The sequence below is a fragment of the Devosia enhydra genome (assembly GCF_900119845.1).
In the GTDB taxonomy this organism is placed as follows: domain Bacteria; phylum Pseudomonadota; class Alphaproteobacteria; order Rhizobiales; family Devosiaceae; genus FPKU01.
The window spans coordinates 1-112,794 of record NZ_FPKU01000002.1 but is presented as its reverse complement, the minus strand read 5'-3'; the positions used below and the strand labels follow the sequence as shown (position 1 = coordinate 112,794).

At 67.0% G+C, this 112,794-nt stretch carries 105 protein-coding genes, 1 tRNA gene, 1 rRNA gene and 1 riboswitch (1 of these 108 only partly in view); of the genes, 60 read left to right on the top strand and 47 right to left on the bottom strand.

Features of this window, described 5'->3' with window-relative positions; genetic code table 11:
- From BT183_RS09670 to BT183_RS09660, 3 genes are all read left to right on the top strand, one after another.
- Positions 1-1,069: the 3' portion of an ATP-binding protein gene (locus tag BT183_RS09670; RefSeq protein WP_072342129.1), read on the top strand. 464 nt of this gene lie to the left of the window's left edge; only the last 1,069 of its 1,533 coding nucleotides appear in the window; its start codon lies off the left edge, out of view; the stop codon is at positions 1,067-1,069.
- A gap of 74 nt (positions 1,070-1,143) precedes the next feature.
- The gene (locus tag BT183_RS09665; protein WP_072342125.1) at positions 1,144-3,312 is read left to right on the top strand and encodes a Z1 domain-containing protein; all 2,169 of its coding nucleotides are present in this window, start codon (positions 1,144-1,146) and stop codon (positions 3,310-3,312) included.
- Positions 3,309-4,289, top strand: a complete 981-nt coding sequence (locus BT183_RS09660; protein WP_072342122.1) for a PD-(D/E)XK motif protein — start codon at positions 3,309-3,311, stop codon at positions 4,287-4,289. Before BT183_RS09665 ends, BT183_RS09660 begins: the two co-directional genes overlap by 4 nt.
- Positions 4,290-4,651: 362 nt before the next feature.
- On the opposite strand, the gene BT183_RS09655 is transcribed toward BT183_RS09660, so the two are convergent.
- The 5 genes from BT183_RS09655 to BT183_RS09635 all read right to left on the bottom strand — a co-directional run bounded on the left by BT183_RS09655 (position 4,652) and on the right by BT183_RS09635 (position 9,100).
- A tRNA-Ser gene (locus BT183_RS09655) sits at positions 4,652-4,741 on the bottom strand.
- Between the two features lie 267 nt (positions 4,742-5,008).
- On the bottom strand, positions 5,009-6,583 hold the full coding sequence (locus tag BT183_RS09650; protein WP_072342119.1) for a hypothetical protein: 1,575 nt from the start codon (positions 6,581-6,583) through the stop codon (positions 5,009-5,011).
- 4 nt (positions 6,584-6,587) lie between these two features.
- Positions 6,588-7,550: a DUF6384 family protein gene (locus BT183_RS09645; protein WP_072342116.1), complete on the bottom strand. Its 963-nt coding sequence runs from the start codon at positions 7,548-7,550 to the stop codon at positions 6,588-6,590.
- 12 nt (positions 7,551-7,562) lie between these two features.
- The gene (locus BT183_RS09640; RefSeq protein ID WP_072342113.1) at positions 7,563-7,859 is read right to left on the bottom strand and encodes a putative quinol monooxygenase; all 297 of its coding nucleotides are present in this window, start codon (positions 7,857-7,859) and stop codon (positions 7,563-7,565) included.
- 2 nt (positions 7,860-7,861) lie between these two features.
- Positions 7,862-9,100 carry a cell surface protein gene (locus tag BT183_RS09635; protein ID WP_244545296.1) on the bottom strand — a complete coding sequence of 413 codons (1,239 nt, stop codon included), beginning with the start codon at positions 9,098-9,100 and terminating at the stop codon, positions 7,862-7,864.
- A gap of 204 nt (positions 9,101-9,304) precedes the next feature.
- Here BT183_RS09635 and BT183_RS09630 point away from each other — a divergent pair, with 204 nt between their 5' ends.
- From BT183_RS09630 to upp, 15 genes are all read left to right on the top strand, one after another.
- Entirely contained in the window at positions 9,305-9,793 is a 489-nt protein-coding gene (locus BT183_RS09630; protein WP_072342110.1) for an SRPBCC family protein, read from the top strand.
- A 51-nt stretch (positions 9,794-9,844) separates the two neighbouring features.
- The gene (locus BT183_RS09625) at positions 9,845-11,059 is read left to right on the top strand and encodes an ABC transporter substrate-binding protein (protein ID WP_342078693.1); all 1,215 of its coding nucleotides are present in this window, start codon (positions 9,845-9,847) and stop codon (positions 11,057-11,059) included.
- Complete coding sequence (locus BT183_RS09620; protein WP_072342104.1) at positions 11,029-12,708, top strand: ABC transporter permease; 1,680 nt, start codon at positions 11,029-11,031, stop codon at positions 12,706-12,708. Before BT183_RS09625 ends, BT183_RS09620 begins: the two co-directional genes overlap by 31 nt.
- Positions 12,705-13,361 (top strand): ATP-binding cassette domain-containing protein, encoded by a 657-nt coding sequence (locus tag BT183_RS09615; protein WP_072342101.1) that lies wholly within the window; start codon positions 12,705-12,707, stop codon positions 13,359-13,361. Before BT183_RS09620 ends, BT183_RS09615 begins: the two co-directional genes overlap by 4 nt.
- A gap of 145 nt (positions 13,362-13,506) precedes the next feature.
- Positions 13,507-14,499, top strand: coding sequence for a BMP family lipoprotein (locus BT183_RS09610; RefSeq protein WP_072342098.1), 993 nt, complete (start codon positions 13,507-13,509; stop codon positions 14,497-14,499).
- Between the two features lie 35 nt (positions 14,500-14,534).
- Positions 14,535-16,100, top strand: coding sequence for an ABC transporter ATP-binding protein (locus tag BT183_RS09605; protein WP_072342095.1), 1,566 nt, complete (start codon positions 14,535-14,537; stop codon positions 16,098-16,100).
- Complete coding sequence (locus tag BT183_RS09600; protein ID WP_072342092.1) at positions 16,100-17,230, top strand: ABC transporter permease; 1,131 nt, start codon at positions 16,100-16,102, stop codon at positions 17,228-17,230. Before BT183_RS09605 ends, BT183_RS09600 begins: the two co-directional genes overlap by 1 nt.
- Before the next feature lie 2 nt (positions 17,231-17,232).
- Positions 17,233-18,201, top strand: coding sequence for an ABC transporter permease (locus BT183_RS09595; RefSeq protein WP_072342089.1), 969 nt, complete (start codon positions 17,233-17,235; stop codon positions 18,199-18,201).
- 3 nt (positions 18,202-18,204) lie between these two features.
- Positions 18,205-18,627: a cytidine deaminase gene (locus BT183_RS09590; RefSeq protein WP_072342086.1), complete on the top strand. Its 423-nt coding sequence runs from the start codon at positions 18,205-18,207 to the stop codon at positions 18,625-18,627.
- 68 nt (positions 18,628-18,695) lie between these two features.
- The gene (deoC, locus tag BT183_RS09585) at positions 18,696-19,748 is read left to right on the top strand and encodes a deoxyribose-phosphate aldolase (protein ID WP_072342083.1); all 1,053 of its coding nucleotides are present in this window, start codon (positions 18,696-18,698) and stop codon (positions 19,746-19,748) included.
- 201 nt (positions 19,749-19,949) lie between these two features.
- The gene (locus tag BT183_RS09580; RefSeq protein WP_072342080.1) at positions 19,950-22,328 is read left to right on the top strand and encodes an aldehyde dehydrogenase family protein; all 2,379 of its coding nucleotides are present in this window, start codon (positions 19,950-19,952) and stop codon (positions 22,326-22,328) included.
- Positions 22,318-22,836 carry an endonuclease domain-containing protein gene (locus tag BT183_RS09575; protein WP_072342077.1) on the top strand — a complete coding sequence of 173 codons (519 nt, stop codon included), beginning with the start codon at positions 22,318-22,320 and terminating at the stop codon, positions 22,834-22,836. Before BT183_RS09580 ends, BT183_RS09575 begins: the two co-directional genes overlap by 11 nt.
- A complete protein-coding gene (deoA, locus tag BT183_RS09570) occupies positions 22,833-24,155 on the top strand; it encodes a thymidine phosphorylase (protein ID WP_072342074.1) in 1,323 nt (440 codons plus the stop codon). The genes BT183_RS09575 and deoA overlap by 4 nt, the downstream gene beginning before the upstream one ends.
- A gap of 64 nt (positions 24,156-24,219) precedes the next feature.
- On the top strand, positions 24,220-25,458 hold the full coding sequence (locus BT183_RS09565) for a phosphopentomutase (RefSeq protein ID WP_072342071.1): 1,239 nt from the start codon (positions 24,220-24,222) through the stop codon (positions 25,456-25,458).
- A gap of 4 nt (positions 25,459-25,462) precedes the next feature.
- A complete protein-coding gene (upp, locus tag BT183_RS09560; RefSeq protein WP_072342068.1) occupies positions 25,463-26,092 on the top strand; it encodes a uracil phosphoribosyltransferase in 630 nt (209 codons plus the stop codon).
- Between the two features lie 737 nt (positions 26,093-26,829).
- On the opposite strand, the gene edd is transcribed toward upp, so the two are convergent.
- The 4 genes from edd to BT183_RS09540 are packed head-to-tail and all read right to left on the bottom strand — an operon-like array spanning position 26,830 to position 31,795.
- Positions 26,830-28,641, bottom strand: coding sequence for a phosphogluconate dehydratase (edd, locus tag BT183_RS09555; protein WP_072342065.1), 1,812 nt, complete (start codon positions 28,639-28,641; stop codon positions 26,830-26,832).
- Between the two features lie 18 nt (positions 28,642-28,659).
- Positions 28,660-29,349 (bottom strand): 6-phosphogluconolactonase, encoded by a 690-nt coding sequence (gene pgl, locus BT183_RS09550; RefSeq protein WP_072342062.1) that lies wholly within the window; start codon positions 29,347-29,349, stop codon positions 28,660-28,662.
- Positions 29,346-30,827: a glucose-6-phosphate dehydrogenase gene (gene zwf, locus BT183_RS09545; protein ID WP_072342059.1), complete on the bottom strand. Its 1,482-nt coding sequence runs from the start codon at positions 30,825-30,827 to the stop codon at positions 29,346-29,348. The genes pgl and zwf overlap by 4 nt, the downstream gene beginning before the upstream one ends.
- A gap of 26 nt (positions 30,828-30,853) precedes the next feature.
- Entirely contained in the window at positions 30,854-31,795 is a 942-nt protein-coding gene (locus tag BT183_RS09540) for a glucosamine kinase nucleotide-binding domain-containing protein (RefSeq protein ID WP_072342055.1), read from the bottom strand.
- 263 nt (positions 31,796-32,058) lie between these two features.
- Between BT183_RS09540 and cobU the strand changes: the two genes are divergently transcribed.
- Together cobU and BT183_RS09530 are read left to right on the top strand one after the other, a co-directional pair.
- Entirely contained in the window at positions 32,059-32,619 is a 561-nt protein-coding gene (cobU, locus tag BT183_RS09535; protein WP_072342052.1) for a bifunctional adenosylcobinamide kinase/adenosylcobinamide-phosphate guanylyltransferase, read from the top strand.
- 66 nt (positions 32,620-32,685) lie between these two features.
- Entirely contained in the window at positions 32,686-33,435 is a 750-nt protein-coding gene (locus tag BT183_RS09530; protein WP_072342049.1) for a sulfite exporter TauE/SafE family protein, read from the top strand.
- Positions 33,436-33,445: 10 nt separating this feature from the next.
- Here the strand turns inward: BT183_RS09530 and cbiB are convergent, their stop codons facing one another.
- The 4 genes from cbiB to cobA are packed head-to-tail and all read right to left on the bottom strand — an operon-like array spanning position 33,446 to position 37,990.
- Positions 33,446-34,405 (bottom strand): adenosylcobinamide-phosphate synthase CbiB, encoded by a 960-nt coding sequence (gene cbiB, locus BT183_RS09525; protein WP_072342046.1) that lies wholly within the window; start codon positions 34,403-34,405, stop codon positions 33,446-33,448.
- A gap of 3 nt (positions 34,406-34,408) precedes the next feature.
- On the bottom strand, positions 34,409-35,875 hold the full coding sequence (locus BT183_RS09520) for a cobyric acid synthase (protein WP_244545295.1): 1,467 nt from the start codon (positions 35,873-35,875) through the stop codon (positions 34,409-34,411).
- A complete protein-coding gene (locus tag BT183_RS09515) occupies positions 35,875-37,188 on the bottom strand; it encodes a cobyrinic acid a,c-diamide synthase CobB (protein WP_072342043.1) in 1,314 nt (437 codons plus the stop codon). Before BT183_RS09515 ends, BT183_RS09520 begins: the two co-directional genes overlap by 1 nt.
- Positions 37,181-37,990 carry a uroporphyrinogen-III C-methyltransferase gene (gene cobA, locus BT183_RS09510; protein ID WP_072342040.1) on the bottom strand — a complete coding sequence of 270 codons (810 nt, stop codon included), beginning with the start codon at positions 37,988-37,990 and terminating at the stop codon, positions 37,181-37,183. Before cobA ends, BT183_RS09515 begins: the two co-directional genes overlap by 8 nt.
- 47 nt (positions 37,991-38,037) lie before the next feature.
- Between cobA and BT183_RS09505 the strand changes: the two genes are divergently transcribed.
- Together BT183_RS09505 and BT183_RS09500 are read left to right on the top strand one after the other, a co-directional pair.
- Positions 38,038-39,138 carry a cobalt-precorrin-5B (C(1))-methyltransferase gene (locus BT183_RS09505; protein ID WP_072342038.1) on the top strand — a complete coding sequence of 367 codons (1,101 nt, stop codon included), beginning with the start codon at positions 38,038-38,040 and terminating at the stop codon, positions 39,136-39,138.
- 111 nt (positions 39,139-39,249) lie between these two features.
- Positions 39,250-40,008 (top strand): cobalt-precorrin-6A reductase, encoded by a 759-nt coding sequence (locus BT183_RS09500; protein WP_072342035.1) that lies wholly within the window; start codon positions 39,250-39,252, stop codon positions 40,006-40,008.
- 17 nt (positions 40,009-40,025) lie between these two features.
- Here BT183_RS09500 and cobM read toward each other — a convergent pair whose 3' ends face one another.
- From cobM to BT183_RS09470, 6 genes are all read right to left on the bottom strand, one after another.
- Positions 40,026-40,805, bottom strand: coding sequence for a precorrin-4 C(11)-methyltransferase (gene cobM, locus BT183_RS09495; RefSeq protein WP_072342032.1), 780 nt, complete (start codon positions 40,803-40,805; stop codon positions 40,026-40,028).
- Positions 40,802-42,610 carry a precorrin-3B C(17)-methyltransferase gene (gene cobJ, locus BT183_RS09490; protein WP_072342029.1) on the bottom strand — a complete coding sequence of 603 codons (1,809 nt, stop codon included), beginning with the start codon at positions 42,608-42,610 and terminating at the stop codon, positions 40,802-40,804. Before cobJ ends, cobM begins: the two co-directional genes overlap by 4 nt.
- Positions 42,607-43,320 carry a precorrin-2 C(20)-methyltransferase gene (gene cobI, locus BT183_RS09485; protein WP_072342026.1) on the bottom strand — a complete coding sequence of 238 codons (714 nt, stop codon included), beginning with the start codon at positions 43,318-43,320 and terminating at the stop codon, positions 42,607-42,609. Before cobI ends, cobJ begins: the two co-directional genes overlap by 4 nt.
- The gene (locus BT183_RS09480) at positions 43,317-44,594 is read right to left on the bottom strand and encodes a bifunctional cobalt-precorrin-7 (C(5))-methyltransferase/cobalt-precorrin-6B (C(15))-methyltransferase (protein ID WP_072342023.1); all 1,278 of its coding nucleotides are present in this window, start codon (positions 44,592-44,594) and stop codon (positions 43,317-43,319) included. Before BT183_RS09480 ends, cobI begins: the two co-directional genes overlap by 4 nt.
- Positions 44,591-45,214: a precorrin-8X methylmutase gene (locus BT183_RS09475; RefSeq protein WP_072342020.1), complete on the bottom strand. Its 624-nt coding sequence runs from the start codon at positions 45,212-45,214 to the stop codon at positions 44,591-44,593. The genes BT183_RS09480 and BT183_RS09475 overlap by 4 nt, the downstream gene beginning before the upstream one ends.
- Before the next feature lie 124 nt (positions 45,215-45,338).
- Positions 45,339-46,580 (bottom strand): sirohydrochlorin chelatase, encoded by a 1,242-nt coding sequence (locus tag BT183_RS09470; protein WP_072342018.1) that lies wholly within the window; start codon positions 46,578-46,580, stop codon positions 45,339-45,341.
- A 257-nt stretch (positions 46,581-46,837) separates the two neighbouring features.
- On the opposite strand from BT183_RS09470, the gene BT183_RS09465 reads away from it, so the two are divergent.
- Positions 46,838-47,755, top strand: coding sequence for a cation diffusion facilitator family transporter (locus BT183_RS09465; RefSeq protein WP_072342016.1), 918 nt, complete (start codon positions 46,838-46,840; stop codon positions 47,753-47,755).
- Between the two features lie 262 nt (positions 47,756-48,017).
- Here BT183_RS09465 and BT183_RS09460 read toward each other — a convergent pair whose 3' ends face one another.
- Complete coding sequence (locus tag BT183_RS09460; protein WP_084603552.1) at positions 48,018-48,626, bottom strand: DnaJ domain-containing protein; 609 nt, start codon at positions 48,624-48,626, stop codon at positions 48,018-48,020.
- A gap of 226 nt (positions 48,627-48,852) precedes the next feature.
- Here BT183_RS09460 and BT183_RS09455 point away from each other — a divergent pair, with 226 nt between their 5' ends.
- From BT183_RS09455 to BT183_RS09440, 4 genes are all read left to right on the top strand, one after another.
- Positions 48,853-51,018, top strand: coding sequence for a mechanosensitive ion channel domain-containing protein (locus BT183_RS09455; RefSeq protein WP_072342011.1), 2,166 nt, complete (start codon positions 48,853-48,855; stop codon positions 51,016-51,018).
- Positions 51,019-51,099: 81 nt separating this feature from the next.
- Complete coding sequence (locus BT183_RS09450; RefSeq protein ID WP_143145745.1) at positions 51,100-51,795, top strand: hypothetical protein; 696 nt, start codon at positions 51,100-51,102, stop codon at positions 51,793-51,795.
- Positions 51,796-51,842: 47 nt separating this feature from the next.
- On the top strand, positions 51,843-52,520 hold the full coding sequence (locus BT183_RS09445) for an HAD family hydrolase (protein ID WP_084603551.1): 678 nt from the start codon (positions 51,843-51,845) through the stop codon (positions 52,518-52,520).
- 291 nt (positions 52,521-52,811) lie between these two features.
- A complete protein-coding gene (locus BT183_RS09440; RefSeq protein ID WP_143145744.1) occupies positions 52,812-53,663 on the top strand; it encodes a cell wall hydrolase in 852 nt (283 codons plus the stop codon).
- Positions 53,664-53,706: 43 nt separating this feature from the next.
- On the opposite strand, the gene BT183_RS09435 is transcribed toward BT183_RS09440, so the two are convergent.
- Both BT183_RS09435 and BT183_RS09430 read right to left on the bottom strand, forming a co-directional pair.
- Positions 53,707-54,174, bottom strand: a complete 468-nt coding sequence (locus BT183_RS09435) for a hypothetical protein (RefSeq protein WP_084603422.1) — start codon at positions 54,172-54,174, stop codon at positions 53,707-53,709.
- A gap of 76 nt (positions 54,175-54,250) precedes the next feature.
- Positions 54,251-55,012 carry a sulfite exporter TauE/SafE family protein gene (locus BT183_RS09430; RefSeq protein WP_072342002.1) on the bottom strand — a complete coding sequence of 254 codons (762 nt, stop codon included), beginning with the start codon at positions 55,010-55,012 and terminating at the stop codon, positions 54,251-54,253.
- A gap of 245 nt (positions 55,013-55,257) precedes the next feature.
- Between BT183_RS09430 and BT183_RS09425 the strand changes: the two genes are divergently transcribed.
- Genes BT183_RS09425 through BT183_RS09395 form a run of 7 tightly spaced genes read left to right on the top strand, consistent with a single transcriptional unit; the run spans position 55,258 to position 60,850 of the window.
- Complete coding sequence (locus BT183_RS09425) at positions 55,258-56,280, top strand: TRAP transporter substrate-binding protein (protein WP_072341999.1); 1,023 nt, start codon at positions 55,258-55,260, stop codon at positions 56,278-56,280.
- A gap of 9 nt (positions 56,281-56,289) precedes the next feature.
- Positions 56,290-56,808 carry a TRAP transporter small permease gene (locus BT183_RS09420; RefSeq protein WP_072341996.1) on the top strand — a complete coding sequence of 173 codons (519 nt, stop codon included), beginning with the start codon at positions 56,290-56,292 and terminating at the stop codon, positions 56,806-56,808.
- Positions 56,805-58,088: a TRAP transporter large permease gene (locus BT183_RS09415; RefSeq protein ID WP_072341993.1), complete on the top strand. Its 1,284-nt coding sequence runs from the start codon at positions 56,805-56,807 to the stop codon at positions 58,086-58,088. The genes BT183_RS09420 and BT183_RS09415 overlap by 4 nt, the downstream gene beginning before the upstream one ends.
- Positions 58,085-58,471, top strand: a complete 387-nt coding sequence (locus BT183_RS09410) for a cupin domain-containing protein (protein WP_143145743.1) — start codon at positions 58,085-58,087, stop codon at positions 58,469-58,471. The genes BT183_RS09415 and BT183_RS09410 overlap by 4 nt, the downstream gene beginning before the upstream one ends.
- Positions 58,453-59,355, top strand: coding sequence for an NAD-dependent epimerase/dehydratase family protein (locus BT183_RS09405; RefSeq protein WP_072341987.1), 903 nt, complete (start codon positions 58,453-58,455; stop codon positions 59,353-59,355). The genes BT183_RS09410 and BT183_RS09405 overlap by 19 nt, the downstream gene beginning before the upstream one ends.
- A 50-nt stretch (positions 59,356-59,405) precedes the next feature.
- The gene (locus BT183_RS09400; protein WP_072341984.1) at positions 59,406-60,104 is read left to right on the top strand and encodes a GntR family transcriptional regulator; all 699 of its coding nucleotides are present in this window, start codon (positions 59,406-59,408) and stop codon (positions 60,102-60,104) included.
- Complete coding sequence (locus tag BT183_RS09395; RefSeq protein ID WP_072341981.1) at positions 60,104-60,850, top strand: SDR family NAD(P)-dependent oxidoreductase; 747 nt, start codon at positions 60,104-60,106, stop codon at positions 60,848-60,850. Before BT183_RS09400 ends, BT183_RS09395 begins: the two co-directional genes overlap by 1 nt.
- Before the next feature lie 49 nt (positions 60,851-60,899).
- On the opposite strand, the gene BT183_RS09390 is transcribed toward BT183_RS09395, so the two are convergent.
- Together BT183_RS09390 and BT183_RS09385 are read right to left on the bottom strand one after the other, a co-directional pair.
- Positions 60,900-61,175: a DUF1150 family protein gene (locus tag BT183_RS09390; protein ID WP_072341978.1), complete on the bottom strand. Its 276-nt coding sequence runs from the start codon at positions 61,173-61,175 to the stop codon at positions 60,900-60,902.
- A 90-nt stretch (positions 61,176-61,265) separates the two neighbouring features.
- Entirely contained in the window at positions 61,266-61,685 is a 420-nt protein-coding gene (locus BT183_RS09385) for an Hsp20 family protein (protein ID WP_072341975.1), read from the bottom strand.
- Positions 61,686-61,843: 158 nt separating this feature from the next.
- On the opposite strand from BT183_RS09385, the gene BT183_RS09380 reads away from it, so the two are divergent.
- Complete coding sequence (locus BT183_RS09380) at positions 61,844-62,677, top strand: glycosyltransferase family 2 protein (protein WP_072341972.1); 834 nt, start codon at positions 61,844-61,846, stop codon at positions 62,675-62,677.
- Between the two features lie 198 nt (positions 62,678-62,875).
- Here the strand turns inward: BT183_RS09380 and BT183_RS09375 are convergent, their stop codons facing one another.
- On the bottom strand, positions 62,876-63,760 hold the full coding sequence (locus BT183_RS09375; protein WP_072341969.1) for a ribokinase: 885 nt from the start codon (positions 63,758-63,760) through the stop codon (positions 62,876-62,878).
- A gap of 47 nt (positions 63,761-63,807) precedes the next feature.
- Positions 63,808-64,749: an arylamine N-acetyltransferase family protein gene (locus BT183_RS09370; RefSeq protein WP_072341967.1), complete on the bottom strand. Its 942-nt coding sequence runs from the start codon at positions 64,747-64,749 to the stop codon at positions 63,808-63,810.
- A 230-nt stretch (positions 64,750-64,979) separates the two neighbouring features.
- Between BT183_RS09370 and uxaC the strand changes: the two genes are divergently transcribed.
- The 9 genes from uxaC to BT183_RS09330 all read left to right on the top strand — a co-directional run bounded on the left by uxaC (position 64,980) and on the right by BT183_RS09330 (position 72,550).
- Positions 64,980-66,392, top strand: a complete 1,413-nt coding sequence (gene uxaC, locus BT183_RS09365; protein WP_084603421.1) for a glucuronate isomerase — start codon at positions 64,980-64,982, stop codon at positions 66,390-66,392.
- 42 nt (positions 66,393-66,434) lie between these two features.
- Positions 66,435-67,415: a TRAP transporter substrate-binding protein gene (locus BT183_RS09360; protein ID WP_072341964.1), complete on the top strand. Its 981-nt coding sequence runs from the start codon at positions 66,435-66,437 to the stop codon at positions 67,413-67,415.
- A gap of 135 nt (positions 67,416-67,550) precedes the next feature.
- Positions 67,551-68,135 (top strand): TRAP transporter small permease, encoded by a 585-nt coding sequence (locus tag BT183_RS09355; protein WP_072341962.1) that lies wholly within the window; start codon positions 67,551-67,553, stop codon positions 68,133-68,135.
- 3 nt (positions 68,136-68,138) lie between these two features.
- A complete protein-coding gene (locus BT183_RS09350; RefSeq protein WP_072341960.1) occupies positions 68,139-69,425 on the top strand; it encodes a TRAP transporter large permease in 1,287 nt (428 codons plus the stop codon).
- Position 69,426: 1 nt separating this feature from the next.
- Positions 69,427-70,200: a FadR/GntR family transcriptional regulator gene (locus BT183_RS09345; RefSeq protein WP_072341958.1), complete on the top strand. Its 774-nt coding sequence runs from the start codon at positions 69,427-69,429 to the stop codon at positions 70,198-70,200.
- Positions 70,201-70,220: 20 nt separating this feature from the next.
- Positions 70,221-71,066: a 5-dehydro-4-deoxy-D-glucuronate isomerase gene (gene kduI, locus BT183_RS09340; protein WP_072341955.1), complete on the top strand. Its 846-nt coding sequence runs from the start codon at positions 70,221-70,223 to the stop codon at positions 71,064-71,066.
- Positions 71,063-71,827 (top strand): 2-dehydro-3-deoxy-D-gluconate 5-dehydrogenase KduD, encoded by a 765-nt coding sequence (kduD, locus tag BT183_RS09335; RefSeq protein ID WP_072341952.1) that lies wholly within the window; start codon positions 71,063-71,065, stop codon positions 71,825-71,827. The genes kduI and kduD overlap by 4 nt, the downstream gene beginning before the upstream one ends.
- Before the next feature lie 15 nt (positions 71,828-71,842).
- Entirely contained in the window at positions 71,843-72,016 is a 174-nt protein-coding gene (locus BT183_RS20755; protein WP_177282480.1) for a hypothetical protein, read from the top strand.
- 42 nt (positions 72,017-72,058) lie between these two features.
- The gene (locus tag BT183_RS09330) at positions 72,059-72,550 is read left to right on the top strand and encodes a hypothetical protein (protein ID WP_072341949.1); all 492 of its coding nucleotides are present in this window, start codon (positions 72,059-72,061) and stop codon (positions 72,548-72,550) included.
- Positions 72,551-72,568: 18 nt separating this feature from the next.
- On the opposite strand, the gene cobO is transcribed toward BT183_RS09330, so the two are convergent.
- Genes cobO through BT183_RS09310 form a run of 4 tightly spaced genes read right to left on the bottom strand, consistent with a single transcriptional unit; the run spans position 72,569 to position 78,621 of the window.
- Positions 72,569-73,210: a cob(I)yrinic acid a,c-diamide adenosyltransferase gene (gene cobO / locus BT183_RS09325; RefSeq protein ID WP_072341946.1), complete on the bottom strand. Its 642-nt coding sequence runs from the start codon at positions 73,208-73,210 to the stop codon at positions 72,569-72,571.
- Positions 73,207-76,914, bottom strand: a complete 3,708-nt coding sequence (gene cobN, locus BT183_RS09320; RefSeq protein WP_072341943.1) for a cobaltochelatase subunit CobN — start codon at positions 76,912-76,914, stop codon at positions 73,207-73,209. The genes cobO and cobN overlap by 4 nt, the downstream gene beginning before the upstream one ends.
- A 4-nt stretch (positions 76,915-76,918) precedes the next feature.
- Positions 76,919-77,974, bottom strand: a complete 1,056-nt coding sequence (gene cobW, locus BT183_RS09315; protein ID WP_072341940.1) for a cobalamin biosynthesis protein CobW — start codon at positions 77,972-77,974, stop codon at positions 76,919-76,921.
- A gap of 8 nt (positions 77,975-77,982) precedes the next feature.
- Complete coding sequence (locus tag BT183_RS09310) at positions 77,983-78,621, bottom strand: HupE/UreJ family protein (RefSeq protein WP_072341937.1); 639 nt, start codon at positions 78,619-78,621, stop codon at positions 77,983-77,985.
- Between the two features lie 55 nt (positions 78,622-78,676).
- A riboswitch (cobalamin riboswitch) is annotated at positions 78,677-78,895 on the bottom strand.
- A gap of 88 nt (positions 78,896-78,983) precedes the next feature.
- Between BT183_RS09310 and BT183_RS09305 the strand changes: the two genes are divergently transcribed.
- Positions 78,984-79,238 (top strand): DUF2164 domain-containing protein, encoded by a 255-nt coding sequence (locus BT183_RS09305; RefSeq protein ID WP_072341934.1) that lies wholly within the window; start codon positions 78,984-78,986, stop codon positions 79,236-79,238.
- 381 nt (positions 79,239-79,619) lie between these two features.
- Here the strand turns inward: BT183_RS09305 and msrA are convergent, their stop codons facing one another.
- Both msrA and BT183_RS09295 read right to left on the bottom strand, forming a co-directional pair.
- The gene (msrA, locus tag BT183_RS09300) at positions 79,620-80,279 is read right to left on the bottom strand and encodes a peptide-methionine (S)-S-oxide reductase MsrA (RefSeq protein ID WP_072341931.1); all 660 of its coding nucleotides are present in this window, start codon (positions 80,277-80,279) and stop codon (positions 79,620-79,622) included.
- 48 nt (positions 80,280-80,327) lie between these two features.
- Positions 80,328-80,651 carry a hypothetical protein gene (locus BT183_RS09295; protein WP_072341928.1) on the bottom strand — a complete coding sequence of 108 codons (324 nt, stop codon included), beginning with the start codon at positions 80,649-80,651 and terminating at the stop codon, positions 80,328-80,330.
- A gap of 254 nt (positions 80,652-80,905) precedes the next feature.
- Here BT183_RS09295 and imm45 point away from each other — a divergent pair, with 254 nt between their 5' ends.
- The 6 genes from imm45 (at position 80,906) to BT183_RS09265 (ending at position 86,475) form a co-directional block, all read left to right on the top strand.
- Positions 80,906-82,252 carry an Imm45 family immunity protein gene (imm45, locus tag BT183_RS09290; RefSeq protein WP_072341925.1) on the top strand — a complete coding sequence of 449 codons (1,347 nt, stop codon included), beginning with the start codon at positions 80,906-80,908 and terminating at the stop codon, positions 82,250-82,252.
- 131 nt (positions 82,253-82,383) lie between these two features.
- Positions 82,384-82,566, top strand: a complete 183-nt coding sequence (locus BT183_RS09285; protein WP_072341922.1) for a hypothetical protein — start codon at positions 82,384-82,386, stop codon at positions 82,564-82,566.
- Between the two features lie 105 nt (positions 82,567-82,671).
- On the top strand, positions 82,672-83,499 hold the full coding sequence (trpA, locus tag BT183_RS09280; protein WP_072341919.1) for a tryptophan synthase subunit alpha: 828 nt from the start codon (positions 82,672-82,674) through the stop codon (positions 83,497-83,499).
- A 195-nt stretch (positions 83,500-83,694) separates the two neighbouring features.
- A complete protein-coding gene (gene accD, locus BT183_RS09275; RefSeq protein WP_072341916.1) occupies positions 83,695-84,669 on the top strand; it encodes an acetyl-CoA carboxylase, carboxyltransferase subunit beta in 975 nt (324 codons plus the stop codon).
- Positions 84,670-84,790: 121 nt separating this feature from the next.
- On the top strand, positions 84,791-84,976 hold the full coding sequence (locus BT183_RS09270) for a GIY-YIG nuclease family protein (protein WP_425290554.1): 186 nt from the start codon (positions 84,791-84,793) through the stop codon (positions 84,974-84,976).
- Between the two features lie 203 nt (positions 84,977-85,179).
- Positions 85,180-86,475 carry a bifunctional folylpolyglutamate synthase/dihydrofolate synthase gene (locus BT183_RS09265; RefSeq protein ID WP_072344521.1) on the top strand — a complete coding sequence of 432 codons (1,296 nt, stop codon included), beginning with the start codon at positions 85,180-85,182 and terminating at the stop codon, positions 86,473-86,475.
- Between the two features lie 3 nt (positions 86,476-86,478).
- Here BT183_RS09265 and BT183_RS09260 read toward each other — a convergent pair whose 3' ends face one another.
- The 3 genes from BT183_RS09260 to znuC are packed head-to-tail and all read right to left on the bottom strand — an operon-like array spanning position 86,479 to position 88,533.
- Positions 86,479-86,901, bottom strand: a complete 423-nt coding sequence (locus BT183_RS09260) for a Fur family transcriptional regulator (RefSeq protein ID WP_072341913.1) — start codon at positions 86,899-86,901, stop codon at positions 86,479-86,481.
- On the bottom strand, positions 86,901-87,731 hold the full coding sequence (znuB, locus tag BT183_RS09255) for a zinc ABC transporter permease subunit ZnuB (RefSeq protein WP_072344519.1): 831 nt from the start codon (positions 87,729-87,731) through the stop codon (positions 86,901-86,903). The genes BT183_RS09260 and znuB overlap by 1 nt, the downstream gene beginning before the upstream one ends.
- Positions 87,721-88,533, bottom strand: a complete 813-nt coding sequence (gene znuC, locus BT183_RS09250) for a zinc ABC transporter ATP-binding protein ZnuC (RefSeq protein ID WP_244545294.1) — start codon at positions 88,531-88,533, stop codon at positions 87,721-87,723. Before znuC ends, znuB begins: the two co-directional genes overlap by 11 nt.
- A 128-nt stretch (positions 88,534-88,661) precedes the next feature.
- On the opposite strand from znuC, the gene BT183_RS09245 reads away from it, so the two are divergent.
- Positions 88,662-89,678: a zinc ABC transporter substrate-binding protein gene (locus BT183_RS09245; protein ID WP_072341907.1), complete on the top strand. Its 1,017-nt coding sequence runs from the start codon at positions 88,662-88,664 to the stop codon at positions 89,676-89,678.
- A 14-nt stretch (positions 89,679-89,692) separates the two neighbouring features.
- Positions 89,693-90,595 (top strand): NAD(P)/FAD-dependent oxidoreductase, encoded by a 903-nt coding sequence (locus BT183_RS09240; RefSeq protein ID WP_084603419.1) that lies wholly within the window; start codon positions 89,693-89,695, stop codon positions 90,593-90,595.
- 598 nt (positions 90,596-91,193) lie between these two features.
- Here the strand turns inward: BT183_RS09240 and BT183_RS09235 are convergent.
- The 11 genes from BT183_RS09235 to lepA form a co-directional block, all read right to left on the bottom strand.
- Positions 91,194-91,550 (bottom strand): DMT family protein, encoded by a 357-nt coding sequence (locus tag BT183_RS09235; protein WP_072341904.1) that lies wholly within the window; start codon positions 91,548-91,550, stop codon positions 91,194-91,196.
- A 95-nt stretch (positions 91,551-91,645) separates the two neighbouring features.
- Entirely contained in the window at positions 91,646-93,457 is a 1,812-nt protein-coding gene (locus tag BT183_RS09230; RefSeq protein WP_072341901.1) for a hypothetical protein, read from the bottom strand.
- Positions 93,450-95,300, bottom strand: a complete 1,851-nt coding sequence (locus BT183_RS09225; RefSeq protein WP_072341898.1) for a hypothetical protein — start codon at positions 95,298-95,300, stop codon at positions 93,450-93,452. The genes BT183_RS09230 and BT183_RS09225 overlap by 8 nt, the downstream gene beginning before the upstream one ends.
- Before the next feature lie 95 nt (positions 95,301-95,395).
- On the bottom strand, positions 95,396-96,031 hold the full coding sequence (locus tag BT183_RS09220; protein ID WP_072341895.1) for a peroxiredoxin: 636 nt from the start codon (positions 96,029-96,031) through the stop codon (positions 95,396-95,398).
- Positions 96,032-96,181: 150 nt separating this feature from the next.
- A complete protein-coding gene (locus BT183_RS09215) occupies positions 96,182-96,412 on the bottom strand; it encodes a hypothetical protein (RefSeq protein ID WP_072341892.1) in 231 nt (76 codons plus the stop codon).
- 76 nt (positions 96,413-96,488) lie between these two features.
- On the bottom strand, positions 96,489-96,992 hold the full coding sequence (locus tag BT183_RS09210) for a CreA family protein (protein ID WP_072341889.1): 504 nt from the start codon (positions 96,990-96,992) through the stop codon (positions 96,489-96,491).
- Positions 96,993-97,069: 77 nt separating this feature from the next.
- The gene (locus BT183_RS21260; protein WP_072341886.1) at positions 97,070-97,453 is read right to left on the bottom strand and encodes a YegP family protein; all 384 of its coding nucleotides are present in this window, start codon (positions 97,451-97,453) and stop codon (positions 97,070-97,072) included.
- Between the two features lie 125 nt (positions 97,454-97,578).
- Positions 97,579-98,010 carry a Crp/Fnr family transcriptional regulator gene (locus BT183_RS09200; protein WP_072341883.1) on the bottom strand — a complete coding sequence of 144 codons (432 nt, stop codon included), beginning with the start codon at positions 98,008-98,010 and terminating at the stop codon, positions 97,579-97,581.
- A 214-nt stretch (positions 98,011-98,224) separates the two neighbouring features.
- A complete protein-coding gene (locus BT183_RS09195; RefSeq protein ID WP_072341880.1) occupies positions 98,225-98,839 on the bottom strand; it encodes a DUF1236 domain-containing protein in 615 nt (204 codons plus the stop codon).
- A 210-nt stretch (positions 98,840-99,049) separates the two neighbouring features.
- Complete coding sequence (locus BT183_RS09190; protein ID WP_072341877.1) at positions 99,050-99,487, bottom strand: Crp/Fnr family transcriptional regulator; 438 nt, start codon at positions 99,485-99,487, stop codon at positions 99,050-99,052.
- 443 nt (positions 99,488-99,930) lie between these two features.
- Entirely contained in the window at positions 99,931-101,736 is a 1,806-nt protein-coding gene (gene lepA / locus BT183_RS09185; RefSeq protein WP_072341874.1) for a translation elongation factor 4, read from the bottom strand.
- A gap of 97 nt (positions 101,737-101,833) precedes the next feature.
- Here lepA and BT183_RS09180 point away from each other — a divergent pair, with 97 nt between their 5' ends.
- The 6 genes from BT183_RS09180 (at position 101,834) to trxA (ending at position 111,022) form a co-directional block, all read left to right on the top strand.
- Positions 101,834-102,802, top strand: a complete 969-nt coding sequence (locus BT183_RS09180; protein WP_072341871.1) for an extensin-like domain-containing protein — start codon at positions 101,834-101,836, stop codon at positions 102,800-102,802.
- Between the two features lie 54 nt (positions 102,803-102,856).
- Positions 102,857-103,414, top strand: a complete 558-nt coding sequence (locus BT183_RS09175) for a hypothetical protein (protein ID WP_072341869.1) — start codon at positions 102,857-102,859, stop codon at positions 103,412-103,414.
- 43 nt (positions 103,415-103,457) lie between these two features.
- Complete coding sequence (locus BT183_RS09170) at positions 103,458-104,162, top strand: nucleotidyltransferase family protein (RefSeq protein WP_072341867.1); 705 nt, start codon at positions 103,458-103,460, stop codon at positions 104,160-104,162.
- Positions 104,159-107,176 (top strand): double-strand break repair protein AddB, encoded by a 3,018-nt coding sequence (addB, locus tag BT183_RS09165; protein WP_072341865.1) that lies wholly within the window; start codon positions 104,159-104,161, stop codon positions 107,174-107,176. The genes BT183_RS09170 and addB overlap by 4 nt, the downstream gene beginning before the upstream one ends.
- The gene (gene addA, locus BT183_RS09160) at positions 107,173-110,619 is read left to right on the top strand and encodes a double-strand break repair helicase AddA (RefSeq protein WP_072341863.1); all 3,447 of its coding nucleotides are present in this window, start codon (positions 107,173-107,175) and stop codon (positions 110,617-110,619) included. The genes addB and addA overlap by 4 nt, the downstream gene beginning before the upstream one ends.
- A 79-nt stretch (positions 110,620-110,698) precedes the next feature.
- Entirely contained in the window at positions 110,699-111,022 is a 324-nt protein-coding gene (gene trxA / locus BT183_RS09155; RefSeq protein ID WP_072341860.1) for a thioredoxin, read from the top strand.
- Between the two features lie 125 nt (positions 111,023-111,147).
- On the opposite strand, the gene BT183_RS09150 is transcribed toward trxA, so the two are convergent.
- Positions 111,148-111,870, bottom strand: coding sequence for an SIMPL domain-containing protein (locus BT183_RS09150; RefSeq protein WP_177282478.1), 723 nt, complete (start codon positions 111,868-111,870; stop codon positions 111,148-111,150).
- 801 nt (positions 111,871-112,671) lie between these two features.
- Here BT183_RS09150 and BT183_RS09145 point away from each other — a divergent pair.
- Positions 112,672-112,794, top strand: a 16S ribosomal RNA gene (locus BT183_RS09145); the annotation flags it as partial.

Sequence of the window (112,794 nt, the reverse complement as noted above, 5' to 3'; positions counted from 1 at the left end):
CGCCACGCAGGATGCCCACTACACCGAGATTGTGCTGGAGGGCCTTCACCATATCCCGGTAGGAAGAACCATTGGCAAGATCCGGGAGCACCTGACCGACATCTACCGCGTCTTCGTCAGGAATGGGACACTCGACCTCCACTTCAATGGCGAGCCACTAGTATACGAGCCACCGAACATCCTTGTTGCGCCCTATGCTCGCGAGGAAGGCGGTAAGCCGAGAACCTGGAAGAAAGAGATCTCTTTCGACCTCGGGCAGGGCCAAACGGTTAAGGGTTTCGCCGCGCTCCGTGATCCCGGTAATCATTCCCGAACAGGCTTCGCTCTGTTCCGGCGCGGCAGGCTAATCCAGGGAAGCGGTGAAGAAGGCTACCGTCCTCAGTTCATTTTCCAGCTCCCCGGGAGTTACCGCTTCCTGCGCCTCTTCGGGGAATTGGAACTAGATGGATTCGAGGTTAGCCACACCAAGGATGGGTTTCGCTGGAACGACGAGGACGAGCAGCCATTCCTGGAACTGCTCCGCGAGCACCTCGACAGCGAAGACTTGCCGCTGCTTAGGCAGGCTGATGCCTTCCGAGCACTAGCAACAAAACGCGATCGCGCCGCCGCCGCCAGCAGGGCATTGGAGCGGACCACGAAACTAATCGAGGACTCGATCACGGATGTGCTGCCGCGGGTCGCCGACGCCGTGCCGGTCGAAACCCAGGAGGCGCCTTTGGCGCCGCAGCCGACGCTTGCGCGGCGCGAGTTGACGGTAGAGTTCCGCGGACAAACTTGGATCATTTGCATCGAGCTTTCAGATGATCCCGCAGAGGGCGATTGGCTTACGGTGAGCGACGGGCAGGCCAACGAGGACGGGGCGGAAAGGCTGGAGATCCGTATCGCCATGACGCACCCGTTCATGGTGCTCTTCGCGCAGACCGACCCAGATAACATCGAAGCACTGATCCGCGTTGGCTCCGCGATCGCGATTTCGGAGAAATTAGCCCGCCGAGCTGGCGTAAAGCTGGCCGGCACCATCCGGCGCAACGTCAACGAAATCCTACGAGAGGCTCTGTCGCGCGCATGACACAAGATAATGACGCCGCGGCGCCGCGGCCGGCACAAGCAATCCCGCTGCCTGCGACTCCGCCCAATCCGCAGATGAGGTGGGTTCCAGTTCAGGGGGAGGAGGCGACCGGTGTCGTCCGCCGCAGCAACGTTGATGTGGCGTCCCAGGAAAGGCTTATCGCGGACGCAGCCGAGATCCTTGGTCGAGGCGTGAATCCTAGGCAGCCTAACGGCTCAGCAACCGGGCTTGTGGTTGGCAACGTGCAGAGCGGCAAGACCATGTCGTTCACCACCGTCATTGGGCTGGCGCGGGACAACGGTTTCCCGTTGGTCATCGTCATCGCCGGGACGAAGGTTAACCTCCTAAACCAGTCGCACGAGAGACTCGAGAAAGACCTGAACGTCCACGCCGGTGACGGGCTTCCCTCGTGGAAGATGCAAAAGAACATCCAAGCCACCGACGCGCATCACGAGCAGTCCATCAGGCAGGCCATCGAAGCATGGCAGGACAACGAACTCGAGGACGATGAACGGGCAACGCTCATCCTGACCGTACTCAAGCAGCGGCAGCGCCTTCAAAGCCTGACAGACCTGCTCCGTAGGCTGGACCTCCGGCGCGTGCCTGTCCTCGTTATTGATGACGAGGCCGACCAGGCTAGCCTCAACACGCGTGTCCAGCAGGGCGGCGAGAGCGCCACCTACACCAGACTTCGAGAACTCCGGGACGCGTTGCCCTGCCACACCTACCTGCAGTACACCGCCACGCCGCAGGCGCCTCTCCTCATCAACATCGCGGACGTTCTGTCCCCGGATTTCCCCAAGGTGCTCGACCCTGGGGCGGATTACGTTGGCGGCCAAGAGTTCTTCGCTCCCGGCTCTCCCTACATCAGGGACATCCCGCCGCAGGACATCGCCGCGGGAAATGATCCCCCAGATAGTATGCTGGAGGCGGTGCGGGTCTTCTTCGTCGGCCTCGCGGCCAGCCTGATCCGCGACCGGCGACGTCGCTCCATGCTCATTCATCCGTCTCGACTTCGCGCGGACCATAGGCAGGTCGTACAGTGGGTGACCGAGGCAAAGACGACGTGGCTTACTGCGCTCCGCTTGCCGGAAGCAGACCCTGACAGGATTGAACTTGTCGAGGATTTCCGGGCCGCCTACGATCACTTGTCGACGACCGACGCGAACCTTCCTGCGTTTGAGGATGTCCTCGCTAAGCTCCCGAGGTCGCTCCGACAGACCACCATAATTGAGTTCAATACGAACGGTCGTCCGCGAACGCCGGAGATTAACTGGCGAGACGCCGAGGGCTGGATCCTGGTTGGCGGGCAAGCCGTCGACCGAGGCTTCACCGTGGACCTCCTGACGGTCACCTACATGCCCCGTGGCGTCGGAGTGGGGAACGCCGACACGCTGCAGCAGCGGGCGCGCTTTTTCGGATACAAGCGTAAGTATCTTGGCATCTGCCGCATCTGGCTCGAAACGGTCACGCGGTCGGCCTTCGAAGGATACGTGGAGCACGAGAACCTAATGCGGCGGGAACTGAAACGGTTGGAGACAGAACCAAGCGGCCTAAACATGTGGCGTCGCCGGTTTGTCTTGGATGCCGCATTGCAGCCCTGCAGGCGCAACGTCGTTTCCGACGCGTACTTCCGTTCGACGCGCCTAGGAGGATGGACCCAGCAGCGCGGCGCCCTTATCGCAGAGGCGCTTCGAAATGCGAATGCCGAACTTCTCGAAGGTTTCGTACGCGAGTTTGCGTTCGTCGAGGACATCGACACCTACAGATCAGATGAGGAAAGCCAGAAGCATTTCGTAGCCCGGGAGGTCCCGCTTATCCGAGTGATCGATATGCTTTCCGATTACAGGCTTGAAGACCCCCGTGACACAGCCAACTTCACGGGGACGCTCGTCATGCTGGGTGAGGCTCTTCGCCAGGCACCCGATGCGACCGTCGCTGTCTACCGCATGCGGCCTCGAGCGCGAGGAGCTCGCCGTATCGTCTCTGCATCAGGCACCCTTGAGAAGGGGTTCCAGCAAGGCCCGACGCGTCTTGCCGGAGGCGGCTATGCGTACCCGGGCGATACAGTATTCGCCATGAACGACCGGCCGACGATTCAGATCCACCAATTCGATCTGGCGAGATCCGACGGTGGAGCAGTTGAGGCTCGGGCAGCTCCATTGATGGCCATCCGGATTCCAGCGGAACTTGCGCGGGAGTGGCTGGTGCAGCTGCAAGCTGGACAGGATGATGCCACTTGACCGCCCAATTCGTTGACCTGCTTGAACGGTTGGTTCGGCCGGATCAGCCTGGCACGTTCAGCGTCATCCCTGCTCCTTCTCAGCCAACCTACTACGTCGCGCGGGACGACTCCGGTTGTGCGGCACTACTGATCCGGACCTCAGGCGCTTCAAACCGAGTGCCGTTGCTCCTCGCGGGTATCGAGGCGCGCTTTAGCATCGCCTGCCGCATTGAGGAACGTGACCGCGACGTCCGGACAGAGAACCTGACAGTCGTCGCCTGCAGATCGCGCGACCGCGCTGTCGAGCGATACTTTCTCACCACTATGGAATTCCTCGCCTCGGCACTCGGCGCCACTCCAACGGTGGCTGCTGTTGGCGAGATGGTCGACCGAGTGGTGGACCTTTTTCAGCGGCTCGCCAGGCCGCCAAGGAGGCCGCTAATCGGTTTGACTGGCGAGTTGCTCGTAATCCGGGCCGCCGCCGACCCGGCCGCCGCTGTCCGCGCTTGGCGTGTAGACCAAGACGAGCGCTACGATTTCGCTATCGGCGCCCTCCGTCTCGAAGCGAAGGCAACCGCCACGGACCGCCGGGCACATGAGGTCTCGTTCGAGCAGGCTAATCCTCCAGCAGGCACGATGGGAATCCTGGCCTCGTTCATCATCCAGCCGTCCGGAGGCGGTTTCTCGCTGTCAGATCTCGTTTCCGATATCGAGGCACGCATTCAGGTTCATGACCTCATCATTAAGCTTCGCACGGTGGTGGCCGATACACTAGGACGCGACATGCAGACGGCGCTTGGCTGGTCTTTCGACTTGGCGCGCGCAACCTCCTCCGCGCGGGTTTATGACGTGAGCACGATCCCAGCGATCAGGCCGCCACTCCCGGCAGGCGTTTCAGGGGTGCGGTTCCTGGTCGATCTTTCTGGTTGTCGGCAACTCGGCAGAGCGCGGATCGACGCGCTCGCCTCACACGAACGGGCGCTGCTGCCACCGTAAGACCGTCGAAGGTGGCTATGTGGGCGAGCAACCAGTCGAAAGCTAAAAGCTCTCGGCCTCAAACCGCCGTGATTTGCAAGCTGAGGGTGGCTAGGCGTGAGTTCGATGTCTGTCCCATCTTCGCGAATGCCACAGACATCGAAATGCTCAGCTCGCCGTCTAGAAAATTGTTATACATCAGGTGGTTGCAAGCTGAACACCGGAATGTGCCAGTCATGAGGTCCAGAGAATATCGGCCCTGAGAGACCGCTTCCGGCCCTCTTTGCGGCCGGGCCAGTGTTCAGCTCCACCCGCATAACCCTCGAAAACAACGGAAAAATCCGCCCGCAGCCGGATCGGGAGAACGCTTTCGCGGGGGCAAGTGGCGGAGAGAGAGGGATTCGAACCCTCGAGACGGTTACCCGCCTACACACTTTCCAGGCGTGCGCCTTCGACCACTCGGCCATCTCTCCGCACAGCGGCGAGCCGCTGGGAGGGCAGTATCTTGCCCGTGCTCGGCTGCCGTTTACGGCAGTGTGCCGGGGCTGGAATACCCGGCCGAGCGCGGCGCACTATAGCGATCGCAAGCCCCGGTGCAAGCGCAGTTCTCGCTTTCGCGCGCGATTTGCAGGGGTGTTGGGTGACGGGACTGAGGCGGCGTTTTGGGGCGTGCTGCTCACTATCGATGCGCGATACCGCACAGCGTGGCGCGCACTGGAGCAGTCCTTGACGAACAGGGGCTAGAACCCGCCGCCCGTCTTGAAGCCGCCGGACTTGCGCGAGCCGGAACTGCCGGTGCGCGGGCGGGAAAATCCGCCGCCGCTGCTGCTGCCGCCCGATCCGCCGGCCCTGGGCAATCGGCCCCAGCCGCTGCCGAAGCCACCCGTCGTCCCTCCGCTCCTGAGGCCGCCGCCCGAGGAGCGGCCGGCCGCTCCCCCGCCAAAGCTGCTGTCGGGCCAGGCAAAGCCACCACCGGTTCCCTGCCGCGGGGGCAGGCTCGCGGGGGGCGCATCCCGAAAATTATCGAGCCCGCCCTGCCAGTTCTGGCTCTTGCGCCATTGCTCCCAATAGCTGGCGGCGGTGATGCCGCCGCGCAGGAAATCGGTGAGGAGGTCGCCGACCAGCCGGTCCTCTCCGAAACGGGAGCGTGGGTCGTCGAAGCGCGCTTTCTTGAATTCGTACTGGATGTCCTCGAGTTCGCGCCGGCGGGCCGCCAGAACCCGAAGCCGCTCGCGGTCGTCGCGCGATTCGGCCTCTTCCTCGGCGGCACGGGCGCGCGCATCGTCGATCTGCTTGACGATGGTGTCGTCCTCGGTGGTCCGCGTCAGGCGCGCCTGGGCGAGGAGGGTGCGCACCTCTTCGCGCCCGAGGCTCTCGGCCAGCGCCGCCACCGCCTGCGCATAGGCGGGGTCGGCCCCCTGAGCCAGTTCGCGCTGCCCGTTGGCGGCCTCGTCGCGCCGATCTTCGAGCGTGACCATTTCGATATCGATGGCGGCAATGCGCGATTCGGCTGCGGCCAGCGCCGCGCGCGCCGGTCCGCCGCCCGCAGCGTCGACCGCTGCATCCTCGAGGGCCTCGAGGGCCTTGCGTGCCCCTTCGGCCGCCGAGGCCTGCCGCTCGGCATGCTCCCTCAGCCGCAGCGGGATCTCGTTGAGCATGACGAAATTGGGCCGCATGCGATGGAAATCGCAGAGCCGCGCCACCCAGTCATCGAGGAGGCGCGTCAGGTTGCCGGCCTTGTAGGCCGAGGTGCCATAGCCGCGCGCCCAGAGGTAGGCAAAGAGCGGATCCTCGAGATAGGGCTGGCCCTTTTCGGCACGGTCGGTTTCGGCCTGCTCGGTCTTGCGCAGGGCCTCGGCGGCCACATCCGCCTTGTCCTCGGCATCGGCGCGGGCGGCAGCATAGGCGGCATTGCCCGCAAGATCGGCCTGCGCCTTGCGCGAAAGCGTTTCGAGCTGCCCCTGCAACTGCTCCATCTCGGCAAGCCGCTTGCGCCGCTCGCCGGCGAGGGCCGCCACCGCTGCATCGGCCGCCCTGAGATCGGCTTCGGCCTTGCCCAGCGTGTCGGCATGGGCTTTCAGCATGTCGCGCGCCCTGGCCTCGGCCCGGCTGATATCGCCCGCGATCTCGCCCTGGGTGGCCGGATCGAGCCTGATCGTGGCCAATTGGCGCAGGAAATCGGCCTCGGTCTGGCGGATACGCGCGAGGATATCGGCACTGCGCGCCAGGCGCTTGGCGATATCATCCTCTTCGCGGCGAATGTCGCGCAGCGCATCGTCGAGCGAGCGCATGGCTTCGGGGCCCGAAAGGGTCATGACGTTACCATTGCGTTACCGCCCCGCCCAGAACCGGCATGGTGTAGTCGACTTCGAGGAAGCCGAACTGCTTGAGCCCCACCACATTGCGCTGGATGATGCCGTCATTGCGCTTGTCGGCCTCGACCGACCGATAGACCTGCTCGGGGACGCGAACGCCCCACATCGAAACGGTGTCGGTTGCCCCGGTTTCCTCGTTGCGGATGGGAAGGCTCAGGGCCTTGCCGTCGGCGTCGAGCGCCTCGACCGCGAGATAATAATTGGTCGCCTCGGTATTGATCTCGGGAAAGGTCCAGAAGCCCGACTGCACGCCCTCGCGGTTGACGATGGTCAGCGCATATTCCTGGCGCAGCGTGTCGCGCAGCCGCGTGAGGCCCGCGATGGCCCCTTCGGCCCCGGCCCGGTCGCCCTCTGCCGCCGCTGTCTTGCCGCGGGTGCGCAAGGCCTCGGCCTCGGTCACCGCCTGCTGCACCTTGGTATCGATGTAGATGGCCTCGTACAACGCGTCCATCTGGGCCGGCAGGCCTTGGGCAAGCTCGATGCGGGCGGCCTCGACCTGGCTGGCCTGATAGGGCTTCCAGGCGAGGAAATAGCCGCCGAGCCCGACGAGAATGGCAAGGCCGATGGCGGCCAGCGGCGGCCCCCATTTGCCGCGGCGCACATAAAGCCGGGCGAGCGAAACCTGCAGGCTGGGGCGGGGCGGGGTGTAGACGAACCGGCTCTCGGCCAGCGCCTTGACCCCCTCCTTGAGGATGTGGTCGGGCACCGCGATGCCCTGCTGGCCATAGATATCGCGCAGCCGCGCCATCAATTGCTGCTCGCGGGCGGCCGCATCGAGTTCGCGCAGCGCGATATCCTGCTGGTGGCGCAGCGTGTCCACCACGTCCATCGCCATCATGACGTCGTCGAGCGGCGCCTTGGGTGAGGCGGCGCTGCCCGTCTGGGAGGGGGCGGCGATGTCGGTCATCCTTCCGGCTCCTCAGGCGAGACCGGGGGCCGCGACCACGCTCAGCGCCCGCCCGTCCATCCCGGCGATGATCGGCCGGGCCTCGGCTATGGCGGCGCGCACCGCGGGCAGGGCGAGCGAAGCGGCATGATCGGCCTCGTTGTCCCACACTTCGGTCACCAGCACCGCATCGGCATCGGCCGGATCGGTCATGACGAGATAGAGCCGGCAACCGGGCATGGCTGCGGTACCGGCGGAGAGGATCTCCGCCAGCCGGTCGCGATTGCCTGTCGTGGCGAGTATGCGGCCCTGCCGGGCATAGAGCGCCATCGTCAGACCTGCTTGTCCTCTAGCATCAGCGCATTGCCTTCCGCCGCCAGCCGGGCGAGGCGGGCCTTGCCGTCCTCTACCGCGTCGCGGATCTCGGCGGAATTCTTGGTGGAGAGCACGCGCATCTCGTTGATGATGGTGCGCGATTTTTCCTGGAAGCTCACGACGCTGTCGACGAGCTTTTTCACCGCATCGGCGCGGATGGTGGGGCCATAGCCGGCCTTGACCGCCTCTTCGCCCACGCGGTCGCCGATTTCCGAGAGCGTCTCGAGGCTCTTGGACATGCCTTCCTTCATGGCATTGAGCGTCTGGGTCGATTCGTTGAGCCCGAACATGCCGGTGAAGGAGGCCGAGAGCGCCGTAAACACCGTCTCGTTGGTCGAAAAGAACGAGATCGACTGCTGGTAGACGCGCTCCTTGGCGTTGGTGGTCTGCATCAGCCGGGCCATGATGACCTCGGAGGTGGAGTAGGAGATCGTCAGATTGTCCGAGAGGTCCTTGACGATCTGGTAGCGCCGCTCCTCGTTCTGCAGGTCGCGCAGGCGCTCATCGCGGGCCAGTTCGAGGCGCGCACGATCGGCAGCGGCGCCTTCGGTGAAGGCGGCGAGCGCGGACGAAGCCGCCTCGAGGTCGCTCTTGCGGGCGTTGAGCTTTTCCTCGGCCAGGGCGAGCAGTTCGAGCGCCATCACCTCGGCCTGCTTCAGGGCGCCGCGGAAATCGCGATAGGCCTCGAGGATGGTGTGTTCGCGGTCAATCTGGTTCTTGGTCTCCCTGGAGACCTCGAGATAGATGTCGCGGATGCGGTTGAAGCGGGTGGCGATATCGCCCCGGCTGATCTTCATCCAGACGTTCGAGACGCGCTCGCGCAGGTCGAGCCGGCCATCGTCGAGCTGGTCGACCATCCCTTTGGCGTCGTCGCGGATGGAGTTGAAATTGTTGGTGATGTCCTCGTAGCGCTCGCCGATGTTCATCGCCGCGATCTGCGAGCGGACGACTTCGTTGAAGGCGCTGGCCTGGGTGAGCGTGCGGGCGATGAGCACCACGCGCGTCTCGTCTAGCCCGGTGATCTGTTCGAGAAGCCCAGTGATCGGCTGTTCGCCCTGCTGCTCGGGCCAGATGCCCATCTGGCGGATCGCACCCACCGCGCGATCGAGATAGGCGAGCGGCTTGTCGCCAAACGTCGCGGGGGTGGCGGTCGTGATGGCGGCGGCGGTGGCTGGCGTGGTCGGTTCGGCGGTCATGAGTTCCCCGTCTCCTGCGGCGATTGAGCCGCGATGATTCCCCCCTGGCTTGGGCAACACAATGTCGCGACCGGCCCCAGGCGCTGGTTTTGCAGATATTGGTGCCAAAAAGACGCAGGTAAAGGGTCGATCTCCCACGCAATTGTACCGAGCCGCGGCGACGGCTAGGTTTGCGCCTGATTTATCCATGAAACGGAACTGACCATGCAGTTTGGCGGCCATTATCTGCTGGGGGCACCTCGCGCTGCGGTCTGGTCGGCCCTCAACGATGCCGAGGTGCTGAGGCGCACCATCCCCGGCTGCAAATCCATCGCCTGGACCGGTCCGGATGCGCTGGCGCTCGACATCCAGGTCAATCTGGGGCTCCTTAAACCTGTGTTCTCGGGCGATCTCACGCTCTCGAATGTCGAGCCGGCCGTGAGCTACCGGCTCTCGGGGCGGGGACGCGGCGGGCTCATGGGGCTTGCCGAGGGAGCAGCGGACATCGTGCTCACGGATGCCGAGGGCGGCACCCGCCTCGATTTCACCGCCACCGGGGGTGCATCGGGCCAGATCATGAAGCTCGGGCGCGGCCTCATCGGCCATTCGGCCCAGAAGGTCATCGATGGCTTCTTCCAGCGATTCGCCGAGGCGATGGGCACCTCGCTCGTCGTTGCCGCACCGGCTGAGACCGGGACATCCGACCCGGCTTGACCCGGTCGAGCGGCGCCGCCACTCTGCCGCGTGGGCAATCGGAGAGCGATGATGAGATCTGTGCTGGCGGCGCTTTGCCTGCTCGTGGCGACCCTTGCGCCGGTGCTGGCCAGTGACCACAGGGGCGCCGAATGGGAAGCGATGCTGGCCAAGGCGCGCGGGCAGACCGTCTATCTGCATGCCTGGGGCGGCGCCCCCGAGATCAATGCCTATCTCGAATGGGCTGGCGAGCAGGTGTTCAACCGGTTCGGCATTCGCCTCGAGCATGTGCGTATCTCCGATGCCGCCGATTCGGTGGCGCGCATCCAGGCCGAAAAGGCCGCGGGCCGGACGGTTGGCGGCGCCGTCGACCTCATCTGGATCAATGGCGAGAATTTTGCCGCCATGAAGCGTGATGGCCTGTTGCGGGCCGATGCCTGGGCCGAGACGCTGCCCAATCGGGCCTTTACCGATGCCGAGGCCCGACCCATCCTGCTGTTCGATTTCACCGTGCTCGTAGAGGGGCAGGAAAGCCCGTGGGGGCTGGCGCAGTTCACGCTCTATCATGACAGCGCCACACTCGCCGAACCGCCCCGAAGCCTCGAGGCGCTGGCCAGCTGGATCGCGGCCAATCCGGGTCGCTTCACCTATGCCGCCCCACCCAATTTCATCGGCACGACATTCCTCAAGCAGGTGCTGCTGGGCCTCGTGGCCGACCCCGCGATACTCTCAAAGCCGGTCGGCGATGCCGATTTCGCGGCTGTATCCGCCCCGCTCTGGGCCTGGCTCGACCGTGTCCGGCCCGATCTCTGGCGATCCGGGCGGGTCTTTGCCACGGACACGACGCACCTGCGCACGCTTTTGAGTGATGGCGAGATCGACATCGCCATGAGCTTCAACCCCGCCGAGGCCTCGGCGGCCATCGCCAGCGGCGACCTTCCGGGGACGGTGCGCAGCTTCGTGCTCGATTACGGCAGCCTGGGCAACGCGCATTTCCTCGCCATTCCCTTCAACGCCAATGCGGCCGAGGCGGCGATGGTGGTTGCCGATTTCCTGCTCTCTCCGGAGGCGCAGGCCCGCAAGGCCGACGAGGCGGTGTGGGGCGACCCGACCGTGCTCGACTATCAGAGCCTCAACAGCGAAGGGCAGGCGCTGTTCGACAGCCTCAGCTTCGGGCCGGCGACCCTGCCTATCCTCGAGCGTGGCGAAGTGCTGCCCGAGCCACACCCCTCCTGGACCGAGGCGCTCGAGCAGGAGTGGCAGCGGCGCTACGCGGCCGGCGGCTGAGGCTCGTGCCCGTTCTTGCCGCGCTGGCGCTGGCCTGGCCAGCCCTTGCAGGGCTCGCCGGACTGGGCTGGACGCTTGTTTCAGCCACGACCGAGGCGGCGGGAGGAGGACCTGGCGGCTTTGACCGGCTTGCTGCCGAACCGGGGCTGGGCTTGTCGATCTGGGTCTCGTTGTGGACCGGGCCGGCTGCTGCTGCGCTCTCGCTTGCCATCGTGGCCACCATCATGGCTGCGGCCCCGCAGGGCCGAAGCTTGCGGTGGATTGCTGGCCTTATGGCGCCGGCCATGGCCATTCCCCACGCCGCCGCGGGGTTCGCGCTCGCCTTCCTCATCGCGCCATCGGGGTTTCTCATCCGCCTGACAGGCAGTTTCGAGCGCCCGCCAGACTGGCTCATCCTCAACGATCCGGCCGGGCTGAGCCTCCTTGCCGGCCTCGTGCTGAAAGAAGTGCCCTTTCTCCTGCTGATGGCCATCGCCATCCTGCCGCAGGCCAATCCGGAGCGCATGATGCAGGCCGCCATCGCGCTCGGTCATAGGCCGGGCTGGGCCTTCCTTGCCGCGGTCTTTCCCGGCATCTATCGCCGCATCCGCCTGCCGGTCTATGCGGTGGTCGCCTTTTCGGGCTCGGTCGTGGATCTGGCGATCATCCTGGGCCCCGGCACCCCGGCGCCGCTCGCGCCGCGCGTTCTGGGCTGGCTCACCGATCCGGACCTCTCGCGTCAGGGCATCGGGGCGGCTGGCGCTTTGCTGCATCTGCTGGTCACGCTTGCAAGCCTTCTCCTCTGGCGCATCGGCGAAGTGATCGTCGCCGCTTTCGGGCGAACGCTCCTGTCGAGGGGATGGCGGGGGCCGCCTGACCGGCTCGTCAGGGGTGCGGGGCTGGGGCTGGCCGGCCTTGTCACCGTAGGCTTGCTCGGCGGTCTGGTGGTGCTCGGATTGTGGTCGGTCGCCGGACCCTGGCGCTTTCCCGATCCGCTTCCGCAGGGCCTGACGCTCGATCGCTGGGCCGAGCAGGCCGGCCGGTTGGCCGGGCTCGGCGCCACCAGCCTGTGGCTGGCGCTGGGCAGTGCCGCTGTGTCGCTGATCCTCGCGATCCTGCTGCTGGCTCGCCCGCGCGCGGCGCGCCTGCGCATGCTGATCCTCATCCCCGGTCTCATCGTGCCGCAGATCGCCTTTCTGGGCGGGCTGGCTGTGCTGATGCTGCGGCTCGGCTGGGACGGGACGCTCATCTCGGTCATCGCCGTGCATGTGATCTTCGTGCTGCCCTACATGGTCTTTGCGCTGGCCGGACCGTGGCAGCGGCTCGATCCGCGCCATGAGCAGGTGGCGCTTGCACTCGGCAAGAGCCCGGCTGCCGCGTTCTGGCGCGTGCGCCTGCCGATGCTGGCCGTGCCCCTTGCCTTTGCCTTCGCACTGGGCTGCGCCATTTCGCTCAGCCAATATCTGCCCACCCTGCTGATCGGAGGCGGACGGGTCGCTACGCTCACAACCGAGGCCGTGGCGCTGGCATCGGGCGGCGACCGTCGCCTCATCGGCATCTATGCACTGGCCCAGACTCTGCTGCCCGCGCTGCTTCTTGGCCTCGCGCTTCTCGGCCCCGCCGCTCTTTTTCGCAACCGTCGTGGGCTTCTCGGGGGAGGGGAAGCATGAACGGTACGGGCAGTGGCCTGCGCATCGAGGGGCTTGTGGTCACGCTTTCGGGCGCCCCGCTTGTCGGGCTTGATGCCCGCATCGCGCCCGGCGAGGTGCTGACCCTGATGGGACCTTCCGGGGTCGGCAAATCCTCCCTGCTGCTGGCCATGGCCGGGTTTCTCCAGCCTCCCCTTGCCACAACCGGGCGGGTGATGGTGGGCGATCTCGATCTCATGGGCGAGCGGGCCGAGACGCGGCGGCTTGGCCTCGTCTTCCAGGATGCGCTGCTGTTTCCCCATCTTTCGGTGGGCGGCAACATCGCCTTCGGCATGGCGCCCGGCGGGGGCAGGAAAGACCGGCACGCCCGCGTCGAAGCGCTGCTCGATCGTGCCGGGCTCCCGGGCTTTTCGAGACGCGACCCGGCGACGCTTTCGGGTGGCGAAAGGGCTCGGGTCGCGCTGTTGCGGGCGGTTGCTGCCGGGCCCCGGGCACTACTCCTCGACGAGCCGTTTTCCCGGCTCGACCCGGCGCGCAGGGCCGATATCCGCGCCTTCACCTTCGGCCTTGCCGCCGAGCGTGGGCTGCCTACGCTGCTGGTGACGCACGACATGGCCGACGCCGAGGCGGCCGCAGGACCGGTCACCCATCTCGACGGCTTCCGGAAATTTTGACCAGACGTTCAAAGTTAACGCCAATTCCCTCTTGCGGGGCGGACATTTGCACGATTGTATCGAGGGCTAACGCAGGGTCCGAGGCCTCCGTGACCCGGAGGCGGCCATTACGCGCTGGCCCCTCGCGAAACAGGGAGACTGCTCGATGAATTTCTCAATTCTTTCCCGCCTGTCCGCCGGGGCCGCGCTGGGCCTGCTGATGACGGGAACGGCGCTGGCCGATCCGGGTCTGATCTATGATCTGGGCGGCAAGTTCGACAAATCCTTCAACGAGGCCGCCTATAACGGCGCTGAGCGCTGGAAGGCCGCGACCGGTGGCAATTATCTCGATTTCGAGATCACCGATGGCGCCCAGCGTGAGCAGGCGCTGCGCCGCATGGTCTCCCAGGGCGCCAACCCGATCGTGGTGATGAGCTTCAACTGGGGCTCGGTGCTGCCGGTCCTGGCCGACGAATATCCGGACGTGAAGTTCGTCGTGATCGATTCCGTCGTCGAAAAGCCCAATGTGCGCTCGGTGGTGTTCGACGAGCATACCGGCTCGTTCCTTGTTGGCGCGCTCGCGGCCCTCAAGTCCGAAACCGGCAAGTATGGCTTTGTGGGCGGCATGGATGTTCCGCTGATCCACAAGTTCTATTGCGGCTATGCCCAGGGCGTTAAAGCCGTGCGCGCCGATGCCGAAGTCTACGAGAACTATACCGGCACCACTCCGGATGCCTGGAACAACCCCACCGTGGCCGGCGAACTCGCCAAGGCGGCCTATGATCGCGGTGCGGAAGTCGTGTTCGCCGCAGCCGGCGGCTCGGGTCTCGGCGTCATCCAGGCGGCGCAGGACAACAACAAGTTCGCCATCGGCGTCGACAGCAACCAGAACCACATCGCGCCGGGCTTTGTGCTGACTTCGATGGAAAAGCGCGTCGACGTCGCTGTCGAGACGGCCTTCACCGACGGGCCGGACCTCGAAACCGGTCTGCAGGTTCTCGGTCTGGCCGAGAATGGCGTTGGTTATTCCGTCGATGACAACAACCGCTCGCTGCTGACCGACGAAATGATCGCCCAGGTCGAGGACTACAAGGCCAAGATCATCGCCGGCGAGATCACGGTGCACAACTACGAGACCGATAGCCAGTGCCCGCTCTGACCGCCTAGACGGCGATGGCTGAGCACTCATCTCAGATGCAGCGGCCCTCCGGGGCCGCTGCTGCCAATCCCCCGGCCATCGAGCTCAAGGGGATCAACAAGCATTTCGGTCCGGTGCATGCCAATCGCGACATCGACCTCGTTGTCGAGCGCGGCACGGTGCATGGCATCGTGGGGGAGAACGGCGCCGGCAAATCGACGCTGATGTCGATCCTCTACGGCTTTTACACCGCCGACAGCGGGGATATCCTCGTCAACGGCCTGGTGCAGAAGATCACCGACTCCCGCCACGCGCTGGGGCTGGGGATCGGCATGGTGCACCAGCACTTCATGCTGGTCGATAATTTTACTGTCCTCGAGAACGTCATCCTGGGCGCCGAAGGCCGGTTCCGCATCGCGCCGGCGCTGCACAAGGCGCGCGCCGCGCTCAAGGCGCTGGCGGCCGAGTACAAGCTCGATGTCGACCCCGACGCGATCATCGAGGAGATCTCGGTGGGCCAGCAGCAGCGGGTGGAAATCCTGAAGGCGCTGTATCGTGGCGCAGATATCCTCATTCTCGACGAGCCCACCGGGGTTCTGACCCCGGAAGAGGCCGACGATTTGTTCCGCGTGCTGCGCACGCTGCGCGAGCAGGGCAAGACGGTGATCCTGATCACCCATAAGCTCAGGGAAATCATGGCGATAACCGACAATGTCTCGGTCATGCGCCAGGGCGCGATGGTGAGGACGCTCAAGACCGCCGACACTTCGCCCGGCGAACTGGCCGAGCTGATGGTGGGCCGGCGGGTGCTGCTGCAGGTGGAAAAGCAGCCCTCCCTGCCCGGCAAGCCGATGCTGGAAGTGAAAAAACTGACCGTGAACGACGATCGTAAGGTCGCGCGGGTCAAGGATATTTCTCTCACCGTCAGGGCCGGGGAAATCGTCGGCATCGCGGGGGTGGCGGGCAATGGCCAGTCCGAGCTGCTCGAATGCATCGCCGGGATGCGGGACCCGGTTTCAGGCGAGATCCGGCTGGCGGGCGACAAGATTTCGCTCCGCGGCGACGATGGCGGCCGCAAGGCGCGGCTTGCCGGGCTCGCCCATGTGCCCGAGGATCGCCAGCGCATGGGGCTGGTGACGAGCTTCGAGGCTTGGGAAAATTCCATCCTGGGCTATGAATATACTGAACAATTCGGCCGTGGGCCGTTTCTCGACATCAAGGCCGCGCGAGCCCATGCCGAGGAGCGGATCAAGACCTTCGACGTCCGCCCGCCCAACCCGCGGCTCAAGACGGCGAACTTCTCGGGGGGCAACCAGCAGAAGATCGTGCTGGCCCGCGAGCTCGGGCAGGACCCCGACGTGCTGATCGTCGGACAACCGACGCGCGGCGTGGACATCGGGGCCATCGAGTTCATCCACAAGCAGATTATCGCCATGCGCGATGCCGGAAAGGCGATCCTGTTGGTTTCTGTCGAACTCGATGAAATACGGTCGCTTTCAGACCGGATTCTCGTGATGTTCGATGGACGCATAGTGGGCGAGGCCGACCCCGCCAAAGCCACCGAGAACGAGCTCGGCCTGATGATGGCCGGCATCGCCGCGACGGGCGGGGAGACACGCTGATGGGTGGCACGAGTTCCATTCCGCGCTGGGCCGACATCGTCCTACTGCCGCTGCTCAATCTCATCCTCGCCTTCCTGATCTCGGGCCTCGTGGTGCTGATGATCGGGGAGAACCCGCTGATGGCCTATTACGCCATCTTCTACGGGGCCTTCGGCAGCGGCGACGGGCTGGGCTACACGCTCTATTATGCCACCAACTTCGTCTTCACCGGCCTTGCCGTGGCGATCGCGGCGCATGCCGGGCTCTTCAATATCGGGGCCGAGGGGCAGGCTTATGTCGCCGGGCTCGGGGCGATCCTCGTGGCGCTGGCGCTCGACCAGACAAGCGTCTTCCTCGTGGTGCCGCTCGCGATCCTGGGGGCTGCAGCCTTCGGGGGCATGTGGGCGGCGATACCGGGCTGGCTGCAGGCCAAGCGCGGCAGCCACATCGTCATCACCACCATCATGTTCAACTTCATCGCCTCGGCGGCGATGATCTATGTGCTCAACCGGTTCCTCAAGCCCGCCGGCAGCAACGGGCTCGAATCCCGGGTGCTCGACCAGACGGCCTGGATGCCGCAATTGCGGCTGTTCATGCCCGGCTTCGGCTTCTCGCCGGTGAACCTTTCCATCGTGCTGGCGCTGCTGCTGCTCGTCGGCTTCTACATCCTCGTCTGGCACACCAAGTTCGGCTTTGCGCTGCGCACCATGGGCAAGAACCCGCTGGCCTCGCGCTATGCGGGGATGAGCAATGTCAAGCTCATCGTCATCACCATGGCCATCTCGGGCGGGCTCGCGGGCATGATGGCAATCAACCAGGTGCTGGGGCTCAACCACCGGCTGGTGGAGAATTTCGTTGCCGGCGCGGGCTTTGTCGGCATCGCCGTGGCGCTGATGGGCCGCAACCATCCGGTGGGCATAGCGCTCGCGGCGCTGCTGTTCGGGGTGCTCTACCAGGGCGGCTCGGAGATGCAGTTCGTGATGCCCAACGTCAACAAGGAAGTCGTCTCGGTGGTGCAGGCGCTGGTGATCCTCTTCACCGGGGCGATGGAAGGGCTGTTCCGCCCGAGCCTCGAACGGCTCTTTGCCGGCTGGGGCGGCAGCGGCAAGGCCGAGGCCATTGCCCGCACCACCGCCGGAAGCGAGAGCTGAGCATGGATTGGCCGACGATCATCTCCATCCTTGCCGCCACGCTGCGCTTTGCCACGCCGCTGCTGCTCGCCTGCCTTGCCGGGCTCTATTCGGAACGGGCCGGCGTCTTCGATATCGGGCTCGAAGGCAAGATGCTGTTCGCCGCCTTCTTTGCGGCGGCGGTGGCGGCGGTGACCGGTAATATGTGGCTGGGGCTGCTCGCCGGGCTGGGCGCCTCGCTCTCGACCGCCATGGTGCAGGGCGTGGCCGCCATCACCCTAAAGGGCAACCAGATCATCGCAGGCGTCGCCATCAACATGCTGGCGGTGGGGCTGACGACCTTTCTGGGTCAGAGCTGGTTCCGCCAGGGCGGGCGCACCCCGCCTCTGCCGCAGGGCGGGCGCTTCCTGCCCATCCAGCTGCCCTTTGCTGCCGAGATCGGCCAGATTCCCTATATCGGGCCGCTTTATGCCAATGTGCTCTCGGGCCATTCGATCTTCGTCTACCTGGCCTTTCTCGCCGTGCCGATCACCGCCTATGTGCTCTATCGCACCCGCTTCGGGCTGCGGCTCCGGGCCGTGGGCGAGAACCCCAAGGCGGTGGACACGGCGGGCATCGCCGTCAACCTGATGCGCTACAAGGCGGTGGTGGTGACGGGGCTGCTCTGCGGGCTGGCCGGCGCCTATTTCTCCATCGCCCAGGGCTCCGGCTTCGGCAACAACATGACGGCGGGCAAGGGCTATATCGCGCTGGCCGCGCTGATCTTTGCCAAATGGAAGCCCTATCCGGCGATGTTCGCCTGCCTGTTGTTCGGCTTCCTCGATGCCCTGCAGATCCGCCTCCAGGGCGTGGCGATGCCGGTGATCGGCCAGGTGCCGGTGCAGGCCATTCAGGCGCTGCCCTATGTGCTGACGGTGATCCTGCTCGCGGGCTTCATCGGCAAGGCCGTGGGCCCCAAGGCGGGCGGCGTGCCCTATACCAAGGAGCGCTGAGCCATGGCCTCGCTGACCGACATGGATGCCCGCCTCTTTGCCGCCGCCGAGGCGATCCGCCAGAAGGCCTATGCGCCCTATTCGAATTTTGCGGTGGGCGCGGCGATCCTCGCCGATGACGGGCAGATCTATGCCGGCTGCAATATCGAGAACGCCGCCTATCCGCAGGGCAATTGCGCCGAGACCTCGGCGATCGCCGCGATGATCGCCGGCGGCGCGCGGCGCATCGCGCGGATCTATGTGACGGGCCCCGGCGCCATGCCGGTGACCCCCTGCGGAGGCTGCCGGCAGCGCATCCGCGAATTCGCCGACCCCGAAACCGTGATCATCTCGCATGGGGTGGAGGGCGATCCGCTGGCCCTAAGCCTCGGGGAGCTGCTGCCCCATTCCTTCGGCCCGGATTTCCTCACCCCCCGGGCCTCGTAAAAACCGCCGCATTTCGGGCGGAAAGCAAAAGTCGTGACGGGGACAAGCCGCCGTCCGAGGAGGGCCAAATGAATCTGAGGGTCGTCGACCAGCCCAAGCCGGCCGCGCCGAAAGACGGCGCCGCCCCGGACGATGCCGTGCAGAAGGCTGCTGCGCCTGATGGCACGCAGGGCCATAAGCGCAATCCGGGCTTTCCGCTCGATCTCGACTGGGTGGGGCAGGTGCGCGTCAACCGCTCGGCGCTCGAGCGCCGCGCCGGCAGCATCGGGGCGCGCCGCACGGTCAAGAAGGATTACCAGCTCGCCTGGCTGTTGAAGGCCATCACGCTCATCGACCTGACGACGCTCAATTCCGATGATACGCCGGGCCGCGTGGAACGGCTCTGCGCCAAGGCGCGGCATCCCTTGCGGCAGGATATCGTGGAACGGCTCGGGGTGGGTGACCTGCGCATCCTGCCGGGCGCGGTCTGCGTCTACCATGCCTTCGTGAAGACGGCGGTCGAAGCTCTGGACGGCACCGGCATTCCGGTGGCGGCGGTATCGACCGCCTTTCCGCATGGCCTCGCGCCGCTCGATACCCGCCTCAGGGAAATCGAGGCCTCGGTGAAGGATGGAGCCAGGGAGATCGACATCGTCATCGAGCGCGGCATGGTGCTGACGCAGGACTGGCAGGGCCTCTACGACCAGATGAAGGCCTTCCGCGCCGCCTGTGGCGAGGCCCATATCAAGGCCATTCTGGGCACCGGCGAACTCGCGACCCAGACCAATGTGGCCAAGGCGTCGCTGGTCTGCATGCTGGCGGGCGCCGATTTCATCAAGACTTCGACCGGCAAGGAAAAGGTCAACGCCACGCTGCCGACTTCGCTCGCCATGATCCGCATGATCCGCTGGTTCCACGAGGAGACGGGCATCGAGATCGGCTACAAGCCGGCCGGCGGCATCTCCTCGGCCAAGACGGCGCTCGACTACATGGCGCTGATGAAGGAGGAGCTCGGCACGCACTGGCTCGAGCCGCATCTCTTCCGCTTCGGCGCCTCATCGCTTCTCACCGACATCGAACGGCAGCTGGAGCATGGGCTGACGGGCCACTACGCCGCGGACTATCGGATGCCGATGGTGTGACGTTCCCGCCCTCGTGGCTGGACCGGAAGATGTGACGCCTGCCGCACCCCCACCCTCGGTCCCTCCCCGCAAGGGGGAGGGAGGCGCGGGAGCCGCGCTTGATGTGGTTGGGACGAAGATCGATTGGGAGGGTTCCCTCCCCCTTGCGGGGAGGGACAGGGTGGGGGTGGAGCCCGGCCCAACTGCTCCGGGAGAACCTGAATGAACAAGATCGCTGAAATCTTTGCCTCCCTCGATTATGGCCCGGCGCCCGAAAGCGCGGAGCAGGCCAATGCCTGGCTCGATGCGCATGGCCGGGCCTTCGGGCATTTCATCAATGGGCAATGGACGAGCCCCGCGGCGACCATTGCCACGACCAACCCCGCAACGGGCGAAAAGCTGGCCGAGATCAGCGACGGAAACAGCGATGATGTCGATCGCGCGGTTGCGGCGGCGCGGGCGGCGTTCGGGCCGTGGAGCGCGCTTTCGGGCCATGAGCGCGGCAAATATCTCTATGCCATCGCGCGGGCGGTGCAAAAGCATGCGCGGCTCTTTTCGGTGCTCGAGACCATGGACAATGGCAAGCCCATCCGCGAAAGCCGCGATGCCGATATCCCCCTGGTGGCGCGCCATTTCTACCATCACGCCGGCTGGGCGCCGCTGATCGGCCGGAGCTTTCCCGGCCATGTGCCCTATGGGGTGTGCGGGCAGATCATTCCGTGGAATTTTCCGCTGCTGATGCTGGCCTGGAAGGTGGCGCCAGCGCTGGCGGCGGGCAATACGGTCGTGCTGAAGCCCGCCGAATTCACTTCGCTGACCGCGCTGCTCTTTGCCGAGATCTGCGAGCGCATCGGCCTGCCGCCGGGCGTAGTCAATATCGTGACCGGCGAGGGCGAGACGGGCGCGGCCATCGTTGCCCATCCCGATATCGACAAGATCGCCTTCACCGGCTCGACCGAAGTGGGCAAGATCATCCGCGCCGCAACGGCCGGTTCGGGCAAGGGCCTGAGCCTCGAGCTGGGGGGCAAGAGCCCCTATATCGTCTTCGAGGATGCCGATCTCGATTCCGCCGTCGAAGGGCTGGTCGAGGCCATCTGGTTTAACCAGGGGCAGGTGTGCTGCGCCGGCTCGCGGCTGCTGGTGCAGGAATCGATCGAGGAGAAATTCCTTGCCAAGGTCAGGCGCCGCATGGCGAGCCTCAGGGTCGGCGACCCGCTCGACAAGGCCATCGATATCGGCGCACTGGTTGCCCCCGTGCAGGTGGAGCGCATCCGCGACCTGATGAAAAAGGGGGTCGCCGAGGGCGCCGTTGTCTACGAGCCCGATGGCGCCATCCCCGCCGCGGGATGCTTTCTGAAGCCGGCGCTCGTGACCAATGTGTCGCCCGCCAGCATCCTCGTGTCCGAGGAGATCTTCGGGCCGGTGCTGGTGGCGATGAGCTTCCGCACCCCCGAAGAGGCGGTGGCGCTGGCCAACAACACCCGCTACGGGCTGGCCGCCACGGTGTGGAGCGAGAACATCAACCTCGCGCTCGACATCGCGCCAAGGCTCAAGGCCGGCGTGGTGTGGATCAACGGCACCAACCAGTTCGACGCGGCTGTCGGCTTTGGTGGCTACAAGGAGAGCGGCTTTGGCCGCGAGGGCGGGCGCGAGGGGCTTTCGGCCTATCTCAAGCCCGACTGGGAGAAGGGGCTCGGCGAAGCGCCGCGCGGTGAAAAGTCGCCCGTCGCTTCGGCGCGGGCTGCCAATCCGCTCGATACCGCGCCGCTCGACCGCACCGCCAAGCTCTATATCGGGGGCAAGCAGGCGCGGCCCGATTCGGGCTATTCGCGCCCCGTGACCGGCCCCGCTGGCGCCGTGCTGGGCGAGGTGGGCGAGGGCAATCGCAAGGATATCCGCAATGCCGTGGAGGCAGCGCGGGCGGCCCAAGGTTGGGGCACGATGGCGGCGCATGCCCGGGCGCAGATCCTCTATTTCCTCGCCGAAAACCTCGATTATCGCCGCGCCGAATTTGCCGCCCGCATCAAAGCCCAGACCGGGCGCGACGGGGACGGTGAGGTGGGCCTTTCGATCGAGCGGCTCTTCGCCTTTGCCGGCTGGGCCGACAAATATGACGGGGCGGTGCACAACCCCCCGATGCGCGCCATCGCCGCCGCGATGATCGAACCGCTCGGGGTGCTGGGCATCGTGGCGCCTGAGCGCTGGCCGCTGCTCGGCAGCGTCGCGCTGCTCGCCCCGGCGCTGGCGATGGGCAACACCGTGGTGCTGGTGCCCTCCGAAGCCGCGCCGCTTTCGGCCACCGATCTCTACCAGGTGCTCGAAACCTCAGACATGCCCTCGGGCGTCGTCAATATCGTGACGGGCGAGGCCAGGGCGATGGCAAAGACCTTGGCCGAGCATGACGGGGTGGACGGGCTCTGGGCCTTCGGGTCGGCTGAACTCAGCGCGATGGTGGAAAAGGCCTCGACCGGCAATCTCAAGCAGGTCTGGTCGAGCCGCGGGCGCGACTTCGATCTTGCCGATGACGCGCGCTTTGCCGGCGACTACTGGCTCGCCCGCGCCACCCAGGTCAAGAACGTCTGGATTCCCTATGGGGCGTAGGCTCGAAAAGGATATCGGCAGGGCACGGTCGCTGCGCGCCAGCATGGGGGAACCGGAACGCGCGCTGTGGCGCATCCTGTTCTGGTTCCGCCGCGAGGGCTTCCATTTTCGCCGTCAGGCGCAGTTGGGTCCGTATTTTGTGGACTTTGCCTGCCATCACGCCGGGCTGGTCATCGAAGTCGATGGGTCGAGCCATGACAGTGAAGACGCTCAGGCCGCTGATCGCCGGCGGGATGCCTACCTCGAAGCGCGTGGCTATCGCGTGCTCAGGATTTCCAATGCTGAAGCCATGCGCAATGCCGACGGCGTCTATCTGAAACTGGCAGACTCGTTGCGGGGGCATACCCCCACCCTCGATCCCTCCCCGCAAGGGGGAGGGAGGCGCAAGAGCCGAAGCCGCATCGTTGAATCCTCTGCGATGGACCAGTCGGGTCTCCCTCCCCCTTGCGGGGAGGGGACAGGGGTGGGGGATACCACGTCCCAAATCGACAAAGTGATGTGCCCATGACCCTCCTCCCGCAGGAAATCATCGTCGCCAAGCGTGATGGCAAGGCGTTGGACGCAGCCCAGATCGGGGGGTTCATCAGGGGGCTGACGCGGGGCGAAGTCTCCCATGCGCAGGCGGCGGCCTTCGCTATGGCGGTCTATTTCCGCGATATGACGCTGGCAGAGCGTGTGGCCCTGACGGCGGCGATGCGGGATTCGGGGACGGTGCTCGACTGGACAGACCTGCCGGGGCCGGTGCTCGACAAGCACTCGACCGGCGGGGTGGGCGACAATGTCTCGCTGATGCTGGCCCCGATGCTGGCGGCCTGCGGCGCCTATGTGCCGATGATTTCGGGGCGCGGACTGGGCCATACGGGTGGCACGCTCGACAAGTTCGATTCCATTCCCGGCTACCGCACCCAGCCCGACAATGCGCTCTTCCGGCAGGTGGTGCGCGATGTGGGCTGCGCCGTGATCGGGCAGACAGCCGATCTCGCCACCGCCGACAAGACGCTGTATGCCATCCGCGACGTCACCGGCACGGTGGAGTCGGTCTCGCTGATCACCGCCTCGATCCTCTCGAAAAAGCTCGCGGCCGGTCTCGGTGCGCTTGTCCTCGACGTCAAGACCGGCTCGGGCGCCTTCATGCCCAGTCACGACAAGGCGGTGGAACTGGCCCAAAGCCTCGTTGCGGTGGCCAATGGCGCCGGATTGCCGACCGCCGCCCTTTTGACCGACATGAACGAGCCGCTCGCGAGCGCTGCCGGCAATGCGGTGGAGATGCGCAATGCGGTGGATTTCCTCACCGGCCGGCATCGCGACCCGCGGTTGCTGGAGGTGACGCTGGCGCTTGCGGCGCGCGGGCTCGTGCTATGCGGGCTCTTTGCCGACGAGGCTGAGGCTCGCAAAGCGGCCGAGCGCAGCCTCGCCGACGGCACGGCGCTGGAGCGCTTCGCCCGCATGGTGAGCGCGCTGGGCGGACCCACCGATTTCGTCGAGCGCATGGACCACCACCTCGCCAAGGCGCCCATCGTGCGCGACGTGACGCTTTCGGGCGAGGGCGAAATCGTGGCGATCGACACCCGCGCCATCGGCATGGCAGTGGTAGCGCTGGGCGGCGGCCGCACAGATCCTGCCCAGGCGATCGACCACGCCGTGGGCTTTGAAGCCCTGGCCGGGCTCGGCACGCCCATCTCCGGCCCGACCGTAGTCGCGCGGCTCCACGCCCGTGACGAGGCCAGCGCAGCCGATGCCGAAAGCCGCTTGCGCGCCGCCCTGACCCTGGGCGAGAAAGCCCCCACCGATCCGCTCCTGGCCGGACGCGTCGACCCGCCGGGCTGACGGGCCGTTTTCTCATCCGTCTTTCGATCCGCTCTGCCGTTCCCAGCCTTTTCTGGAGGTTTTCATGCCCCGCGCCATCCTTCTCATCCTCGACAGCGTCGGCATTGGCGGGGCGCCCGATGCGGCGGCCTATGGCGATGCGGGCGCTGATACGGTCGGGCACATTGCCGAGGCCTGCGCGGCGGGCAAGGGCGGGCAGGCCGAATTGCGCAGCGGGCCGCTGGCAGTGCCCAATCTCGACGCGCTGGGCTTGGGCGCGGCGGTGAAACTCTCCACCGGTCGCCTGCCGCCGGGGCTCTCCGCGACCCCGAGGGCCGGGCTTTTCGGGGTGGGGCGGGAAGTTTCCAAGGGCAAGGATACCCCATCGGGCCATTGGGAGATCGCCGGGGTGCCGGTGCCCTTCGAGTGGGGCTATTTTCCCAAGACCGTGCCGGCCTTTCCCGACGAGATGATCGCCGCCATCTGCGCGGAGGCGGGCCTGCCCGGCATCCTGGGCAATGCCCATGCCTCGGGCACCGAAGTGATCGAGCAGTATGGCGAGGAGTCCATCCGCACCGGCAAGCCCATCTGCTACACCTCGGTCGACAGCGTCTTCCAGATCGCCGCCCATGAGGGGCATTTCGGGCTGCAAAGGCTCTACGATCTCTGCGAGATCGTCTTCCGGCACACCGCTCCGCTCAATATCGGCCGCGTCATCGCCCGGCCGTTCCTTGGGGAAACGGCCGGAGCCTTCAAGCGCACCGGCAACCGGCGCGATTTCGCCATCTCGCCCCCGGAGCCGACTTTGCTCGATCGCCTCAAGGGGGAGGGGCGGCAGGTGTTTGCCATCGGCAAGATCTCCGACATCTTCGCCGGCCATGGCGTGACCCACAAGATCAAGGCCTCGGGGCTGACGGCGCTCTATGATGCGACGCTGGAAACCCTCGACATGATGCCCGATGGTGCGCTGGTGATGACCAATTTCGTCGATTTCGACAGCGAATACGGCCATCGCCGCGACGTGCCGGGCTATGCCGCCGCGCTCGAATATTTCGATTCGCGCCTGCCCGAGGTGATCGCCAGGCTCAGGCATGACGATCTTCTGGTGCTGACGGCCGACCATGGCAACGATCCGACCTGGACGGGCACCGACCATACGCGCGAGCAGGTGCCGATCCTCGTGTTTTCCCCCGCTCTGGCCAAGGGCGAGATTGGCATTCGCCCAAGCTTGGCCGATATTGGGGAAGGCATTGCCCACTGGCTCGGAATCGCTCCGGGCCGGCACGGCAAGAGCTTCCTTTCCGGTCTTGCCGCTGCGGAGTAGAGCGATGCAGAACGTCACAGTCGTCGATCACCCGCTGGTGCAGCACAAGCTGACCATCATGCGCGACAAGGAAACCTCGATCGCGGGCTTCCGCGTGCTGCTGCGCGAGATCGCGCATCTGCTCTGCTACGAGGTGACGCGCGATCTCGAACTCGAGATGATCTCGATAAAGACCCCGCTCGAAACCATCGAGGCCCCGACGCTCAAGGGCAAGAAGCTGGTCTTCGCCTCGATCCTGCGGGCCGGCAACGGGCTGCTCGATGGCATGCTCGACCTGGTGCCGGCGGCGCGCGTCGCCCATATTGGTATCTATCGCGACCACGAGACACTGCAGCCGGTGGAGTATTACTTCAAGGCGCCGGCCGACATCGCCGACCGGCTGGTGATCGTGGTCGATCCGATGCTGGCCACCGCCAACTCGGCCATCGCCGCCATCGAGCGGCTCAAGCAGCGCGGCGCCAACAATCTGCGCTTCCTGTGCCTTCTGGCGGCGCCCGAGGGCGTGCAGAAATTCAACGAAGCCCATCCCGACGTGCCGGTCTTCACCGCCGCCATTGACAGCCATCTCAACGAGAAGGGCTATATCGTCCCGGGCCTCGGGGATGCGGGCGACCGGATGTACGGCACGCGCTGAGGGGGCTCGTTTAACCTCTCCCTTGGGGGAGAGGTAAAGAGGGGCTTGTCTGTGAGGGCGAGGTGCCGGCGGCCCTCGTCCTTCGAGACGCCCCTGCGGGGCTCCTCAGGATGAGGGCCTCTGTGAATTGTGGGGGAGACCTCATGGTGAGGAGCGGCTTCAGCCGCGTCTCGAACCACGAGGTCGGGGACCGCTGCGCTTGTCCCTCACAGGGTGGTTCCCGCGGAAGCAGGACCTCTGTTGACCGGATCCGCACACCAAACGGAAATCCCTGTTTTCGCAGGGACGACCGCCTGGAAGAGTGCTTCGGCTGACCACCTTTCCCTTTTGGCGCGAGGTCGGCCGCAGGCCGGGTGAGGCGGCTTGCCGCTTGCGCATTAGCCGAACCTCCTCCAAACCCGTCCCACCCACGACGTCATTCCCGCGGAAGCGGGAATCCAGTTGCGGTATCAGGACGTTGCGCCATTCCGCGCCTGCGGCGAAGGCCCCCTCACCCGGCGCTACGCGCCGACCTCGCGCCATTCGAGCATAGCTCTCATGGCCTTCTCGGCTTCAATCCGTCCACCGGACGGATTGCCCGGCTCCGCCGTCGCCTCGAAGCCCCCAAAGGGAGAGGTAAAGAGGGGCTTTTCTGTGAGGGCGAGGTGCCGGCGGCCCTCGCACTTTTAGACGCCCCTCCGGGGCTCCTCAGCGAGAGGGGTCGGCAGGCGTGAGGGGCCCGTGACTAGGGCGGCCCCTCAGAAGACGCTCGCACCTGCTTCTGCTGGCCCGACGAGATTGCGGAAGGTGGCGAAGAGTTCGCGGCCCATGCCGAAATGCTGCGGGGTGAGATCCTCGGTGGCGGGCGCGCGGGCGAAGAACTCGGCGGGATCGACGAGCACATCCATGGTGCCGGCCTCGGCATCGAGGCGGATGACGTCGCCATCGCGGATATAGGCGATGGGGCCGCCATTCTTGGCCTCGGGGGTCATGTGGATAGCGGCGGGCACCTTGCCCGAGGCGCCCGACATGCGCCCATCGGTCAGGAGCGCGACCTTGAACCCGCGGTCCTGCAGCACCGCAAGGCTTGGGGTGAGCTTGTGCAGCTCGGGCATGCCGATGGCGCCGGGACCCTGGAAACGCACCACGACGATGACGTCGCCATTGAGTTCATTGGCCTTGAAGGCGGCCTGCAGCGCGTCCTGGGAATGAAAGACGCGCGCCGGCGCCTCGATCAGCCGGTGCTCGGTCTTGACGGCCGAGACCTTGATCACCGACTTGCCCAGATTGCCCGTGAGCATCCTGAGCCCGCCATTGGGCGCAAAGGGCGCCTTGACCGAGGCCAGCACCTTGGGCAGGGCGCTTTCGGCAGGGGCGGGGATGAATGTGAGCGCATCCTCGATCAGCTTGGCCTCGACCGCATAGGCCGAAAGCCCGCCGCCCCAGACGGTCTTGACGTCCTCATGCAGATAGCCGCCCTCGAGCAGTTCGCGGATGAGAAAGCCCATGCCGCCGGCGGCGTGGAAGTGGTTCACGTCGGCCACGCCATTGGGATAGACGCGCGCCATCAGCGGCACGGCTTCGGAGAGGTCCGACATGTCCTGCCAGGTGATGGCGAGGCCGGCCGCCGCTGCCATGGCGACGAGATGCATGGTGTGATTGGTCGACCCGCCGGTGGCATGGAGCCCGACCATGGCGTTGACGATGGCCTTTTCATCGACGATGTGGCCGATGGGGGTATAATTGTTGCCGGTGGCCGTGAGCGACAGGGCGCGGCGCGTGGCCTCGCGCGTCAGGGCATCGCGCAAGGGCGTGCCGGGATTGATGAAGCTCGAGCCCGGCAGGTGCAGGCCCATGATCTCCATCAGCATCTGGTTGGAATTGGCGGTGCCGTAGAAGGTGCAGGTGCCGGCCGAGTGATAAGACCGGGCCTCGGCCTCGAGCAGTTCGGCGCGGCCCACCTTGCCTTCCATGTAGAGCTGGCGGATGCGGCTCTTTTCGTCATTGGGCATGCCGGTCGGCATGGGGCCGGCCGGAACGAACACGCCCGGCAGGTGCCCGAAGGTCAGCGCCCCGATCAGAAGGCCCGGCACGATCTTGTCGCAGATGCCCAGATAGAGCGCCGCATCGAACATGTTGTGCGAGAGCGAGATGGCCGTGGCCATGGCGATGACGTCGCGCGAAAACAGCGACAGGTCCATGCCCGGCTGGCCCTGGGTGACGCCATCGCACATGGCGGGCACCCCGCCGGCCACCTGCGCGGTGGCGCCTGATTCGCGGGCGACCTGCTTGATCAGGGCCGGATAGGTCTCATAGGGCTGATGGGCCGAGAGCATGTCGTTATATGAGGTGACGATGCCCAGATTGGGGGTCCTGGCGCCCGCAAGACGGGCCTTGTCGGCCGGCGAGCAGGCGGCAAAGCCATGGGCGAGGTTGCCGCAGGACAGCTGGGCACGATGCACGCCTTCGTCGCGGGCCGCGGCGATGCGGTCGAGATAGGCGCCGCGGGTCGTCGCACTGCGCTGGGCGATGCGGTCGGTGACCTCCTGGATGGCCTTGCGGACGGACATGGGACCTCCTTGCGGGCGTCAGGGCGCCCAGTAGATTTCGAGCGGAACGCGATCCTGCCGCAGCACGGCGCGCACCGGCATATCGAGCTCGGGGCCCTCGGCGAGCGCCTTGTCCAGCGTCTCGGCCTTCTCGGCCCCCTCGATATGAAGATAGAGCGCCTCGGTTTCGAGCAGGCGCGGGAGGCTCAGCGTGACGCGCGGCTCCCCGGCGCCCGGGGCGCGGATGGCGATGACGGGGGCAGGGCCGGCAAGGGCGTCCGCCAGCGCATCCCCGCCGGGGAAGAACGAGGCGGTGTGCCCGTCGTTCCCCATGCCCAGCACCACGGCATCGAACTTGGGAATGCCGGACAGCCGGGCCGCGGTTTCGGCGATGGTTGCGGGGGTGGGCTCGGCGCCGCCCGAATAGAGCGGCAGGAAGCGCGCCACGGCGGCGGGGCCCTGCAACAGCTTCTCGTTGATGAGGCCGGCATTGGAGCGGGCCGAAAGCTCATCGACCCAGCGCTCGTCGACGAGCGTGACGGTCACCTTGTCCCAGGCGATATCCTTGGTCTTGCCCAGCCGGGAAAAGAACTTGCCCGGTGTCGAGCCGCCCGAAAGCGCGATGGCGGCGGTGCCGCGCTCGGCGATGCCGATGCGGATGCGCTCGGCCACCGCTTCGGCGAGGGCGCGGGCAAGCTCCTCGCGGCTTTCGAAATCGTGCCGGTTCAATGTCCGTCCTCATGCCAGGTGCGGCCGTCGCGCTCGATGAGTGCGATGGCCCCGGTGGGCCCCCAGGTGCCGGCGCTATAAGGCTGGGGGGCGTCATTGCCCGTATCCCAGGCGCTGCGGATGGGGTCGACCCAGCTCCAGGCGGCCTCGAGCTCGTCGCGGCGCATGAACAGGGTCTGATTGCCGCGGATGACATCGAGCAGCAGCCGCTCATAGGCCTCGGGCGTGCGCTCGGAGAAGGTTTCGGCAAAGGAGAGGTTGAGCGGCACCTCGCGCAGGCGCATGCCGCCGGGGCCGGGATCCTTGATCATCATCAGCATGCGCACGCCCTCGTCGGGCTGGAGGCGGATGATGAGCCGGTTGGGGCGCGGGGCGCCCTCGGCATGATCGAAGATCGAATGCGGGATCGTGCGGAACTGGATGACGATCTCGGAGACGCGGGTCGCCATGCGCTTGCCGGTGCGGAAATAGAAGGGCACGCCCGACCAGCGCCAGTTCTCGATCTCGGCCTTGAGCGCCACGAAGGTCTCGGTGCGCGAGCCCTTCTTTTCGGCCGGCAGCTCATCCTGATAGCCCTTGACCGAGGTGCCTTCGGACGAGACGCCGCGATATTGCCCGCGCACGGTGCAGCGGCCAACTGCCTCTCCCCTGATGGGCTTGAGCGAACGCAGCACCTTGAGCTTTTCGTCGCGCAGCGCATTGGCCTCGTCCGAGGCCGGCGGCTCCATGGCCACGAGGCAGAGCAGCTGCAGCATGTGGTTCTGGATCATGTCCCGCAGCGCGCCGGACTCGTCATAGTAGCCGCGCGTGCCGGCGCCCACCGATTCGGCCACGGTGAGCTGGATGTGGTCGATATGGGCCGAGTTCCAGATCGGCTCGAACAGGATATTGGCAAAGCGCAGCGCCAGGAGGTTCTGCACCGTCTCCTTACCGAGATAATGGTCGATGCGGTAAACCTGGTCCTCGGCGAAGATTTCCGAGATCGCGTCGTTGATCTGCCCCGATGAGGCGAGGTCGTGCCCGAGCGGCTTTTCGACCACCACCCGCGCGTCGCGCCGGTAATAGCCCTTGTCCTTGAGATACTGGCAGATGGGGCCGAAGAGATCGGGCGCGACTGCCAGGTAGAAGGCGCGCACCACCTTGGGATCCTCGCGCAGCGCCGGGCCGAGATCGGTCCAGCCCTCGCGATTGGACACATCGATGGAGACATAGGAGAAGATCGAGACGAAACGCGCGATCACCGCCTCGTCCTGGTACTCGGCCTCGACGAACTCGTGCACGCTGTCGCGCGCAAGGGTGCGGAACTCCTCATCGCTGAGCTTGCTGCGCGACACCCCGATGATGTGGCTCTGCTCATCGAACTGCCCATCATGGAAGCGGTGATAGAGGGCGGGGATCAGCTTTCGCTTGGTGAGGTCGCCCGTGGCGCCGAACACCACGTAATCGAAGGGCTGGACCGGAATGATGCGGCTGGACACGTCCCGAAAACTCCTTTGCGGATCGGTCAGGCGGCGGGGAAATGCTGCCGCGCCAGGATCAGCGCGCCACGCAGCGGCTCGTAGAGCGGCAGCATGACGAAATCGCCATAGCGCTCCTTGAGCAGCGGAAAGAGCCGCTGCCCGAACCCGCCCACCACCGCCATGCGGGTGGCGCCGCGCGCCTTGAACCAGTTCACGTAGCGGTCGACATAGCTCAGCTGCAGCGCCATCAGCGATTTCGCGGCGCTGTCGCCGGCCTCGTAATGCTCGATAAAGAGCGGCATGAGCTTTCCGAATTCTGCCGGAGCCCGGCCGATCAGCAGATCCTCATGGCCTTCGGCACCATCTTCGCCGACGATGCGCACCGGCTTTTCGGCTGCGAACGACCAGCTCATCACGGCCTGGTTGGAGCCACCGAACCCGGCCACCACGGCCTTGGTCAGCGGGGTGGCCTCGACGAGCCCGTCCTCGGCCTCGACGGCCATGCGCACGAGCTCGCGCCCAAGGATCGCGCCCGACATCTGGTCGCCTACCTGGAAACCCCAGCCGCCGGCCTGGTGGCGCTTGCCATTTACGATGGCGAGAGCCGCCGACCCGGTGCCCACGATGATCACCGCGCCATCCTGCCCGCCCAGCGCACCGGCATGGGCGATGTCGATATCGTCATAGACGCGCACGGCGGCAAAGGGCCAGGGCCGCGCCCCGAAGGCGGCGCGTGCCGTATCCATGCGGCCGCCGGCCATGCCGAAACAGGCATAAGTGTTGGCGGTTTCGGCATAATCGATGCCGGCAGCGGCGAAAACGTCGCGCGTACCATCGCTGATGGCGCGCCAGGCCGGCTCACCATCGTCGATCTGCAGATTCGAACGGCCGTTGCGCACTTCGGCCAGCGGATTCAGGTCGGCATCGGCCAGGCACACCCTGCAATTGGTGCCCCCGCCATCCACGCCCAGATAGAAACGAGCCAAAGGACTGTTCTCCGATCGGCAATTTCGCTTGTGATGGGAGCCGGAGGGCCCCCGCGCAAATCGCGCGGACCATAGAACCAAAGCCATCTAGACGAAAGTAGAATAACCAAAGGAAACCGCCTTCGCCGCTTTCCCGCAAGGGGCATCCCCGCATGGCTTGCATGCCCGGCGCGAGGGGCACAATGAACGCGAAGGCGGCCTCGCGAATTGATAGAGCGAGGGCGATGCGTTCCGCGTGATGCGGAAAAAATGAGGCTGGGACGATGAGCGAACATGTACTGGTGCTGGGTGGCGCCCGATCGGGCAAGACCGGATTTGCCGAAAGGCTGGCGATGCGGGCCGGCGACCGGCCGCTCTATCTGGCCACGGCCGAAGCTCTCGATGCGGAGATGAAGGAGCGGGTGGCCACCCACCAGCGCACCCGCCACGGCCGTTTCGACACGCTCGAAGAGCCCCTCGCCCTCGCCGAGGCCATCGAGCGCGCCGCCATGAGCCATGATGCCATACTCGTCGACTGCCTGACGCTTTGGCTTTCGAACCTTCTGGGCGCCGGGCGCGACGTGGCAGGGGCGGTGGAGGGGCTGGGGCGCACGCTTTCGGGGCTGCAAGACACGCGCGTCATCCTCGTTTCCAACGAGGTGGGGCTCGGCATCGTGCCCGACAATGCGCTGGCTCGCTCGTTCCGCGACCTGGCCGGGTCTACGCACCAGCGGCTGGCTGAAATCTGCACGGATGTCTATTTCGTCGCCGCCGGCCTGCCGCTCACCCTCAAGGGAAGGCGCCCCGAGGAGAGCCAGGAACCCGAGGGGCCCCATTCGGCCTGAGGGCGGGTTGCCGATGGCGGGCGGACTGCCTAAGAAGGAGGCACCCTGCCCGCCGGAAGTGCCCCCATGTCCATCGCCGTCATCGCCCTGCTGTTCGTCGCCGGCTTCATTTCGGGCGCGGTCAATGCCGTGGCAGGCGGCGGGACGTTCCTGACCTTCGGGGCGATGACGCTGGTGGGCATGCCCCCGATCATGGCCAACGCCACCTCGTCTATCGCGCAGTTCCCCGGCTACATCACCTCGACGCTCGCCTATCTCTCCGACATACGCACCTTCTGGCGGCAGGCGCTGCTGCTGGCGGTGATCTCGGCGGTGGGTGCGCTGATCGGGGCGATGATTCTTTTGGCGCTCGACAATCCCTCCTTCCGCGCGCTGGTGCCCTGGCTGCTGCTGGGCGCCACCGCGATCTTCGCCGCCGGACCCTGGCTCAAGCCCAAGCCACGCGCCGAGGGCGATGATCGCCGCAATCCCTGGGGCGTGGTGGTGCAGTTCATCACCGCGATCTATGGCGGCTTCTTCGGGGCCGGCATGGGCATCATGATGCTGGCCGGGCTGGGGCTGACCGAGCGGGGCGACTATCACCGGCTCAATGCCACCAAGAACCTCCTCGCCATCGTCATCGCGGCGGTGGCGATTCTCGTCTTCACCTCGGGCGGGGTGATCGCCTGGCCCGAGGCGCTGGTGATGATTCCCGCCGTGGCGCTGGGCGGCTGGGCCGGCGTGTGGATCGCGCGGCGCGTGCCGCAGATCTATCTGCGCGGCTTCGTGATCGCTGTGGGCGTGGTGCTGGCGATCTACTACTTCATCTCCGGCTGAGGCGTTCGCGTCACAGCCAGACGATGACGGCGATGGCAAGGGTCACGCCCAGCACGACGTTGAGCAGCGTCCAGTAGAGTTCGAGCGCCTTGTAGATATCGGCGGCCAGAAGCTCGGAACGGCCTTCCCCGAAGCGCGGCAGGTCGATGAGCGCGCCGCCATATTGGCGCGGGCCGCCAAGCGCAAAGCCCAGCGCCCCGGCAAAGGCCGCCTCGGGCCAGCCGGCATTGGGCGATTCGTGCTTTTTTGCATCGCGCAGGGCGCTCGACCACGCCGCCTCGGGGTCGGCCCCGCGCGCAAACACCGCTGCGCCCGCAATGGCGAGGGCGGTGAGGCGGGCGGGCACCCAGTTCAGCACATCGTCGAAACGCGCGCTCGCCCAGCCGAAATGCAGGTGCCGCTCGGTCTTGTGCCCGACCATGGAATCGGCGGTGTTGACCGCCTTGTAGAGCGCGATGCCCGGCAGGCCGAACAGCATGAGGAAAAACAGCGGCGCCACCACGCCGTCCGAACTGCTTTCGGCAAGGCTCTCGATGGCCGCGCGGGCGACGCCGGCCTCGTCGAGCGCTTCGGGATCGCGCCCCACGATATGGGAGACCGCCTCGCGGCCCTCGGCGAGCGACCGGGAGAGCCCGTCGCCCACCGCCCGCACGGCACGGCCGAGCTCCTTCTGCGCCAGGAGGCTCGTGGCAAGGATGGCCTCGACCACCCAGCCGAAGGGCAGGAGGCGGAGCGCGAAAGACAGGGGCAGGGTGACAGCTAAGGTGGCTGCCATGAGCAGCACGAGCATCAGCACCCCGCGCAGCCGCCCGGCGCGCTTGCCCATCCCCGGCCGGTTGAACCGCGCATCGAGCAGCCCGATCAGCCGGCCCTGCCAGATGACGGGATGGCCGATGGCGCGGATGAGGCGCATCGGATAGCCGAATTGCCGCTCGATCAGGAGGGCGAGGGGGGCAAGGAAAATCTCCATGTCTCAATCCTGCCCGATGGGGCGCGCCAGCGCCAGAAGCTGGTCGAGATCGACCGCCGCGGCGATATGGCGGCCGAGCCCGGTAAGGGTTTCTTCCACCAGCGCCTCATAGGCGAGATCGGGGCTCGAAACCCCGCCCAGAAGCGCGCGTCGAAAAGGGTCGGACGCAAAGATGCCGTGCAGATAGGTGCCGCTGACCCTTCCATCGGACGAGATCGCGCCCTCCGACCCATCCCCTACCCGGGCAAAAGGACGGGCGCGATCGGGGCCATCGGTTGCCCCCATATGCATGTGATAGCCCGAGACCGACGTGCCGGTGGGCATATGCAGCGCCGTTTCGACCCGCAATTGCTTGACCGGGGTGAGCACGGTGTCGACGGCGAGGAGCCCGAGCCCGGTGCTCTCGCCCGCCGGTCCCTCGATACCCTCGGGATCGGCGATGGTTCGCCCCAGCATCTGGTAGCCGCCGCAGAGCCCGATGATGCGGCCGCCGGCGCGGTGATGGGCGAGGATGTCGATGTCCCAGCCCTCTTTTCGCAGGGCCGCGAGATCGGCGCGGGTGGCCTTGGAGCCCGGGAGCACGATGAGGTCGGCATCGCGCGGCAGGGCCCGGCCGGGCTCGACGATGGTGAGGCGCACGCCCGGCTCGGCCGCGAGCGGATCGAGATCGTCGAAATTGGCGATGCGCGGCAGGCGCGGCACGACGATGTGGAAGCCCGCATGCGGGTGGGGGCGGGCGGCGTCGAGGGCGAGGATATCCTCGGCCGGCAGGTGCATGGCGGGCGGGTAATGGGTGATGGGCCCCAGGCACGGCCGCCCGGTGTGCCGGGCAATCAGCGCCAGACCTTCGGCAAAGAGGTTCGGATCGCCGCGAAAGCGGTTGATGAGGGTGGCAACCACCAGCGCCGCATCCTCCCGCGCGATGACGGCGAAGGTGCCGACAAGCGAGGCAATCACCCCGCCTCGCCCGATATCGCCCACGATGACCACCGGCAGATTGGCGGCGCGGGCAAAGCCGAAATTGGCGATGTCGCCCTGGCGCAGATTGACCTCTGAGGCGCTGCCCGCGCCCTCGACGATAATGAGGTCGTTCTGGCGCGAAAGTTCGCCGAAGGCCTCGAGGATCTGCGGCATCAGCGCACCGCGCTTCGCCCAGTATTCGCGCGCCGGCATCGAGGCGAGGCGCTGGCCGCGCACCACCACCTGCGCGCCGGTCTCGGCCTCGGGCTTGAGGAGCACGGGGTTCATGGCGGTGAGCGCGGGCGTGCGGGCGGCGCGGGCCTGCAGGGCCTGAGCCCGGCCGATCTCGCCGCCATCGGCTGTGACGGCGGCATTGTTGGACATGTTCTGCGGCTTGAAGGGCGCAACCCTGAGCCCGCGATCGGCAAAGGCGCGGCAGAGCCCGGCCACCACCAGCGACTTGCCGACGTCAGAGCCCGTGCCCATGATCATCAGCGCTTTCGCCGCCATCACCCCTCTCCCCCATCGATGACATGGGCGTAAGAGCCCATCACCGTGCCAAGTCGCGCGCCCATGGCGGGCAGCGCAAGGCCCTCGGCGTCGGTTACGGCAAAAAGCGGCGTCACCCCCTGCGCAAGCGTGCCGGAGGAATAGTGGAATTCATGGCCCGAGAGATGCGTCGGCCAGGGCAGGGCGCCCCGATGGACGAGGCGGCGATAGCCCAGGACGCGGCGGGGCCGGTCGATGCGGGTGGCAAGCGGCAGGAGGCCGGCCATGGGATGGGTCACCCCTTGTGCGTCGGTGAGGGTTTGTCCGAGGCACATGAACCCGCCGCACTCGCCATAGACCAGCGCGCCCCGCGCGGCAGCGGCTTGCAGGCCAGACTTGAATTCCGAAGCTGCGGCGAGGCGGGCGGCGAAGAGCTCGGGATAGCCGCCCGGCAGCAGGATCGCGTCGGCCTCGGCGGCCGGGGGTTCATTGTCCAGCGGCGAGAAGAAGGAGAGACTGGCCCCGGCGGCACGCCAGTCGGCCAGCCAGTGCGGATACAGGAAGGCGAAGGCCTCGTCGCGGGCGATGGCGATGCGCTGGCCAAGCGGGGGCAGGGGCTTCGCGATTGTGGTGGGATGTGCCAGTGGGGCCGCCAGCGCCCGGATGGCCTCTAGATCGCAATGGTCAACGACATGGGTCGCGGCGGCATCGAGCAGGGCGGGCAGCGTTTCGATCGCGCCGGGCAGGGTGAGCCCGAGATGGCGCGAGGGTACGGAGAGCACCTCGGCGCGCGGCAGGGCGCCGACCACCGGAATGCCGAGGGGCGCGAGCGCGCGTCTCAGCATCGCGCCGTGCCGGTCCGACCCGACGCGGTTGAGGATGAGCCCGGCGATGCGCACATCCGTCCGCCAGTTGGCAAAGCCGGCGACGAGGGGCGCGACCGACTGGCTCTGGCGCTCGCAATCGACCACCAGTAGTACCGGCAGCGTGAGCTGTGCGGCAAGGTCTCCCGTCGAGCCCGTGCCGTCGGCGGCCCCGTCGAAGAGGCCCATCACCCCTTCCACCAGCAGAAAATCGCTGCCCGTGGCGTGGGCGGCGGCGATGGCGCGGAGGCGCTCGGGCGCCATGGCCCAGGGATCGAGGTTGATTGTCTCGCGGCCGGCGGCACGGGCGTGGAAGGCGCCATCGATATAGTCCGGCCCAGTCTTGGCCGGGGCGATGGCGAGACCGTTTTGCCGCAGGGCGCCGATGAGCCCGAGCGTCACCAGCGTCTTGCCCGAGCCCGAGCGCGGGGCGGCGATGACGAGGCCTCTGGGCGAAGCCGGTTCAGCCATACCGGTTCTCCCGCGCGGCGGTATCGTACCAGTCGAGCACTGGGCGCAGGCTGGAGGCGGGGCCGAGGACGATGAGCGCGGGCGGGGCGATCTGCGGCATCAGGGCGGCCACATCGCCGAGCGTGCCGCTAATCACCCGCTGGGTAGGGAGCGTTGCCTCCATCACCACGGCGACCGCTTCGTCGGGCGCGCGGCCGGCGGCGAGGAGCCGCGCGGCGATATCGGGCAGATGCTTGACCGCCATGTACATCACGATGACCGGCGCCGCCTTCGCCAGCCCCGCCCAGTCGATGGCCAGCGGCAGGTCACCGGAGAGGTCATGCCCGGTGAGGAAGGTCACCGACTGGTTGAAATCGCGATGGGTGACCGGGATGCCGGCATAGGCGAGCCCGCCGATCCCCGCCGAAATCCCCGGCACGATGCGGAAATCGATATTGTGTGCAGCCAGCCCCAGCGCCTCCTCGGCGCCGCGCCCGAAGACGAAGGGATCGCCGCCCTTGAGGCGGAGCACGCGCTTGCCGGACTGCGCGAGCGCAATGAGGGTGCGGGTGATGTCGGCCTGCACGGCCGACGGCTTGCCGCCGCGCTTGCCGGCATGGATGTGCTCGGCTGAAGGGTTGGCAAAGCCCAGCACCGCATCGGACACCAGCGCGTCATGCACGACCACGTCCGCCTGTTGCAGCCCGTGAAGGGCCAGCAGCGTCAGGAGCCCCGGCGCGCCGGGGCCGGCCCCCACCAGCCAGACCGTGCCGGGGCGGAATTCGGGGAAGCCTTCGAAGATGGGGTGCGACGGGCTCACCATGCCCCCGCGCTCGCGCTTGGGAACCGGGCGGTGTATAGAACCGGGCCATGGACCAGCCCGACCCGACCCTGCCGCCCGAGGGCACGCCATTGCGGCGCGGCTGGACAACGGGCGCCTGCGCCACCGCCGCCACCAGGGCAGCGCTCTCGGCGCTTCTGGGTCATGGCTTTCCCGATCCGGTTGCGATCACCCTGCCGGGCGGGCAGCAGCCGGCCTTCGCGCTGGCCCATGAGCGGCTGGGCGATGGGTTTGCCGAAGCCGGCATCATCAAGGATGCGGGGGACGATCCCGACGTGACCCATGGCGCGCTGGTGATCGCGCGGGTTGAGCGCAGGGCGGCGGGCACCGGCATCAGCTTTCATGCCGGGCCGGGGGTCGGCACCGTGACGTTGCCCGGCCTGCCGCTGGCGGTGGGGGAGCCCGCCATCAACCCCGTGCCGCGCCGGCTGATGACCGGGGTGGTGGAGATGCTCTGCACCGAGGCAGGTCTTGCGCCTGACATCGCCATCACCATAAGCGTGCCGGGCGGCGAACAGCTGGCCGAAAAGACCTGGAACCCCCGGCTCGGCATTCTGGGCGGGCTCTCGATCCTGGGGACCACGGGCATCGTCGTGCCCTATAGCTGCGCGGCGTGGATTCATTCGATCCAGCGCGGTATCGACGTGGCCCGGGCGCTGGGGCTCACCCATGTCATCGGGGCGACGGGCGACCTCTCGGAAAAGGCGGCGCTGGCGCATCTGGGGCTGCCGCTGGTGGCGGCGATCGACATGGGCGATTTCGTCGGCGGCATGCTCAAATATCTGCGCGCCCATCCGGTCGAAAGAGTGACCATCGCCGGAGGCTTCGGCAAGCTCACGAAACTCGCGGCGGGCGCGCTCGACCTGCACTCGTCGCGCTCGGGGGTCGATCTCGACATGCTCGCAACACTTGCCCGATCGCTTGGTGGCGGGCCTGACCTTGTCGATGCGATCCGCTATGGCAAGAGCGCGAATATGGCGCTCATCGCAGCCGATTCGGCCGGGCTCGGGCTCGCCGATGCGGTGGCTGGACTGGCGCGCGAAAAGGCCCAAGGGGTCGTGGGTGGAAAAGTTGTCGTTGATGTGCTGGTTGTCGACCGCGCGGGCCGGATCGTGGGCACGAGCCGGTGAGGGGCGGGTGCGCGATGTGGACGGGCATGGAGCAGGCGAACCTCGCCCTTCGGGGCTCGCCTTCGGCGCGCACCTCACAATGATATCCGTCTCAGCGATGAGGGCCCGGCCATGAAGATCCTGGTTCTGGGCGGCACCGAGGAAGCGCGGATTCTTGCCGAGCAGCTGGTCAAGATGGGCCACTCGGTCACCACCTCGCTCGCCGGTCGCACCAGCGCGCCGCTGACCCCGCCGGGCGAGCTGCATGTGGGCGGCTTCGGCGGGCCGCAGGGGCTGGCGGACTTTCTGCGCAAGAATGGCTTCGACCGGCTGGTGGACGCCACCCACCCCTATGCGGTGCAGATTGCCACCAACGCGGTCGATGCCGCCAAGGCGACCGGCATGCGCTGCGTAAGGCTCGTGCGCCCGGCCTGGACCGAGCCGCAATATGCCTTCTGGAACAATGTGCCGAGCCCCGAGGCGGCGGCTTTGTCGCTGCCCACCGGCTCCAAGGTGCTGCTGACGGTGGGCCACACGGGGCTCGAAACCTTTCTGGCCCGCGAGGACTGCCGGTTCCTCGTGCGGGTGATCGAGGCGCCCGAAAAGCCGCTGCCGGCCCATGCGCGGCTGATCGTGGCGCGCCCGCCCTTTTTCGAGGGCGCCGAGACCGAGCTCATTCAGGGCGAGGCCATCACCCATCTCGTCACCAAGAATTCGGGCGGGGTGCAGACCGAGGCCAAGCTCGCCGCGGCGCAGAAGCTGCGCATATCCGTGATCATGATCGCGCGGCCGGCCCTGCCGCCGGCCCATGAGGTGCCAACGGTCGGCCGTGCCATCGCTGCGCTGCAGCTGACCGCGCCGCCCGCGGCGCAGGGCCCCGGGGCCGGCTGAACCGGTTCGACCTCCGCTCACGGCTTGCGGTCGCGCTTCTTGCCGGCATTGCGCAGCACATGCGCGAAATCGGCGTCATAGAGCCGGCTGTCGGGGAAATGAGCGGCGCCGAACACCGCGCCCACGAGGATCAGCGCCGTGCGCGTGACCTTGGCCTCGCGCACCGCCGCCCGCATGGTCGACAGCGTGGTGCGGATGATCTGTTCGTCCGGCCAGGTGGCGCGATAGACGATGACCACCGGCGCATCGGGCCCGTAGTGGGGCGTCAGCGCCTCCTCGACATAAGCGAGGTTGCGGATCGAGAGGTGGATGGCGAGCGTTGCCTTCGCGGCGCCCAGCACCTCGAGCCGCTCGCTTTCGGGCATCGGGCTGGCCTTGCCCGAAGTGCGGGTGATGATCACCGTCTGCGCCACATCGGGGAGGGTGAGCTCGGTCATCAGCCGCGCCGCCGCACCGGCAAAGGCGGGCACGCCGGGCACCACCTCATAGGGAATGCCGAGGCCATCGAGCCGCCGCATCTGCTCGGCCACCGCACCATAGATGGAAGGGTCGCCCGAATGGACGCGCGCTACATCCTCGCCTCTGGCGTCGGCCTCGGCCATCAGCGCGATGATCTCGTCTAAGTTGAGCGGGGCGGTATCGCGCACGAGGGCCGTCGCGGGCGCCGAGGCGACGATGGCTTCGGGCACGAGCGAGCCGGCATAGAGGCAGACCGGGCAGCGCTCGACGAGCTTTTGCCCGCGAACGGTGATGAGATCGGGCGCGCCGGGGCCGGCGCCGATGAAATAGACGGTCATGAGGGCACTTCGGTGGCCGGGGCGCGGGCGGGCGTCCCGTGTTTGGCGGCGTAGCCGCGCGGGGTGTAGGCGATGGTGCGGCCATCGCCGCGCGTGAGGCTCAGCGACTGGCTCGAGCCGATCAGCACGATGGTGAGCATGTCGATGGCGGTCGGGTCGAACTCCGACAGCGGCACGACGGTCACCGTCTCCTCGGGCCGGCCGAGGCTGCGGGCGATGATCACCGGGGTCTCGGGCGGGCGGTTGGCGGCGAAAATTGCATGGGCCGCCTCGATCAAATCGGTGCGGCGCTGCGAGCGCGGATTGTAGAGCGCGGTGACGAAATCGCCCTCGGCGGCGGCCTTGAGGCGCTTCAGGATATCGGGCCGGGGGGTGAGAAGATCGGAAAGCGAGATGCAGCAGAAATCATGCCCGATCAGCGCGCCGGCCGCCGCCGAGGCCGCCTGCACCGCCGAAATGCCGGGATGGCTTTCGACCCCGACGCGGCGCGCATCATCGGTCAGCGCGCGATCGCCCTCGGCCTCGATCAACTCGAAGACGAGGCTCGCCATGGCATAGATCTGCGCATCGCCCGAGGAGATCAGCGCAACCTGCGCGCCATCGGCGGCGAGTTCGAGCGCATGGCGCACGCGGGCTTCTTCCTCGCCGAGGTCGAAGCGGTGCTCGACCTGGTCGGTGCGCAAATCCGAGACAAGGTCGAGATAGAGCCCGTAGCCGACCCAGTCGCTGGCTGCCCGCAGCGCCGCGACGGCCGAACCGGTGCGGCTGGGGCCATCGCCCGGGCCGATGCCGACGATATGGACGACGCCGCGCGGGCGCCCGAAGCGCTCGACATCGAGCGGGCGCGTCGAGCGCCCGATGGCGCAGGTGGCGCGTTTGGATTTGATCTTGGGCAAAATGAGCAGGCCAGCCTTCAATGCGGCAGCCTCGGCGACGCCGGGCACCCCGACCTCCGCTTCGACCACGGGGGAGGGGGTGACGAGCCGGTAGCGCTCCTGCGCCAGCTCGGCGGTGGAAAAAAGCCTGAGCGGCACGCCGAAATGGGCCGCCGCTTCGATGATGCCACCCTCATCGGCCTTGAGCGCGATGGTGGCAAGGCAGGCAAGGCTTTGCGGGGCCAGCCCCTGCCGGTTGAGCGCGGCCTCGATGAGCCCGATGATCTCGGCGCCCGAGGTGCCGCGCTCGCAGCCCACTCCGGCCACGAGCGTTTTGGGGTGGTAGACCAGCCCGCGCGGAATGCGCCCGGCCTTTTCGGTGACCATGACGGTGATCGCCCCCATCGAGGAGAGCGGATAGCCCGCTTCGGCGAGCCAGGGGGCATGGCCGTTGAGCGCGATCTTGGCGCCGGCCATGAGCGCGATCATCGCCGGCTTGGCATCGTTGCGCTCGGCGATGGTCCAGCCCGGCGGCGGCTCATCGAGCGCGCAGGCAAAGCGCGTCTCAGAGGCGGTGGTGATGGCGGCGGTGACCCCGAGCCCCTCGGCGATGCGGCGGGCCAGCGCATTGGCCCCGCCATGGCCGCCCAGCAGCGCCACCACATGCTGGCCATCCTGGCTCACGGCGATGACAGGCGGCTCGCTGCGCTTGTCCGAGAGATGGGGGGCGAGCAGCCGCACGAGGATGCCGGCGGCGCACACCCCGATTACGGCCCGGCCATCGAGGAAGAGCGGCGCCACCCCGTCGGCCTTGACCCCGAGATGGAGCTCCCCGCCGACGATCTCGGCAATGCGGCGGGCCATCGGCTCGCTCGAGCCGGTGAGGCTGAGAATGGCGGGCGGGAGAGCGGCTGCCAGCGGTGGCTTCATCCATGCCCCCCGGTCCAGCCCTCGCCGCCCTTGTAGACGAGGATGATCGCGAAATAGGGGCGCTCGCCGGCCGGCATGGCCAGAAGCGGCAGCACCTTTTCGTGCCCCGTGCTGGCATGGATGACGACCATGGCGCCTTCGGCCAGCCCGAGCGCGACGAGAAGATCGCGCACCCGGTCGAAATGGCTGCCCAGCTTGATGATGGCGACCGAGCCGGCCGGGGCGAGTTCGGCCGCCAGCATGGCGTCGGGAAGCGGGGCCGGCAGCACCTTGAGCACGTCGTTGCGGGCCGCGAGCGGACGGGCGATGGCGGCGGCGGCGGCGGTGAGCGAGGTGACGCCGGGCACGATCTTTACCGGATAGCGGTCGCCCAGCCGGTCGAGCAGATACATGGCCGAGCCGTAAAACAGCGGATCGCCCTCGCAGAGATAGGCGACCGACAGCCCCATACCCAGTTCGGCGGCAATGGCTTCCGCAGCCCCGTCATAGACGGCCTGCGCCGGCCCGCGCTCGCGCCGCATCGGGATGACGATCGGCATTTCCTCGGTGCCCGGCCGGATATGCGGGGCGGCGATGGCGCGGGCAAGGCTCGTCTCCGAGCCGACCGGATAGGCCAGGATGTCGGCGCGCGAAATGATGCGGGCAGCCTTGAGCGTCAGGAGATCGGGATCGCCCGGCCCCGTGCCCACCAGATGCAGCACTCCGCTCATGACGCCTCGCCCCCCAGCGCCGACTTGACCACGGCCCATTGCGTGACCGGCAGACGCGGTCGCAGCACGTGACTTTCGCCTACCCGGTCGAGCCGGGCAATGTCGATGCGCAGGATTTCGCCGCCGAGGTTTCTCTGGCGTTGATAGAGCGCCGCTTCCGCCTCGAGGGTGACGGCATTGGCAACGAGTCTGCCGCCTGGCCTCAGGGCCTGCCAGCAGGCGGTAAACAGCGCGTCGTCGGCCGCCGCTCCGCCGATGAAAATGGCATCGGGAGTGGCGGCGCCGGCAAGGCTTTGCGGGGCTTGCCCCGCGACGATCGCAAGGCCGGGCACGCCCAGCGCCGTGGCATTGTGCCGGATCATCTCGATGCGGGCCGGATCGCTCTCGAAGGCGATGGCGCGCGCATCGCGGGCGGCACGCATCCACTCGATGCCGATCGAGCCCATGCCGGCCCCGACATCCCAGAGCAGCGCGCCGGGATAGGGCGCGAGGCGGGCGAGCGTTGCGGCGCGCACCTCGCGCTTGGTCAGCTGGCCATCGGACCGATAGGCGTCGTCGGGAAGGCCGGGGACGGCGACGAGGAGCGGGGCGGTCGCATCGGCGCGGCAATCGAGCGCCAGCACGTAGAAATCGCCCGGATCGGCAGCAAAGGCATGGGCTTCCGATTCGAGGATGCGTTCGGTGGGGGCGCCGAGATCGGCCAGCGCCACGAGACGCGAGCCGCCATAGCCGCGCGCGATCAGGAGGTCGCGGACCTGTGGCAGCGTCCCAGCGTCCGATGTCAGCATCAGGATGCGATTGCCGGGGGTGAGATGGGGGTGCAGCGCCGCGACGGGCCGGCCGTGGAGTGAGAGTGTCGTGATTGCCTGCAACGGCCAGCACAGCCGCGCCGCCGCCAGTTGCAGCGAGGAGACGGCGGGATGGAGCCTCATTTCGTCCGGTGCGAGATGCCGCCCCAGCGTTGCGCCGATGCCGAACCAGTTCGGGTCGCCCGTCGCCAGGATCACGGTGGGCTGCCCGCGCCGCGCCAGCACCTGTCCGATCATCTGGTCGAGCGGGCTGGTCCAGGCGATGAGGGTTTGAAGCGCAGTGCTGCCCCCACCCCCGGCCCCTCCCCGCAAGGGGGAGGGGAGGTTGACTGCTGGTCGCAGGGGTGCGAGCAGCCGCTCTGGCCCGATGAGGACGGTGGCTGCGGCGATCTCGGCGCGCGCAGCGGCGGACAGGTCGGCAATGCCGCCCTCGGTCACCCCGACAATGGCAAGCCAGGGGCTCAAGAGGGCGCTCCGGCCAGCGCGTTCACACCGGCTGCCGTGATGGCCGAGCCGCCCCGCCGACCCGCAACGGTGAGAAAGGGAATGCCGAATGGGCTCCCCACCAGCGCCGCCTTGCTTTCGGCCGCCCCGACAAAGCCCACCGGGGCGGCGATGATGGCGGCGGGGCGTGGCCAGCCCGCCGCGAGCCCCTCGAGCAGCGCGAACAGCGCCGTGGGCGCATTGCCGATGACGACGATGCTGCCCCCCAGCCGCTCTGCCCAGAGCGAGACGGCGGCGGCCGAACGGGTGGTCTTCAGGCTTTGCGCGAGAGCGGGCACGCGCGGATCGGAGAGGGTCACGAGCGTTTCGACGCCCTTCGGAAGGTAGCGCGGGATGAGGCCCGCACGCACCATCTCGCAGTCGCAGAATACCGGCGCGCCGGCTGCCAGCGCCATGGGCACTGCTTCAGCGATCCTTTCGTCCCCAGTGATATCGGCGGCAAGGTCGACCATGCCGCAGGCATGGATCATGCGGATCGCGGCCTTGTGCAGGGCTTCGGGCAGATGATCGAGCCGCGCCTCGGCCCTGATGGTGGCGAAGCTTTCGGCATAGATGGCAGCGGGGTCGCGCAGATAGGTCATGGTGTGGGGGCCCGGTGCTCAGCACCTCGTGCTTCGAGGTCCCGCTGGGCGGGCCGCCTCAGCATGAGGTCCTTCGGGTTTTCCACGCCTAGGGTGGGGCGAGGCCCGTGTCGAAACGCGCCCCTCACGCCTCGCCCCGGAGCTTGCGGGCGAGGCGGCCCGGCACCTTGGGCAGGGTCACGGGGCCGAGCGGATGGTCGGCATGCGGGTAGGGGTGGTGGTGATGGTCGTCATGACCGTGATCATGCCCATGGTGGGCCATCGGCGGCGCAAAGCTGGTGAGCGGGGGGAGCGCGGGGCGCAGCAGGGCGTGGGCGGGCGCGCCGTGGTGATGGTGGTGGCCATCCCCATGGTGATGCCCATGATCATGTCCGTGGCTGTGCAGCGGGGTGAAGGGCAGGCCGTGGGCCTTGCAGAAAGCCTCGTCGCGGCAGGAGGAATCGCAGTCGCCCTTGCAGGGGCAGCCTTCGAGCCCGCCGCCGATGCCTTCGACATGATGGTGGTGGCTTTCCTGCGCCAGCCCCTGCTCGGCCTCGAAGCCCAGCACCTGCTCGCGATATTTGCAGAGCGCGCAGTTCATCAGGTTCTCGCCCACCAGCATCTCGCGGATGCGGTCGAGAAAGGTGTCGACCACGAGCGGATGATCCGAAAGATAGGGCGCCTTGAGGAATTCGATCTCCGGATGCGCGAGGGCGGCTGCGTCGACCGCGTCGTAGATGCGGTTGACCAGAACCCCGGTGAAGAGGAAGTAGGGAAAGACAACGATGCGGCGATAGCCGAGCCGCGCCGCATGCTCGAGCGCCGGAGCGACCAGCGGGAAGGTGACCCCCGAATAGGCCGTCTCGCCCCAGCCAAAGCCCATCCCCTCCCAGAGGAGCCGCATGACCTTGGCGACATTGGCGTTGGCGTCGGGATCCGACGCGCCGCGCCCCACCACCACCAGCAGGGTTTCGGTGCGGGCCGAGGCGGGAACCCCGGTCATAGCCTCGGCGATGCGCTCCCCGGCAGCGCGCAGCATGCGGGTATCGACCCCCAGTTCGCGCCCATAGGTCAGCGCCAGCCCCGGATGGGCCGCCTTGTAGGTGTTGAGCACCGAGGGGATGTCGTTCTTGGCATGGCCGGCGGCAAACAGCATGCCGGGCACCGCAAGGATATGGCGGACGCCCTGCTCGCGCAGCCGGTCGAGCCCGAAGCGGATGACCGGATCGGCGAATTCGAGATAGCCATATTCCACCGGCACGCCGGGCAGGCGGGTGCGTAGCGCCTCGGCGAGCCGAGCGAATTCGCCCACGGCGCGGGTGTTGCGGCTGCCATGGCCGCAGAGCATGACCCCGGTGCCGGGGGGCAGGGTTGGCAGATCGATCATGTCTCGCCTCTCTGGTTCAAGAGGCAGAGTTCCGCACAAGGCTTAATGCAGCGCCGGGCTTGGTCCCCGATTTGGGTCGACCGCACCGGCCTCTGTTTCAGTTCCTCAAGGAACGCTGCGCTGGCCCCCGTTCTAGGGCCATGCCCTTGAGCGGTCAAACCTTTCCGGCAACGGCCGGGTCCGATGCGAGCGCTTCTGAAAATCACTCGCAAATACAGGGACTTGTCAGATTATGCCGGTGTCGCTAAGGCGCGGTGATGAAAACTCAGCTTCCCCACAACCGCTCGGCGGACCTCGCGCTCAGGGTCGCCATGGGCAGCCTTGTCGTTGGCGTCGCGGTGCTCGGGCTCAAGGCCTATGCGGCCTGGGCCACGGGCTCGGTGGCCCTTTATGCCGATGCGCTCGAAAGCGTGGTCAATGTGGTGACGGCCGTTGCCGCGCTGGTGGCGGTGCGGCTCGCCGCGCGCCCGGCCGATGCCGGCCTGCCCTATGGCTATCACAAGGCCGAATATTTCTCGGCCGTCATCATCGGCATGTTCATCGCGGTGGCGGCGCTCCTGGTGGGGCTCGAGGCCTGGCGCGGCTTTTTCAACCCCGAGCCGGTGGAATGGCAGGCCGGGGCAATCGCCATCTCGGTACTGGCCACGCTCTTCAACCTGGGATGGGCGGCTTATCTCGGGCGCGAGGGGCGCCGGCTGCGCTCGCCATCGCTGGTCGCCGATTCGCGCCACCTGATGACCGACGTGGTCTCCACCATCGGGGTGCTCGTGGGTGTCGGCCTCGTCATCGCGACGGGCTGGCACCAGCTCGATGCCATCCTTGCCGCGCTGGTCGCCGTCAACATCCTGTGGTCGGGCTGGCAGGTGCTGCGCGAAAGCGTCGGCGGGCTCATGGACGTGGCGGTGGAGCCGGCGCGCCTCGGGGCCATCCGCCGCCTGATTGCCGCCCATGCCGATGGCGCCATCGAGGCCCATGACGTGCGCACGCGGCAGGCCGGGCGCATCACCTTCATCGATTTCCACCTCGTCGTACCCGGCTCGATGACGGTGGAGGCCGCCCACGCCATCTGCGACAATATCGAGGCCAAGCTGCGCGAAACCGTCGACGGGGCGCAGGTAACGATTCACGTGGAACCAGAAAACAAAGCCAAGCACGCGGGCATCGTGGTGGTGTGAGGGAGGCGAGGGTGGGGTGCCCGACCCTCGTACTTCGAGACGCCCCTGCGGGGCTCCTCAGCATGAGGGTCTCCGGATGCCTGGAGGCCCTTGTCCCGTTGACCCATTAGTCTTTTGTCGCTCGATCCGTCAGCCCTCATGCTGAGGAGCGGCATCAGCCGCGTCTCGAAGCACGAGGGCAGTCCGCTTGCAATGAAGATCCAATAAAGCACGGCACCCGCTCCGCCGGCGGCCCAGCCCCGGCCCAGCTTCGTCCCTGCGCTCAGTCGGCCGTTTCGAGCGCGGTGATGAGTTCGGTTTCGGACTGGTAGTTGCCCAGTTCCACCACGGCGGTCTCGAGCAGCACGACGCGGCGGCCGAGCTGGGCGAGTTCGGTGGCCTTGGCGGTGATCTGCTGGTCGAGGCGGATGACGAAGAGATTTTCCTCGCCGTCGGGGCGGTGGATGCGGGCGCGCAGGGCGTTGAGCCCTTCGATCTCGCTGCCGATGCGCTTGTGGTCCTGCCGGGTCTCGGAGAGGCCGGCCCTCACCGCCTCCTGCATCTGCTCGATGAAATTGACCGATGACAGGTCGAGTCGGCTCGCCACCGCCGACTGCACGGCAGCATCGAACATGTCGGCGAGGATGACCCGCACATCGGCCCGCGCATTGCGCACGCCCTCATCGTCGATGATGCCGGTCGTGTCGTAGAGGCGGCGCGAATCAGGGTCGGACAGGAGCCCGAAAGCCCGCACGATGGCAATGAAGCTGTCGGTATCGCCGCCCCGATCCGGGTGCGCCGTCTGCACCGCCTTGCGATAGGCGGACTTGATGGCCGCCTCGCTGGCCGATCGGGCAAGGCCCAACAGGGCATAGGGGTCGAAAAATGCCATGGCCTCTCCTAGCACCTGCCAGCCATGGCCGAAAAGCCGCCGGCTGGCGAGCCCCCCATTCGTCTGCGCAAGCAAAGCTTGCCGGTTGGGCCGAATTGCGGTCCCATTCGGGCCTTAAGGGCGTATGGCATTACGGATGAAATATCCGCTGCGCCCGTCCCGTTTCAGCCTTGCAGCGTTCCGCGTCGTCACTTCGCCCAATCACTTTCAACGAACATCAGGTTCCATGCCCCCTCTTGTCCGTAACCTTATCGTGGCCCTGTTTGCCAGCCTTTTCATGGCCATCCCCGTATCGGCGCAGGAGGCATCCACAACTGAGACGGCTCCTGCCGAGGCGGCTCCGCTCGAAACCCTCGTCGAAGTGCTCAAGGACGACGCGGCCCGCCAGACGCTGATCGAGGAGCTCGAGGCGCAGATCGGCAACACCGCCGGCCCCGTCGAGGCCGCTCCGCCTCCGGCCCCTTCGCTCGGCGGCCGGCTCGCGGACATGACCAAGCAGACCGCCGAGGTGGCGGCCGATTCGGCGGCGCGCTTCTGGCGCCAGCTCACCGGCCTTCCCGGCACGCTGGGCGCCATCGGCAGCGGCGACTTCGATGCGCTCGGGCGGCAATTGCTCGACCTCGTGCTGCTGGCGCTCATTACCTATGCGACATTTCTTGTGCTGCGGCTCGTGGGCGAGCGGCTGCGCCGCCTGCTGCTCGCCAAAGCCCGCTTCGGCACCGCCGTGGTGCGGGTTCTGGCCGCGCTCTTCATCACGCTGGGCAATCTCGTGCTCGTGGCGCTGGCCTGGGCCATCGGCCACATCGTGGCGCTCACTTTTTTCGGCACGCCGGGTTTTATTGCCTTCCATCATTCGGCCTTCCTCAACGCCTTTCTCCTCGTCGAGGGCAGCCAGGCGCTGATCCGCGCGCTTCTGTCTCCCCGCCGGGCCGAGCTGCGCGGCCTGCCGCTTTCGGATGCCGACGCCTATGAGCTGACCCGACGGGCCCGGGTGCTGGTCTCGGTTCTGGTGTTCGGGCAACTGCTGCTCGTACCCATCGCCAATCGCAGCCTTTCTGCCGATGCCGGCACCATGGTCTCGGTGGCGGTTCTGACCGTGATGCTGGCGCTGCTGGTCAACCTCGTGCTCAACTATCGCGAGCGGGTGACCGCGCGGCTCGTGGCCTTCACCCATGCGCGCGCCGGCTCGGGGATGAGCTTTCTCGCCCAGTTCTGGCACCTGCCGGTGCTGGCCTATCTCATCGGGCTCTTCGTGGTGGTCGTGGTGCAGCCCACTACCGAAGTGCTGCCCATCCTCGGCAATACCGCCAAGCTGGTCGCCGCGATCGTGGCCGGCTTCATGGTCTCGCACCTTCTGGGGCGCCTGATCATGGGCGGGGTTCGGGTGCCGCCGCGGGTGGCCGAGCGCGTGCCGCTGCTCGAGACGCGGCTCAACGCCTTCGTGCCGAAGGCGCTGGGGGCGCTGCGCCTCCTCGTCTTCATCATGGTGTTCGCCTTCGTGCTCGACCAGCTCGGGCTGTTCGATCTCGGCGGCTGGCTCGAATCCGAGCTGGGGGCGCGGGTGGCGACATCGACGCTCACGGTGGCGGCGATCCTGCTTGCGGCCTTCGTCGCCTGGCTCACGCTCAATTCCTGGGTCGATTATCGCTTCCACCCCGATTCCGGCCCGCCGCTCAAGGCGCGCGAGCGCACGCTGCTGGTGCTGATGCGCAATGCCGCCACCATCGCCATCGTGGTGATGGCGGCGATGTTCACGCTCTCGGAAGTGGGCATCAACATCGCCCCGCTGCTGGCCTCGGCCGGCGTCATCGGCCTTGCGGTGGGCTTTGGCGCCCAGAAGCTGGTGCAGGACATCATCACCGGTATCTTCATCCAGCTCGAAGGCGCCATGGATGTGGGCGACGTGGTGACGATCGCCGGGGTCACCGGCTCGGTCGAACGGCTCACCATCCGCTCGGCCGCGCTGAGGGACGGCAATGGCGCCTATCACGTCATCCCGTTCTCGGCGGTGACGACGGTCTCGAACCTTTTGCGCGGTTATTCGGTCGCCATGTGCGACATCGCCGTGGCCCATGCCGCCGATCTCGCCGCGGTCAAGGCGGCGATGGCCGATGCCTTCGCCTGGGTCAAGGCAAGCCCGGCGGGCGAGGGCGTGATCGGTGAGTTCGACTGGGTCGGCGTCGAGGCCATAACCGAGACCGGGGTGACGGTCAGGGCCCAGATCAAGGCGCTGCCGGGCAAGCAATGGCCGGCCAAGCGCGCCTTTCTCGCCAAGGTCATGTCGGTGTTCGAAGAGCGCGGCATTCCGCTGGCCGGCCCGCAGCGCATCGCCGTCTTCGCCCCCGCCGATCCCCCGGCCGCGGCCCTGCGGCACCAGCCGGTGCCCGAGTGAGGGCACATGGCGCGGGGGCGCTTGCCGCGCCGGGAACGAGGGGCTAGCATTTCCGTTGAGGGGCAGGAGAGGAGACAGGCCATGACCGACCACCAGTCCCATAATTGCGCATCATGGGGCAGGCTTGCCCGGAAGAGCGTGGCGCTCATGGCGCTCTGCTCGGGCCTGGGCATGGCGGGGCTCGGTCTCTCCGGCCCGGTGCAGGCACAGAGCCTCGAGGCCATCGCAGCCGCCGAAGAGGCGGTCTATGCGGCGTGGGAAGCCACGCCCCTGACTTTCCGCGAGGCGCTGTTCGTTGCAAGCGAGGATGCGGAGTTCGGCGATTACGAGGCGCGCCCCGATGCCGTGTTCGCGCCGGGCGAGCCGATCATCGTCTATGCCGAGCCGGTGGGTTTCGGCTGGCTGGCGGAAGGCGATGGCTATCGCTTCGGCTTCGACATCGATCTCGAAATCCTCTCGCCCGAGGGCACGGTGCTGCTCGAGCAGCCCGATTTCCTCCAGGTCGTGCAGCAGTCACGGGTGCGGGTGCGCGATTTCCTCATCGTCATGACGCTCGATCTCTCGGGCGCCGAGCCTGGCAATTACCAGTTGCGCTACCGGGCGCGCGACATCGCCTCGGACAAGGCTGCCCCGATCACGCTCGATTTTTCCGTCGCCGAGCCAGAAGCGACAGAGGGTGCGCCGGCCAATGAGGCGGCCCCTGCCGAGGGTACGGCGCCCGCCAATGACGGGGCTCCCGCTGCTCCGACCGATGCGGTGCCGGCAAACCAGGGCTGAGCCGGCACGCCCTTTCAGGCCCGGGCAAATCGCCCTATATCGGTATGATGTTCAAGACGCCCGACACCAGCCTCAAGCCCTTTTCCGCCGTGATCTTCGACATGGACGGCACGCTGCTCGACACCGAAGCGGTGTTCCGCGAGATCGTGTTCGACGTGGCCCGCGACCTGGGCTTCGAGATGACCGACACCATCCAGCTCTCGATGGTAGGGTCGAGCCACGAGGCGACTAACCGGCTGCTGGTGGAAGCCTATGGCGTGAGCTTCCCCTATGAGCTCTTCAACGACCATTGCCGCACCCACATGCATGAGCGCATGGCGGGCGTCGTGCCGGTCAAGCATGGGGCGCGCGACTTCATCGACGAATTGCGCGGGCGCGGCATTCCCCTTGCTGTGGCGACCTCGTCGCGCTCGGTGCACGCCCATACCCATCTGGGCGGGGCCGGACTGCTCTCGATGTTCGAAACCATCGTAACGCGCGAGGATGTGACCAACCCCAAGCCGCACCCCGAGCCCTATCTCATGGCCGCCTCGCGGCTGGGCATCGATCCGCTGCACTGTCTTGCGGTCGAAGATTCCCATGCCGGGGTGCGCGCCGCGGCGGCGGCCGGCATGCAGACCATCATGGTGCCGGACCTGCTCCATCCCTCCGAAGAGGTCGCTGAACTGTGCGCCGCGGTCCTCGAAAGCCTGGAATCGCTGCACCATCTCGCCTTCCGGCGCTGACCAGGCGCCGCGTGATTGGCCGGCGAAATGTGGCCCAGCGGCAACGATGGTAAACGAATTAACTTTTAGCCAATCCCGAAACCTCGCCTTCACCACCCCATAAGTCCCTGAATTTCAGGGCTTTCCTTGGCTTGTCCCAGCCATTAACCTTGCTTTAAGTTGCTAAGGAGCATGGTTAAGCGTCTGTAAATTCTGATTCCATCGCGAGACGCACTCGGCTAGGTTCGGGGTCTCGCATCAGGACGCTTGCTGGTGCTGCCTTTGGGGGCGGTGTCGGGGGAAGGACGGGGATTGACGGGACTGGAAGCTGCCAATGCACGGCGCTGGCTCGCTCGCTCGATGACTTTCGTCATCGCGATGCTGGCCATGACGTTTTGCTTTGCCATCACGGCTCGTGCCGAGAACGCCGCGTCCGCCGGCGTCATGCCCGCACCCCTGTCGAGTGAACTTGCGGCCCTTCGCGCCAAGCCGGCTCAACCGGCCCTGACCAGCGCGGTGCTGTCCGCCTATGTCGAGCGCCGCAAGGCGCTGGAATCCTTCAACGCCTTCGACGTGCCGGGCCCGCCCCAGCCGCTTACCGGCGATGTCCTCTCGAGCTATATCGAACGCCGCAGCAATCCGGCCCTCGACGCGATCGCGGCGGTCGACTTCGGCAGTTCAACCGTCTCGACCGATGCGCTCGCCGCCTATGTCCAGGGCGGCTACGTGCCCACCGGCAAGCGCGTGAAGCTGGCGACCGAAGAGCGCGACTGCCTTGCCAAGGCCATCTACCACGAGGCGCGCGGCGAGAGCGAAGACGGCCAGTGGGCGGTGGCCAATGTCATCATCAACCGCGCCTTCTCCAAGAAATATCCCTCGACGCTGTGCGGCGTCATCTACCAGAACGCCGACAAGGGCCGCTATCGCTGCCAGTTCACCTTCGCCTGCGACGGTCGTTCCGATGTCGCGACCGAGCCGCGCGCCTGGCGCCGCGCCCAGCAGATGGCCGAGGACGCCTATGCGGACTATGTCAAGGGCGACACGCCCGACATGCTGCCGCGCTCGGTGCTCTATTATCACACCACCGCTGTTGCCCCGCACTGGTCCAAGAGCTTCCGCCGCGTGGCGGCTATCGGCTCGCACATCTTCTATTCGCCCAACTGAGAGCGGGCGCCCGACGCTGAGCCCCGGGCGCAACCGCGTCTCGTTAAGGGAATGACCGTTCCTTGGGCGAGATCGGCTTGGTGCGGTCAACCGGCTTGAAGCCCTTGCGCGCCGTGCGACCCGCCTCAGGATGCTGCGCATCGCCGAGGGATCGCCGCGCCGCCAGCGCCGAGCGGGCCCGCTCCACCATATCGCCGCGTTTGGCCGCCGCGCGCCGCCGCTCGCGCTCCTTGTTCACCCGCGCGACGGCTTCGCCAAGGATCGCCGCCTTCTCGCGATTGCCGGCATCGGCCTGATCAAAGCCCGCCGGCCTGTCGCTCTTGCCGCGCACCGCCCGTCTCTGGCGGTTGGCCAACTGCTGGGCCCGGTCGCGACGCTCGCGCAGCCAGCCCAGCGCGTCGCCCAGATCCTTATCGGACAGATCCGCGATGGCGGGATGACGGGTGGCCTCGACGCGGGCGAATTCATCGGCATCGAGGGTGCGTTGCTGCTGCTGGCGACGTATGCTCATGAGATCTCCTTGATCGTTGGTTGGGTCCTTCGTGGGTATCGAAGGGCCAACGCGAGACCAAAGCGGGGCGTTCCCCTCAGGCGAGGCCGATAAGGCCGGTCGCACCATCCCAGATGAGCTTGAGGGAAAACACCGCCATCAGCGTATAGGCGATGCGGTAGAAGGCCTTGCCTGAGATGCGGCGAACAAGAAAGACGCCCGCCGCCATGGAGAGGAGGGCTGTGGGCACGAGCAGGGCCGAGAGCAGCAGATTGGCGGTCTGTAACTGGCCGAGGAAGTAATAGGGCACGAGCTTGACCGCATTGGCGATGGCAAAAAACACTGCCACCGTGCCCGCGAACACTGCCGGCTCCAGCCTCTGGGGCAGGACATAGATGTGGAACGGCGGGCCGCCGGTGTGGCTCACAAAGCTGGTGAAGCCCGAAACGCCACCCCAGATTGATCCCCAGAGCCGCGAGGGCGGCAGGCCCGAAAGCTTCTTGCGCAGGGGAAAGATGGCATCGATGACAAAGCCCAGCGTGACGAGACCGACGGCGAGCCGCACCGCGCTTTCATCGACCACTGCCGAGAGCGCCCAGCCGATGCCGATGCCGGCAAGGCAGCCGGGCAGCATGATGGCGAGGATGCGCCGGTCGAAGTGCCGGGCATAGATGAAGAGCGCGATGGCGTCGGTGACCAGCATCACCGGCAGCAGGACGCCGGCGGCATCGCGGGCCGACATCACGAGGCTCAGGAGCGGCACGTTGATGGCGCCGAGGTTGGAGACGATGCCGGATTTCGACATGCCTACCACGACGCCGGCCAGCATCACGACGGCGATGAACAGCGGATCCGGCATGAAAGGCGCCCGGGCAAGAAACTGCGCGGCACATGCGCCCAAGCCCGATCATTGTCAACCGCCTCGCAGTCGCGGGCAAATGCATGGAGGCCGGGGCGTTGGGCACCCGCTGGCAGCCGCCAGGCGCCGACATCATCCCAGCCAGCATCGACCACCCACCCTCTTGCAGCCAACCCCGCTTCATGATTTGATCAAGTATCAAAGATCAATGATCGGCCAATGCGCCGAGGAGGAGGCCCCAGACCATGACCATCACCGAAACGATGACACGCCGCCGCATGCTCGCCCTTTCGGGTGCCACACTGGCCGCCACCGCGCTGCTCGGCACGGGCCGGGCCTTTGCGCAAGCCACGACGCTGCGCGTGGGCCATGTGCTGGCGCCGACCCACCAGTTCCATCTGGGCCTCGAGCTGGCCGCCAAGACGCTCGCGGCGAGCTCTGCCGGCCGGGTGGACCTGCAGGTCTTTCCGTCGTCGCAGCTGGGCACCGAGCGCGACATGAATGTCGCGATCCGCACCGGCGGCATCGACATGCTGCTGGCCTCGCCGGGCGGCGCCAGCGTGCACCTCAAGGAACTCGCCATTCTCGATGCGCCCTATCTCTTCCGCGATAATGCCCATTGGCAGGCCGTGGTCGATGGCGAGATCGGGCAGGGCTGGAAGGAGCGCATGCTGGCCGAATCGGGCGTGCGCATCGTCGGCTGGTTCCATCGCGGCACCCGCCATGTGATCTCGCGCAACGGCCCCTATGAGACGCTCGGCGCCATCGCCGGCCAGAAGGTGCGCGTCGCCGACCTGCCGCCCTATCCGCAGGTCTTCCAGGGCTTTGGCGCCGTTCCCACCCCCATCCCCTTCGGCGAGATGTATCAGGCGCTGGAAGCCGGCGTGGTCGATGGTGCCGATGCGCCGCTCGATACCATCCTCGCCCAGAAGCTCTTCGAGGTGGCCAAATACGTCAACCTCATCGCCTGGTCGTTCGCGGCGCCCGGTCCGATCCTGATGGCCGATGCCTCTTGGCAAATGCTCTCGGCCGAGGACCAGCAGGGGCTGGAAGCCGCCATCGCCGAAGGCTCGGCGCTGGTGACGGCGGCGTTCACCGAGGGCGAGGAGAAGGTCAAGGCTGACCTCCAGGCAGCCGGCATGACGCTGGTAACCCCCACCGACCTCGACGCCTGGCGCGAGGCAGCCGCCAAGGCCATCCCGACCCTCGCCGACAGCTGGGGCGGCGATGTGGAGCTTTATGCCCGCATCCGCGACTACGCCGCCTGAGGCCGGGTGATGCGCAGGCTCCTCGACGCCCTCACCGTGGTGCAAACCTGGCTCGGACGCGCCGAGGAGCTGGTCGGCATGCTGCTGGTGGCTGCCCTCGCTATCGTGGTCAATCTCCAGATCTTTGCCCGCTACCTCTTCAACGCGCCCTTCATCTGGCCCGAGGAGGTGGCGCGGCTCTGCCTCATCTGGATCGGCTTTGTCGGAGCCGCGGCGCTGACCCGCCGGGGCGCCGACATCGCGGTGGATACCTTCGTGCTGATGCTCCCCGAGCGCGGCCGGCGCCTCGCAACCATCCTGCGTGATGTCGTGATGATCGTGGTGTTCCTCTTTATCGCCGTGCAGGGACAGGCGCTCGCCAAAGCCGTGGGCTCCATGCCGCTGATCGCCACGGGCTGGTCGACGGCAGTGCTCGCCTGGCCGGTGATCGCCTGCGGCGTGCTGACGGCGTTCCACTGCGCGCTGCGTCTGTTCGCGACGCTCCTGGGCGACAGGATTGAGTCCGGCGAGACCAAGGTGCTGACATGAGCCTTCTCTACATCGTCGCCCTTCTGGCCCTGCTGTTTGCGGGAATACCGGTCGCCACCTCGTTGATCATCGTGGGCGTGGGCGGCATCATGCTGGCCGGCGTCCCGGCATCGATGGTGGGGCAGAGGCTGGCCTTCGGCATCGACAGCTTTTCCCTCATCGCCATCCCGCTGTTCCTGCTCATGGGCAATCTCATGAACGCCAGCGGCATCACCATGCGCATCTATGATTTCGCGGTGACCATGGTGGGCCATTGGCGGGCCGGGCTGGCGCAGGTCAACATCATCAATTCGCTGATCTTTTCTGGCATGTCCGGCTCCGCCCTTGCCGATGCGGCTGGCATGGGCACCATCGAGATCAAGGCGATGAAGGCCAAGGGCTACACCGCCTCGTTCGCCGCCTCGATCACGGCGGCCTCGGCCACCATCGGGCCGGTGATCCCGCCCTCGACTGTCGCCGTGCTCTATGCCTTCGTCGCCGACGTGTCGGTGGGGCGCATGTTCATGGCCGGCATCGTGCCCGGCATCATGATGGTGATCACCCTGATGATCATTGTGCGCTGGCGGGCCCGGGTGCTCGACGTGCCGATCTTCCCGCGCGCGCCCTGGTCCGAACGCGGCCGGGCCGCCTGGTTCGCCGCTCCCGCGCTGATCGTGCCCTTCATGATGATCGGCGGCATGCGCACCGGCATCTTCACGGCCACCGAAGTGGCGGCAGTGGGCGCGCTTTATGCGCTCGTCCTGGCCGGCTTCTACTACAAGACAACCTCGCGCGCCGACATGGTGGGCGCCTTCCGCGAGACGGCGCTCTCGACCGGCGGCATCCTCCTCATCGTCGCTTCGGCCAATGTGTTTGCCTGGATCCTGGCGCGCGAGCGCATTCCGCAGGAGATCACCGAGGCCATCGTCGCGATGAATCTCTCGCCGCTGATGCTGCTGCTGGTGATCAACATCATCCTGCTGATCCTGGGGATGATCCTCGATGCCGCTGCCATCCTGATCCTCGTCACGCCCGTCGCCGTACCGGCGGTGATGGCGCTCGGCATCGACCCGGTGCATTTCGGCATCGTCATGATCGTCAACATGATGATCGGCATGCTGACCCCGCCGGTCGGGCTGGCGCTGTTCGTCGTCTCCAACGTCGCCAAGGCGCCACTGGCCTCGGTGGCCCGCGATGCGCTGCCCTATGTGGGCGGCTTCCTCGTGGTGCTGGCGCTGCTCACGCTTTTCCCGCAGCTCACGCTCTGGCTGCCGAACCTCGTCTACGGAACCCCATCGTGACCATCCCCGTCGCCCCATCTGCCACCGTCCCCGAAATGATGCATGGCGGCGCCGAGCGCCTGCCCATCCGCTGGGCCAATACCGCCGAGCCCCCGGCCCGCATCGCCCGATACAGGGTGGAGCCGGGCGCGTCGGTGTCGCTGCATGTCCATACCGGCAAGGCCGAATACTGGGTGATTACCGAAGGCGAAGGCGAGGTGCGGGTGGGCGCGGAGCGCTTCGCGGTCGCCGAGGGTGATGTGGTGCTGACCCCACCGACCGTGCCGCATGGCCTGCTTAATACCGGCACGGTGCCGCTGGTTTTTCTCAACATCGTTCAGCCGACGGGTGAAACGATCACCTCCACCGAGCTCGGAGGCCGAGGATGGAGCGCATTCTCGTGACCGGGGGCAGCGGCATGCTGGCCCAGCATGTCGCCGAGGCCGCCCTCAACTGGGGCCTTGGCGTCACGCTTGCCGATATCGCCTGGCCCGATGATCGCATGTGGGTCACGGGTCCCGATCGGCTGAGCTTTGACATGCGCGATCGGAATGCGTGCAAGGACGCGGTGCGCGGCATGCGCGCGGTCATTCATTGCGCCGCCGTGGTCGGCCCGGCAAGGGCGCGCGCCGATGCGCTCGTAACCTTCGATGTCAATGTGGCGGGCACCGCGGCTTTGCTCGAAGCGGCCCATGGCGAGGGCGCGCGGCTCCTCAACATGTCGACCGCGACGCTCTATGGCAACCGGCCGGACCTTGCCCCACTGGATGAGACCGATCCGCCCGATCCGCTGACCGTTTATGACGGCACCAAGCTCATGACCGAGACCTGGTGCGCCTCCCATCGCCGCACCTATGGCAGCGATTGCGCCTCATTCCGCACCGGCTTCGTCTATGGGCGCGGCAACCAGATCGGGGAATATTTCCTGCCCCGCGTACTCAAGGGCGAGCGGGTGGAAGAGGCGGCGGGCGGCGATCACCCCTGCGATTTCACCTATGTGGTGGACCTTGCCGAGGCGCTGGTTATGGCAGCCACCGCGCCCGCCCTGCCGCACGATGTCTACAACATCACGGGCGGTGTGCTGCGGACGCGCGGCGAGTTTGCCGATGCCGTGCGCCGGCTCGTTCCGGATGCGCAGATCGTGCAGCCGCCCGGCATCGATCCGGCGCGGCATCTGCGCGGGGCCTGCCGCATCACGCGGGCCGAGGCCGATTTCGGCTGGCGGCCGCGCTTCGACCTCGATGCCGGTCTTGCCGATTGGCGGGCGCGGCTCGAAGCCCGCGCATGAGCGGGGCGGCCCGTGCTAGGCTGGAGCGGTGCGCAACCTGACTGGCGATAATGAGCGAAGACACCCCCGACAGACCCTCCCCGATCCAGCATCGCAAGAAGGCGGACCTTGCCTATGAATATCTGCGCGAGCAGATCATCAACGGCAATTACGCGCCGGGCCGCCGCATGACGCTGGCCGACCTGTCGCAGGAGCTGGGCCTCTCGCACATGCCGGTGCGCGAGGCGCTGTTGCGGCTCGAACGGGAAGGCCTGCTCGAAAGCGAGCCGCACAAGGGCATGCGGGTGGTGCGGCTCTCGCTGCGCGACGCGCAGGAGCTGTTCGAAATCCGACGCGAGCTCGAAGGTCTTTCGGCTTATCGCGCCGCGCTTTCGGGCGACAGGGAACTTCCCGGCGATCTCGAGGCAATCAATGCCGATTTCGCCGATGCCCTGGCGCGCAGCGATTTCACCGCCATGGGGTCGGCCAACTGGATGCTGCACCGCCGCATGCTGCAGGCGGCCGACAGTGTGCAGCTGACGCGCCTGCTCGAGGACCACTGGGCCTCGTCTTCGCGCTATCGGTCAGGCTATCGGCTCATTCCCGGCCGTGCCCAGCACACCATCGCCGAACATGCCGACATCATCGCGGCGATCCGGTTGGGGGATGCCGAAGCGGCGCGGGCGGCGGCACGCGAGCATATTCGCCGCGCTGGGCTCGAACTCGAGGCCATCGTTTTACATGAACAGTCGCGCAAGGACGATCAGTGATGGCTCAACTCACAGCGACACTGCCCGGGCGCGTGCTCGTAACCGGAGCGGCCGGCGGCATCGGCCTGGCGGTGGCCGAGGCGCTGATCGCGGCCGGGGTCTCCGTCATCGGCTCGGATCGCCGGGAGCGTCCTGAGGGCATCGCCTGCGACTGGATCGCGGCCGATGTTGCTACGCCTGCCGGCCGCGCGGCGATTGCGGAGGCGGCCGGATCGATCGACGGGCTGGTGCTGACGGCAGGGATCATCGATGCAAAGGGCTGGGCGGAGAGCGATGAGGCCGAGGCCGAGCGCATCCTCGCGGTCAACCTGCTGGCGCCGTTTTTTCTTGTGCGGGCGCTCGATCGCCTGATCGCCGACGCCGGCGCCATCGTCGTCATCGGCTCAATCGCGGCGACGCGCGGCTCGCCGCTCACGCCGATCTACGCGGCGAGCAAGGCGGGGCTGCACAATCTCTCCGCATCGCTGGCCCTGGCGCTGGCGCCGCGCGGCATCCGCGTCAACGTCGTGGCGCCCGGGCTGATCGACACCCCGCTGACCGACGCCCTCAACGACCGACTCGCAGGGATCAAGGGACTGAGCGTGGACGAGATCGGCCGCGAACGCGTGGCGGGCATTCCGATGGGGCGGATGGGCACATCGCGCGAGGTCGCCGACGCGGTGCTGCATCTTCTGAGCGATGGCGCCCGCTATACCACGGGCGCAACGCTCTATCCGACCGGCGGGGTGATGGCCGGCGCCATCTGAGCCTTGGACCGTCCGGAGGCACCAGGTGCGCCCCGGAGCAGGGCAGGGGTCAATGGACGGTGACGACGCCGAAATTCTTGTCGGCCAGCCATTCGGCCACCGCTTCCGGGCTGTCGCCCACCATCAGCGGCGAGCCATCGGCGGATACGACGAGGTGATAGTGGCCATCGTCGTCGAGTTCGGGCTGCTGCATCATCTCGGCGAGCGCTTCCCCACCGATGGGCCGGATGAACACCACGGCCTTGCCGCCCAGCGCCATGAACTCGGCCGGCGAGAGATCGCGCAGCGGGTTGGCGAAGGTTTCGTTGCGGTTCTTGTCGAGCATAATGTTCCCCTTTCTAGGCAGAACGGCTGCGTATTGACGTGAAATGCTTGAGCGCGCGGTTCGTTCGCAGAAGGTTTGATGAGCATGCACTCATTGGCTGCGAATGGCGATACGTCGCGCTGCCTTCGTGGCCTTGGGTCGAGTGACTGTGATCACCAGCATGCCATGATTGAGCACGGCATCCCCGATCACCACGCCATCGGCGAGCAGGAAGGCCCGCTGGAACTGCCGCGCGGCGATGCCGCGATGCAGGAACTGGCGCGTCTGGTCCTCGCGCTGTCGGCCACGGACCACCAGCTGGTTGTCCTCGGCCACCACCTCGAGCTCGTCCTCGCGAAAGCCGGCGACGGCAATCGAGATCACGAAGCGCTCCGTGCCGTCCGCTTCCACCAGCCGCTCGATATTGTAGGGCGGATAGCCATCGGACGCCTTGGCGAGGCGGTCGACGCGCTCCTCAAAGCCATCAAAGCCCAGAAGGAACGGCGCCGAAAAGAACGACAGGCGAGTCATGTAAGCGATCCGTCCTTTGCTCAAGCAACGTATCGAGCCAGCCCTTCGATATGGCACCGGCTCCGGCCCATGATATGGGACGGTGGCGGGCCCCGTTCAAGCCTCGACCACAGCCCTGCGCCAGTGTGCGCCGGTGACCGTTAACGGAGTTGTCTTTCGTGACCATCGCCATCGTCATGCCCGCCTTTCGGGCACAAACGCTGATCCTAGAGGCAGTCGGGAGCCTCTTTGCCCAGACCGATCCGGATTGGGCGCTGGTGGTGGTGGGCGATGACGGGGAGGACTATGAGGCGCTGCTTGGCCGGGCCGGGCTCTGGGACCGGCGCTGCCGGTTCATCTCGTCGGCCAGGATCAAGGGCGGCGCATCGCGGGCCCGCAACATCGCGCTCGATGCCCTCGATACCCCCTATGCCGCCATCCTCGATGCCGATGACCGGATGAAGCCCGAAAAACTGGCGCAGATGCGCCGCGCCTTTGCCGAGCATCCGGTGGTCTCGACCGCCCTCGATGTGATGGATGACCGCTACCGGCACCTGCGCTTTGTCGGCGACGGCGACGATCGCGTGCTGCCGGCGCGCGACTACAAATTCACCTGCCTCTCGATGGATTCCATGATCGGCTGGGACCGCAGGCGCTGCGATGGCCGCTACGATCCGGCCCTGCCCAACCTCACCGACCTCGATTTCCTGATGAAGCTCTGGCGCACCGCCGAGGGCACTTTCCATCTGGGCACGCCGCTGCACGACTATGTCAAGCTCACGGTCTCGATGAGCAACGGACCGGGCGTGACCGAGCGGATGATCGGGGTCAAGCGCCTGCTGCTCGACCGGCTGGCGCGGGGCGACTATCCGATGCAGGGCGAAGGGGCGGCCGATGGCATCGCGCGGTTTCTCACCCTCTCGCTCGATGCCGAACAGCGCTACGAGGCGGCAATGGCCGAACGGCCGGGCCTGCTGTTCGAGGATCACCTCGAGCCGATGCTCGCCGGCTAGGTCGTTTCACCTTTGTTGTGATGCTTGGCGTTGCAGTCGTCACCCTCCCCCTTTGCGGGGAGGGATCAAGGGTGGGGGGCGGAGAGCCACCAGACACGCCGTTGATTCACTGGCTCCCGTCACCCCTCCCCGGCCCTCCCCGTCCAAGGGGAGGGAGGCCGACTGAGAGCTCAGTGCGGTGAAGCGCTCTAGCGGCGTTCAGCGCGCCGCGTCCACCGCATCAGCATGGGGAATGGCCGGCTGTGCGCCGGGGGCGAGGCAGGCAAGGCTCGCCGCCTTTGCCGCGCGCGCCATGGCCGCTTCGAGCGGCATGCCGGCATCGAGCCCGGCCGCCAGATAGCCCACGAAGGTATCTCCCGCCCCAACCGTATCGACCGGATCGACCTTGAGGGCGGGGACAGAGATCAGGCCCTCGGGCGTTGCTGCACGCGCACCATCGGGCCCCAGCGTCACGATCACCGTCTGGCCATGGCGCCGCGCCCAGTCTGCCATGAGCGTTTCGAGATCTCCCTCGCCGGCCAGAAGCGCGAATTCGGTTTCGTTGGCCACGAGGATGGCGGCCAAGGGCGCAAGTTCGGGCGTGGTGGAAAGAAACGGCGCGGTGTTGAGGATCGATACGATGCCTTTTTCCCGCGCGATCTCGAGCGCCCGGCGGGTCGCCTCCTGCGGAATTTCCTGCTGGGTAACGAGCACATCGCCCGGGGCGAGATCAGCGAGCGCTGCGTCGGCATGGGCGGGGGTGGCCGTGCCATTGGCGCCGGGCAGCACGGCGATGACGTTTTCGCCCGCTGCATCGACGAAGATCATGGCGATACCGGTCGGGCCCGTCTCGCGCCTGAGCAGCGACAGGTCGACGCCTTCGCTTTCGAGCAGCCCGATGGCTTCCCCGGCAAATGCATCCGTGCCTACGGCACCCGCGATGCGGATCCTGGCCCCGGCACGGCGGGCGGCGAGCGTCTGGTTGGCGCCCTTGCCCCCTGCAGCGGTCGAAAAACTCCCGCCGGGCACGGTTTCGCCGGGCCTCGGAATGCGGCTCACCGTACCGATAAGGTCGAGATTGAGCGATCCGAAAACGGTGATCACGCCTGTTGCCCCCTCATTGCCCACGGCCCGTGGCGGGCCGCTGCCGCCTATTGCTGGCTCTGCTGCTGCGCGTCAACTGCCCCGGTGACGGGCTCCGGCGCGGCGCTCGTGTCCTCCGCCCCGGCGGCCTCCGCTTCGGCCACAGCCTCAGGCTCGGCCGCAGCGCTGGGCTGGGGGAAGAAGCGGGCCAGCGCCGGATCGAGACGCTCGGCCGGTGGCAGCGCGATGCCGAAGGTTTCGGCCAGCACCGTCTTGAGATCCTCGAGGCTCGAAATCACCCGGACCTGGCGATTTTCACCCACCACATGTGTGGTCAGCCGATTGTTGGCGAGCGACAGCCGCCGGCCTTTTTCGGCCCGCGCCACCATCAGCGCCTCGCGGAAGCGCGGCAGGCGCTCGACACGGTCGTTCATCGCCTCGATGTCCTCGAAGGTGATTTCCTCGGTGGTGAAGCGGTAGACCTTGCGCCACTCCGCGCCGATCTCGACTTCGAGCGTCCACACCCCATCCGCATTGGTGAGGCGGAAGGGCTCGTGCGGGGTCTGCTGCACGGCATCGGATTTGAGCTTGAGCGGCGCGCTGAGCGTCACCCCGCCAAAGCCTACGTCGCAGAGATAATTGGTGCCGGCGATATCGACGAGCAGCGCCAGATGGGTCGCCGGCCGCTCTTCGTCCGGCCCCGGTTCGGGCTCGCCCCAGAGCACAGTGGCGGCGATCGGGCGCACCTTGTAGTCGAGCGTTTCGAGTGCCCGGCGAAAGAACAGGTTCTGCTCGAAGCAATAACCGCCGCGTTTCTCGAAAATGAGCTTTTGTTGTATATTGTTGGGCTCGAGCCGTATCGCAGAGCCCATCAGCAGGTCTATGTTCTCGAAAGGCACCGCTGCTGGATGGAGGGCGCAGAGCGCTTCGAGTGTCTTGAGCGTCGGGGCAATGGAGCCCGAAAACCCGATCCGCTCGAAATAGGCGGGAAGGTTTGCATCATCAGCCATGAAGGGTCCCGAGGCTGTTGAGGGAGGGCCGAATATGGGCGCGACGAGGCGCTTTGTCACCCTTGCCGCGTGCGAGGGGGCGAAAATCTCCCGGCTTGACGGAGCCGGCGCGGCTGGATAGCGAGCCGACGCACAGCGTCACCAGCAAAGTCATCATACGAATTCTGATTTTCGTATGTTGACATATCAGCGCCTCCTGCCCTACCAAACGGGTCGGGGAGGACTTCAGTGTGACGCATGGTTTTCTGAGCGCGGACCGGCTTTTCGACGCCGAGCCCACCGCCCGCGGCATTGCACGCGAGCTTTACGAGGGCATCGCCGGCCTGCCGATCCTGAGTCCGCACGGCCATACCGACCCGCGCTGGTATGCCGAAAATGCCCATTTCCCCGATCCGGCCCGGCTGCTGATCGTTCCAGACCACTACATCTTCCGCATGCTGCTGAGCCAGGGCGTGCGGCTCGAGGACCTGGGGGTGCCCACGGCCGATGGCAGCGCGGTGGAAGCCGACGGGCGCGCCATCTGGCGGCGCTTTGCCGAGAACTATCACCTCTTCCGCGGCACCCCGACCCGGCTCTGGATCGACCACACCTTCGAGACGCTGTTCGGCATCACCGAACGCCTCAGCGCCGCCAATGCCGACGCCCAGTATGACCGGATTGCCGAGCTGCTGACGCGCGACGACTATCGCCCGCGCGCGCTGTTCGAGCGCTTCGGCATCGAGGTGATCTCGACAACCGACAGCGCGCTCGACGATCTCTCCTGGCACAGGATGATCAGGGACAGCGGCTGGTCGGGGCGGGTGCTGCCGGCCTATCGTCCCGACAACGTCGTGGACCCAGATTTCGAGGGCTTTGGCGCCAATCTCGATCGGTTGGGCGACATTTCGGGCTGCGATACCGGGCGCTGGCAGGGCTATCTCGACGCCCATCGCAACCGCCGGGCTCATTTCATCGCAATGGGCGCGACCGCGTCCGACCATGGCCATCCCACCGCCGAGACCGCCAATCTGGGCGCTGCCGAAGCCGAGGCGCTGTTTGACGCCGTGCGCTCCGGCAAGGCCGATGCGGGCCAGCGCGCCCTCTTTCGCGCACAGATGCTGACCGAGATGGCCAGGATGAGCCGGGATGATGGCCTCGTGCTGCAGATCCATCCGGGCTCGCTGCGCAACCATTCCCCCTCGATGATGGCGCGGTTCGGTCGCGACAAGGGCTTCGATATCCCCACCCGCACCGATTATGTGCGCGCCCTCAAGCCGCTGCTCGACGTGGTTGGGATGGAAACCGACCTCACCATCGTGCTCTTCACGCTCGACGAGACAAGCTATGCGCGCGAACTGGCGCCGCTCGCCGGCGTCTATCCGGCGCTGCGGCTGGGGCCGCCCTGGTGGTTCCACGACAGCCCCGAAGGCATGATGCGTTTCCGCCAGATGGCGACGGAAACGGCCGGGTTCTACAATACCGTCGGCTTCAACGACGACACCCGCGCCTTTCCCTCCATACCGGCCCGCCACGACGTGGCCCGCCGGGTCGACTGCGCCTTCCTCGCCCGCCTCGTTTCCGAGCATCGGCTCGATCTCGATGAGGCTCACGAGGTGGCGCATGATCTCGCCTATGGGCTCGCCAAGCGCGCCTACAGGCTCTGAACCGATCATCGCAATGATCTGATACGTAACGGGAGGACAATAATGTTTCAGATGACCAGACTGGCAGTCGTGGCGCTTCTCGCCGCTGCCCTTTCGGCCGGCACGGCCAGCGCGCAGACGGTGCTGCGCTCGTCCGATACCCATCCGGATGGCTACCCCACCGTCGAGGCGGTGAAGTATTTCGGCGAGCTGCTCAACGAGCGCACCGCCGGCCGCTACAGCGTCGAGGTCTATCACTCGGCCCAGCTCGGCCAGGAAGCCGATACCATCGAGCAGGTGCGCTCGGGCGTGATCGATCTCAACCGCGTGTCGATGGCGCCGTGGAACAGCCTCGTTCCGCTGACGCTCATTCCCTCGCTGCCCTATCTCTTCCGCTCGCCCGAGCATGCCCGCGCCGTGATGGCCGGCCCGATCGGCGATGAGATCGCCGCTGGTTTCGAGGATCACGGCGTGGTGGTGCTTGGCTTTTATGATGGCGGCGCCCGCTCCTTCTACAATTCCAAGAAGCCGGTGAATACGGTCGCCGACCTCGCCGGCCTTAAGTTCCGCGTCATCCAGTCCGACGTGTTCGTGGACATGGTCAACGCCCTGGGCGCCTCGGCCACCCCGATGCCCTATGGCGAAGTCTATTCGGGCATCGAGACGGGCGTCATCGACGGAGCCGAGAACAACTTCCCGTCCTACGAATCGGCTCAGCACTTCGAAGTCGCCAAGTATTACTCGCTCGACGAGCATACCATCGTTCCCGAAGTCTTCGTGATGTCGAAGTCGAGCTGGGATCGTCTCTCGGACGAAGACAAGGCGATCTTCAAGCAGGCCGCCCGCGATTCGATGGAAAAGCAGTGGGAGCTTTGGGACGCGCGCGTCTCCGAATCCCGCGCCAAGGTCGAGGCCGCAGGTTCGGAGATCACTACTCCGGAAAAGCAGCCCTTCATCGACGCCATGGCGCCGGTCTATTCGAAGTATGTCAACACCCCCGAGCTCCAGGATCTCGTCGCCCGCATCCAGGCGACCGAGGGCTGACGTGAGCTGAACATCCCGTCGTCCGGTCCGTGCGGCCGGACGACGGCCCCATCGCTGCGGCCTGATCGCTGTGGCCCAATCGCTTTGGCCCAAGCAGGTCGTTGCTGCCTTTGCAGCTCCCGGGAATCTTCCATCATGTCCAGCTCTTCCCATCAGCTCGACCTTACAGGTGTCGATCCGCGGCTCGCCACCGTGGCCCGTGTCCTGGGGCGCATCTCGAACCTGGCGCTCTACATCGCCGGCATCGGCCTTGTCGCGATGACGCTGATCGTGGGCTGGCAGGTGTTCGTGCGCTATGTGCTCAACTGGTCCAATGCGTGGACCGAGCTGTCGGCCATCCTGATCATGAGCTGGTTCATTTTCCTGGGCTCCGCAGTGGGCGTTCGCGAGAATTACCACCTGGGGTTCGACGTGCTGCTTTATGTGCTGCCCAAGGGATCCAAGAAGATCCTGCGCACCATTTCGGACGTCATGGTGTTCGCCTTTGCCATCGGCATGGTCGTCTATGGCATCATTCTCATTCGCCTGCAGTGGAACGAGCGCATGCCCGGCCTCGGCATTTCCGGCGCCTTCCGCTATCTGCCGCTGGCAACGGGCGGCTTTCTGATCGCGCTGTTCTCGGTTGAGCGCGTGGTGCTGCGCTGGGCCGGCGTCAATGTCGACAAGGATCTGCATGACGAGGATCCGATCCCCCAGGCCGACGCAATCAAGGAAATCTGAGCCATGGCGACCTGGATCCTTTTCGGCACCTTCACGCTGCTGATGCTGATCGGCACGCCGATCGCCTTCTGCCTTGGCATCGCCAGCTTTGCCGCCATTCTCTATATGGGCCTGCCGCCTCTGGTGGTCTTCCAGCAGATGAATTCTGGCATGAGCGTCTTCACGCTCCTGGCCATCCCCTTTTTCATCTTCGCCGGCGACCTGATGGTGCGCGGCGGCATCGCCGGGCGCATCGTCGCCTTTGCCGGCACCATGATCGGGCATCTGCGCGGCGGGCTGGGGCAGGTCAACATTGCCGCCTCCACCCTGTTCGGGGGCATTTCCGGCTCGGCCGTCGCCGAAGCCGCTGCCGTCGGTGGCCTGATGATTCCGCAGATGAAGGCGCGCGGCTATGGCGCCGATTATGCGGTCAACGTCACCTCGATGGCGGCGCTGATCGCATTGCTGCTGCCGCCCAGCCACAACATGATCATCTATTCGATCTCGGCGGGTGGGCGCATCTCGATCGCCGATCTCTTCACCGCCGGCATCATCCCGGGGCTGCTGCTGGCCTTCGCCCTCGCCATCACGGCCTATATCGTGGCGCGAAAGCGCGGTTACCCCACCGAGGCCTTCCCCGGCTATGCCGCGGTCGGCCGCGCCTTCCTCATCGCCACGCCGGGACTGCTCCTCATCGCCATCATCTTCGGTGGCGTGCGCTCGGGCATTTTTACGGCGACGGAAAGCTCCTGCATTGCGGTGTTCTACGCGCTCATCGTGACGCTCACCGTCTATCGCTCGATGAGCTTCCAGGCTTTTGTCGATGCAACGCTGGGTGCGGTGCGCACCACGGCCATGGTGCTGCTGATCATCGGCACGGCGGCGTCCTTCGCCTGGCTGATGGCCTATATGCGCATTCCCCAGCAGATGATTGATTTCCTCGGGACTGTTTCGGACAATCCGATCGTCATCCTGATCATGATCAACATCATCCTGCTGATCCTGGGCACCTTCATGGATATGGGCCCCACGATCATCATCGCCACCCCGATCTTCCTGCCCATTGCTGTCGCTTATGGCATCGATCCGGTCCATTTCGGCGTGATCATGATCCTCAATCTCGGCATCGGGCTCAACACCCCGCCGGTGGGGGCGGTGCAGTTCGTTGCCTGCGCGGTGGGCAAGATAACCGTGTGGCAGGCCATGCGCTCGATCTGGCCGTTCTATCTGGCTGGCGTCGTCGTGCTCCTCATGGTCACCTATATTCCCGCCCTCTCGCTCTGGCTGCCCGCAGTCTTCCGAGGGCAATGACATGGCTGAGGTCGGCCAGTCCCGTTCGCGCGCCTCGCCGCGGCCCAAGCTTGCCCTCAAGGTCGCCGAGGACCTGCGGGCCCAGCTGCTCGCCGGCGATCCGCCGGCAGGCAGCAAGCTGCCCACCGAAATCGAGCTTACGGCCCGGTTCGGGGTGTCGCGCACGGTCATTCGCGAAGCGATAGCAGCGCTGGCCGCCGATGGCTTTGTCGAACCGCGTCAAGGCGCGGGCGTCTTTGTGCTCGATCGCGCCACGCTCACGTTCAATTCCATGACCGCCGAGATCGGCAACCGCATCTCGCATGCCATCAACGTGCTCGAAGTGCGCATGGGCATCGAGATCGAGAGTGCCGGTCTTGCCGCCCAGCGTCGTAATGGCGCGCAGGAGGCCGCTATCCAGGAGGCCTTTTTCGAGTTCGACCGGCTGCTGTCGCTGAACCTCGCGACCGGCCGCACCGATTTCGAGTTCCACCGCGCCATTGCAGCGGCGACCAACAATCCCTTCTATCTCGAAGTGCTCGATGCGTTGGGCGAGCGCGCCATCCCCTGCGACATCACCTCGCCCTGGGGCACCGAGAGCATCCTCAGCCGCGAATATCAGGAGGGGCTGCAGGTGGAGCACCTTGCGATCCTGAGAGCCATTTCTGCCGGCGATGCCGATGCCGCCCGCGCCAGCATGCGCCATCACCTTTCGGCTAGCCAGCAGCGCTATCGCGCCCGGCTCTACGGCCGCCAGCAATCCTATTCCGCCGCGCGCGCCGAGCCGGTGCGCTGACCAACTCCATCGGAGATACCATGACCACGACCCAATTCGAGACCCGCTGGGCCATCGATCCCGACGCCGCCGCCCTGATGGGTACCGATGAGCTGCGCGACAATTTCCATATTTCGGGCCTGTTCACACCCGGCGAAGTCAACCTCACCTATACCCATTACGACCGCATGATCGTGGGCGGCGCCATGCCCGTCGATGCGCCCCTGCCGCTCGAGGCCATCAAGCCGACGGGCACCAAGGGCTTCCTTGATCGCCGCGAAGTGGTGATCGTCAATATCGGCGGGGAGGCCAAGATTTCGGCCGGCGGCACCGATTACGTGCTGGGCACGCGCGACATGCTTTACCTAGGCATGGGAACCGCCGGGGTCAGCTTCGCTTCGGTCGATGCTGCAAAGCCCGCCAAGCTCTATCTGCTCTCGGCCCCCGCCCACGCGGCGCTGCCGGCCCGCCACATCCGCATCGGCGACGCGAGGCGCATCGATCTGGGGGCGCAGGCGACCAGCAATGAGCGCTCCATCTTCCAGTTCATCCACCCCGAAGGCGCAAAGACCTGCCAGCTCGTGGTGGGCATGACCCAGCTCGCCCCCGGTTCGGTGTGGAACACCATGCCGGCTCATATCCATGACCGGCGCATGGAAGCCTATCTCTATTTCGACCTGCCCGAGACCGCGCGTGTCATCCACCTGATGGGTGAGCCCGACGAGACGCGCCACATCGTGATGGCCAACGAAGAGGCCGTGCTGTCGCCCGGCTGGTCGATCCATTCAGGCGCCGGCACCTCCAACTATGCCTTCATCTGGGCCATGGCCGGCGACAATGTCGATTACACCGATGTCGATCCGGTCAGGCTGGAGGATATCCGGTGACCGATCTCTCGGCCTTTTCGCTGGAAGGCAGGCGCGTGCTGGTGACAGGCGCCAATACCGGGCTGGGGCAGGGCATTGCCCTTGCCGCCGCCCGGGCCGGTGCCAGCGTTATTGGCGTCGGCCGGTCGGCCATGGACGAGACGGCGGCGAAGGTGGAGGCCATCGGCGGGTCCTTCACCCCGATCCTCACAGATCTGGGCGATTCTCACGCCGCTGCTGCCATGCTGTCCGAGGCCTGGGCGGCGCACGGGCCGATCGACGGGCTGGTCAACAATGCTGGCATCATCCGGCGGGCCGATTCGGTCGAGCTATCGGAGGAGGACTGGGACGACGTCATGGACGTCAATCTCAAGAGCCTGTTCTTCCTGAGCCAGCGCTTTGCGAAGCTGGTGCTGGGCGAAGATCGTCGCGGCAAGGTCGTCAACATCGCCTCGCTGCTGTCCTTCCAGGGCGGCATCCGTGTTGCCTCCTATGCGGCGGCCAAGCATGGGGTGGCGGGGGTGACCAAGATCCTCGCCAATGAGTGGGCGTCGAAGGGCATCAACGTCAACGCCATCGCCCCGGGCTATATCGAGACCAACAATACGGCCGCGCTGCGTGCCGATCCGGATCGCACCCAGCAGATTCTCGCCCGTATTCCGGCCGCCCGCTGGGGCCGCTCGGAAGATATCGGGGATGCTACCGTGTTCCTTCTCGCCCGGGCATCGGACTATATGCATGGTGCCATCGTACCGGTCGATGGCGGCTGGCTGGCGCGCTAGCGTTTGAGGAAAGCGATGAAGCTCAATTCGCCGCCGGTGCCGGTTTTCATCATCGCGCTGGCCCTGGCGGTGATTGGGTTCCTCCATGGGTTGACCACCGCGCTCGCCTTCATCCCAATTCCTGCGGTCTGGATCGTGCTCGTGGCCTTCGTTCTGCTGGCCGCATCCTGCGTGTCGAAGGCCGACTGAACCGGACTTGAAAAGCAGGCCCGCACGGCTCACTCTCGGGCTATGCGCAGTCTGTTCGCTCTCATCGCCCTGATAACGCTCGCCCTTCCGGTCCTGGCCGAGGATTGGCAGCGCTATGACAATGAGCGTTTCGGGTTTGTCCTCCCCGTGCCGCCCGGCTTTGCGCTCGCTGCGCCTCCGCCAGCCAATGGCGATGGCGTTACGCTGGCGAACCGGCAGGGTACGCAGCGCCTGCTCGCCTGGGGCGGGCATGTGACGGAGGCTGATTTTTCGGCTGAGGCAGAAGCACGTGCGGCGTCCGCCGCCGCTGAAGGCTGGGCCATCACCTACCGTGCCACGACGCCTGGCTGGGCCAGCTGGTCGGGCAGCCGCAACGGCATCGTGCTCTATACCCGCATGATCGCGCTCTGCGCCGGCAACCAGTTCGCGGCGGTCCAGCTCACCTATCCGCAGCGCGATATAGCGGCCATGACTTCCGTTGTAGAGCGGCTGGTTGGCGGGCTTGCTGCGACCGGCCAGAGTCTCAGCTGCTGACCGACTTCGCGATAAGCCTCAGAATTCGATGCCCTTCTGCGCCTTCACCCCGGCGCGGAAGGGGTGCTTGATCTCGGTCATTTCGGTGACGAGATCGGCAATTTCAATCAGCTCATCCTTGGCGTTACGGCCGGTGACGATCACATGGGTGTCGTGCGGCTTGGCGCGCAATGTCTCGATCACCTCATCGAGTGGAAGGTAATCATAGCGCAGGACGATATTGAGCTCGTCGAGCAGCACCATGTCATAGGTCTCGTCGGCGATCATCGCCTTGGCCGCGTCCCATGCAGCGCGGGCCGCCGCGATGTCGCGCTGCCTGTCGGCGACGTCCCAGGTGAAGCCCTCGCCCATTGCCTTGATGGTCACCTGTTCGGGGAATTTCTCCAGAACGTCGCGCTCGCCCGTGCCCCAGGCGCCCTTGACGAACTGCACCACCCCGATCCTGAAGCCATGACCCAGGGCGCGGAACACCATGCCGAAGGCGGCCGTCGACTTGCCCTTGCCCTTGCCGGTATGCACGATCAGAAGGCCGCGCTCCTCGGTCTTGGTGGCGAGGATGCGGTTGCGCGCCTCCTTCTTTTTCTTCATCTTTTCAGCGTGATAGGCATCGCGCTCGGCCTCGCTCATGAGCTCGGTCTTTTTTGGCGTGCGCTCGGTCATGGCTTGGCCTCCTCGAGATAAGCGTAGGCGGAATTGGAGCGCGGCGTCCAGAAGCCGCGCCGGCGCGCTTCATCGAAACGCTGCAGCAGTTCGTGATAGCCGTGGCGATTGTTGGCGATGAGAAAGCCGCGCACGGCATCGTCTTCGACAAAGGCCGCAAAGGCGAGGTCGAAATGGTGGCTCTTGACCGCCCCGGCCGTGGCGGCGAAGGCGAACATGTAGTCGAGCGTGGCGACGATTTCGAAGGCGCCCTTGTAGCCATGGCGCATGACGCCGGCGATCCATTTCGGATTGACGACGCGCGACCGCATCACCCGGCCGATTTCGTCTTCGAGCGTGCGGGCGATAGGGCGTTCGGGGCGGGAGGTGTCGGTGTGGTAGGCGGTCGGCTTGCGGCCCGATAGCGCCTCGGCCGTGGCGATGAGCCCGCCCTCGAACTGGTAGTAATCGTCCGAATCAAGCAGGTCGTGCTCGCGATTGTCCTGGTTGTGCACAACCGCCTCAACCTGCGAGAGGCGCAGCGCAAATCGCGCCCGGGCCGGGCTGCCCGCCTCGCGCGCGCCATAGGCATACTGGCCCCATTCGAGCACCGCTTCGGCAAGATCGGCGCGCGTGTCCCAGGCGCCCGAATCGATCAGCCCCTGAAGCCCGGCGCCATAGGCACCCGGCTTGGAGCCAAAGATGCGCTGTCCGGCGACGCGCGCCGCCTCGGCTTCGCTGGCCCCTTCCGCCATCAGCCCAAGCGCCTCGGCCCGCATGCGGGCGGCGACAGGGTTGTCGTCATCGGGTTCGTCGAGTGCTCCGACGGCGCGGATGGCGCGATCAAGCAGGGCGATCTGGGCCGGAAAGGCATCGCGGAAAAAGCCGGATATGCGCAGGGTGATATCGACGCGCGGGCGGGCCAGCTTTGCAAGAGGGATGATCTCATAGCCCGAAAGCCTCAGGCTCGCCGGGTCCCAAGTCGGGCGAACGCCAAGGAAAGCAAGGGCTTGCGCTACATCGTCGCCACCGGTGCGCATATTGGCCGTGCCCCAGAGCGAAAGCACGAGCGTGCGCAGCGGATTGCCGTGCTGCTGGAAATGCCGGTTGAGCACAGCTTCGGCCGAGCGCTGGCCCAACTCCCACGCGGTGGGCGTCGGCACGGCGCGGATATCGACGGAATAGAAATTGCGGCCCGTGGGCAAAACGTCGAGCCGTCCTCGGGTCGGCGCGCCCGAGGGCCCGGGAGCCACGAAGCGACCATTAAGGCCGGCGAGGAGGGCGGCGATTTCGCCGGGCCCCGAGGCGCGAAGCCGGGGGCGGATGGTGGCCTCGATTTCTGCCAGCACGGCCGCTGTCGCAGTCCATTCCGGATCGGCGGACTTGCCTGACACGAGATCGGCGGCCAACACCTCCAGCGCCTCGACGAGCTTGCCGGCGCTGCGGATAGCGGGCTTGTCCCCGCCGCTCAAGCATTCCGGCACCGGTCCTGCCCAAGGCGTGCCGAGGTCGGCGGTGAGCGGATCGATGCCGAGCTTCAGATCATCGGCGAGGGCACGAACAAGCGACGCGTCTCCCGGCCGCTCGCCACGGGGCACGCGGGCGAAGGCGACGAGCAGGTCAGTTTCGAGCCGATCTCGCGGCGCCTCACCGAAAATGTGGAGGCCATCGCGGATTTGAGCCTCCTTCAATTCACAAATGTAGGTGTCGACCTGCCGCAGGCGGGTTTCGTCATCCCCCGACAGTGTCAGGTCGGCGTCGAGGCGCGAATCGCGGGTAAGGTCGAGGATGCGGCGGGTGAGGTCCTTGAGCCGCCGCCGGTCCATGCCGGAGGCGGCGTAATACTCGTCAAGCAAGGCCTCCAAGTCTTTGAGTGGCCCATAGGTTTCGGCGCGGGTCAGGGGCGGCACGAGATGGTCGATGATCACCGCGCCGGTGCGGCGCTTGGCCTGCGTGCCCTCGCCGGGGTCGTTGACGATGAAGGGATAGAGCTGCGGCAACTCGGCCCAGAGTGTGGCGGGGTAACTCGCCGCATCGAGCGCCGTGGCCTTGCCCGGCAGCCATTCGAGCGAGCCATGCTTGCCATTGTGAATGACCGCATGGGCCGAAAACCCGTGACGCAGCCAGAGGTAAGCCGCGATATACCCGTGCGGCGGCACGAGGTCCGGATCGTGATAACTCGCATCGATGTCGAGGTGATAGCCGCGCGCCGGTTGCAGCAGCACGGCGATAGAGCCCAGCATCAGGCCGGGCAGCCGGAAGGTCTCGCCCGAGACGAAGGGATCGTCTGCTGCATCGCCCCAGCGGGCCGTGACTTCGGCCTGAACCCTGGCCGGCAGGGCGGAAAAAAGCCTGTGATAATCGGCGAGTGCGAAGCTTATGCCTCCCGGCCGGCTTGGGTCGGCATTGGTCGGCCCGGCCTGCAACCGGGCGATCAGCGCCTTGCCATCGGCGGGGAGGTCGGCGGTGCTGTAACCAGCTTTTTTCAAGGCTTCGAGGATGCGGATGGTGGAGGCGGGGGCATCATAGCCGACGCCATTGGCCAGCCGGCCATCGCGGATGGGATAGTTGGCGAGAACGATGCCGATCCTGCGCTCCGCCGGCGCGGCGCGGCGCAGCCGGGACCAGTTTTCCGCCAGCGTTGCAGCGCGTAAAACACCTTCCGTATCAGGGGCATAGCTCGATATCGGGCACTGTGTGCGGGCGTGCCACGTGGCCTCGGATTTATGGCCCACGATCAGCATGCCGATGCGCCCGTCGAGCTCGGGCAGCACCACCTGCATGGCGAGATCCTTGGCCGTGAGGCCCTGGATATCGGTCTGCCACTGGGCTTCGGGGCGGCCCGATTGCAGGAGCTGGATGACGGGGGCGTCGGTGGGGGCGAAGGGGTTGGCCTCGGGGGCCAGGCCATCGATGCCAAGGGCGAAGCCGGTGAGGTTGAGGATTACGTCAGGCGGATGTGTGCACAACCGATCCTGAACGAAATCAATGGCTTGCTTTTCTTTTAGGCTCGAGACGAAGAGCGGCAAAGGGGTGAGGCCGCGGGCTTCAAGTGCCTCGATGAGGGCGGTGACGGTGGCGGTGCCGCCGCCTTCGAGGACTGCGCGATAGAAGAGAATGGGGACGATCGGTCGGCCGTCGGCGGGGGACGGGGACACCATGCCGCGTTCGGGGTGCCAGTGGCCGAAGCGGGAAAAGGGCTGCGGTTCCAGGCCCTTGGTCGATATGGTCCCGGAACTCGCGAGTCCTGCCATCCTGCGGAACGTCGCGAGAATCGCATCGGCATTGTCGGGCCCGCCGGCGGTGAAGAGGCGGTGGAGAAGGGCCCAGTCCTCGGGCGGAATGGTGGAGCGATCGCGGAGGATGCGGTCGGGGGTGGCATCGCCGGGCAAAAAGGCGAGCGCGATGCCGCGATTGCGGCACAAGGCCTCCAACTCATTGACGCCATAGGCGAAATAGGCGGCGCCGCCGAGGAGGCGCACGACCACGAGACGCGCATGCGTAACTGTCTTTTGCAGCCACAAATCGATGGAAAGATTGTGGGAAACACGCAAAGTCGAGGCAAGACGCAGACCGTGCTCGCCGGCGCGGTCGGCAGCGCCGGCAAGAAGGGCCAGTTCGCTGTCGGCTGCTCCGGCAAAAACCATCGGCCCGGGGCTCTGTCCCAGGTCGATGGCCTCGCCTTCCTGCTGGGCCGACCCGGCCTGGGCGGCGAGAAGGTGCATGGCCTCAGGCCGCTTTCGCTTCGGCCTGTCTCAGCGTGGCGATGATGGCCTCGCGCGGCAGCGGGCTCTCGCCGATGACGACGAGGGCGGTCTGCCGCGTTTCCCCGGAACGCCACGGCCGGTCGAAATAGGCGGTGACGCGCGGGCCGACCGCCTGGATGGCGAGGCGGGCGCCGGCGCCGGGAATGGCGGCGAAGCCCTTGAGGCGAAGGACGTCATGATCGCGGATGGCGGTCTCTATGGCCGAAAGCAGCCCGGCCTTGTCGGTGATGGCCGGCAGCGTCAGCGAGAAGCTGTCAAAATCATCATGCTCATGGGTCTCCCCGCCATGCTCGGTCTCGTGATGGCTGGGGCGGTTGGCGATGTCGGCCTCCGATCCCAGGCCCAGCCCGAGGAGCGCGCGGATCTCGACGGCCCCTTCGCGGGCGCGGACGAGGCCGGTGCCCGGCCGCATCTCGGCGCGGAGGGCCGCTTCGACGGTTGCGAGGCCGGCCTCGTCGACGAGGTCGGTCTTGTTGAGCACGACGAGGTCGGCCGAGATCAGCTGGTCCTCGAAGAGTTCGCCGAGCGGGGTCTCGTGATCGAGCATCTCGTCGGACCGGCGCTGGGCGTCGACCGCCGTTTCGTCGCTGGCGAAGCGCCCTTCGGCCAGCGCTGCGGCGTCGGCCACCGTGACGATGCCGTCGATGGTGACCTCGGTGCTGATCTCGGGCCAGTTGAAGGCGCGTATCAGCGGCTGCGGCAAAGCGAGCCCCGAGGTTTCGATGACGATATGGTCGGGCCGGTCGGGACGGGCCAGCAGCGCCTGCATGGTGGGGATGAAGTCTTCGGCCACCGTGCAGCAGATGCAGCCATTGGCGAGCTCGATCATGTCCTCTTCCCGGCAGGTGGCATCGCCACAGCCGGCCAGGATGGATTTATCGACGCCGATATCGCCGAACTCGTTGATGATGAGCGCGATGCGCCGGCCGCCGGCATTGGCGAGAATGTGGCGCACGAGCGTTGTCTTGCCGGCACCGAGGAAACCGGTGACGACGGTGACGGGGATCTTGCCGGTCATTGCAGGCCTCAGGCGATGGCGGGGAGCAGGAGCGATTCCACCGCCTCGAAGGCGAAGGTAAAGCCGATGCCCGCAACCATGGCGCCGGCGAGCCGGGCCGTGAGCGGGGTGCGCGCAGTGCCCAGCGCCTTGAAGGCGAGCATGATGCCGATGGCGATGGCCGCCTGCACGATGGCAAAGCCGAAGAGATAGGCGGCAAGCGGGGTCGCTTCGGCCCCGATGATGCCCTCGGCATAGGCCATGCCGTGGAAAAGCCCGGCCAGCGCGAAAAGCCCGAGTTCGACAGGGCGCACCTTGGTGTGCCCGGCAGCGATGGCGAGACCCAGCGCCAGCACGGAGAGGACGATCAGCCATTCGGTGAAGGCAAAGGAGATGCCCGAGAGGAAGGCGGCGCAGCCCAGCAGCGTGCCCCCGACGAACAGCAGCGGCGCAAAGAGCGGTGCCCCGGCGACGGCGGCGAGCAGCCCGACGGCGACGACGAAGGCCAGGTGATCGAGCCCGATGACCGGATGGGCCATGCCGGTGACGAGGCCTTCGATGAGGCTCGTGGGCGTGTCCCCGCCCATGGCGTGGTGCGCGAAGCTGGGGCTGGAAAGAGCGAAAATGCCGATAGCGGCAAGGGCAAGGCGCGAAGCGGCCTTGGTCATGGCGGTCTCCTTTATCCGTCCACCCGACGGAAGGGATGAGGGGCGGGCTCTTTATGGCCCAGGCGATCGGATGGCAGGTCTCCTGGCTCGCGGTGTCTTTGCCGGATGCGATCCCCTTCCCGGCCCAAGGGCCAGTGGGTGCATGATCGTATCCTCACCACTTACAGTTGCGGGGGCAGCCACGGATTCGGTCCCTGATGGGTACGCCTCGCCGTGTTCCCTTTTGATCCCCTTGCCACAGCGGGCGCGGGGAACCATCACGAAGCCGAGATGTCGCATGCGGGGCGGCGGGGCGTCAATCCCGCGCCGGCTTTACCGGGGCAATGGCCAGGTCTATGCGGGGATCGAAAAGGAGTGCCGCCATGAAGCCGATTGCCCTGAGCCGCGAGGAGACGACCGAGATGGCCGAAAAGCTCAAGGCCTATCTCGAGGACGAATTCGAGCTCGAGATCGGTACCTTGCAGGGCGAGGTCTTCGTGCAGTTCATCGCCGAGCATCTGGGCCCGGGCTTGTACAATCGCGGCCTTGCCGATGCGCAGGCGGCTCTGGCGCGGCGGGTGGAGGATTTCGCCGAGGACGTCTATGGGCTGCAGCAGAAGGTGCCGCGGAGGCGGTGAGGGGGTGTCTGGTGGGTTTGGTGGGTTTGGTGCGCGCGGCCCTCGCCCTTCGACAGGCTCAGGGTGAGGGCCTTTGAGGGCTCAGGGTGGGGGCCTTTGGGGCTCGGTGCGCGCGGCCCTCGCCCTTCGACAGGCTCAGGGTGAGGGCCTTTGGGGGCTCGGAGTGAAGGCCTTTGAGGGCTCAGGGTGGGGGCCTTTGGGGCTCGGTGTGCCCGGCCCTCGCCCTTCGACAGGCTCAGGGTGAGGGCCTTTGAGGGCTCGGCGTGAGGGCCTTTGAGGGCTCGGAGTGAAGGCCTTTGGGGGCTCAGGGTGAGGGGCTCTCGGGGCCCCTTGTGAGCGACTGGCCAGGCCCGGGGTCGGGCCTGGCGCTGTGGCTGTGACTTAGCCCGCGGCGCGGACGCCGGTGCCGATGGGGCAGGAGACGCCGGTGCCCTGGAGGCCGCAATAGCCGTTGGGGTTCTTTTCCAGATATTGCTGGTGGTAAGTCTCGGCGAAGTAGAACGTGTCGGCCGGCTTGATCTCGGTGGTGATGGCGCCGAGCCCGCGCGATTTCAGTGCCGCGCCATAGGCCTTGCGGCTCTCCTCCACCCGCGCCGCCTGTTCGGGCGAGGTGGTGTAGATGGCAGAGCGATACTGCGTGCCCACATCATTGCCCTGCCGCATGCCCTGGGTCGGGTCGTGCTCTTCCCAGAAGGTCTTGAGCAGGGTTTCGAGGCTGATGATTTGAGGGTCGAACACCACCATCACCGCCTCGGTATGGCCGGTGCGGCCCGAGCAGGTCTCTTCATAGGTGGGGTTGGGGGTGATGCCGCCCTGATAGCCCACGGCCGTGACCAGCACGCCGGGCAGTTGCCAGAACAGGCGCTCGGCGCCCCAGAAGCACCCCATGCCGAAATAGATGGTCTCGGCACCCGCAGGATAGGGGCCCTTGAGCGGGGCGCCATTGACGTAGTGGCGCTCGGCCACCGGCATCGGGGTGGCGCGCCCCGGCAGGGCGGTGTCGGCGGTGGGCAGATCGAGCGGCTTCATGCGGAAGAACATCGCGAACCTCTTGGGGTTGCGACGGGAGGGGCGAGGGGCGGCGCCCGCTCAGATCCCGTCTTGGGTCAAAAACGTCCTGCTGCGGCGCGAGCGGCCGGCATAGGCCAGAAGCAGCCCCGGAACCCCGATCACGGCCCAGGCGGGGAAGCCCAGAAGGGCATCCACCCCCTGTTCGAGCAGGGGACCGAAGAGCCGGCTGGCGAGAAAGGCCCGCAGGCCTTCGAGGCTTTGCGGATGCACATCCTGCCACACCTGCCCCAGCGCCGTAATGACCAGTTCGGAGGCCGCGAGGCTGCGCGTGCCATCCACGATCACCAGCACCACCGCCAGGGCGAAAAGCCAGGTTCCGATAAGCCGAATGAAAAGGCGCATTGGGGAGGGTCCGGCCGGTCGAAAAGGGCGGGATCGATGTCCCGCGGGTCAACGCTCCTCTCCTTTTGGCACCCGCAGGCCGCGCGCACAAGCAGCACGCCGAAAGATCGGCATTGGGGCGCCATCCGGCAAGGCCGGTGCCGTGCTCGTGAAGAGTGGCCGCTTTTCTCAAAGCTCCGCTTTGTTCCAACGCTGCCCTTGCCTCGCGGGGGTGACCGCTGCAAGGTGCCGGCCGCAAGGCAAGGGAGGCCGGGATGGCAGGTGGGTTTGGCAAGAGACGGTTCGGCATCGGCATCGTCGGGGCCGGCATGGCGGCCAAGCCGCATGCGCTGGCGCTCAAGGCGCTATCGGAAACGGTCGCCGTGCGCGGGGTCTATCGCCGCGATGCCGCCGCCCGCCACGCCTTTGCCGCCGAATACGGGTTCCCCGAGGCCGAGAGCCTCGAGGCGCTGCTCGCCGACCCCGAAACCGACGCGATCCTCGTGCTGACCCCGCCCAATGCACGGGCCGACATCGCCGCCGCGGCGGCCCGGGCCGGCAAGCACATATTGATGGAAAAGCCGGTCGAGCGCAGCGCCAAGGCCGCCGCTGACATCGTCGATCTCTGCGCGGCGGCGGGGGTGACGCTCGGCATCATCTTCCAGCACCGCTTCCGCGATGGCGCGATCCGGCTCAAGGCGATGCTCGATGCGGGCGATCTCGGGCCCATCCATGCCGTGACGCTCTCGGTGCCGTGGTGGCGGCCGCAGGAGGGCTATTACGACAAGCCCGGCCGCGGCACGCTGGCCCAGGATGGCGGCGGCGTGCTGATCACCCAGGCGGTGCATTCGCTCGACCTGATGCTGAGCCTCTGCGGTCCGGTGGCCGAGGTGCAGGCCATGGCCGGCACCACCGGGCTGCACGCGATGGAGACCGAGGATTTCGTCGCCGGCGGGATGCGGTTCGCCAATGGCGCCTGGGGCTCGCTCACCGCCTCCACCGCGCTTTATCCGGGCGATGCCGAAACCCTGGTGCTCGCCTGTGAAGAAGCGACCGCGACCCTTTCGGGCGGCACATTGACCCTCGCCTGGCATGATGGCCGGCGCGAGCGCATCGGGGAAGCCGGCGAGGGGCTGGGCGGGGGTGGCGCCGACCCCATGGCCTTCCCCTATCACTGGCACGAGCGGCAGATCGCCGATTTCGTTTCGGCCGTCACCGAGGGCCGCGCCCCCCGCTCCACCGGCCGCACCGCCATGGGCGTGCATCGGCTGATCGAGGCGCTGCTGGCCTCGGCGCGCGAAGGCCGCAAGGTTCAGGTGCGCCGCATGCTGAGCGAGATCGATGGGCCGCTGCCCGCCGGCACCATCCTGCGCTTTCCCGGCGGGCATCCTTACGAGCCGATAGTGGATTTCATGGTCGTCGAGATCCCCGGCGGGGAGATCGGGCTTGCGGTGGCCTCGGGTTTTCATGCCGGGCGCATCCCGCAGATCCTGCCGGCCGAGGCGAGCGGGGTGGGCGGGCAGGCGCCCGATGCGCAGTGGCTGGCGCAGAACTGGCAGCACTGGGTGTGGCCGGCCTGCGCGGCGCGCGACGTGGAGGTGCTGGAGAGCCGCGCCCTCTAGATGTCGCGTTTCCGGACGGTGAGCCGGCATGCCGAGGGCGCATGCGAACCATGCAGGCCGCGCCGTTGTGACAGAAGGGCTTTGGCCCCATCTTCGGGGCATCACATCGATGCTCTTGACCGGAGGTCACCATGGCCAGCAATCGTTTCCTCGACCCGATCGTCACGCTGTTTGGCGACATCGGCCGGGCCCGCCACGCCGTCAACGAATATGAGCGCCTCAACCGCATGAGCGACGCCACGCTCGCGGCACGCGGGCTGACCCGCGCCGACCTGCCGGGCCTCGCCTTCAAGGCCGGCTTCGAGCGCGACTGAGCGCCACGGCACGCCTGCCGCTGTTGACAGGGCGGCGGGCTTGCGACCATATCCCCGGCGCAAGGGGCGACAGGCGCCCGCTCAATTGTTGGGGGATCGGCCCTTATGGCCACTCATCGCATCGCGGCCCGCTTCGCCCACTGCGCCGCAGAGAATCGCCCGGCCCTCGTCACCTTCGTGATGTCGGGCGATCCGGACCCCGAGACCTCGGCTGAAATCCTTGCCGCCCTGCCGGAGGCGGGAGCCGATGTCATCGAACTCGGCATGCCGTTTTCCGATCCCATGGCCGATGGCCCGGGCATCCAGCTTGCCGGCCAGCGCGCCCTCGCCGCCGGGCAGACGCTGGGCCGGACGCTCGAGCAGGTCGCGGCCTTCCGCAGGCGCGACGATGCCACGCCCATCGTGCTGATGGGCTATTACAACCCCATCTATATCTATGGCGTCGAGCGCTTCGTGGCCGATGCGCTAGCCGCCGGCGTCGACGGGCTGATCGTGGTCGACCTGCCGCCCGAGGAAGATGACGAACTCTGTATTCCCGCGCTTGCCGCCGGGCTCAACTTCATCCGCCTCACCACGCCGACCACCGACGACAGGCGCCTGCCCGCCGTGCTCAAGAACACCTCGGGCTTTGTCTATTACGTGTCGATGAACGGCATCACCGGGGCGGCGATCAAGAGCCGCGCGGCGGTGGGCGATGCGGTCAAGCGCATCAAGTCGCATACCAGCCTGCCCGTCGCTGTCGGCTTCGGCATCAAGACCGCCGAGGATGCCGCGATCATCGGGCGCGATGCCGATGGCGTCGTGGTGGGCACCGCGCTCTGCGTGGCGCTGGGGGATTCGCTGGTTGACGGCAAGGCGGCGCCCGGCAGTGTCGAGGCCGTGCTGTCGCGGGTGCGCGAATTGGCCCGCGGCACCCGGCAGGCGCGCGCCTGATCGCAGGAGGCGGCGGATCGCCCATGCTGGCGCTTTGCGTCGGGGGCGCCGAACCTCTATAATCGGCCACAATTGGTCACTACCGCCTGCCGGCGATGGCGGGTGGACATCCGGGTTCCGGCGCGTCCGGCATCGGTACATCTGGGCAGCGCAGCGGATGCGCCCGGCCCGTCGAAGGATCGAGGCACTAGGCTCATGAACTGGATCAACAACGTCGTCCGCCCGAAAATCCGGTCGCTGCTCAAGCCCAAGGACACGGTGCCCGAAAATCTCTGGGTCAAGTGCCCGGAATCGGGCGAGATGGTCTTTGCCGGCGATCTCGAGGCCAATCAGTGGGTGGTGCCCAATTCGGGCTACCACATGAAGATCAAGACGACCGATCGGCTCAGGCATTTCCTCGACGATGGCCGCTACGAGGCGGTGCCCCTGCCGCAGGTGGCGCAGGATCCGCTGCGCTTCCGCGATTCCAAGCGCTATATCGACCGCCTCAAGGAAAGCCGCTCCAAGACCGGCACCGAGGATGCGGTGATGGTCGTCACCGGCCAGCTCTATGCCAGCCCGGTCACCGTCGTGGTGCAGGATTTCGACTTCATGGGCGGCTCGCTCGGCATGGCCGCGGGCCAGGCGGTGATCACCGGGCTCGAGACGGCGCTGCGCCGCCGCACCCCGCTCGTGCTGTTCGTCGCCTCGGGCGGCGCCCGCATGCAGGAGGGCATCCTTTCGCTCATGCAGATGCCGCGCACCACGGTTGCGGTTCTGCGCCTGCGCGAGGCGGGCCTGCCCTTTATCGTGGTCTTCACCAACCCTACCACGGGTGGCGTCACCGCCTCCTATGCCATGCTGGGCGATGTGCATATCGCCGAGCCGGGGGCGCTCATCTGCTTTGCCGGCCCGCGCGTCATCGAGCAGACCATCCGCGAAAAGCTGCCCAAGGGCTTCCAGCGCTCCGAATATCTGCATGAGCACGGCATGGTGGACATGGTGGTGCATCGCCACAATCTGCGCTCCACCATCGGCTCGCTGGTCGCCATGCTGACCAAGGTCGACGCGCCCGAGGCGCTGAGCGGCACCCAGACCGTGCAGCCCACCCCCACCCTCATCCAGTCCCGTCCCGCCGAAGGCGACGACGACCTCGTCGCCACCCAGCCCGTCGCCGCCCACGCCGAATAGGGGGTTCGGTGACGACGGACAAACAGTTCGTCGTCTCCATCATGGCGAGCGGCCTCGATGGCACCCTCTACGTGGGGTCACCGGCGACCTGCGCCGCAGGGTCTGGGAGCATCGCAACCATGTGGTCGCGGGCTTCACCCGGCGCTACGATGTCACGCAGCTCGTCTGGTTCGAACCCCACCCCGACGCCCCGTCTGCCCTTGTGCGCGAAAAGCGGATCAAGGCGTGGCGGCGCGCCTGGAAGATCGCATTGATCGAAAAGACCAACGCCTATCGGCATGATCTGTTCGGCGACCTGACGTTTTGACGGGAAAGGTTTTCAGGCTGTCGATCGTGCGTCCCCCGCCGTCATCCCGACGAAGGTCGGGATCCAGTTGTTCGGGGTCGGGCTGAGCCGTCGATCGGCGCGGTGTGCGCTCGAAAGGCCAGCACACTGGATCCCCGCTTTCGCCGTGATGACGGGGGGAGTACAAGGCGTTGCTCCGCCATCCTGCCAATTCGGACGCCCTGATGTCCCGCACCGACGCCATCCTTGCCCGCCTTTTGACGCTCCATCCCAAGCTCATCGATCTGGGGCTTGATCGGCAGCGGCGGTTGCTTGATGCCATGGGTAATCCGGAGCGGCGGATGCCGCCGGTGATCCATGTCGCGGGCACCAATGGCAAGGGTTCGACCATCGCCTTCCTGCGCGCCATGCTGGAGGCGGCGGGGCTGGCTGTGCATGTCTATACCTCGCCCCATCTCGTGCGCTTCAACGAGCGCATCCGGCTGGCCGGTGAACTGGTTTCAACGCGCCGGCTCAACGCCACGCTCGAGGCGGTCGAGGCCATCAATGCCGGGGCGCCGGCGACGTTTTTCGAGATGACGACGGCGGCCGCCTTCCAGCTCTTTGCCGAAACCCCGGCCGATGTGCTGCTGCTCGAAGTGGGTATGGGCGGGGAGTTCGATTCCACCAATGTGGTCGAAAAGCCGCTCGGCACCATCATTACGCCCGTGGCGCTCGATCACCAGCAGTTCCTCGGCAATACAGTGGGCGAGATCGCCGTTGCCAAGGCAGGCATCCTGAAGCGCGGGTCGCTTGCCGTCATCGCCAGGCAGGAGGATGCGGCCCGCGACGTCATCGCCCGGCGCGCGGCGCGGCTCGGCGTTGTCCCGGTTTACGCGGGCGAGGATTTCGAGGGCCATGAGGAGGCCGGACGGCTGGTGTTTTCGGACGAGAAGGGCCTTCTCGACCTGCCGCCGCCGGCGCTGTTCGGCCCGCACCAGTTCGACAATGCCAGCCTCGCGATTGCGGCGCTCCGGCATTTCGGCCTGCCGGTGTCCGATGCGGCGATCGCCGAGGGGCTCAAGCGGGCGCAATGGCCGGCCCGCATGGCAAAGCTCTCCGAGGGCAGGCTCGCTGCGCGCCTCACGCCGGCGCAGGAATTGTGGCTCGATGGCGGGCACAATGCCCATGGGGCGGCGGCGCTGCGGCAGGCGCTCGACCGGCTCGATGCGCAGCGCAAGGCGCCGCTCGTTTTGATCGTGGGGATGATGAACACGCGGCGGCCCGAGGATTTCCTCGCGCCCTTCGCCGACACGGCGGTGGCGGTGCACGCACTGGCGATCCCCGGGGAAACCAACGCGCATCCCGCTGCCCGCATTGCAGGGGTGGGGCAGGCGCTGGGGCTGAGGGCCACTGCCGAGCGTTCGATCGGCCGGGCTTTGGCGAAGGCTGGTGCGGTGGAGGGCGCCCGCATCGTCATCTGCGGCTCGCTCTATCTTGCCGGCCATGTGCTCGATGCCAACGGCACCCCGCCCAGGTGAGCCTCAGGCGGCTTTGGCCTGGCACTCCTTGCAGCGGCCGCGCAGTTCGATGGTGGTGAGCCGGGGCGTGAAGCCGGCCGCGCCGGCCCAGGCGGCGAGGCCTTCTTCCACCGCGTGATCGTGGAATTCGTCGACCCGGCCGCAGGTTTCGCAGATGGCGAAGGCGGTGGTGCCGGTGGCATGGCCCTCATCGGCGCGATGCTCATGGGCATGGGCGCAGGCGACGAAGGCGTTGAGCGATTCGAGCCGGTGCGCGAGCCCCAGTTCCACCAGCTTGTCTAGCGCGCGATAGACCTGCAGCGGCGCGCGCAGGCCTTCCTCGCGCAATTGATCGAGCAGGCCATAGGCGGAAACCGGCGCATCGGCACGGGTCAGCCTGTCGAGCACGAGCGTCTGGTTGCGGGTGAGGTCGTGGCGGGCGGCCATCAGGGTCTTCCGGTCTCCGTCGGGGTGGGGGCGGCGCGGATATCGCGCCGCTGCGGCACAATAAGCGAGGCGAGGAAAAGTACCAGCGCCGCGACCACGATGCTCGGGCCCGATGGCGTATCGAAGGCAAGCGAGCCATTGAGCCCGCCCACCACCGCCAGCCCGCCGATGCCGGCGGCATAAAGCGCCATGCGCTCGGGCGTCAGCGCCAGCCGCCGCGCGGTGGCCGCCGGAATGATCAGCAGCGAAGTGATGAGCAGCACGCCCACGAGCTTCATGGCAATGGCGATGACCAGCGCCATCAGCAGCATCAGCAGAAGCCGGGCCCGGCCGGGATTGAGCCCTTCGGCCTCGGCGAGTTCGGCATTGACGGTGGCCGCCAGCAGCGGCCGCCATTGCCAGACGAGCAGCGCGAGGATCAGCGCCCCGCCGCCATAGACCAGAGCGATATCGGGCACCGAGACCGCAAGGATATCGCCAAAGAGGAAGGCGTTGAGGTCGATCCGCACCCAATGCATCAGCGCCACGATCACGAGGCCGATGGCGAGCGTGGAATGGCTCAGAATGCCCAGAAGCGCATCGGTGGAAATGCGGTTGCCGCGCTCGAGCAGGAGGAGCAGCAGCGCCACCAGCGCGGCGATCGCGAAGACCCCGCCGGCCACCGGCAGGTCGAGCAGCAGCGCGAAGGCGACGCCCAGAAGCGCCGAATGCGCCATGGTATCGCCGAAATAGGCCATGCGCCGCCAGACGATGAAGCAGCCGAGCGGCCCGGCAACCAGCGCTACCCCGATGCCGGCGACGAGCGCGCGCGAGAAGAAGTCACCGAGCATGGCCGGCCCCCTCGTGGTGGTGGGCGTGGTGGTGATGGTCGTGATCGTGATGATGATGGCCGTGCCCGTCGGCCACGCGGCCATCGGGCAAATGGGTATGGTCGTGGTCGTGGCGATAGATCGCGAGGGTCTGGGCGGCGCGGGGGCCGAAGAGCTTGAGATATTCGGGGCTCTGCACCACCGATTGCGGCGAGCCGGTGCAGCAGACATGGCCGTTGAGGCAGACCACCGTATCGGTAGCCGCCATCACCACATGCAGGTCATGCGAGATCATCAATATGCCGCAGCCGGTCTCGTCGCGGATGGTGCGGATCAATTCGTAAAGCGCCACCTCGCCCGAAAAATCCACCCCCTGCACCGGCTCGTCGAGCACCAGAAGGTCGGGCCGGCGCAGCATGGCGCGGGCGAGCAGCGCGCGCTGGAATTCGCCGCCCGACAGCCCCTGCACCGGAGCGTCGGCGAGATGGGCGATGCCGACGGACGCCAGCGCCCCGGCGATCGCGCGCGGGGCATGGGCGGCGGTGAGCGTCATCAGGCGCTTCACCGTCAGAGGCAGCGTCCAGTCGATGGCGAGCTTTTGCGGCACATAGCCGATGGTGAGGCCGGGCCGGCGCGTCACCCGGCCGCGATCGGGGCGCAGCACGCCGGTGACGAGCTTGGCGGTGGTCGACTTGCCCGAGCCATTGGGGCCGATCAGCGTCACGATCTCGCCGGGCCTGACGCTGAGGTCGATGTTCTCCACCAGCCAGCGCCCGGCGCCGCGCACGCCAGCGCCCTCAACTTTCACCAGCGTGTCGCTCATATCCCTGTCCGGCATCTCTTTTATGGCCCGCCTTGCGGGAGCCGACCTCATACGTTATAGCGTAACGCTCCGATAGAGTAATGAAATAACATTTCGTTCGTCTCGCGCCTGCATTCAAGAGGACCGCCATGCCTTCGCTTCCCCGCCTCGCGCTCGCTTTCACGCTTGGGCTCTCCGCCCCCAGCCTGGCGCTCGCCGCCCCCGATGTGGTGGCGACCACCAAGCCGATCCATTCGCTGGTGGCCATGGTGATGGGCGATGTCGGCACGCCGCGCCTGCTGGTTGGCGGATCGAACTCGCCCCACACCTATGCGCTGCGCCCCTCCGATGCCGGCGCGCTCGAGGCCGCCGACATGGTGGTGTGGACCGGGCCGGGCATGGAGCTGTTCCTGACCCAGGCGCTCGAAACCCTCGCCATCGATGCCGATGTGGTGACGCTGTCCGAAACGCCGGGCCTGTCGCTGCTGCCCGTGCGCGAAGGCGGCGCCTTCGAGGCGCATGGGCATGGCGAGGGCGAGGGTCATGACCATGAGGCGGAGAGCCATGACGGCCACGACCATGAAGAGGAAGGGCACGACCATGAGGGGCATGATCATGAGGGGCATGATCACGCCGGGCATGACGACGAAGCCTTCGACATGCATTACTGGCTCGATCCGGAAAATGCCCGCCTGATGGTGGGCGAGATCGCCCGCCGCCTCTCCGCTGCCGATCCGGAAAATGCCGCTGCCTATGCCGCCAATGCCGAGGCGGCAGATGCCGCTCTTGCCGGCCTCACGGCCGAGATCACGGCAAGCCTTGCGCCGGTCTCGGACCGGCCCTTCATCGTCTTTCACGATGCCTTCCATTATTTCGAGGACCGCTTCGGGCTCACCGCCGCCGGCTCCATCACCGTCACCCCCGATGTGGCGCCGGGCGCCCAGCGCATCACTGAGCTGCGCGAGCGGATCGCCGAAAGCGGGGCCGCCTGCGTCTTCGCCGAGCCGCAATTTTCGGCCGCCGTCGTCAACACCATCATTGAGGGCACGGCGGCCCGCACCGCGATCGTCGATCCCGAGGGCGCGACGCTCGCCGAGGGGCCTGATCTTTATCCCCAGCTGCTGCGCGCCATTGCCGCCAGCATGTCGGCCTGCCTTGCCGGCTGAAGGAGAGCGCACGTATGCCAGAAATCGATGACGTGCTGGTCGTCGGGGGCAGCTTTGCCGGGCTTTCGGCCGCCCTGCCGCTGCTACGGGCCCGCCGCCGCGTCCGCATCGTCGATGGCGGGCTGCCGCGCAACCGCTATTCGCCTGAAGCGCACACGGTGTTCGGCTTTGATGGCGTGGCGCCGCACGACATGCTCGCCACCGCCCGCCGCCAGGCCCAGGCCTATCCCACGCTCTCTTGCGAGCAGGATCTCGTCGTTGCAGCTGAACGGCAGGGCGAGGTGTTTGCGGTGACGCTGGAGAGCGGCGCCGTCCGCCGCGCCCGCCGCATCCTCCTCGCGCATGGGGTCAGCGACCAGTTTCCCGACCTGCCCGGGTTTCGGGAGTGCTGGGGGCTCACGGTGCTGCACTGCCCCTATTGCCATGGCTATGAGCATGCCGACCGGCATTGGGGGGTGATGATCGATCCGGCCTTTCTCGAACACGTGCTGCCGCTCTATCGCGAATGGACAGGCCGCATCACGGTGTTCTCGAACGGCCGCCCCATGGGCCCCGAGGCCGAAGCGGTGATTGCGCGCTTCGCCATCCCGGTCATCGCGGCCCCGGTCACGGATCTGCTGCACACCGATGGGGTGATCGCGGCGGTAAGGACCAGCGATGGCGCGCGCCACGCCGTCGACGTGCTTTTTGCCCCGCCACCGGTCAGGCCTTCATCGCCGCTGGCCGAGAGGCTGGGCTGTGCGCTGAAGGCGGGGCCGCTGGGTCCCTTCGTCGAGGTCGACGCGATGGGCGCCACAAGCGTCTCGGGCGTGTTCGCGGCGGGGGACCTCGCCAATCCCATGCAATCGGTTGCCGGGGCACTGGGTTCGGGCGCCCTGGCCGGCGCCGCGCTGCACCGCTCGCTGCTGGGGTTTTGAGGTCGCTTTACGTTTGCCTTGGGGGCGGAGCGCTAGGTGAATGGGGCTTGCGATCTCGCGTGGGGCAAGGCCCCCTCACCCTGGCCCTCACGCCATTCGAGCATAGCTCTCATGGCCTTCTCCCCTCAAATCGCTCCGCCGGAGCGATTTGGCCTGCGGCACGGCTCGAAGCCCCAAAGGGAGAGGGGACGCAGGAGCCGAGGCATGCGGGAGAGTGGAGAGACCTCATGGTGAGGAGGCTCGCAGAGCCGTCTCGAAGCACGAGGGCGACTGGCGCGGGAGTTGGCGACATCCCCACCGGGTCGTTCCTGCGGAAGCAGGGACCTCTGTTGACCGGGAGCGCATTGCGAACGGAGGTTCCTGCTTTGGCAGCAACGACAGTGGAGGGGGGTGTGCCCGGCCCTCGCCCTTCGAGACGCCCCCCTCGGGGGGCTCCTCAGGGTGAGGTCCTTTATGAATTCCACGAGAGACCTCATGGTGAGGAGCGGCGTAGCCGCGTCTCGAACCACGAGGCCTGGAGCATAGCACTTGCCCCTGCCCTTCGAGACGCGCCTTAGGCGCGCCTCAGGGTGAGGTCCTTCTCTAGCTGCCTATCCCCTCAGCGGATGGGGCCGCGGAAGATGAAGAAGGCGCCCAGCGCGATGAGGCCGAAGCCGATGCCGTGGTTCCAGGTGAATTTCTCGCCCAGGTAGAACACCGCGAACAGCGCGAAGACCGAGAGGGAGATGACCTCCTGGATCGTCTTGAGCTCGGCGCCCGAATAGACGCCATAGCCGATGCGGTTGGCGGGCACGGCCAGCCAGTACTCGAAGAACGCGATGCCCCAGCTGATCAGCACCACCACCCAGAGCGCCGCGCCGGGAAATTTGAGGTGCCCGTACCAGGCGAAGGTCATGAACAGATTGGAGGCGATGAGCAGCGCGATGGGCGCGAGGGTCGGGACGTTGAGGCCCAATTGAACACCGGTTGTGGCGAATCACCGCCACGCCGGCGGCTTTTTCTCATTCAGCCGTTCGGGCGGCCCGCGCAAGACACGTCTCTGCATAGGCATCAGGAGGCCGCTGGCAGCACGGCATAGATGCGGAGCGGCGAGCCAGGCAGGGACTGGTCGACGAGCCAGTCGGGCAGGGTGCCGGATTCGAAGAGCCGCACCAGCGCCCCCGGATCGGTGGAGGGCAGGCCGCGCATTTCGTACATGGCCGGACAGGTGACGATGAGCCCGATGCCGCGGCGCGTCAGGATCTCGCGCGCTTCCTCGAGCGGGGCGTTGAGGACGCGGTAGGCGTCGAGCACGCCTTGTCCGTTGCGGTGATAGGGCGCCGCGACCACCTCATGATGGGTTTCGAGCAGCAGATGCGCGCCCAGATCGACGGGCGTGAGGATGCGCTCGGGCGGCAGGGCGCCGAGATCGGCAAAGGCCGGGGGCAGGAGGCACGGCGTCTTGTCGGGGGCAGGGGCCGAGGCGGTTGCGGTGCTGACCGGAGCGGCGGGCTTGACCCAGTTGGTCACCACCTGCACGGCGGTGCCGGCCGAGGCCAGCCAGATCACCACCATGGGCAGCGCCACCAGCGGATTGCGGTGCTTGAGATAGAGCATGCGGGCCGCAACGATGAGCCCGGCGCCCCCCGCCACCGCCAGGGGCGCCGCGAGCCGGGCGGCGCGGATCTGGGTGAACATCAGCGCAATCGCGATGGCGAGCATGAGGCCATAGACCAGCCAGTCGCGCCGGGCCTCGCCTCGGGTGAGCCCCAGCATCACCAGCACGCCGGCGAGGGCAACGCCCGTCGGGATCAGCGAGCCCATGACATAGATGCGGAAGCGCTCGATCGATTCGTGCAGCGGGCGGGCCTCGGTGATGCGCTCGATCCAGTTGTCGATGAGCCAGGGGTCGAGCATGCCATAGGGCCCGGCCCGGCAGGCGGGGAAGAGCCAGACGACGAAGCCGGCGGCAACAATTCCCAGCACGCCGCCGATGACGAGCCGCATCCACGGGCCGCGCCGGGCCACCACCGGCAGGGCGAAGAGCCCGAGCGCCACCGCCAGCACGAGGGTTGCGACCAGATAGGTCGCCGAGATCATGTCGCAGGCGGTTTCGAACCAGCGATCGGGCAGCCGGGTCAGCATCAGGTGCAGCGCGGTGCCGGTAAAAAGCGATACCCCGTAAAGCGCCATGGGGCGGCCGGCGCGGGCATCGAGCAGGTAGGCGAGCCCGAGCCCGGCGGCAGCGGCGATGACGAGCGGCAGCGCCTCGATGCCGATGGCAAGCCCGGTGGCGCCGATGAGCCCCGCGCCGATGGCCCAGCCGGGCCGTCGCAGCGCATTGAGGGTGGCCAGCGCCAGGGCCAGCGCCAAAAGGATCTGGATATTGTGGTGATCGACGCGGCCGGGGACGAATTCGGCCTGCACGGCGGGCGAGAACAGCGGCAGTGCGACGCCGGGCAATTGCGCGGCGGGGCCGGCCAGCCGCATCGAGAGTGCCCCGGTCAGCCAGACCATCGGCACGAGCAGAAGCGCCGGCCAGAGATAGCCCAGAACCGTCTCGGCACCGGGGCCGAAGAGCGGGCGCAGCCCCATGAGCACGAGCCCGATCGCCGCATCGAGCAGGCGCGACCAGTGCAGTTCGGCGCCGAAGGGTGTGTTGAGCCGATGCTGGACGAGATCGAACCAGTTCTGCCCCGACAGCAGATCGCGCACCGTGACCATGCGCATGGCATCGTCGGTATCCTGGAACAGCGGGCGCGATCCGGGGGCGAAATAGAGCCGGCTCGAAAGATAGGCGGCGCCCATCAGCGCCACGAGCAGCACCAGCCGCCAGTCGGGCGTCTCCCGGGGCGGACGGGCGGTGGAGGAGGGCTCAGCCATGAGAGGGGCGGTCCGCGATATTGGGGCTCAGCACGGGTTTTGCCGGATGCTCCTGCTCGGCATAAACCACCGTGCCGACCGGCAGCACGCGCAGGATCTGCAGGGCATCGTCAGGCGCGGTGAGCGGCACGAGCCAGGTCCAGTGTCCGCCCGCGCGATAGGTGGGGCCGAAGGCGCCCTCGGGGGCATCGCCGGCGCCAGGCACATCCGGAATATGGCGGCAATAGACGACGTAATCGATGCCGCGCGTGGCGATGATGCGCCGCGCCGCCTCCATGCTGCCCCCGAAAAAGGTTGCGGCATCGGCCTGGCCGGGGCCGGAGCGTCCGTCGCCGGCCGCAACGACGTCGTGGGGCGTGTAGCGCAGCACATGCGCCCCGATGGGCGGGGCGGCCATGGCGCGGCCCTGCGGCAGGGCAGCGAGACGGGCATAGCTCTCTTCGACGAGGCACTGGCTGCCGGCCGGCTGCACGAGCAGGGGAATGGGCGGCACCGTGCCATCGCTGCGCGCCGGCGCCATCAGCACATAGCCGGCATGATGAAAGAGCCCGCCAAAGGCGAGCCAGAGCACGAGCACCTGCGCCCCGCGCAAAACGCTCTCGCGCCGCGCGAACGCCGCATGCGCACGGGCGATGAGGGCGGCGGAAGGCACGACGGCCAGCGCATCGGCGAGCCCGACGAGCCTCAGGTCCACCCCCGTGAGCAGGAGCGCCAGAACGAGGAAGGCCAGAACGATGAGCCAGCCGGCCCGGCCCCGCGCATCGGCAAGTACGAGCCAGAGGCAGGCGAGGCAGCCCAGCACCGGGGCGATGACGAGGGCGGCGGTGGGGAGCGGATCGGCGAGCACTTGCCCCAGCAACGGCCCGGCGGCGATGGCCCCTTCGAGCCCCGGCAGGCCGCCGCCGCTCCAGCCGGAAAAGCAGCTGCGCTGGCTCGAGAGCGTCAGAAACGCGGCGACCCCGCCCAGCGCGACAAGCGCTACGAGCCGCAATGCCCAGGCCTGGCGCCGGACGCGGATCTGGCTGGCGGTGAGGAGGGTGGCGGCGGCAAGGAGGCCCGCGACGAGGTGGCTCGACGAGAGCCGGTCGCAGGCGACCACGAACCAGGCGGCGCGCGGCGTCGATGCGAGGAAGTGCCCGAGGAGCCCGACGGCGAAGGCGAGGGCGAAGAGCCGCAGCGCCGCGACCCCCGATTCCCCGCGCACGACCCATCCGGCCGCGATGATGACGATGGCGAGCACCGCGACGGGCAGGGCACCGACGCTGAGCGCGACAGAGGTTGCGGCCACGAGACCCGCCAGCGCGCCGGAGATCGCGAGCGTCCGCGCCCCCACCAGCGCGAAGACGAGCAGCGGTATCAGCACGAGCAGCAGCGTTGCGTCGCCCGTGCGGCCCGGTGCGAAGCTGGCGAGCAGCACCAGCGAGATCAGCGGCAGGATCAGCGCCGGCAGCAGCCAGGCGCCGGGCATCAGCGTGCGCAGCAGCCCGGCGGATATACCCATGAGGGCCAGCAGAAGAAGCAGGGGCCAGATGATGGCGGCCAGATCGGCAGCATCGGCGGCCGGCATCAGGAGCCCGAACAGCGCCATGAGGCCGGTCAACGGCAGGTCGGCCAGAGGCGTGCCCACGGCCGGGGCGCCCAGAGGGGTATCGAGGCGGGGCAGGCCCTGAAGCCAGCCCTGCCCGCGCAGCAGCCATTCGGCACTGGCCATGCGCAGGGCATCGAGTGCCGAAGGGTGCAGCGGCAGGGTTTCGGCCGAAAGCCAGGCGCGCGCCGCGAGCGCGGCAGAAACCAGCGCCCACAAGACGATACCGAGCCAGATGCCGCTGCCGCGTACCCTCATGCCGCCCTCCGCCGACTGCTCTTAAAGCATTTCGGCGGAAGGTCTAACCGTTCAATTGTGGCAATACCGTCCGAGGATCGGGAAAGCCGGCCCGATCAGCCCTGCGGCTGCGGCACGATGCGCAGATAGGGCTTCAAGGTCTTCCAGCCCTGCGGGAACTTGGACCTCGCCGCCTCGTCGGAAACGGCGGGCACGATGATGACATCCTCGCCCGACTTCCAGTTGACCGGGGTGGCCACCTGGTGGCGCGCGGTCAGCTGAAGGCTGTCGATGACTCGCAGCACCTCATCGAAATTGCGCCCCGTGGAGGCGGGATATTCGATCTTGAGCTTCACCTTCTTGTCGGGCCCGATGACGAACACCGAGCGCACGGTGAGGGTGTCGTTGGCGTTGGGATGGATCATGTCGTATTTGCGCGCCACTTCGCCATTGTGGTCGGCGATCAGCGGGAAATTGAGCTTGGTGCCCTGCGTTTCCTCGATATCGGCGGCCCAGCCCTCATGGTTCTCGAGCTTGTCGACCGAGAGGCCGAGCACCTTGACGCCGCGCTTGTCGAATTCGGGCTTGAGCTTTGCGGTATAGCCCAGCTCGGTGGTGCAGACGGGCGTGTAGTTCTTGGGGTGGCTGAAGAGCACCGCCCAGTGGCCATCGATATAGTCGTGGAAACGGATGCGGCCTTCGGTGGTGTCCGCCTCGAAATCCGGCGCGATGTCGCCGATCAGGATTGCCATGGTGTGCTCCTTTTTGCGGCCGCCAATAGCGGCGCGTCCCTCGTGACCCAATTATATCGGGGTTATGGCCCGGAACGGCACCCGGCCCGAGCGAAAACTTTTGGCAAAAGCGCAAGGGTCCGCGCCAAGGCTTTGCCCAGCCCGATGCTCTCAGAGCATGCGCTGTCCGGCATCGATCCAGCCGTTGAACCACTGCTTGAGCGTAGGGTCCTGCATGGCGGTGACGAACAGCACCGGCATGAAGGCGAAGGCCAGTGCGATCACCGGCCGGGCATGGAGCAGCCGGGCGATCAGATAGAAACCCACCATGAAGCAGACCATGACCACGATCTCGGTATCGTGGCGCTCGATATGATCGATGTAGCGGCGGAGCAGGTCCATCTCGGAGGCCTCCTCGAGGCCGGGTCAGCGCTGGGGCGACGCCCGCACACTCTACCGGCCCCGCCTTAATGGGGGCTTACAGGCTGCTTTCGACCGGGCGGCCATTGGTCCAGGTGACCTCTGCATCGCCCAGCGGCACGACCGAGACCGACATCTTGCCCGAGCCCTGCTGCAACTCGCGCGCATGGGCGAGGTAGATCAGCGCGTTGTTGCGGGCGTCATAAAGGCGCGAGACGCGCAGGCTCTTCCAGATCAGGCTGCGGTTCTCGCGAAAGATCTCCTCGCCGCCGCGCCGCGTGGAAATGTCGCCCACGGTGATGGGACCGGTGGCGCTGCAATCGAGCGCCGACCAGGAGGGATCCTCGAACCAGTTGCCCTGCTGCAGCCGGTCGATCAGGCTGCGGTTGAAATAGGCGACATGGCAGACGACGCCCGAGACCTCGGGATCGGCGACCGCCTCCACCACCACGTCATTGCCGGTCCAGTCGACAGAGACCGAGCCCACCTCGCGTGGGTCCGAGCAGGCGGCAAGACCGGCGAGCGCGAGCGCCGCGAGCGGCAGGAGAACGAGGCGGTTCATGGCGGCCAACCTTGTGCAAGGAGCAGGGAGAGCAGCATATGGCCCCGCCCGACCCCCTGCGCAAGCGGCTGCCCCGGTCAGTCCTTGGAAACCGTCATGTCGAGCGTTTCGGCCAGGGGCGCGTTCTTCTTGATCGAGGCGATGGCGTGGCGCGCGCTCGATTTGCTCTTGTAGGTTTCCGAGCGCATCATGGTCTCGCCATTCGCCGCCACGAAGCGCACGAAGGCCTGGCTGTCCTTGGAGGCAACGATCTCGAAGCGATAGCCCTTGGGCGCCTCACCCTCCCTGGCAAGGTCGAAGACGGCGGCATCGGGTGCGTTTTTCTTTAAAGAGTCGATGCAGTTCTTGGCGCTCGCCTTGCCGGCATAGCTTTCCGACCAGACGATGACTTCGGCATTATAGCCGAACTGCACGCCGAACTGGTCATTGGCGCGGGCGACGATCTTGAATTTGTGCGGCATGACGCGGCTTCCCTCACATCTCCGGCCGGAAATGTCCGGCCTTGCTCCCCCGAGCCAAAGACTAACCGGTCGGCCGGGAAATGGAAGAGGGGCGCTCGGGCCAGTTCAGGCCTTAGCCAGTACAGTCAGACCTGCGGATCCGACCAGTGCGCGATCATGGTCTGGGGCAGGACGAAGGCTTCTGCCTCCGCCGCTTCGGCATCGCGCGCCGCCAGCATGGCGGTGGTGGTGTTGACACGCTGCGCAAGCAGCCGGGCGATCTGCAGGAGCCAGCCCGGATTGGCCTCGAGCATCGCCAGCGCATTGGCGATGACGAAGACCTCGACCTCGGTGAGCGCCTTGACGGTGGCTGAATGCGGGATATCGAGCAGAACCGACATTTCCCCGAAGATCGAGCCGGGGGTACGGATGGCCAGCACGAAACTGCCGTCGCGGATGACTTCGACTTCCCCCGAACGCAGCACATAAAGCTTGCCGGTGCGCCCGCCCTGCTCGATGAGCGTCATTCCGGGCGCGAGCCAGTCGCGCTGCAGCCACTCCGCATTGTCCTGAGCCATGGCGTCGTCTCCGCTGAGAGAACCATGTTAGCGCAGCGCGATCGCGAAGTCGCGCCTGTTGGCAGAGAAGAAAAGAAAGCGCCGCCCGGCGAGGGATGCCGGGCGGCTGAACGGTCAAGGGCAGTCTGGGGGGAACCGCCATCGACCGTAACTGGAGCTTTTCCGCAAGGCGAACCGGTCGTCGGTTCGCCTCGGGAACCGCTATGGAGCGCTATCAGCGAACCCAGATGATGGTGCGCGAGGCGCGATCCACGAGGGCCGGACGGCCATCGATATAGACATAGCCATAGGCCGGATCATCCGGCACGGGGGCGAACTCGACATTGTTCTCGAGCACATAGCCCGGCCCGATATTGCCCGAGATGGTGACCGACGCCGAGGGATTGGCCTCGACATAGGAGATGGCCCGCTCGGAAACCGCATAGCCGGGCGACTGGACGATCTCGTTGGTCGCCAGATCGACGATGTAGACGCGACCATTGGCGTAGAAATAGCCGAAGTCCGGATCGCCCTGGATCGGGTAGACGGTGACCCCATCGGTCACCACGGCGCCGACTTCGATGCCGCCATCGATATAGATCGGGTCGACCGGGTTGTTGCCGGCATAGGCCACCGATTCTGCCGAAACCGCAGCTTCGCTACCGATTACGGCACCGGCAAAGCCACCGATGATGGCGCCGACCGGCCCGCCGAGAAGGAAGCCGATGGTGCCGCCCGTCGCGCCGCCGGCGGTCGCCCCGCCAACGGCCGCGCCATTGGACTGTGCCATGGCCGGAGCGGCCATGCCGAGAGCCAGAACGGCAACGCCGGCCAGAAGGATCTTCTTCATTGTTCTTATTCCTTTTTATCTGACGCCGCGTTGCGACGCCGAGGGGCTTGTCCCCGCCCTGTGGCCTGACAACGAGAAGCATGGCGGATCGTTCCCGCACCAAGAGCAGGAGGGATCGATAATGCTGGGTCGAGAGGGTGGTGTCCCTGCGATCGGCTCGGATGAGGGGTGCGGCTGCCCGTCCCGACCCCCGTGGCGCGCAGGCGCTGGTCAGGCCTTCTGGCCAGTCAGCGTGCGGAAGAGGGTTTCGAAAAAGCCGCGCTGGGGATCGCCGGTGCCGGCCGCCTGGAGTTCGACGAGCATGGCGGTGGTGCGCTGCAGCCGATCGGCGAGCAGGGCGCCCACATGCAGGGCCATGGCCGGCCGCTCTTCGAGCCATTCGAGCGCATTGTCGATGACATAGGCGGAAACGTCGGTTTCGGCGCGGACGGTGGCGGTGTGCGGAGCCTGAAGCAGCGTCGCGATCTCGCCCAGCACCGTGCCCGGCTCATCGAAGCGGATGACGGCGGTGCCCTTGCGCACAACCTCGACCGTGCCTGAGGCGATTACAAACAGCCGTCCCGTCTGCTGGCCTTCGGCAATGAGCACGGCCCCGGCGGGGAAGCGGGTGATGGGATGGTCCTTGAAGCGCCAGAGGATCTCGGTCATCGCGATGGCCCGGCTGATGGGGATGGGTGATCATGCCGGAAGGCGCGGGGCGGGGGAAGGGGGCTGGGAGGAGGCACCAGGTTTTCTGGAGGGTGCCGATGCCGGGGGCCTTGCCGGATATGGTAGTGTTGCGGTGCCGGGCAGGAAGTGGCTCATGGTGAGGAGCGGCGATAGCCGCGTCTCGAACCATAGGGCGCGGCGGGGACGGCGCAAGCGGCCCTCGCCCTTCGAGACGCCTCTTGCGAGGCTCCTCAGGGTGAGGGCCTCATAGTAGGCTCTGCGCAAGCGGCAGGGCCCCCTCACCCGCCGCTGAGCGCCGACCTCACGCCATTCGAGCGTAGCTCTCATGGCCTTCTCGGCTCCAATCCGTCCACTGGACGGATTGCCCGGCTGCGCCGTCGCCTCGAAGCCCCCGGAGGGAGAGGTGAAAGGGAGCAGCCCCCTCAGTTGTCTTCCATCTTGAGGGCCTTGATGAAGGCTTCCTGGGGGATTTCGACGCTGCCGAACTGGCGCATGCGCTTCTTGCCGGCCTTCTGCTTTTCGAGGAGCTTGCGCTTGCGGGTGGCGTCGCCGCCATAGCATTTGGCCGTGACGTCCTTGCGCATGGCGCGCACGGTTTCACGCGCAATGATCTTGCCGCCGATCGCCGCCTGGATGGGGATGACGAAGAGGTGCGGGGGGATCAGCTCCTTGAGCTTTTCGCACATCTGGCGGCCGCGCGATTCGGCGGCCGAGCGGTGCACGAGCATCGAGAGCGCATCGACCGGCTCGGAATTGACGAGGATCGAGAGCTTGACGAGGTCACCCTCGCGATAATCCGAGAGCTGGTAGTCGAAGCTGGCATAGCCCTTGGAGATCGACTTCAGCCGGTCGTAGAAATCGAACACCACCTCGTTGAGAGGCAGGTCGTATTCGACCATGGCGCGATTGCCCACATAGGAGAGGTTGCGCTGGATGCCGCGCCGATCCTGGCAGAGCTTGAGGATGGCGCCCAGATATTCGTCGGGCGTGAGGATGGTGGCCTTGATCCACGGCTCGCGGATCTCGGCGATCTTCATCACGTCGGGCAGGTCGGCGGGATTGTGCAGGTGGATGGTTTCGCCCGAGCTCAGGCTGATCTCGTAGACCACGCTGGGGGCGGTGGCGATGAGATCGAGGTCGAACTCGCGGGAAAGCCGCTCCTGGATGATCTCGAGATGCAGGAGCCCGAGGAACCCGCAGCGGAAGCCGAAGCCGAGCGCCGCCGACGTTTCCATCTCGAAGGAAAAGCTCGCATCATTGAGCCTTAGCTTGCCCATGGCGGCGCGCAGTTCGTCGAAATCGGAGGCATCGACGGGGAAGAGCCCGCAGAACACCACCGGCTGGGCCGGGCGGAAGCCGGGCAGGGCGGTGGCGGTGGGCTTCCGGTCGTCGGTGATGGTATCCCCGACATTGGTGTCGGCCACTTCCTTGATGGAGGCGGTGAACATGCCGATTTCGCCGGGCCCGAGCTCGGCCACCTCGATGAGCTTGGGCGTGAAGACGCCGACGCGGTCGAGCTCGTAGACGGCGCCCGAGGCCATCATGCGGATGCGCTGGCCCTTTTTCGCCGTGCCGTCGATGACGCGGATGAGCACGACGACGCCCAGATAGGTGTCGTACCAGCTGTCGACGAGAAGCGCCTTGAGCGGCTTGTCGATTTCGCCCTTGGGGGCGGGCAGGCGGGTGACGATGGCCTCGAGCACCTGATCGATATTGAGGCCGGTCTTGGCGGAAATCTCGACGGCCTCGGAGGCGTCGATGCCGATGACATCTTCGATCTGCTGCTTGACGCGCGGCACGTCGGCGGCGGGCAGATCCACCTTGTTGAGCACCGGCACGATCTCATGATCGGCATCGAGCGCGTGATAGACATTGGCGAGGGTCTGCGCCTCGACGCCCTGGGAGGCATCGACGACGAGCAGCGAACCCTCGACGGCCGCCATGGAACGCGAGACTTCATAGGCGAAATCGACGTGGCCGGGCGTGTCGATGAGGTTGAGGACATAGTCCTCGCCATCCCTGGCGGTATATTTGAGGCGCACGGTCTGCGCCTTGATGGTGATGCCGCGCTCGCGCTCGATCTCCATGGAGTCGAGCACCTGCTCTTTCATCTCGCGCGCATCCAGCCCGCCCGTCATCTGGATCAGGCGATCGGCCAGTGTGGATTTGCCATGGTCGATATGGGCGACGATGGAAAAATTGCGGATATTCTTGAGGGGCGTCGGCATGGTGGCGCTGATAGCAGAACCGCGGGGGCCCCGGAAGATGGTTTATCGGCGCTTAAGAGCGCGGGAACCCGCCGGGGTGGGGCGGCGTTTGCCGGCGATGCTGTACCGCTCGCTGTTTGCCGCGATCCTGCTCCTGGTGCCATCCGTCCTCGCGCAGGAGGAGGGCGACGTGCCGCTGCCCCGTCCGCGTCCCGAACCGGCGGTGACGGCGCCGGCCGCGCCCGAGGCGGCGGAGGCGGCCGAGGAAGCCGAAGCGGACGTTCCGGATGCTTCGGAGGCAGCCGCCGGGGACGCCGATGAGAGTTCCGCGGAGGCGACTGAAGCCGAAGCGCCACCCACCGCGACCACCGAGGAGGGCACGGTGATCGCGCTGCCCCGGCCACGGCCCGAGCCCGAGCCCGAGCCCGAGGCGGCCGATGTCGATGAGGCGCCCCCCGCGACGGGGGACAGCGAGGACGGGGACGCGGCCGAGGGCGTGCCGGACCCCGAACCCGAAGCGCCGCCGCGCATCTACCAGAGTGCCTGCCCGGCGGTGATTTCGGGCGCGGTGATTGCGCGTTCCCTGCCGCCGATTGCAGAGGGTGCGTGCGGCGAGCAGTCGCCGCTCGAGGTCACGGGTGTGATGGCCAATGGCCAGCTGGTGGAATTTTCGAGCCCCGCAACGCTGTCGTGTGCCATGGCGACGGCCTTGCCCGAATGGATCGCCGAAATCGACCGCTATGCCGAGGCGCGCGAGAATTCGGGCGTCTCGGAGGTTCTGACCGGCACGTCCTATATGTGCCGCAACGTCAATAATGGCAGCACCGGCAATCTCTCCTTCCATGCCTTTGCCAATGCCCTCGACGTCACCGGCTTCGTGCTCGAGGACGGCCAGCGCATGACGCTGCCCTCGGGCTGGGCGGATGCCGGCTCGGCCGAGGGGCGGCTGTTGCGCTTTGCCCATTCGGCGGCCTGCGCGCGGTTCACCACGACGCTGGGGCCCGAAGCAAATGCCTTGCATGAGGATCATCTGCATGTCGACATGGGCTGCCATGGCGGGCGGTGCCTGGCGCGGCTCTGCGAATAGCGGCAAAGCTGGCCCCGCCCGACGGCGTCTCAGGCGGGATTGAGGGAACAGCGAATGGCTGGGCAGACTGACGGACCACCGAAGCGCAAGCCATGGTTTTTCGACGGGGCGACCGGCCGTGAATTCACCGCGCCCAACACCGGCGACGAGATGAAGGCGGCGATCGATCGCATCGGCTTTGAGGCCGAGCATTTTCCCGATTGGGTCATCGATGACGGGCCCTATGGCGGCCTCGCCATCACGCTCAGCCTCATTGACCGCGACTGGAGCAAGCCGACGGTGCTGCTGGCCAAGACCGAGCACGGCGAGGCGCGTATCGTCGCGGAGGCTGACCCGTCGGGCTTCGTGCGCATCAGCGTCGACTGGCAGGGCGGTCCGGTGCTGACGGCGTTTCTCGACCGCCCTTACGAGCAGTATGAGCTCTGGCCACCCCATGCCGAAGGTGACTGCGAGGCGCCCGGCCATGTCGGCAAGCGCCTCAGCTGGGTGGGGTTCGACGCGGCCGCCTGGCCGGTGCTGAAGCCGCTGGCCAATCCGTATGGCGGGCTGACCCTGCGGGAAAAGGACCAGGAGATCGTGCACCTGCCCGACGCGGCTGCGCCTGATCGCTGATGGCGGGGTGGACTTGTGGGCAGCCGGCCGATCAAATCGCGCCATGACCGAGATCGAGCGATTCCCCGAGGTGATGCTCCTGGCCGCAGGGCTGGGCACGCGCATGCGCCCCCTGACGGATGCGACCCCCAAGCCGTTGATTCCCGTGGCAGGGACGCCGCTGATCGACCGGGTGATCACGGCAGCGGTCACCGAGGGCGCCAGGCGCTTCGTGATCAACGCCCATGCCCATGCCGATCAGGTGGTGGCCCATTTTGCCGGCCATCCGCGCGTCACGGTGCTACGCGAGGAGACCCTGCTCGGGGTGGGTGGTGGCCTGCGCAACGGGCTCTCGGCGCTTACGGGCGACACGCTTCTCGTGATGAACACCGATGCCTTCTGGCTGCCCGAGGCGGATCGGCCGCTGGCTCGGCTGATCGCGCGGCACAGGGAAATAGGCGCCGCGATGACGATGCTCTGCGTGCAGCCGGGGCGGGCGGTGGGCGCGCGGCTCAGCCATGATTTCTGCCTCGATCCCGTGGGCCGCATCACCCCCGACAGCGGCGCGCCGGTGATCTATACCGGGGTGATGGTGGTCGAGCGCGCGCTGGTTCAAACCCTGCCCGAGGGCAAGGGGCCGATGGCGCCGCTGATCGCCGCCGCCGAGGCGAAAGATGGCCTGCGCGGTGTGCATCTTCTGGCTCCGTGGTTTCATGTGGGGGACCCTGAGGGGCTGGCCGAGGCCGAGGCGCGGCTGGGCGCGGCATGAAGCGGGGCGCGCTCTATACCATTGCGCCGCATGCGCCGTTTCTGCCGACGCTGGCAAAGGCGGTGCTGTCGGGGCGGCTCTTTCCCGACTGGCCGCGCGATACGCCCTTCTGGCTCTCGGACATCACCATCATCCTGCCCACCCAGAGGGCGCGGCAGGCGCTGGCCGAAGCGTTCGCGGCCGAGGGCGCCGGACTTCTGCCTGACCTGCGCACCTTTGGCGGCGAGCCGGGGGAGGAGGAGCCGTTCCTGCCCCCGGTCGATGCCCCGGCATTGCCCCCGGCGATCTCGCCATTGACGCGGCGGCTGGTGCTGTCGCGGCTGATCGCGCGCTGGGCCGAGACCGAGGGCGGGCGCGAGGTGATGGCAACCCCGCCCAATGCCGCCGAAATCCTCGGGCTCGCCGATTCGCTGGGGAGTCTTGCCGACGATTTGATTGTCGAGGGCGTGCCTTATTCCGTGCTGCGCGACCTGCCGATGGCGGATCTGGCCGAGAACTGGCGCAAGACGCTGGCCTTTCTCGATATCGCTCTGACCTTCTGGCCGGACTGGCTCGCCGAGCGGGGGCTTGTCGATGCCGCGACGCGGCGCAATGCAAGGCTCGACCGACAGGCCGCGACGGTGGGAGTGCTCTATGGCGACCGGCCGGTGATCGCGGCGGGTTCCACCGGCTCGATCCCCGCCACGGCGCGGCTGATGGCAGCGGTGGCTGGCCTGCCGCGCGGGGCGCTGGTGCTGCCGGGGCTCGATACATCGATCGGGCCCGAGGGCCATGAGCGGCTGATCACGCCCGAGGCGGCCCCGCACGGCCATCCGCAATATGGGCTGATGCGGCTGCTGCGGGCGCTGGGCGCGACGGTCGGGGCGGTCACCGAACTTGGCCAACCGGAGATCCATCCGCGCACGCGGCTGGTGCGGCATGCGTTGGCCCTGCCCGAGGCGACGGCCGGCTGGCCGCAGGCGCGGGCGGCGCTGGCCCCCGAGATCGAGCGGGCGGTGGCGGGGCTGACCGTGATCGCGGCGCGCGGGGCCGACGAGGAGGCCCGGGCGATTGCGGTGCTGGCGCGCGACGCGCTCGATGAAGGCCGCAGCGTCGGCATCATATCGCCCGACCAGACGCTGTCGCGGCGCATCGCGGCGGAGCTGTTGCGCTTTGAAGTGGTGGTCGACGATGCGGCGGGCGTGCCGCTGTTTCAGTCCGAGGCCGGGCGGCTGGCGCGGCTGGCGCTGGCGGTGGCCGAAAGCGATTTCGAGCCGGTGGCGCTGATGGCGCTGCTCTCCCATCGCGGCGTGACGCTGGGGCTGGGCCGGCAGGGTCTGGCCCGGATATCGGGCCGGCTCGAACGCGTGCTGCTGCGCGGGGAATTGCCGCCCATCGGGCTGGCCGGGCTGCGGCGGGGGCTTGCAGCGCGCCTCGAGGGCAAGAGGCTTGACGCCGAGACGGGCGCGGCCATCGCCGGGCTGCTCGACCGGCTCGAAGCGGCGCTGGGGCCGCTCTGTGCCCTGCTGCAGGCGCGGCGCTGGAGCGCCGGCGATCTGGCTTCGGCCCTGCGCCAAACCTTGGCGGCGTTACGCGAACCCGCTCCCGGCGAAGCGGAGGCGGATCTGCCGGGCCTCCCCGAATTTGAGGGCTGGGCGAAGGCGCTCGCCGAAGGCGTCGATCCCGGCCCCGTGCTGCCGGCCGAGGCGCCCCATGCCATGCTGCTGGCGCTGATGGCGGGGGTGAGCGTGCCCGAGCCCGGCGCCTCGAACCATCGCGTGTATTTGTGGGGCCAGCTCGAGGCGCGGCTGCAAAGCCCCGATGTGATGATCCTGGCCGGGCTCAACGAGGATATCTGGCCGCGCGCCGCCGACCCCGGACCGTGGCTGAGCCGGGGCATGCGGCTCGCCGCCGGGCTCGAACCGCCCGAGCGCCGGCAGGGGCTGGCCGCCCATGATTTCGAGATGGCGCTGGGCAATGCCGAGGCGGTGCTGAGCTTTTCCGAGCGGCTGGGCGCGGCCCCGGCGCTGCCCTCCCGGCTGATCCAGAGGCTCGAAGGCTTTCTCGGGCCGGTCTGGGCCAAGACACTGCGCGAGCGCGGGGCGGTGTGGCTCGACCGGGCCCGGGCGCTGGATGCGATTTCTGGCGATCCGGTGCCGGCCACACGGCCGCAGCCCCGGCCGGCGGCGGCGTTGCGCCCGAGGCGTCTCAGCGTCACCGAGATCGAGCGGCTGATCCGCTCGCCCTATGACATCCATGCCCGGCATGTGCTGGCGCTAAAGCGCCTGCCGCCGCTGGGCGAGGTGCCCGATGCGCGCGAACGCGGGGCGCTGGTGCACGAGATTTTTGCGCGGTTTGTCAATGAGGGCGGCGATTTCAGTGATCCTCGGGCCGTGGAGACGCTCTTGTCCCTCGCCGAGGCGGCGTTTTCGCGGCTCGACAGCATCGGGGAGCGGCGCGACATCTGGCTCTTCCGATTCCGGCGTGCCGCCGAGCAGTTCGTCGCCTTCGAGCGGGCGCGCGAAAGCGAGGTGGAAAACCGCAGCGCCGAGGTCGATGGCGACTGGCTGCTGCCTTCGGGCTTTCGCCTCGTGGGCCGCGCCGACCGGCTGGACCGGCTCCGCGACGGGCGCACGGCCATCCTCGATTTCAAGACCGGCGCCCTGCCGCAGGCGGGCGAGATGACGGCGTTTCTCGCCCCCCAGCTGCCGCTCGAAGCGGCGATGGCGGCGGCCGGCGCCTTTGCCGGCCATGCGCCCAGCCCGCCCGGTGATCTGCGCTATCTCAAGATCGGGCTCGGGCCCGAAGCGCTGGTGGAAGAGCATTTCAGGACCCCCAAGGGCATGACGCTCGGCGAAGCGGCCGAGGAGGCGCAGCACCGGCTCGAGGCCCATGTCGAGGCCCTGCTGATGTCCGATCGCCTGCCGCTGGTGGCGGGGGTTCTGCCCCGCACCGGCCAGAGCTATGCCGGGGATTACGACCATCTCTCGCGGCTGGCCGAATGGTCGGCCGCTGGCGGGGAGGAGGGCGAATGAGCCGCCGCATCGCACCCTCTGCCAGCGCCGATGCTGCCCAGCGCGAGGCCGGCAATCCATCGCTATCGGTCTGGGTTTCGGCCAATGCCGGATCGGGCAAGACCCATGTGCTGACCCAGCGGGTGCTGCGGCTGCTGCTCTCCGGGGTGGCGCCCGAGGCGGTGCTTTGCCTCACCTATACCAAGGCGGCGGCGGCCGAGATGCGCGACCGCGTGGCCTCGCGGCTGGCCGAATGGGCGCTGATGGCCGATGCCGAGCTTGCCGCGGTGCTGACCCGGCTCACCGGCGCGGTGCCGACGGAAAAGGAGCGGCAGCGGGCCCGCACGCTCTTTGCCCGGGCGCTCGAAACGCCGGGTGGCTTGCGCATCCTCACCATCCACGCCTTCTGCGAGGCGGTGCTGCACCGCTTTCCGGTAGAAGCGGGCGTGCCCTTCGATTTCACCGTGCTCGAGGATCATGAGCGCGCCGAGATGATTCTCAAGGCGCGCGAGGCGGTGCTGGCCGGCGGGCTTTCGGGCAGCGCCGAGGAACAGGCGGTGCTAGCGCTGTTTGCGCGACTTTCCGACAGCCAGATCGCCGGCGCCATCGATACGGCGCTCGGCGAAGCGCGCAAGCTCAAGCCGATCCTCATGCGGCGGAGCGAGGCGCTCGCCAATCTCCGCCGCCTTCTGGGCGATCCGCCATCGCCCGAGGCTGTGGACGCCGAGATCACCGAGGGCAGGCTGGTGGGCGCCGCGGACGTCTCGGCCATTCTCTCGGCCTGCCCGCCCGGCGGGGGCAGCCGCTTCGAGGACAAGCTGGGCCGGCTCGATGCCGAAAGCCCCGACACCGAGGCCTGGCTCGGCGCCTTCCTCACCACCGAGTACGGCGTGCCCAAGCGCGGCTTTCCCAGCAAGGCGCTGGAGACGGCGCGGCCCGATCTGGCCGAACTGGTGCTGGCCGAGGCCAACCGGCTGGCGCACCTCTGCGAACGGCGCAAGGGCGCGCTGATCCTTGCGCGATCTGAGGCGCTGCTTGCCGTTCTGGGCGCCATTCTCGACCGCTACGAACGCCAGAAGCGGGCCCGCTCGCTGCTCGATTTCGATGATCTCGTCGAGCGGCTGGGCGCGCTCTTTGCCGACCCCGAACAGGGCGACTGGGTAAAATACAAGCTCGACGCGGCCATCACCCACATTCTCGTCGATGAAAGCCAGGACACCAATGCCGAGCAATGGCGGGTGGTGCGCCAGATCGCCGACGAGTTCTTTTCCGGCGAGGGCGCGGTGGAGCGGCCGCGCACGCTGTTCGCGGTGGGCGATGAAAAGCAGTCGATCTATTCCTTCCAGGGCGCCGATCCGCGCCTGTTCGGAGAAGCGGGGCGGCATTATCGCGCCCGGGCGCAGGTGGGCAGCTTCGCCCGCATCGGGCTGAGGACGAGCTTTCGCACCCTGCCGGGCGTATTGGCCGCGGTGGACCGGGTGTTCGCCGACGGCGAGCCGCGCCTGGGCGTGCTGGCGCTCGAGGAGCCGGTGATCCATGAAAGTGCCCGCGCCGAAGGCGGGGGCAGCGTGACGCTCTGGCCGCCCGAGGTGCCCGAGCAGCGGGCCGACAAGCCCGAAAGCTGGCCGCTCGAGCCGGGCGAGGCGAGCGAAAGCCCGCAGCGCCTCCTCGCCCGCCGCATCGCCCGGACGATTGCCGGCTGGATTGCGACCGGCCGCACCCTGGGGCCCCGCGGCCGGGCGGTGACGGCCGACGACGTGCTGATCCTCGTCCAGTCGCGCGGGCCGCTCTTTGCCGAGATCATCCGCGCCCTCAACATGGCCAAGCTGCCCACCCCCGGCGCCGACCGGCTGGCGGTGACGCGCCATATCGCGGTGCAGGACCTCTTGGCGCTCGGCGATGTGCTGCTCAACCCCACCGACGACCTGCAGCTAGCGGCGCTGCTGCGCTCGCCGCTCTTTGATGTCAGCGAAGACGGCCTGATGGCGCTGCTCGCTGGCCGGCCGCAGGGTCAGACGGCCTGGTCGGCGCTTTCGGGTGCTGCCCAGCCCGAGGCGAAGGCGGCCCATGAGCGGCTTGCGGCCTGGCGCGGGCGGCTCGATTTTGACCGGCCCTACACGTTTTTCGCCGAAGTGCTCTATGCCGAAGGCGGGCTGCGGCGCTTCCGCGCCCGGCTGGGCAACGAGATCGACGACGTGATGGCCCAGTTCCTCGAACTGGCGCTCGACCACGAGCGCTCGACTCAGCCCTCATTGCAGGGCTTTCTTGCCGCCTTGCGCGATCGCGACGTGACCATCAAGCGCGAGCTTAACGAGAAGGGCGGCGGGGTACGCGTGATGACCGTGCACGGCGCCAAGGGGCTCGAGGCCCCCATCGTCATTCTCGCCGATGCCAGCCAGCAGCCGCAGGGCCGGACCTTGAGCAAGCCGCTGGTGCTGCGCGAGGGAGCCGATGGCCCGCTGCTCATCCATGCCGGCAGCGATGCCGACCATGTCGAGGAGACCCGCAGCCTGCGCGACGAGGACCGTGCCGCCCAGCGGGCCGAATACTGGCGAAAGCTCTATGTAGGCATGACGCGGGCCGAGGACGAGCTTTACATCACCGGCTTCGTCACGCCGGGTCGCGATCGCGACAAACAGCTCGAGGGCAGCTGGTATGCCACCGTCGAGGCGGCGCTCGCGCCCCATGGGCGGCGGGGCGTGGAGGGCGCGCCCGACGCGCTGGTCTTCCCCGCCGATGCTGCCGATCCCGGTGTCGCTGTGGCAGGGGATGGACCAGTCGTAGGGCCGCGCATCGCGCCCTTCGTACCAGCGCCGCCGCGTCGGGCCCCGGCTGTGGAGACGCTCTCGCCCGCCCGGCTCGGCGCTTCCCTCAAGGCTGGAGGCCGCCAGCCCGATCCGCTGCGCACGCTGGCGGAAGCGGCGGCCGATCCGCTCGAGGCCGATCTGGCAAGACGCCAGGGCATTGCGCTCCATGCGCTGCTCCAGCATCTGGGGCGGGTGCCGGAGGCCGATCGCCCGCGAGTGGCCGAGAAGGCGGCGCAGGCCTTGCTGCCCGAGGCGCCGCACCTTCACGCGCCCCTGGCGCAAAAAGCGCTGCGCATCCTTGCTGCTCCCGATCTTTCGCGGATTTTCGGCCCAGGGTCCCGCGCGGAAGTGCCGTTTCTGGTCGAGGGGCTGCGCGATGGCCAGCCGATCCGGCTCGCCGGTCGCATCGATCGGCTCGTGGTTGACGAGACGCGGGTGTTGGTGGTCGACTACAAGTCGGACGCAAGGGTGCCCGCTGAGTCTTCAGCAGCGCCCCCGGCCTATGTCACGCAGCTGGGGCTCTATGCACTGGTTGCAGGTCAGCTGTTCCCCCGCCACGCCGTGGAGACTGCCATTCTCTGGACGTCGCTGGAATCGCTGGTGTATTTGCCCGAGGCCCGGGAGGCGGCCCTCCGGGAACGGATCACCCTCAGGTGAGTTCCTTGAAGCCGCACTGGACTCTGCATAGCTTTTGCATCACAAGCGCCACCGCTTTTCAAAAGAGAAGGCCGAACCAATGACCAGCCACGTTTCCGACGCCACCTTTGGCGAGGAAGTCCTCAACTCCAAGGAGCCCGTGCTCGTCGATTTCTGGGCGGAGTGGTGCGGACCGTGCCGGGCGATCGCCCCCGTGCTCGACGAGCTCTCCCAGGAGCTCAAGGGCAAGGTCAAGATCGTCAAGCTCAATGTCGACGAAAACCCCGACACCACCGTGAAATACGGCGTCCGCTCCATTCCCACCATGATCCTGTTCAAGGGCGGGGAAGCGGCCGATATCAAGGTCGGCGCCGGCACGCCCAAGGCCGGGCTGTCGAAATGGCTCGAAGGCCACGCCGCCTGACGATTCCGACCGGCGCCCCGGCGCCGGTGACTCGATCCGCTTCAAGGCGCCGCCGGTTCCATCCGGCGGCGCCTTGCATTTGAGGGGGCCCGTTCTTCGGGCCGTCCTCGCTTCGGCGATAAGCGCTATTGCAGGAAATAGGTGATGGTGGAGACCACCCGCACCTTCTTGGCGATCTGCTTTTCCGGCCGGTCGTTGGGGATCTCTACGGCGGGCAGGATCTCGAAGACGCCCTGGTTGACCGTCTGGATCGCGCCGACCGCGGCCCCCGATTCGGCGGCCAGCTGCTCGGCCGATTCCTTGGCCCGCTGGGTCGCTTCGGCCAGCATCTCGTTCTTGAGCCCGTTGAGCCCGGTAAAGACGAAGGACGCGCCGGCGCTGTAGGCATCGGTGGAAAAGACCACACCCGAGGCGATGAGATCGGCAATGCCACGGCTGGCCCCGGCCAGCTCGTCGACCTTGGTCGAGGTGACGAGCATGTCCTCGGTCAGGACGAACCGGAAGGCATCGGGCGTCGATCCCGCATTATAGCCGGCAGCCCGATCCTCGACCTGGATGTTCTGGACGTTGATTTCCTCGGGGGTAAACCCGCGATTGGAGAGATAGCCGCGCACCGACTGCTCGGAGGCGTTGAGGGCGGCGCGGGCCTCCTCGAGCGTGCCCCCGGTCGCCACGAACCGGATGGGCCAGAAGCCGAGATCAGCCTTGACCTCGCGTTCGGACAAACCCTTGACCGTGACATAGCGGGCCGGTTCCCGGCTTTCGACCAGGGCCTCGCCCACGACCCAGCCCGCCCCGGCAATGCCCATGGCAATGAACAGGGCGCATAACAGATAAACGATGCGCATGATTGCGTCCTCAAGACCCCACTGCCCCCCGGCAGCCTCCATGATACGCGCGCCGATTGTGGCGCCTTTGGGAGAAGGCCGGTGAAAGGGGGTCGCGAACACACCGGAGGTGATCGGGCCTTGAAGCCCGTCGCCCGATCCCCATATCGAGTGGGCAGCCAAGGGGCGTTATTCACAGGGTCGAAGGCTGCGTGACGAAATCGTCATTTTGCCCGTTGACACTGAAATGGGGTGTCCCTTATAAGCCGGACATCGCTGAGGCGGGGCTGCGGGAACGTGGTTCTGGCGAGGCAAGTGGTTGATCTGGAAGGTAAAATTCTAGGTTGGCTGCGGGTACGGCGGGGAAGTTTCGGATGAAACTTTCTGCGGTACGACGGAAAAAAGGGTGTTGACAGGCTCTTCGGCCTCGACTAGAACCCGCTGCACTGACGACGCCGAGCGCTGGTCGCTCCCACTGTCGGTGATCTTCTGAAAGGGCAGGATTGCTGGCGGGCAACCGGAGGCAAGATGCTGTTCCCTTAAGGATGTGGAGACTGAGGTCTCCGATGACGCCGCCCTTTGAGAGGGATTTGGGGTCAGCTCTTTGACAGTGTGAAGAGAGAAGAAAGAGAAACGTGGACGGCGAGGTTCTTGCGGTCTGATCGAAAGATTGGACGAAGACTTTGATGGGTGCACGTTTCTGAGGAAACACAACCATGGTCGTCGGTTTAGGCCGATGATTTAGGTGTGTGTCCTCGTCAATGTCGCGTCGGAGACGACGCGCACGCAAACGTGCAATCCAGCGACATAAAGTCAGCATTCAAACTTGAGAGTTTGATCCTGGCTCAGAACGAACGCTGGCGGCAGGCTTAACACATGCAAGTCGAACGCCCCGCAAGGGGAGTGGCAGACGGGTGAGTAACGCGTGGGAATCTACCCAGTTCT

Coding starts and splice junctions, on each gene's coding strand:
- BT183_RS09665 (WP_072342125.1), top strand. CDS start 1,144: ATGAGGTGGGTTCCAGTTCAGGGGGAGGAGGCGACCGGTGTCGTCCGC.
- BT183_RS09650 (WP_072342119.1), bottom strand. CDS start 6,583: ATGACCCTTTCGGGCCCCGAAGCCATGCGCTCGCTCGACGATGCGCTG.
- BT183_RS09645 (WP_072342116.1), bottom strand. CDS start 7,550: ATGACCGACATCGCCGCCCCCTCCCAGACGGGCAGCGCCGCCTCACCC.
- BT183_RS09640 (WP_072342113.1), bottom strand. CDS start 7,859: ATGGCGCTCTATGCCCGGCAGGGCCGCATACTCGCCACGACAGGCAAT.
- BT183_RS09635 (WP_244545296.1), bottom strand. CDS start 9,100: ATGACCGCCGAACCGACCACGCCAGCCACCGCCGCCGCCATCACGACC.
- BT183_RS09630 (WP_072342110.1), top strand. CDS start 9,305: ATGCAGTTTGGCGGCCATTATCTGCTGGGGGCACCTCGCGCTGCGGTC.
- BT183_RS09625 (WP_342078693.1), top strand. CDS start 9,845: ATGAGATCTGTGCTGGCGGCGCTTTGCCTGCTCGTGGCGACCCTTGCG.
- BT183_RS09615 (WP_072342101.1), top strand. CDS start 12,705: ATGAACGGTACGGGCAGTGGCCTGCGCATCGAGGGGCTTGTGGTCACG.
- BT183_RS09610 (WP_072342098.1), top strand. CDS start 13,507: ATGAATTTCTCAATTCTTTCCCGCCTGTCCGCCGGGGCCGCGCTGGGC.
- BT183_RS09605 (WP_072342095.1), top strand. CDS start 14,535: ATGCAGCGGCCCTCCGGGGCCGCTGCTGCCAATCCCCCGGCCATCGAG.
- BT183_RS09600 (WP_072342092.1), top strand. CDS start 16,100: ATGGGTGGCACGAGTTCCATTCCGCGCTGGGCCGACATCGTCCTACTG.
- BT183_RS09595 (WP_072342089.1), top strand. CDS start 17,233: ATGGATTGGCCGACGATCATCTCCATCCTTGCCGCCACGCTGCGCTTT.
- BT183_RS09590 (WP_072342086.1), top strand. CDS start 18,205: ATGGCCTCGCTGACCGACATGGATGCCCGCCTCTTTGCCGCCGCCGAG.
- deoC (WP_072342083.1), top strand. CDS start 18,696: ATGAATCTGAGGGTCGTCGACCAGCCCAAGCCGGCCGCGCCGAAAGAC.
- BT183_RS09580 (WP_072342080.1), top strand. CDS start 19,950: ATGAACAAGATCGCTGAAATCTTTGCCTCCCTCGATTATGGCCCGGCG.
- BT183_RS09575 (WP_072342077.1), top strand. CDS start 22,318: ATGGGGCGTAGGCTCGAAAAGGATATCGGCAGGGCACGGTCGCTGCGC.
- deoA (WP_072342074.1), top strand. CDS start 22,833: ATGACCCTCCTCCCGCAGGAAATCATCGTCGCCAAGCGTGATGGCAAG.
- BT183_RS09565 (WP_072342071.1), top strand. CDS start 24,220: ATGCCCCGCGCCATCCTTCTCATCCTCGACAGCGTCGGCATTGGCGGG.
- upp (WP_072342068.1), top strand. CDS start 25,463: ATGCAGAACGTCACAGTCGTCGATCACCCGCTGGTGCAGCACAAGCTG.
- edd (WP_072342065.1), bottom strand. CDS start 28,641: ATGTCCGTCCGCAAGGCCATCCAGGAGGTCACCGACCGCATCGCCCAG.
- cobU (WP_072342052.1), top strand. CDS start 32,059: ATGAGCGAACATGTACTGGTGCTGGGTGGCGCCCGATCGGGCAAGACC.
- BT183_RS09530 (WP_072342049.1), top strand. CDS start 32,686: ATGTCCATCGCCGTCATCGCCCTGCTGTTCGTCGCCGGCTTCATTTCG.
- cbiB (WP_072342046.1), bottom strand. CDS start 34,405: ATGGAGATTTTCCTTGCCCCCCTCGCCCTCCTGATCGAGCGGCAATTC.
- BT183_RS09520 (WP_244545295.1), bottom strand. CDS start 35,875: ATGGCGGCGAAAGCGCTGATGATCATGGGCACGGGCTCTGACGTCGGC.
- BT183_RS09515 (WP_072342043.1), bottom strand. CDS start 37,188: ATGGCTGAACCGGCTTCGCCCAGAGGCCTCGTCATCGCCGCCCCGCGC.
- cobA (WP_072342040.1), bottom strand. CDS start 37,990: ATGGTGAGCCCGTCGCACCCCATCTTCGAAGGCTTCCCCGAATTCCGC.
- BT183_RS09505 (WP_072342038.1), top strand. CDS start 38,038: ATGGACCAGCCCGACCCGACCCTGCCGCCCGAGGGCACGCCATTGCGG.
- BT183_RS09500 (WP_072342035.1), top strand. CDS start 39,250: ATGAAGATCCTGGTTCTGGGCGGCACCGAGGAAGCGCGGATTCTTGCC.
- cobM (WP_072342032.1), bottom strand. CDS start 40,805: ATGACCGTCTATTTCATCGGCGCCGGCCCCGGCGCGCCCGATCTCATC.
- cobJ (WP_072342029.1), bottom strand. CDS start 42,610: ATGAAGCCACCGCTGGCAGCCGCTCTCCCGCCCGCCATTCTCAGCCTC.
- cobI (WP_072342026.1), bottom strand. CDS start 43,320: ATGAGCGGAGTGCTGCATCTGGTGGGCACGGGGCCGGGCGATCCCGAT.
- BT183_RS09475 (WP_072342020.1), bottom strand. CDS start 45,214: ATGACCTATCTGCGCGACCCCGCTGCCATCTATGCCGAAAGCTTCGCC.
- BT183_RS09470 (WP_072342018.1), bottom strand. CDS start 46,580: ATGATCGATCTGCCAACCCTGCCCCCCGGCACCGGGGTCATGCTCTGC.
- BT183_RS09465 (WP_072342016.1), top strand. CDS start 46,838: ATGAAAACTCAGCTTCCCCACAACCGCTCGGCGGACCTCGCGCTCAGG.
- BT183_RS09460 (WP_084603552.1), bottom strand. CDS start 48,626: ATGGCATTTTTCGACCCCTATGCCCTGTTGGGCCTTGCCCGATCGGCC.
- BT183_RS09455 (WP_072342011.1), top strand. CDS start 48,853: ATGCCCCCTCTTGTCCGTAACCTTATCGTGGCCCTGTTTGCCAGCCTT.
- BT183_RS09450 (WP_143145745.1), top strand. CDS start 51,100: ATGACCGACCACCAGTCCCATAATTGCGCATCATGGGGCAGGCTTGCC.
- BT183_RS09445 (WP_084603551.1), top strand. CDS start 51,843: ATGTTCAAGACGCCCGACACCAGCCTCAAGCCCTTTTCCGCCGTGATC.
- BT183_RS09435 (WP_084603422.1), bottom strand. CDS start 54,174: ATGAGCATACGTCGCCAGCAGCAGCAACGCACCCTCGATGCCGATGAA.
- BT183_RS09430 (WP_072342002.1), bottom strand. CDS start 55,012: ATGCCGGATCCGCTGTTCATCGCCGTCGTGATGCTGGCCGGCGTCGTG.
- BT183_RS09425 (WP_072341999.1), top strand. CDS start 55,258: ATGACCATCACCGAAACGATGACACGCCGCCGCATGCTCGCCCTTTCG.
- BT183_RS09420 (WP_072341996.1), top strand. CDS start 56,290: ATGCGCAGGCTCCTCGACGCCCTCACCGTGGTGCAAACCTGGCTCGGA.
- BT183_RS09415 (WP_072341993.1), top strand. CDS start 56,805: ATGAGCCTTCTCTACATCGTCGCCCTTCTGGCCCTGCTGTTTGCGGGA.
- BT183_RS09405 (WP_072341987.1), top strand. CDS start 58,453: ATGGAGCGCATTCTCGTGACCGGGGGCAGCGGCATGCTGGCCCAGCAT.
- BT183_RS09400 (WP_072341984.1), top strand. CDS start 59,406: ATGAGCGAAGACACCCCCGACAGACCCTCCCCGATCCAGCATCGCAAG.
- BT183_RS09395 (WP_072341981.1), top strand. CDS start 60,104: ATGGCTCAACTCACAGCGACACTGCCCGGGCGCGTGCTCGTAACCGGA.
- BT183_RS09390 (WP_072341978.1), bottom strand. CDS start 61,175: ATGCTCGACAAGAACCGCAACGAAACCTTCGCCAACCCGCTGCGCGAT.
- BT183_RS09385 (WP_072341975.1), bottom strand. CDS start 61,685: ATGACTCGCCTGTCGTTCTTTTCGGCGCCGTTCCTTCTGGGCTTTGAT.
- BT183_RS09370 (WP_072341967.1), bottom strand. CDS start 64,749: ATGGCTGATGATGCAAACCTTCCCGCCTATTTCGAGCGGATCGGGTTT.
- BT183_RS09360 (WP_072341964.1), top strand. CDS start 66,435: ATGTTTCAGATGACCAGACTGGCAGTCGTGGCGCTTCTCGCCGCTGCC.
- BT183_RS09355 (WP_072341962.1), top strand. CDS start 67,551: ATGTCCAGCTCTTCCCATCAGCTCGACCTTACAGGTGTCGATCCGCGG.
- BT183_RS09350 (WP_072341960.1), top strand. CDS start 68,139: ATGGCGACCTGGATCCTTTTCGGCACCTTCACGCTGCTGATGCTGATC.
- BT183_RS09345 (WP_072341958.1), top strand. CDS start 69,427: ATGGCTGAGGTCGGCCAGTCCCGTTCGCGCGCCTCGCCGCGGCCCAAG.
- kduI (WP_072341955.1), top strand. CDS start 70,221: ATGACCACGACCCAATTCGAGACCCGCTGGGCCATCGATCCCGACGCC.
- BT183_RS20755 (WP_177282480.1), top strand. CDS start 71,843: ATGAAGCTCAATTCGCCGCCGGTGCCGGTTTTCATCATCGCGCTGGCC.
- BT183_RS09330 (WP_072341949.1), top strand. CDS start 72,059: ATGCGCAGTCTGTTCGCTCTCATCGCCCTGATAACGCTCGCCCTTCCG.
- cobO (WP_072341946.1), bottom strand. CDS start 73,210: ATGACCGAGCGCACGCCAAAAAAGACCGAGCTCATGAGCGAGGCCGAG.
- cobN (WP_072341943.1), bottom strand. CDS start 76,914: ATGCACCTTCTCGCCGCCCAGGCCGGGTCGGCCCAGCAGGAAGGCGAG.
- cobW (WP_072341940.1), bottom strand. CDS start 77,974: ATGACCGGCAAGATCCCCGTCACCGTCGTCACCGGTTTCCTCGGTGCC.
- BT183_RS09310 (WP_072341937.1), bottom strand. CDS start 78,621: ATGACCAAGGCCGCTTCGCGCCTTGCCCTTGCCGCTATCGGCATTTTC.
- BT183_RS09305 (WP_072341934.1), top strand. CDS start 78,984: ATGAAGCCGATTGCCCTGAGCCGCGAGGAGACGACCGAGATGGCCGAA.
- msrA (WP_072341931.1), bottom strand. CDS start 80,279: ATGTTCTTCCGCATGAAGCCGCTCGATCTGCCCACCGCCGACACCGCC.
- BT183_RS09295 (WP_072341928.1), bottom strand. CDS start 80,651: ATGCGCCTTTTCATTCGGCTTATCGGAACCTGGCTTTTCGCCCTGGCG.
- imm45 (WP_072341925.1), top strand. CDS start 80,906: ATGGCAGGTGGGTTTGGCAAGAGACGGTTCGGCATCGGCATCGTCGGG.
- BT183_RS09285 (WP_072341922.1), top strand. CDS start 82,384: ATGGCCAGCAATCGTTTCCTCGACCCGATCGTCACGCTGTTTGGCGAC.
- trpA (WP_072341919.1), top strand. CDS start 82,672: ATGGCCACTCATCGCATCGCGGCCCGCTTCGCCCACTGCGCCGCAGAG.
- accD (WP_072341916.1), top strand. CDS start 83,695: ATGAACTGGATCAACAACGTCGTCCGCCCGAAAATCCGGTCGCTGCTC.
- BT183_RS09265 (WP_072344521.1), top strand. CDS start 85,180: ATGTCCCGCACCGACGCCATCCTTGCCCGCCTTTTGACGCTCCATCCC.
- BT183_RS09260 (WP_072341913.1), bottom strand. CDS start 86,901: ATGGCCGCCCGCCACGACCTCACCCGCAACCAGACGCTCGTGCTCGAC.
- znuB (WP_072344519.1), bottom strand. CDS start 87,731: ATGCTCGGTGACTTCTTCTCGCGCGCGCTCGTCGCCGGCATCGGGGTA.
- znuC (WP_244545294.1), bottom strand. CDS start 88,533: ATGAGCGACACGCTGGTGAAAGTTGAGGGCGCTGGCGTGCGCGGCGCC.
- BT183_RS09245 (WP_072341907.1), top strand. CDS start 88,662: ATGCCTTCGCTTCCCCGCCTCGCGCTCGCTTTCACGCTTGGGCTCTCC.
- BT183_RS09240 (WP_084603419.1), top strand. CDS start 89,693: ATGCCAGAAATCGATGACGTGCTGGTCGTCGGGGGCAGCTTTGCCGGG.
- BT183_RS09230 (WP_072341901.1), bottom strand. CDS start 93,457: ATGGCTGAGCCCTCCTCCACCGCCCGTCCGCCCCGGGAGACGCCCGAC.
- BT183_RS09225 (WP_072341898.1), bottom strand. CDS start 95,300: ATGAGGGTACGCGGCAGCGGCATCTGGCTCGGTATCGTCTTGTGGGCG.
- BT183_RS09220 (WP_072341895.1), bottom strand. CDS start 96,031: ATGGCAATCCTGATCGGCGACATCGCGCCGGATTTCGAGGCGGACACC.
- BT183_RS09215 (WP_072341892.1), bottom strand. CDS start 96,412: ATGGACCTGCTCCGCCGCTACATCGATCATATCGAGCGCCACGATACC.
- BT183_RS09210 (WP_072341889.1), bottom strand. CDS start 96,992: ATGAACCGCCTCGTTCTCCTGCCGCTCGCGGCGCTCGCGCTCGCCGGT.
- BT183_RS21260 (WP_072341886.1), bottom strand. CDS start 97,453: ATGCCGCACAAATTCAAGATCGTCGCCCGCGCCAATGACCAGTTCGGC.
- BT183_RS09200 (WP_072341883.1), bottom strand. CDS start 98,010: ATGGCTCAGGACAATGCGGAGTGGCTGCAGCGCGACTGGCTCGCGCCC.
- BT183_RS09195 (WP_072341880.1), bottom strand. CDS start 98,839: ATGAAGAAGATCCTTCTGGCCGGCGTTGCCGTTCTGGCTCTCGGCATG.
- BT183_RS09190 (WP_072341877.1), bottom strand. CDS start 99,487: ATGACCGAGATCCTCTGGCGCTTCAAGGACCATCCCATCACCCGCTTC.
- lepA (WP_072341874.1), bottom strand. CDS start 101,736: ATGCCGACGCCCCTCAAGAATATCCGCAATTTTTCCATCGTCGCCCAT.
- BT183_RS09180 (WP_072341871.1), top strand. CDS start 101,834: ATGCTGTACCGCTCGCTGTTTGCCGCGATCCTGCTCCTGGTGCCATCC.
- BT183_RS09175 (WP_072341869.1), top strand. CDS start 102,857: ATGGCTGGGCAGACTGACGGACCACCGAAGCGCAAGCCATGGTTTTTC.
- BT183_RS09170 (WP_072341867.1), top strand. CDS start 103,458: ATGACCGAGATCGAGCGATTCCCCGAGGTGATGCTCCTGGCCGCAGGG.
- addB (WP_072341865.1), top strand. CDS start 104,159: ATGAAGCGGGGCGCGCTCTATACCATTGCGCCGCATGCGCCGTTTCTG.
- addA (WP_072341863.1), top strand. CDS start 107,173: ATGAGCCGCCGCATCGCACCCTCTGCCAGCGCCGATGCTGCCCAGCGC.
- trxA (WP_072341860.1), top strand. CDS start 110,699: ATGACCAGCCACGTTTCCGACGCCACCTTTGGCGAGGAAGTCCTCAAC.
- BT183_RS09150 (WP_177282478.1), bottom strand. CDS start 111,870: ATGCGCATCGTTTATCTGTTATGCGCCCTGTTCATTGCCATGGGCATT.